Source organism: Stenomitos rutilans (assembly GCF_059505485.1).
In genome coordinates, this window is sequence record NZ_JCACKR010000173.1 from 57,444 (window position 1) to 158,490 (window position 101,047).

At 51.3% G+C, this 101,047-nt stretch carries 80 protein-coding genes and 2 pseudogenes (1 of these 82 running past the window's edge); 35 read left to right on the forward strand and 47 right to left on the reverse strand.

Going from position 1 to position 101,047, the window contains the following annotated elements:
- The 6 genes from AC5JLP_RS34780 to carB form a co-directional block, all read right to left on the reverse strand.
- Window positions 1–1,177 carry the 5' portion of a URC4/urg3 family protein gene (locus AC5JLP_RS34780; protein ID WP_496072460.1) on the reverse strand. It extends 140 nt beyond the left edge of the window, so only the first 1,177 of its 1,317 coding nucleotides appear in the window; it begins with the start codon at window positions 1,175–1,177; the stop codon falls past the left edge of the window.
- A gap of 162 nt (window positions 1,178–1,339) precedes the next feature.
- Entirely contained in the window at window positions 1,340–2,626 is a 1,287-nt protein-coding gene (locus AC5JLP_RS34785) for a GTP cyclohydrolase II (protein ID WP_496072461.1), read from the reverse strand.
- Between the two features lie 454 nt (window positions 2,627–3,080).
- Window positions 3,081–4,262: an A/G-specific adenine glycosylase gene (mutY, locus tag AC5JLP_RS34790; protein WP_496072462.1), complete on the reverse strand. Its 1,182-nt coding sequence runs from the start codon at window positions 4,260–4,262 to the stop codon at window positions 3,081–3,083.
- A gap of 127 nt (window positions 4,263–4,389) precedes the next feature.
- On the reverse strand, window positions 4,390–4,734 hold the full coding sequence (locus AC5JLP_RS34795; protein WP_496072463.1) for a DUF760 domain-containing protein: 345 nt from the start codon (window positions 4,732–4,734) through the stop codon (window positions 4,390–4,392).
- A 167-nt stretch (window positions 4,735–4,901) separates the two neighbouring features.
- Window positions 4,902–5,858 (reverse strand): RNA polymerase sigma factor, RpoD/SigA family, encoded by a 957-nt coding sequence (locus AC5JLP_RS34800; RefSeq protein WP_496072464.1) that lies wholly within the window; start codon window positions 5,856–5,858, stop codon window positions 4,902–4,904.
- Window positions 5,859–6,628: 770 nt separating this feature from the next.
- Window positions 6,629–9,871: a carbamoyl-phosphate synthase large subunit gene (carB, locus tag AC5JLP_RS34805; RefSeq protein ID WP_496072465.1), complete on the reverse strand. Its 3,243-nt coding sequence runs from the start codon at window positions 9,869–9,871 to the stop codon at window positions 6,629–6,631.
- Between carB and AC5JLP_RS34810 the strand changes: the two genes are divergently transcribed.
- From AC5JLP_RS34810 to AC5JLP_RS34840, 7 genes are all read left to right on the forward strand, one after another.
- Window positions 9,848–10,045 (forward strand): hypothetical protein, encoded by a 198-nt coding sequence (locus tag AC5JLP_RS34810; protein WP_496072466.1) that lies wholly within the window; start codon window positions 9,848–9,850, stop codon window positions 10,043–10,045. The two genes, carB and AC5JLP_RS34810, sit on opposite strands and share 24 nt — an antisense overlap.
- A 364-nt stretch (window positions 10,046–10,409) precedes the next feature.
- The gene (gene rpaB / locus AC5JLP_RS34815; protein WP_496072538.1) at window positions 10,410–11,144 is read left to right on the forward strand and encodes a response regulator transcription factor RpaB; all 735 of its coding nucleotides are present in this window, start codon (window positions 10,410–10,412) and stop codon (window positions 11,142–11,144) included.
- Window positions 11,145–11,428: 284 nt separating this feature from the next.
- Window positions 11,429–12,250 carry an inositol monophosphatase family protein gene (locus tag AC5JLP_RS34820; protein ID WP_496072467.1) on the forward strand — a complete coding sequence of 274 codons (822 nt, stop codon included), beginning with the start codon at window positions 11,429–11,431 and terminating at the stop codon, window positions 12,248–12,250.
- A 165-nt stretch (window positions 12,251–12,415) separates the two neighbouring features.
- Entirely contained in the window at window positions 12,416–13,381 is a 966-nt protein-coding gene (locus AC5JLP_RS34825) for a J domain-containing protein (protein ID WP_496072468.1), read from the forward strand.
- A complete protein-coding gene (locus tag AC5JLP_RS34830; protein ID WP_496072469.1) occupies window positions 13,381–14,634 on the forward strand; it encodes an ATP phosphoribosyltransferase regulatory subunit in 1,254 nt (417 codons plus the stop codon). Before AC5JLP_RS34825 ends, AC5JLP_RS34830 begins: the two co-directional genes overlap by 1 nt.
- A 134-nt stretch (window positions 14,635–14,768) precedes the next feature.
- On the forward strand, window positions 14,769–14,996 hold the full coding sequence (locus AC5JLP_RS34835) for a ferredoxin family protein (protein ID WP_496072470.1): 228 nt from the start codon (window positions 14,769–14,771) through the stop codon (window positions 14,994–14,996).
- Between the two features lie 170 nt (window positions 14,997–15,166).
- Window positions 15,167–15,901: an ABC transporter ATP-binding protein gene (locus AC5JLP_RS34840; RefSeq protein ID WP_496072471.1), complete on the forward strand. Its 735-nt coding sequence runs from the start codon at window positions 15,167–15,169 to the stop codon at window positions 15,899–15,901.
- 43 nt (window positions 15,902–15,944) lie between these two features.
- Here the strand turns inward: AC5JLP_RS34840 and AC5JLP_RS34845 are convergent, their stop codons facing one another.
- From AC5JLP_RS34845 to AC5JLP_RS34895, 11 genes are all read right to left on the reverse strand, one after another.
- Window positions 15,945–17,456, reverse strand: coding sequence for a response regulator (locus AC5JLP_RS34845; RefSeq protein WP_496072472.1), 1,512 nt, complete (start codon window positions 17,454–17,456; stop codon window positions 15,945–15,947).
- Between the two features lie 55 nt (window positions 17,457–17,511).
- On the reverse strand, window positions 17,512–18,561 hold the full coding sequence (locus AC5JLP_RS34850; protein WP_496072473.1) for a chemotaxis response regulator protein-glutamate methylesterase: 1,050 nt from the start codon (window positions 18,559–18,561) through the stop codon (window positions 17,512–17,514).
- A 1-nt stretch (window position 18,562) separates the two neighbouring features.
- Complete coding sequence (locus AC5JLP_RS34855) at window positions 18,563–21,430, reverse strand: hybrid sensor histidine kinase/response regulator (RefSeq protein WP_496072474.1); 2,868 nt, start codon at window positions 21,428–21,430, stop codon at window positions 18,563–18,565.
- Window positions 21,431–21,444: 14 nt separating this feature from the next.
- Window positions 21,445–22,167, reverse strand: coding sequence for a chemotaxis protein CheW (locus AC5JLP_RS34860; protein WP_496072475.1), 723 nt, complete (start codon window positions 22,165–22,167; stop codon window positions 21,445–21,447).
- Between the two features lie 133 nt (window positions 22,168–22,300).
- Window positions 22,301–23,887 carry a HAMP domain-containing methyl-accepting chemotaxis protein gene (locus tag AC5JLP_RS34865; protein ID WP_496072476.1) on the reverse strand — a complete coding sequence of 529 codons (1,587 nt, stop codon included), beginning with the start codon at window positions 23,885–23,887 and terminating at the stop codon, window positions 22,301–22,303.
- Between the two features lie 57 nt (window positions 23,888–23,944).
- Window positions 23,945–25,210, reverse strand: coding sequence for a CheR family methyltransferase (locus AC5JLP_RS34870; protein WP_496072477.1), 1,266 nt, complete (start codon window positions 25,208–25,210; stop codon window positions 23,945–23,947).
- 7 nt (window positions 25,211–25,217) lie between these two features.
- Window positions 25,218–25,670, reverse strand: a complete 453-nt coding sequence (locus AC5JLP_RS34875; RefSeq protein WP_496072478.1) for a chemotaxis protein CheW — start codon at window positions 25,668–25,670, stop codon at window positions 25,218–25,220.
- Window positions 25,671–25,949: 279 nt separating this feature from the next.
- On the reverse strand, window positions 25,950–26,963 hold the full coding sequence (locus AC5JLP_RS34880; protein WP_496072479.1) for a hypothetical protein: 1,014 nt from the start codon (window positions 26,961–26,963) through the stop codon (window positions 25,950–25,952).
- 199 nt (window positions 26,964–27,162) lie between these two features.
- Window positions 27,163–29,262 carry an NAD-binding protein gene (locus tag AC5JLP_RS34885; RefSeq protein ID WP_496072480.1) on the reverse strand — a complete coding sequence of 700 codons (2,100 nt, stop codon included), beginning with the start codon at window positions 29,260–29,262 and terminating at the stop codon, window positions 27,163–27,165.
- Between the two features lie 200 nt (window positions 29,263–29,462).
- Entirely contained in the window at window positions 29,463–30,119 is a 657-nt protein-coding gene (locus AC5JLP_RS34890; protein ID WP_496072481.1) for a response regulator transcription factor, read from the reverse strand.
- Window positions 30,116–31,330, reverse strand: coding sequence for a sensor histidine kinase (locus tag AC5JLP_RS34895; protein WP_496072539.1), 1,215 nt, complete (start codon window positions 31,328–31,330; stop codon window positions 30,116–30,118). The genes AC5JLP_RS34890 and AC5JLP_RS34895 overlap by 4 nt, the downstream gene beginning before the upstream one ends.
- Window positions 31,331–31,575: 245 nt before the next feature.
- Here AC5JLP_RS34895 and AC5JLP_RS34900 point away from each other — a divergent pair, with 245 nt between their 5' ends.
- Together AC5JLP_RS34900 and AC5JLP_RS34905 are read left to right on the forward strand one after the other, a co-directional pair.
- Window positions 31,576–31,980, forward strand: a complete 405-nt coding sequence (locus tag AC5JLP_RS34900; RefSeq protein ID WP_496072482.1) for a hypothetical protein — start codon at window positions 31,576–31,578, stop codon at window positions 31,978–31,980.
- Between the two features lie 138 nt (window positions 31,981–32,118).
- The gene (locus AC5JLP_RS34905) at window positions 32,119–32,511 is read left to right on the forward strand and encodes a zinc ribbon domain-containing protein (RefSeq protein ID WP_496072483.1); all 393 of its coding nucleotides are present in this window, start codon (window positions 32,119–32,121) and stop codon (window positions 32,509–32,511) included.
- A 200-nt stretch (window positions 32,512–32,711) separates the two neighbouring features.
- On the opposite strand, the gene AC5JLP_RS34910 is transcribed toward AC5JLP_RS34905, so the two are convergent.
- Window positions 32,712–33,557 (reverse strand): M56 family metallopeptidase, encoded by an 846-nt coding sequence (locus AC5JLP_RS34910; RefSeq protein WP_496072484.1) that lies wholly within the window; start codon window positions 33,555–33,557, stop codon window positions 32,712–32,714.
- Entirely contained in the window at window positions 33,557–33,976 is a 420-nt protein-coding gene (locus tag AC5JLP_RS34915) for a BlaI/MecI/CopY family transcriptional regulator (protein ID WP_496072485.1), read from the reverse strand. Before AC5JLP_RS34915 ends, AC5JLP_RS34910 begins: the two co-directional genes overlap by 1 nt.
- Window positions 33,977–34,229: 253 nt before the next feature.
- Here AC5JLP_RS34915 and AC5JLP_RS34920 point away from each other — a divergent pair, with 253 nt between their 5' ends.
- Window positions 34,230–35,468, forward strand: coding sequence for a dicarboxylate/amino acid:cation symporter (locus AC5JLP_RS34920; protein ID WP_496072486.1), 1,239 nt, complete (start codon window positions 34,230–34,232; stop codon window positions 35,466–35,468).
- Window positions 35,469–35,527: 59 nt separating this feature from the next.
- On the opposite strand, the gene AC5JLP_RS34925 is transcribed toward AC5JLP_RS34920, so the two are convergent.
- The gene (locus AC5JLP_RS34925) at window positions 35,528–35,845 is read right to left on the reverse strand and encodes an ArsR/SmtB family transcription factor (protein WP_496072487.1); all 318 of its coding nucleotides are present in this window, start codon (window positions 35,843–35,845) and stop codon (window positions 35,528–35,530) included.
- Between the two features lie 79 nt (window positions 35,846–35,924).
- Between AC5JLP_RS34925 and trxA the strand changes: the two genes are divergently transcribed.
- Window positions 35,925–36,251: a thioredoxin gene (trxA, locus tag AC5JLP_RS34930; RefSeq protein WP_496072488.1), complete on the forward strand. Its 327-nt coding sequence runs from the start codon at window positions 35,925–35,927 to the stop codon at window positions 36,249–36,251.
- A gap of 445 nt (window positions 36,252–36,696) precedes the next feature.
- Window positions 36,697–37,269 carry a PTPA-CTERM sorting domain-containing protein gene (locus tag AC5JLP_RS34935; RefSeq protein ID WP_496072489.1) on the forward strand — a complete coding sequence of 191 codons (573 nt, stop codon included), beginning with the start codon at window positions 36,697–36,699 and terminating at the stop codon, window positions 37,267–37,269.
- Window positions 37,270–37,447: 178 nt separating this feature from the next.
- On the opposite strand, the gene AC5JLP_RS34940 is transcribed toward AC5JLP_RS34935, so the two are convergent.
- The gene (locus AC5JLP_RS34940) at window positions 37,448–40,951 is read right to left on the reverse strand and encodes a DNA polymerase III subunit alpha (protein ID WP_496072490.1); all 3,504 of its coding nucleotides are present in this window, start codon (window positions 40,949–40,951) and stop codon (window positions 37,448–37,450) included.
- Between the two features lie 441 nt (window positions 40,952–41,392).
- Here AC5JLP_RS34940 and AC5JLP_RS34945 point away from each other — a divergent pair, with 441 nt between their 5' ends.
- Complete coding sequence (locus AC5JLP_RS34945) at window positions 41,393–42,874, forward strand: IctB family putative bicarbonate transporter (RefSeq protein WP_496072491.1); 1,482 nt, start codon at window positions 41,393–41,395, stop codon at window positions 42,872–42,874.
- Between the two features lie 11 nt (window positions 42,875–42,885).
- Here AC5JLP_RS34945 and smpB read toward each other — a convergent pair whose 3' ends face one another.
- Window positions 42,886–43,353, reverse strand: a complete 468-nt coding sequence (smpB, locus tag AC5JLP_RS34950; RefSeq protein WP_496072492.1) for an SsrA-binding protein SmpB — start codon at window positions 43,351–43,353, stop codon at window positions 42,886–42,888.
- A gap of 246 nt (window positions 43,354–43,599) precedes the next feature.
- On the opposite strand from smpB, the gene AC5JLP_RS34955 reads away from it, so the two are divergent.
- From AC5JLP_RS34955 to AC5JLP_RS34965, 3 genes are all read left to right on the forward strand, one after another.
- Complete coding sequence (locus tag AC5JLP_RS34955; protein WP_496072493.1) at window positions 43,600–44,448, forward strand: M48 family metallopeptidase; 849 nt, start codon at window positions 43,600–43,602, stop codon at window positions 44,446–44,448.
- A 255-nt stretch (window positions 44,449–44,703) separates the two neighbouring features.
- Complete coding sequence (locus AC5JLP_RS34960; protein WP_496072494.1) at window positions 44,704–45,426, forward strand: gamma-glutamyl-gamma-aminobutyrate hydrolase family protein; 723 nt, start codon at window positions 44,704–44,706, stop codon at window positions 45,424–45,426.
- A gap of 169 nt (window positions 45,427–45,595) precedes the next feature.
- Window positions 45,596–46,369 (forward strand): glucose 1-dehydrogenase, encoded by a 774-nt coding sequence (locus AC5JLP_RS34965; protein WP_496072495.1) that lies wholly within the window; start codon window positions 45,596–45,598, stop codon window positions 46,367–46,369.
- Between the two features lie 128 nt (window positions 46,370–46,497).
- Here AC5JLP_RS34965 and AC5JLP_RS34970 read toward each other — a convergent pair whose 3' ends face one another.
- The 4 genes from AC5JLP_RS34970 to cysE form a co-directional block, all read right to left on the reverse strand.
- Complete coding sequence (locus AC5JLP_RS34970) at window positions 46,498–46,788, reverse strand: hypothetical protein (protein WP_496072496.1); 291 nt, start codon at window positions 46,786–46,788, stop codon at window positions 46,498–46,500.
- 25 nt (window positions 46,789–46,813) lie between these two features.
- Window positions 46,814–47,548, reverse strand: a complete 735-nt coding sequence (locus AC5JLP_RS34975) for a hypothetical protein (protein ID WP_496072497.1) — start codon at window positions 47,546–47,548, stop codon at window positions 46,814–46,816.
- 343 nt (window positions 47,549–47,891) lie between these two features.
- On the reverse strand, window positions 47,892–48,824 hold the full coding sequence (locus AC5JLP_RS34980) for a LysR substrate-binding domain-containing protein (RefSeq protein WP_496072498.1): 933 nt from the start codon (window positions 48,822–48,824) through the stop codon (window positions 47,892–47,894).
- A gap of 323 nt (window positions 48,825–49,147) precedes the next feature.
- Window positions 49,148–49,960 (reverse strand): serine O-acetyltransferase, encoded by an 813-nt coding sequence (cysE, locus tag AC5JLP_RS34985; RefSeq protein ID WP_496072499.1) that lies wholly within the window; start codon window positions 49,958–49,960, stop codon window positions 49,148–49,150.
- Window positions 49,961–50,223: 263 nt separating this feature from the next.
- Here cysE and AC5JLP_RS34990 point away from each other — a divergent pair, with 263 nt between their 5' ends.
- Window positions 50,224–52,053, forward strand: coding sequence for a hybrid sensor histidine kinase/response regulator (locus AC5JLP_RS34990; RefSeq protein ID WP_496072500.1), 1,830 nt, complete (start codon window positions 50,224–50,226; stop codon window positions 52,051–52,053).
- Between the two features lie 72 nt (window positions 52,054–52,125).
- On the opposite strand, the gene ypfJ is transcribed toward AC5JLP_RS34990, so the two are convergent.
- Window positions 52,126–52,980, reverse strand: coding sequence for a KPN_02809 family neutral zinc metallopeptidase (gene ypfJ / locus AC5JLP_RS34995; RefSeq protein WP_496072501.1), 855 nt, complete (start codon window positions 52,978–52,980; stop codon window positions 52,126–52,128).
- 805 nt (window positions 52,981–53,785) lie between these two features.
- Here ypfJ and AC5JLP_RS35000 point away from each other — a divergent pair.
- Complete coding sequence (locus AC5JLP_RS35000) at window positions 53,786–54,358, forward strand: hypothetical protein (RefSeq protein ID WP_496072502.1); 573 nt, start codon at window positions 53,786–53,788, stop codon at window positions 54,356–54,358.
- A 164-nt stretch (window positions 54,359–54,522) separates the two neighbouring features.
- On the opposite strand, the gene AC5JLP_RS35005 is transcribed toward AC5JLP_RS35000, so the two are convergent.
- Window positions 54,523–54,672 carry a hypothetical protein gene (locus AC5JLP_RS35005; RefSeq protein WP_496072503.1) on the reverse strand — a complete coding sequence of 50 codons (150 nt, stop codon included), beginning with the start codon at window positions 54,670–54,672 and terminating at the stop codon, window positions 54,523–54,525.
- Between the two features lie 526 nt (window positions 54,673–55,198).
- Here AC5JLP_RS35005 and AC5JLP_RS35010 point away from each other — a divergent pair.
- The 5 genes and pseudogenes from AC5JLP_RS35010 to pgsA all read left to right on the forward strand — a co-directional run bounded on the left by AC5JLP_RS35010 (window position 55,199) and on the right by pgsA (window position 59,883).
- Window positions 55,199–56,386, forward strand: coding sequence for an HlyD family secretion protein (locus AC5JLP_RS35010; protein ID WP_496072504.1), 1,188 nt, complete (start codon window positions 55,199–55,201; stop codon window positions 56,384–56,386).
- Entirely contained in the window at window positions 56,383–57,615 is a 1,233-nt protein-coding gene (devC, locus tag AC5JLP_RS35015; protein WP_496072505.1) for an ABC transporter permease DevC, read from the forward strand. Before AC5JLP_RS35010 ends, devC begins: the two co-directional genes overlap by 4 nt.
- A gap of 31 nt (window positions 57,616–57,646) precedes the next feature.
- A complete protein-coding gene (locus AC5JLP_RS35020) occupies window positions 57,647–58,366 on the forward strand; it encodes a DevA family ABC transporter ATP-binding protein (RefSeq protein WP_496072506.1) in 720 nt (239 codons plus the stop codon).
- A 751-nt stretch (window positions 58,367–59,117) separates the two neighbouring features.
- Window positions 59,118–59,306: pseudogene (locus tag AC5JLP_RS35025) on the forward strand (hypothetical protein); the annotation flags it as partial.
- Between the two features lie 28 nt (window positions 59,307–59,334).
- Window positions 59,335–59,883 carry a CDP-diacylglycerol--glycerol-3-phosphate 3-phosphatidyltransferase gene (gene pgsA / locus AC5JLP_RS35030; protein ID WP_496072507.1) on the forward strand — a complete coding sequence of 183 codons (549 nt, stop codon included), beginning with the start codon at window positions 59,335–59,337 and terminating at the stop codon, window positions 59,881–59,883.
- A 125-nt stretch (window positions 59,884–60,008) separates the two neighbouring features.
- Here the strand turns inward: pgsA and AC5JLP_RS35035 are convergent, their stop codons facing one another.
- From AC5JLP_RS35035 to AC5JLP_RS35045, 3 genes are all read right to left on the reverse strand, one after another.
- The gene (locus AC5JLP_RS35035) at window positions 60,009–61,673 is read right to left on the reverse strand and encodes an FAD-binding domain-containing protein (RefSeq protein ID WP_496072508.1); all 1,665 of its coding nucleotides are present in this window, start codon (window positions 61,671–61,673) and stop codon (window positions 60,009–60,011) included.
- Window positions 61,674–61,770: 97 nt separating this feature from the next.
- Window positions 61,771–62,142 (reverse strand): response regulator, encoded by a 372-nt coding sequence (locus AC5JLP_RS35040; RefSeq protein ID WP_496072509.1) that lies wholly within the window; start codon window positions 62,140–62,142, stop codon window positions 61,771–61,773.
- A 603-nt stretch (window positions 62,143–62,745) separates the two neighbouring features.
- Window positions 62,746–63,723 (reverse strand): aldo/keto reductase, encoded by a 978-nt coding sequence (locus AC5JLP_RS35045; protein WP_496072510.1) that lies wholly within the window; start codon window positions 63,721–63,723, stop codon window positions 62,746–62,748.
- A gap of 258 nt (window positions 63,724–63,981) precedes the next feature.
- On the opposite strand from AC5JLP_RS35045, the gene AC5JLP_RS35050 reads away from it, so the two are divergent.
- Window positions 63,982–65,400: a BCD family MFS transporter gene (locus tag AC5JLP_RS35050; protein ID WP_496072511.1), complete on the forward strand. Its 1,419-nt coding sequence runs from the start codon at window positions 63,982–63,984 to the stop codon at window positions 65,398–65,400.
- Window positions 65,401–65,479: 79 nt separating this feature from the next.
- Complete coding sequence (locus tag AC5JLP_RS35055; protein WP_496072512.1) at window positions 65,480–66,292, forward strand: inositol monophosphatase family protein; 813 nt, start codon at window positions 65,480–65,482, stop codon at window positions 66,290–66,292.
- Window positions 66,293–66,506: 214 nt separating this feature from the next.
- Here the strand turns inward: AC5JLP_RS35055 and AC5JLP_RS35060 are convergent, their stop codons facing one another.
- Both AC5JLP_RS35060 and AC5JLP_RS35065 read right to left on the reverse strand, forming a co-directional pair.
- Window positions 66,507–66,971: a response regulator gene (locus AC5JLP_RS35060; RefSeq protein WP_496072513.1), complete on the reverse strand. Its 465-nt coding sequence runs from the start codon at window positions 66,969–66,971 to the stop codon at window positions 66,507–66,509.
- 7 nt (window positions 66,972–66,978) lie between these two features.
- Complete coding sequence (locus AC5JLP_RS35065; RefSeq protein WP_496072514.1) at window positions 66,979–68,541, reverse strand: sensor histidine kinase; 1,563 nt, start codon at window positions 68,539–68,541, stop codon at window positions 66,979–66,981.
- Window positions 68,542–68,888: 347 nt separating this feature from the next.
- On the opposite strand from AC5JLP_RS35065, the gene AC5JLP_RS35070 reads away from it, so the two are divergent.
- The 4 genes from AC5JLP_RS35070 to AC5JLP_RS35085 all read left to right on the forward strand — a co-directional run bounded on the left by AC5JLP_RS35070 (window position 68,889) and on the right by AC5JLP_RS35085 (window position 73,306).
- Window positions 68,889–69,491, forward strand: a complete 603-nt coding sequence (locus tag AC5JLP_RS35070) for an inorganic diphosphatase (protein WP_496072515.1) — start codon at window positions 68,889–68,891, stop codon at window positions 69,489–69,491.
- A 727-nt stretch (window positions 69,492–70,218) separates the two neighbouring features.
- Entirely contained in the window at window positions 70,219–71,124 is a 906-nt protein-coding gene (locus AC5JLP_RS35075) for an MBL fold metallo-hydrolase (protein ID WP_496072516.1), read from the forward strand.
- A gap of 350 nt (window positions 71,125–71,474) precedes the next feature.
- Window positions 71,475–72,308 carry a response regulator gene (locus AC5JLP_RS35080; protein WP_496072517.1) on the forward strand — a complete coding sequence of 278 codons (834 nt, stop codon included), beginning with the start codon at window positions 71,475–71,477 and terminating at the stop codon, window positions 72,306–72,308.
- Window positions 72,305–73,306 (forward strand): diguanylate cyclase domain-containing protein, encoded by a 1,002-nt coding sequence (locus AC5JLP_RS35085; protein WP_496072518.1) that lies wholly within the window; start codon window positions 72,305–72,307, stop codon window positions 73,304–73,306. Before AC5JLP_RS35080 ends, AC5JLP_RS35085 begins: the two co-directional genes overlap by 4 nt.
- 129 nt (window positions 73,307–73,435) lie before the next feature.
- Here AC5JLP_RS35085 and ppk1 read toward each other — a convergent pair whose 3' ends face one another.
- The 9 genes from ppk1 to AC5JLP_RS35130 form a co-directional block, all read right to left on the reverse strand.
- The gene (gene ppk1, locus AC5JLP_RS35090) at window positions 73,436–75,577 is read right to left on the reverse strand and encodes a polyphosphate kinase 1 (protein ID WP_496072519.1); all 2,142 of its coding nucleotides are present in this window, start codon (window positions 75,575–75,577) and stop codon (window positions 73,436–73,438) included.
- A 188-nt stretch (window positions 75,578–75,765) separates the two neighbouring features.
- On the reverse strand, window positions 75,766–76,263 hold the full coding sequence (gene gloA2, locus AC5JLP_RS35095) for an SMU1112c/YaeR family gloxylase I-like metalloprotein (RefSeq protein ID WP_496072520.1): 498 nt from the start codon (window positions 76,261–76,263) through the stop codon (window positions 75,766–75,768).
- A gap of 126 nt (window positions 76,264–76,389) precedes the next feature.
- Entirely contained in the window at window positions 76,390–77,307 is a 918-nt protein-coding gene (gene crtC / locus AC5JLP_RS35100; RefSeq protein WP_496072521.1) for a cyanoexosortase C, read from the reverse strand.
- Between the two features lie 4 nt (window positions 77,308–77,311).
- On the reverse strand, window positions 77,312–77,908 hold the full coding sequence (gene hpsJ-C / locus AC5JLP_RS35105; RefSeq protein ID WP_496072522.1) for an HpsJ-like protein, cyanoexosortase C-associated: 597 nt from the start codon (window positions 77,906–77,908) through the stop codon (window positions 77,312–77,314).
- Window positions 77,909–78,502: 594 nt separating this feature from the next.
- On the reverse strand, window positions 78,503–79,210 hold the full coding sequence (locus AC5JLP_RS35110; protein WP_496072523.1) for a PTPA-CTERM sorting domain-containing protein: 708 nt from the start codon (window positions 79,208–79,210) through the stop codon (window positions 78,503–78,505).
- A 516-nt stretch (window positions 79,211–79,726) separates the two neighbouring features.
- Window positions 79,727–80,368, reverse strand: coding sequence for a PTPA-CTERM sorting domain-containing protein (locus tag AC5JLP_RS35115; protein WP_496072524.1), 642 nt, complete (start codon window positions 80,366–80,368; stop codon window positions 79,727–79,729).
- 639 nt (window positions 80,369–81,007) lie between these two features.
- A complete protein-coding gene (locus tag AC5JLP_RS35120) occupies window positions 81,008–81,706 on the reverse strand; it encodes a potassium channel family protein (RefSeq protein ID WP_496072525.1) in 699 nt (232 codons plus the stop codon).
- Window positions 81,707–81,849: 143 nt separating this feature from the next.
- A complete protein-coding gene (locus AC5JLP_RS35125; RefSeq protein ID WP_496072526.1) occupies window positions 81,850–83,190 on the reverse strand; it encodes a TrkH family potassium uptake protein in 1,341 nt (446 codons plus the stop codon).
- An 87-nt stretch (window positions 83,191–83,277) separates the two neighbouring features.
- Complete coding sequence (locus tag AC5JLP_RS35130) at window positions 83,278–86,403, reverse strand: GAF domain-containing protein (protein WP_496072527.1); 3,126 nt, start codon at window positions 86,401–86,403, stop codon at window positions 83,278–83,280.
- A 426-nt stretch (window positions 86,404–86,829) separates the two neighbouring features.
- Between AC5JLP_RS35130 and AC5JLP_RS35135 the strand changes: the two genes are divergently transcribed.
- Window positions 86,830–89,379, forward strand: coding sequence for a PAS domain-containing hybrid sensor histidine kinase/response regulator (locus tag AC5JLP_RS35135; protein ID WP_496072528.1), 2,550 nt, complete (start codon window positions 86,830–86,832; stop codon window positions 89,377–89,379).
- A gap of 23 nt (window positions 89,380–89,402) precedes the next feature.
- Here AC5JLP_RS35135 and AC5JLP_RS35140 read toward each other — a convergent pair whose 3' ends face one another.
- Both AC5JLP_RS35140 and AC5JLP_RS35145 read right to left on the reverse strand, forming a co-directional pair.
- Window positions 89,403–89,630 (reverse strand): hypothetical protein, encoded by a 228-nt coding sequence (locus AC5JLP_RS35140; protein ID WP_496072529.1) that lies wholly within the window; start codon window positions 89,628–89,630, stop codon window positions 89,403–89,405.
- 420 nt (window positions 89,631–90,050) lie between these two features.
- Window positions 90,051–93,617: a WD40 domain-containing protein gene (locus AC5JLP_RS35145; protein WP_496072530.1), complete on the reverse strand. Its 3,567-nt coding sequence runs from the start codon at window positions 93,615–93,617 to the stop codon at window positions 90,051–90,053.
- Between the two features lie 329 nt (window positions 93,618–93,946).
- Between AC5JLP_RS35145 and AC5JLP_RS35150 the strand changes: the two are divergent.
- The 3 genes and pseudogenes from AC5JLP_RS35150 to AC5JLP_RS35160 all read left to right on the forward strand — a co-directional run.
- Window positions 93,947–94,595 (forward strand): annotated as a pseudogene (locus tag AC5JLP_RS35150) (helix-turn-helix domain-containing protein); the annotation flags it as partial.
- A gap of 143 nt (window positions 94,596–94,738) precedes the next feature.
- Window positions 94,739–94,906 (forward strand): hypothetical protein, encoded by a 168-nt coding sequence (locus AC5JLP_RS35155; protein WP_496072531.1) that lies wholly within the window; start codon window positions 94,739–94,741, stop codon window positions 94,904–94,906.
- 136 nt (window positions 94,907–95,042) lie between these two features.
- Window positions 95,043–96,002, forward strand: a complete 960-nt coding sequence (locus AC5JLP_RS35160) for an isopenicillin N synthase family dioxygenase (RefSeq protein WP_496072532.1) — start codon at window positions 95,043–95,045, stop codon at window positions 96,000–96,002.
- A 465-nt stretch (window positions 96,003–96,467) separates the two neighbouring features.
- Here AC5JLP_RS35160 and AC5JLP_RS35165 read toward each other — a convergent pair whose 3' ends face one another.
- Together AC5JLP_RS35165 and AC5JLP_RS35170 are read right to left on the reverse strand one after the other, a co-directional pair.
- Complete coding sequence (locus AC5JLP_RS35165) at window positions 96,468–98,102, reverse strand: alpha-D-glucose phosphate-specific phosphoglucomutase (RefSeq protein ID WP_496072533.1); 1,635 nt, start codon at window positions 98,100–98,102, stop codon at window positions 96,468–96,470.
- Window positions 98,103–98,429: 327 nt separating this feature from the next.
- Window positions 98,430–99,119 carry a L,D-transpeptidase gene (locus AC5JLP_RS35170; RefSeq protein WP_496072534.1) on the reverse strand — a complete coding sequence of 230 codons (690 nt, stop codon included), beginning with the start codon at window positions 99,117–99,119 and terminating at the stop codon, window positions 98,430–98,432.
- Window positions 99,120–99,148: 29 nt separating this feature from the next.
- Here AC5JLP_RS35170 and AC5JLP_RS35175 point away from each other — a divergent pair, with 29 nt between their 5' ends.
- Both AC5JLP_RS35175 and AC5JLP_RS35180 read left to right on the forward strand, forming a co-directional pair.
- Entirely contained in the window at window positions 99,149–99,355 is a 207-nt protein-coding gene (locus tag AC5JLP_RS35175; RefSeq protein ID WP_496072535.1) for a hypothetical protein, read from the forward strand.
- On the forward strand, window positions 99,352–100,458 hold the full coding sequence (locus tag AC5JLP_RS35180) for a YihY/virulence factor BrkB family protein (RefSeq protein ID WP_496072536.1): 1,107 nt from the start codon (window positions 99,352–99,354) through the stop codon (window positions 100,456–100,458). The genes AC5JLP_RS35175 and AC5JLP_RS35180 overlap by 4 nt, the downstream gene beginning before the upstream one ends.
- Before the next feature lie 8 nt (window positions 100,459–100,466).
- Here the strand turns inward: AC5JLP_RS35180 and AC5JLP_RS35185 are convergent, their stop codons facing one another.
- Complete coding sequence (locus AC5JLP_RS35185) at window positions 100,467–100,988, reverse strand: pentapeptide repeat-containing protein (RefSeq protein WP_496072537.1); 522 nt, start codon at window positions 100,986–100,988, stop codon at window positions 100,467–100,469.
- Between the last annotated feature and the right edge of the window lie 59 nt (window positions 100,989–101,047).

Here is a 101,047-nt window from a genome sequence, read left to right on the forward strand (position 1 = left end):
GCTGCTGTCGGATCGTTTCAGCCAGACGATCGAGCAAAATGACGGTTAACGCACGCCACTCGACGATCGCCTCGGCACTGGACAAATGTTTTTGTTGTAAGACGATCGGATCTTTGATTTGCAGTAGTCCTAAGTCAACACACAAACCACCATTACGATATTCTGGCAAACCTGTAAGGGCATCTAAACCGATGATCTCTAGAGTGGCTTGAAGGGGTTCTATTTTAACAACACTAGCAATTTCCTCCTCAGTTAAGGAGATTTCTGTGCCTAATGCTTGTAGTGGCTCTAATAGTGAGTAAGTCAACCATTGGGAAAGTTTGTGAAACGGCACCAGTTGCGAGTAAGGTTGATCGTCTGGTAGTGCCGAATGCACCCAAACGTCACCCAAGTTAACGTCTGCGATCGTGAGCCTTCCAGGCCAGATTGCTCCTAAGCCAGAGAGTACGACACTAAGAACAGCACTGGCTTCTAACTGCCCGTCTCGGATCTGCCTCAGTAAGTAATTGACTAAACACCCAGGACGAGGATTTTGAACACCAAAGACGTCAGGGCTGTCTTGAAGTACTTTGCCCAAGCGCTGTAGCAGGTTTAGCCGACCCTGGACACCCACTAGTGGATTTTCGGCACTGACCTGAAACGCTTCACTTAACGCCTCTTCAGTCAACGTTTGTAGCCCGATCGCGTCTGCTTGCAACGGTTGGTTGGCATCGCTGGAGAATACTCCCTGACAGAACGCATGGAAACTGGCGATCGCTAAACCTTCCGATCGTCGCCAGACTTGCCCACTTCCCGGTTCGGTGTATTGCCAGCGATCCCCTGCGCCAGCATCCAACAGCACACTCACGATCGCCAAATCAAACTTTGCCTGAGCTTTGGCTAGCGGTGTTAACCCTGCCAGCTTTTCATCTAGCAACGTTAGCCGTGTGGAATCCCCAACTTCAAAATGTCGCCAACGGCTATGAAACGGAATGTTCAAATCCGGGTAGCTTTCACGCGTGATTTGGATCACATATTCAGCGACTCGATCCAATTGACTGAGATCGCAACGAAAGTACCGCAGTTTATCGGCACACGCCAGATCGAACAGTTGCCCACAGCGCTCTCGAATCGCAAGGGGAGAATGCAGGTAGGCGATCGCGGCAGAGTCCTCTGGATTGAGTAGTTTAAAGGTCATGCTCCCTTCTCAAGGATTGTGCATTACAGCAGTTTTCGGTCGAATAAACCAAAGATTGAGCTAGGCGAATGCAGGTTGTTAACCAAAGGTGGGTAATGGTTCCAACCTTTTGTGTCTTTCTGTAGGGAGGTTACGTGGGACATCCCTACAAAAGGTCAACGACTAATCGCTAAGATCGCGGCCTTTGACCGTGGCTAAAATGGCCTCCGTTGGTACCTGACCTTCGGTATAGTAACCAGCCGCTTTCTTGGCCTCAATTTCCACCTGAGCATCGGCTGGAATCATGTCATCCGGGATGGGTACGCGTTCGACGACTGTAATGCCTGAATGGGTAATCGCGTTGTACTTCATATTGCTCATAGAAATCAGGCGATCGATGCGTGTGATGCCCAGCCAATGAAGGACATCGGGCATGAGTTCCTGAAAGCGCATATCCTGCACACCAGCCACGCATTCTGTCCGCGCAAAGTAAGCATCCGCTCGATCGCCCCCTTCCTGACGTTTGCGGGCGTTGTAGACCAAAAACTTTGTCACTTCACCCAAGGCACGACCTTCTTTACGGAAGTAGACAATCACACCCGCTCCGCCTGCCTGCGCGGTTTGCACACAACCCTCAATGCCATGCACTAGATAGGGGCGGCAGGTACAAATATCAGAGCCAAAGACATCGGAGCCGTTGCACTCGTCATGAATCCGCACGGCAAGTTCTCGATCGGGATCAGTAATGGCCGTCACATCGCCCACAATGTAGACCGTCATGCCACCGATCGGCGGTAAAAAGACATGGAGATCGGGACGTGTAACCAGTTCCGGAAACATGCCGCCTGTTTGCTCAAACAACGTTCGTCGTAGCGTTGATTCTGTCACGCTCAGCCGTTTAGCGAGTCCCGGCAGATACCAGACAGGTTCGATCGCGGCTTTCGTCACCACCAGATCGCCATTGCCCTTCATAATCGTGCCGTCCACCTTCAGGCGACCTTTCGCCGCCGCCTCCTGAAGTTCGGGCATGTTGATGTGCGCCTTTGTGATAGCGATCGTGGGGCGAATGTCGTATCCCTGATCATAGAGCGGTTTATAGACCTCTCCAACCAGGGCACCAAAGGGGTCTAGTGACACAATCTTCTCTGGATCTGACCAGGCCGGGTATGGCCCCAAGAGCGCTGCGGGAGAAGTATTCGTCAGGTCTGCTCGGTGGTCAGACTGAAGCTGACCGCTTGCAACCGCTAACGCTCTGTAGATGCCGTAAGCCCCAGAGTGACTACCAATCACATTTCGATGAGCCGCCTTAGTCAAAGTGCCAACGATCGCTCCCCGCACAAGCGGATCTGCCGCTCCCCACTGAATTGGGAGAGGTTTGGGACCAAAGCGGGTAGGGTGGGAGGTCAGAACAATATGTTTCGACGGCGACCCTATCTTTTCGCTGGATGACTCTATCTTTTCGCTGGACATAGATGCTCCCAATGAGAATAGACGTGAAGAGAACGCTAGACGATAACCTCTACACTTGACAGCTTTGATTTTGAAGCAGTCGATCGTGCCGCCTCCAGTGACTGGCGTAGCCATAGCCAGATTGGTTAGGACGGTGTGCAGGGGTGGAATCCCTGGTTAAGGGCAACCCACACACCCTTTGGTCCCTATGTCCTCACCTTTAGGACAACAGCTATATTCACCTTTAGGACAACAGCTATATAAAGCCCAAATCAGACAACTGACATGCAATCAGGTGTGATCTTTGCCACGCGTAGAGCCTACGATTCTACCAATTGAGGTTTGCCTGTGGAGTGATGCAGGCAGCAGAAAGGCAGGGAGAGTGGGGGAAAGAAGTGGGGTGAGGGATAAATTTAGCCGTCAGCATTCAGCCTTTAGCCTACTGCTCCGCAGAAGCAAGCTACAGTCTTAGCCTTTAGCCTTCATCCTTTCTTCCTGCTTCCTGCTTCAGCGCCTCGATAATCTGCCCGTTTGCTTTTGGAAAGGGAAATTGCTCAAGCTCGGTGAGCGTGACCCAGCGCACTTCATCACACTCGATCGCTTGTGGTTCACCAGCAACATAGCGGCAGTGATGCACCTGCAGAGTGACGCGAATATGGCTGTAGGCATGGTCAACCACTATGAGGCGATCGCCAACGGCAATTTCAATTCCCAACTCTTCTCGAATTTCGCGTTGAATGCAGGCTTCGATCGTTTCGCCTGCCTCAACTTTGCCGCCCGGAAATTCCCACAGGCCACCGAGCAGTCCTTCCTGGCGACGGCGATCAATGAGAATTTGTCTCTGGTCATTCCAGATCACAGCAACCCCAATGGTTTTGTGGGGCAGAGGCGCACGCGTTTCAGACATAGGCAGCTTTGCTTGAATGCCTTGATTGTAAGCCTGACAGTGCTCTTTCCACGGACAAACTGGACATAACGGTTGATGAGGCGTGCACACCGTTGCGCCCAAATCCATGATGGCCTGATTAAAATCACGCGGTTGCTGCTGATCCAAAAGGGTCTCTGAAAGTTGCCACAGGTAGGGCAATGCGCGATTTGGCGAGACGTGTAACGCGACTAACCGTGCTAAAACCCGCTTCACGTTACCATCCAAAATCGCTAAGGGCTGATTGAAAGCCGCGCTGAGAATGCCACCTGCTGTTGTGCGTCCAATGCCCGGTAATTGCATCACGTCCACCAGCCGATCAGGAAAAGTTCCGTTATAAAGCAACATCACGGTTTGAGCGGCACGATGCAGGTTACGAGCGCGAGCATAATACCCAAGCCCTTCCCAGGCTTTGAGTACAGCTTGCTGTTCTGCGATCGCCAGCGTTTGCACGGTAGGAAACACGTCCAGCCAGCGATGGTAATAGGGCATCACCGTTTTTACCTGAGTTTGCTGAAGCATAATCTCCGAAACCCAAATTGCATAAGGATCACGGCTCTGTCGCCAGGGCAAAACGCGCCCAAATTGACCATACCAAACCAACAGGTTGTATTGAAGACTGGCAAACACAGAAGCGGGCAGATGACTACAATCATCTGCCCGCTTCAAAGAAGGCTGTAAGAAATGGTTTGAGGCTTTAACGGTGCGATCGTCAATGGACTTACGCGACATGACAGGAGAGGTAGGTATACGTGAGCTTCAGATCTGGCTCCTTAGTGTATCGCAATCACGTATCGCAACCAGAAGAGAGGACAACCTTGAAGCGCGATCGCTCTCGTCACGTCCCTCTTAAGGGGGCTTAACCTTCTGAGCTAGAACTATCTGCTGTGGTGGCTGCAAGAGACGTTTCAAACGCCATCCGCTGCTCAGCGTTGTGCAAGAAGTAGCCACTCATCATGGCAGAAGCCAATAAACGACCCAAATCTTCGCGACTGGTCGTAACCATAACGTTAAAGCTATCAGGAGGTAGTGCCCCTAGTAAGCCAACAATATTCCGCTCCATCACTTGAAAGACATCCGACGAAGCGGGGCGAGAAAGTTGAGCGATGGCTTCTGGACTCAAGGATTGGACGTAATTCAGAAACTGATTGCTGGACTCAGCACCGCCGAGAAACTCTGGCATCCGGTCTGACGTGTTGTTCACTTAAGGAACCTCAAGCTAAACTGCTGTGGATTTATATCAACAAATGTATCAACGTCTTGCTGATAACCGAAGTGAGTAGAACCGAACTATGTGTGGGGGATGGGCGTACATGGAGCACTTAGTTGTTAGTTGTTAGAACTTTTTGTCCAACAACTAACAACTAACAACTAACTCGCTAAATACTCGCCGATCGCAGCCTTGCGTTTCCGCAACTTTGTTAGGGCTTCGCGTTCGATCTGGCGCACCCGTTCGCGGCTAATATTGAGGCGATCACCAATTTTTGCCAGGGTCAAGGCTTGACCGTCTTCCAAGCCAAACCGCAGCGCCAGCACTTCACGCTGCTGGGGCGTGAGATCTGACATCAAGCGTTCTAAGTCAGCACGTAGAGAAGACTGTAAGGCGAAATCTTCTGGCGAAGCGCCCGTATCTTCTAGCAGTTCACCTAGTTCGGTATCCTGGTTGTCGCCGACGCGCAGATCTAGAGAAAGCGGCTGGCGCGATCGCTCTAGATATTCGCGAACCTGTCGCGGGGTTAGCTCCAATTCGCTCGCCAGTTCAGAAGCAGTGGCAGCACGTCCGAGTTGCTGAGAGAGTTGCCGCTGGGCTTTCTTGATCTTGTTAAGCTTTTCAGTGATATGGATGGGCAACCGAATGGTGCGGCCCTTTTCGGCGATCGCACGGGTAATGGCCTGACGAATCCACCAATAGGCATAAGTTGAGAACCGATAGCCCTTAGTGGGATCAAACTTTTCTACCCCGCGCTGCATCCCGATCGTACCTTCCTGAATCAAGTCCAGCAGATCGACATTGCGCTTGGTGTACTTCTTGGCAACCGAAACGACTAAACGCAGGTTTGCTTCCACCATTTTGCGCTTCGCATTTTCGCCCTCGGCGATCGCCTGCTGTAATTCCGGCACGGAGAGGTCAACCTTCTGTGCCAAGATCGCCAGCGCTGGATCGTGTCCCAACTGCTCAAAAAGCAGTTCTTTGGCATCGTACACTACGGCTAGCCTTTGCACTTGTTTGCCATAGAGAATTTCTTGCTCATGGGTCAGCAGAGGCACACGACCAATTTCTCTTAAGTAAGCGCGTACTAAATCAGTTGAGGTTTGAGCGGTCTTCATAGCGCTGTTGAGGTAGTGACAGTGAATAGAAGGCTGGGATCAGCAGCCAGAGAGAGCTTTCGACGAAACTGAAACGATACCTTTGAGCTGAAATATCTAAGCAATGAACCCGCAACTTCCATCCGCAAGTCTTGGTCACCAAGCTAGAAGCAACGTCAGGCCACACAAGGCGTCATACAGCAGCGACAGTGGAATGTGAAAGAAGGGTAGTGACGTTCGAGGTGCTGTCAAAGAGCAGAAAACCCGCATTGCCAACTTGAATCACGATTGCTGATATAGCATATGAACAAATGTAACATTCCTGAGAGGGGACGTATATACCTAGCGAAGGATTTTCTAAGGCATAAAGATATAGGGACGACGAACGATATACGGTTTGAGTTTAGATAAGACTACTCAGGATTAAGCTCTACAAATGCATCCCATAAAACAAAATGCCCCAGTAAAAACCAAAGCAGTACAAATATTCAGCTTGTCTTAAGAACCTTTTTGTTAAGAAGCATCAGCTTTCTTAGAGCATGGTGAGATTGCTAATGACCAACAGCACGGGTATGCACCAGGTAGACTGCTTTATACCTAACCCGATTGCCATAATTGGCAACAACGTTTCAGGCGAGAAGGCATTTGCTCCTTGATGAGATAATGGCTGATAAGCAATTAGGACTTACGCATTTGCCCCCAAACCCCCAATGCTGAGGGCTTTAATTGGCTCGGTTCCCCCAGCATTGGGGGCTAGAGGGCGAAAGATGATCGCTTTTGCGTAAGTCCTACTAATGAATGTAGTCCTGCAATGCTTTTACTGAAAGCGTCTGAGACTGGAGCGATCGAATGGCAGCGGTGGTTGCTTGAGCACCCGCGATCGTCGTCACGATCGGGATCTTATATGATAGCGCAGTGCGACGAATCAGGCGACCATCAGCTTTGGCTTCCTCACCAGAGGGTGTATTAATAATGAGTTGAATCTTCTCATTTTTGATCGCGTCCATAATGTTGGGGCGGCCTTCGTGTAGCTTTAGCACCAGTTCAACCTCTACGCCCTGTTCACGCAGCGCTTTGCGGGTGCCTTCGGTCGAAACCACATGAAAACCCAGTTCCAGAAACTCTTTAACCACTGGGACAACAGCCGCTTTTTCACGATCGCGCATTGAGACAAATACCGTGCCTTTCAGCGGTAGGCGTTGACCTGCGCCCAGTTCGGCTTTCGCAAACGCGGTGCCAAAATTGTCGTCAATGCCCATCACTTCGCCCGTTGAGCGCATTTCGGGGCCGAGAATGGTGTCGGTGCCAGGGAATTTCTCAAAGGGTAGGACAGCTTCTTTGACGGCAATATGCTTGGGAATCACTTCTTGCGTGTAGCCGAGATCTGCAAGCGTTTTACCAGACATCACACGAGCCGCCATTTTTGCCAGCGGTACGCCGATCGCCTTCGAGACAAAGGGCACAGTACGCGAGGCACGGGGGTTGGCTTCCAAAATGTACACCTGTTCACCCTGCACTGCATACTGGATATTCATCAGCCCCACAACTTTGAGGGCTTTTGCCAGTTCAACCGTCCACGCCCGAATCTGGTCAAGGACTGCTTCACTGAGGAAAACTGATGGTAGGGAGCAGGCAGAGTCACCAGAATGAATACCAGCCTCTTCGATATGTTCCATAATGCCGCCGATGACGACATGCCCCGTTTGATCCGCGATCGCATCTACATCTACTTCCACCGCGTTTTCCAGATACTTGTCAATCAGAATAGGGTGATCAGGTTCAACCAGCACCGCGTAGGTCATATATCGTTCCAGTTCGGCATCCGAGTAGACGATCTCCATGCCGCGTCCGCCAAGCACGTAGCTGGGACGCACCACAACGGGATAGTTGATGCGGCGGGAGACTTCTAACGATTCACCGTAGCTACGGGCAAGACCGTTGGCAGGTTGCTTAATGTCGAGTTCGCGCAGAATTTTCTCAAAGCGCTCCCGGTCTTCAGCCGTGTCGATCGCGTCTGGAGAGGTGCCCCAGATCTTGGTGTCAACGGTGCATTGGTCGCTGCTGAGATATTTCTGCAAGGGAACGGCGAGTTTTAGCGGGGTTTGTCCACCAAACTGAATGATCACCCCTTCTGGGTTTTCGGCTTCGATGATGTTAAGGACATCTTCTTTAGTCAAGGGTTCAAAGTAGAGGCGATCGCTGGTGTCGTAGTCGGTCGAAACGGTTTCGGGGTTGGAGTTGACCATGATCGTCTCGAAACCATCCGCTCGTAGGGCAAAGGAGGTATGACAGCAGCAGTAGTCAAACTCGATGCCTTGACCAATCCGGTTGGGACCTCCACCCAGAATCATCACCTTGCGTTTTTCAGACGGCAGGATTTCGGTTTCACCCTCTTCGTAGGTGGAGTAGTAGTAGGGAGTCAGCGCCTCAAATTCTGCCGCGCAGGTATCGACGGTTTTGTAAACTGGGATCACGCCGAGCGTTTGGCGATAGGTACGCACGTCGTCTTCAGTCATCTTTGTGGCGAACGCAATTTGACGATCGCTGAACCCCTGTCGTTTAATCGCCAGCAATTGCTCTTTGGTCAGACTCTTGAGAGCCGTGCGCTTGAGAATCTTTTCGGTTTCTAGCAGGTCGTACAGCTTATCGAGGAACCAGGGATCGATCGCGGTGAGTTCGTACACTTCGTCCACCGTCATGCCCATTTGAAACGCATGGTGGATGGTAAAGATCCGTTCTGGATTGGGAGTCCGCAAGCCAGCGCGAATTTGCTCCAAGCTAGGCACTTTCTCGTTGCGATCGCACCCCCAGCCTGCACGTCCAGTCTCCATTGAGCGCAACGCTTTCTGGAACGACTCTTGAAAGGTGCGCCCGATCGCCATTGCTTCGCCCACCGATTTCATCTGGGTGGTGAGCGTCGGCGTAGAACCAGGGAATTTCTCAAAGGCAAAGCGGGGAATTTTGGTCACAACGTAGTCGATCGTCGGCTCGAAGCTGGCAGGCGTTTTCTTTGTAATGTCATTGGGAATCTCGTCTAGCGTGTAGCCCACTGCAAGTTTGGCTGCCATTTTGGCGATCGGGAAGCCCGTTGCTTTGGATGCCAGCGCCGAACTGCGCGACACACGGGGGTTCATCTCAATGACCACCACGTCGCCATTATCGGGATTGACGGAAAACTGAATGTTAGAGCCACCTGTTTCTACGCCAATTTCGCGGATGATCTTGATTGAGGCATCCCGCAAGCGCTGATATTCTTTATCTGTCAGGGTTTGGGCAGGTGCGACGGTAATGGAGTCTCCTGTGTGTACGCCCATTGGGTCAAGGTTTTCGATCGAACAGATAATGACCACGTTGTCTGCCAGGTCGCGCATGACTTCGAGCTCATACTCCTTCCAGCCCAGCAGCGACTTTTCAATCAAGATCTGCGATACCGGACTGGCATCCAGGCCCGACTGAGAAATGGCTTCAAATTCTTCCTGATTGTAGGCAATACCGCCACCAGAGCCGCCCATAGTGAAAGCAGGGCGAATAATCAACGGATAGCTGCCGATTTCGTGCCCAATTTGTCGCGCTTCATCCAGCGTTGTAGCCAAGCCAGAGGGACAAACTCCGACGCCAATGCGCGCCATCGCTTCTTTAAAGAGCTTGCGATCTTCTGCCATTTCGATCGCGGGCAATTTTGCCCCAATCAACTCCACACCATATTTTTCCAACGTGCCGTTTTTTGCCAGTGACACTGCTAGATTTAACGCTGTCTGTCCACCCATTGTTGGCAATAAAGCATCAGGCCGTTCTTTTTCAATGATCTTGGCAACAATTTCAGGGGTGAGTGGCTCAACGTAGGTGCGATCAGCGGTCTCCGGGTCAGTCATGATCGTCGCTGGATTGGAGTTGACCAGAACGACTTCGTAGCCTTCGTCCCGCAGGGCTTTACACGCTTGTGTGCCCGAATAATCAAACTCGCAGGCTTGCCCGATCACAATCGGCCCAGAGCCAATCAGAAGGATTTTGTGGAGGTCGTTGCGACGTGGCATGGTGGTGATCCAGGGTCGAGGGCTAAAATCCCAATTATTGTAGAGGGTTTCTTTCACTTAGACGGTAGTCTTTTTTCTAATCCCAAGGTTTGTGATGTGCATGTGCTGGTTGATGTTACCTGGGCGATCGCGCTGCAAGCGACAGGGATCGCTAGCTTCGTTGCTTCTGTCTAATGGAGGAGTGCAAGGGGGCCAGCGTGATGTCTTTGCCTCAAAACTCACTCCTCATGGTTGTTTCCTTGGTGATCTTGCTGAGAGATCCGTCATACTTAAAGAGATGACTGTTAAAGAGATGACTGTGGGTAGGCGCTCGCTGCTCTCTCAAGTGGAAGCCTCTGGAAGAACACCACGTGAAGTAAGGTGAACTGGAGGCAACTTGAAGCTTCAGTGGACAACATCAGTTCGATTCGCTGGTTGTACCTGGGGCGATCGCTTCACCAGTAAGGGCTTGACTGGCTCCTGACAGACCGAAGCTATGTAAGATTGCGGCGGTCTTTTGTTTGCTCACTTTAAAGTTTGACCATTCGCTGTGACCCAAATGTTGAATCGCTTAGAGCGTCCTAAGCAAACCATTCTGGTTGTGGATGATGACGCGAATATTCGTCGGATTTTGGCAACTCGCCTGTCTATGGTGGGCTATACCGTTTCAACAGCCGTTGACGGCGCAGAAGCGCTCACCAGCTTTCGTCAGCAGGCTCCCGATCTCATCGTCTTAGATGTCATGATGCCTGTAATGGATGGATATGGGGTTTGCCGCACGTTACGCAAAGAGTCTGCTGTGCCCATTATTCTCTTGACGGCTCTGGCAAATGTCGCCGATCGCATCACGGGTCTGGAAGCGGGTGCCGATGACTATATGGTGAAGCCGTTTTCACCGAAGGAATTAGAATCCCGCATTCGCTGTATTCTACGTCGAATCGATAAACCGAGCGAGGAGGGGACGATCGACGGAGTGCTGGAGGTTGGTTCGCTGCGCCTCGAACCGCACACGCGCAAAGTCTACAAAAACAATGTTTTGATTCGGCTGACCGATATGGAGTTTAACGTGCTGAAGCTGCTGGTGAGTCAGGCGGGTAACTGCATTTCTCGGCTGGAAATCCTAGAAAAGGTGTGGGGCTATAACCAGCCAGGGTTAGGTGATGTCCGCATTGTGGATGTCCACATTTCGCGCTTACGAGAAAAGCTGCAAGTGTTGCCGGATGGCTCTGAATCAACGGAGTCGATCGTGACGATTCGGGGCAAGGGGTATGTGTTTTCTCGCGCGGAGGGATGAGGGATGAGGGATGAAGGATAAAGTTGACCGCTGTAGCTTGCTTCCCTTAGGAGTGAGAATTAAATAAAATCGGCTTTTGTAGGACGTGCTAGGCGCTAGCCGTAACGCATCACCAGCCTCGGAGACGATGCGTTACGCGGTGCTAACACATCCTACGCAAATATTCGGTTTTATTAAATCCACGATCCTTAGGGTTAGCTGACTTCTGACTTCTAACTTCTCATTCGCAGTATCGCTTGTGCGTAGGAGTCGCTATAGTGTCCATTGATCACGTTATTTGCCCTATGACTGCTGCTTTCAGCCAACTCCAAATTTTTCTTGATGTTGCGACAGAAGCTGTTCTGGCAGCCGGAACCGTTTTGCAAACCTACTGGGGCAACCTGGAAGCGATCGAGGAAAAAGGTCGCCCTGGCGATTTGGTGACCGAGGCCGATAAAGCTGCCGAAGCTATCATTTTGCAGGTGTTGCATCGCCATGTGCCCGATCACAATATTTTGACGGAAGAGTCGGGGCAGTTGGGAAACCAGGAGAGTTCCTGTCTGTGGGCGATCGATCCCTTAGACGGTACAACCAACTACGCTCACCAGTACCCTGCTTCAGCCGTTTCGGTAGGCTTATTGATCGATGGGGTGCCGCAAGTAGGCGCAATTTTTGACCCGTCTCGCCAGGAACTCTTTCGGGCGGCTAAAGGGCTGGGAGCAACCTGCAATCGACGAGCAATCCAGGTCTCCAAAGCGGCGTCGCTGGAAAAAAGTTTGTTGGTGACGGGCTTTGCCTACGATCGTCGCCAAACAATCGACAATAACTATGCTGAATTTTGCCACCTCACGCACTTGACTCAAGGGGTTCGCCGTAGCGGTTCTGCTGCCTTGGACTTGGCCTACGTGGCGTGTGGTCGCTTTGATGGCTATTGGGAACGCGGACTCTCACCCTGGGATATTGCTGCTGGCATTGTGCTGGTTGAAGAAGCCGGGGGAATGGTGACGGCCTACGATCACAGCCCAATGGACATTCGATCGGGCCGCATCTTGGCAACCAATGGGCCACTGCATCCTCAGTTAAGCGAAGCGCTGCGAACCGTGCCGCCGCTATCGAGTTGGAAGTAGGGAGTGGGCTAAAGGTAAAAGCTGACTCCTGGCTTCTGACATCCCGAACGCAGAACTCTCTGATGAAGCGGAGATAAAGCGATCAGTTCTTAATTTTTGATAAGCTACACTCGCTTTCAGCTATTACACTAGAAGGAATTTCATCGACAGGCAATTAGTTGCACCATGTCTTTCCAAATCGCTCGTGGGCTGTTTCTTTTAGACTTCATCGATCATCACGCCATTCTGGGAGTGCCAGTGGATGCTGAAATCAAGGACATCCGCAAGCGGTATCTTAAAATCGCCCGTCGGCTTCATCCAGATAGTGCGTCGTCTGAGACAGAGGCGTCTCGGCTACAGGCAAGCGATCTCTTGTCAAAGCTCGTCAATCCTGCCTGGGAGAAGCTGTCGCAGGAGCGCGATCGTAGTGAATATATGATCGTGCTGAAGCTGAAGGGACAACAAGCGTTGCGACAGCAAGGCGAACTTGTACTCGGCCCCCTAGCGAAGCAGCTTTCTACCTCGACTAACCCTGACCATTTCTATATCAATTCGCTCAAAGATTTGGCAGCGCAGCAATACGAACTGCTCGATCAAACGCTGGAACTAACGGCGCAAATCAGCGAATTGAACCTGGTTTACTTAATGCGGAAGGAAGCCAAGGGTGAACTCCAAACGGGCGAGAAAAAATCCTCGCCCCCCCAGAGTTCAGAAGCTATGCCGCCCACTGCGCGATCGCAAGCTCCGGTAGCCGCTCCGCCACCAGTCCGAGAATCTCAGGCTGACCAATATTACCGACGTGCCGAAGGATTTGTTGCCAAGAACAACTTTGCTCAGGCCATTTTGGAACTGCGAGAGGCTCTGCAAGCTGATCCAAACAACAGTCGTTGCCATAGCTTGATGGGAATGATCTACCTGAAGCAAAATCAAGGGACAATGGCAAAGATTCACTTCAACAAAGCTTTGCAGCTTAACCCACAAGACACAATGGCACACGAAGGGATACAACGCCTGGAACAAGCACAAAAGCCTGCTAGTAAGACCACAGGCTCCACCGCAAAACCAGGAGCACCAAAAGAGACTTCAGGTAAGAAACCAGACGACAAAGCGGGTGGTGGTCTTTTTGGTCTTTTTGGCGGGAAGAAGAAATAATGGTGTACCAACCACCAGCGGGAGCGAGAGATCTGCTGCCCTTGGACGTGACTCAAAAACGCTGGATTGAAGATCGCCTCCAGCAAGTCTTTCATCGCTGGGGCTACCACCGTATCATCACGTCAACCTTGGAGCGACTGGATACGCTAATGGCCGGGGGGGCAATTCAGCGATCGACTGTCATCCAGCTTCAGGACTCAGACGATGAGCAGTTGGGTTTACGCCCCGAATTAACGGCTTCGATCGCCCGTACAGCAGCAACTCGTATGGCAGGCTCTACGCACCCGTTGCGCCTGTACTACAACGCCAACATCTTTCAGCGCGCGCAGGAAAGCAGCTACAGCCGTCAGCAGGAGTTTTATCAGGCAGGTGTAGAACTCTTAGGCACGGGCGGGTTGCTTGCCGATGCCGAAGTGTTGCTACTTGTAGTGGACTGTCTCCATAGTCTGGGGTTGCAGCAGTGGTCGATTATTTTAGGAGAAGCCGGACTCACGCGATCGCTCCTCTCCGTCTTCCCGTCGCCCTTGCGAGACAAAGTACGCAAAGCCATTGCCAAGCTCGATCGTATGGCGTTAGAAACCATGCCCATGTCGGCAGCCTTGCGTGAACGAGCGCTCCTGCTGCTTGACTTGCGAGGCCGTCCCGCCGATGTACTACAACGGATCGCCACTCTGGATCTCGATCCGGCTCAGCAACGTGCCTTAACGAACCTGAAGTCGCTGGTTGACCTGTTGGAAGAAAGCGATCGCCTACCTTCACGTCCCACTCCCCACTCCCCACTCCCCACTCCCCACTCCCTCATCCTCGACCTCAGCCTCATCCGCACCCTCGACTACTACACAGGGGTTGTCTTTGAAGTAGTCAATACCAGTGAAGCCGGACAGCACGTGTTGGGGCAGGGCGGACGCTACGACCAACTTTTGGGGTTGTACCATCCTGAAGGGCAAACCTATCCCGGCATTGGCTTTGCTCTCCAGCTTGAGCATTTGCACCAGGTGTTGCTACCTACAGGTCAACTGCCCCAGCAGACGCCCAGTAGTGATTGGCTTGTGGTGCCAGAAAGCCATCAGGCGTATGCAGCGGCGCTTGTATATGCTCAAACCCTACGCAATGCCGATGCCGTCAGGGTTGAGCTTGACCTGGCAACCCGTTCTACAGAAGACGCTCACCGTTACGCGCAACATCGCCGCATTACCCAAATCGCTTGGGTAAAGCCTGATGGCAACGCCACAGTTGAAACTGTGAACCCGTGATCATAGAGTAGTTAATTGTTGGTTAGCTGTTAGCCTCACTCCTTTCTAACAACCAACCACTTTTCTGATATGCCCTTTCTTGTATGCCTGCAAGGCTTTAGGGCTTTACAACCAACAACCTTAGAGAAAACACTGTGTCGCATACAATCGTTACGAATACCTGTGAGGGCGTTGCTGACTGTGTGGATGCTTGCCCCGTTGCTTGCATCCATCCCGGTCCTGCCAAAAATGCAAAGGGTACGGACTGGTACTGGATTGATTTCGCTACCTGCATCGACTGCGGCATTTGCTTACAGGTTTGCCCCGTAGAAGGTGCGATCGTGCCTGAAGAACAACCCGACTTACAAGAAACGCCAAAGTAGGGATCGAAGATTGGCGCTAATTGAGCGGTCAGCCGTCAGCGGTCAGCCGTCAGCGTAGAAGGTTTGAGTTTTGAATTTTGAATTGCCCCCCTGCCTCCTCAGCTTCCCTGGCTCCCTCTGCTTCCCCTGCCCCTTCTGCCCTCTGCCCTCTGCCTTTCCTCCCCCTTCCCATGCCTGACTCTTCTCCTCTCCTTGAAGTTCAAAACGTCTGCGCCGGGTACATCAAAGACCTGGATATCTTGCAGGGGGTTAATTTCAAAATTCATCCGGGTGAGTTGGTGGCAGTGATTGGGCCGAACGGTGCTGGTAAATCGACGTTGGCGAAAACCATCTTTGGTCTGCTAACTCCGCATACGGGCAGTATCGTCTTTAAGGACAAGAGTATTGCAGGGCTGAAGTCTGACCAGATTGTGCAGCTTGGCATGGGGTATATTCCTCAGATTGCCAATGTGTTTCGCTCTCTCACCGTAGAAGAAAACCTGGAAATGGGAGCTTTTGTGCGCCATGTGCCGCTGCAACCGCTCAAGGAGGAAATTTTTGCCACGTTTCCAGCGCTAGCAAATCGGCGTAAGCAACGAGCAGGAACCCTTTCGGGAGGGGAGCGCCAAATGCTGGCGATGGGTAAAGCGTTGATGCTCAAACCAAGCTTGCTTTTGCTCGATGAACCCTCCGCTGCACTATCACCGATTCTGGTCAACACGGTGCTTGAACAAGTAAAGCGCATTAACCAGAGCGGGATGGCGATCGTCCTAGTGGAGCAGAATGCCCGTAAAGCACTGGAAATGGCCGATCGAGGGTATGTGCTTGAAGCCGGACGCGATCGCTTTGAGGGACGCGGCATTGATTTATTGAACAATCCCAAAGTTGGCGAACTATACCTGGGTGCAACGACGGCTCATGAATGAGAGTGAGCACCTTCTAAAGCGTTTCTATACCCCTTCTTCGCGGTCACTTTTCACTGAATGTCCATATCCCATTCCAATGATCAGGAATGCCTCGATCGCGCAAAATCTCCACTCGTTCAAGGTAGTGTTGGGCGGTTTTATCCCTAGGGTGGGCGGTAATCACGTTCTTAAAGGACTTTCTTGCGCTAGCTAAATCGCCCGTGCGGTAGTGCTCTATTCCCTGTTCAAAATCTGATTGAGTCTGAAGTTTGAGCGATCGCACGGCTTCACATTCGCCATCCAAAATTTCGTAGACCGCGATCGGTTCACTGCGGCCTTTGACGATCGCCCGGTCTAGAAAGCGAATCTGGTATTTTTCAGGGTGACTGAGATGGTCTAAGACCTGTCCAGAGATCAGCAACGATACGCCATAGAATTTCGTTAAGCCTTCCAGCCGTGCTGTGAGATTAATGGCATCGGAAAAGGCGTCGCCCTGCATTCGGTTTGCTTCGCCGACCATGCCCAGCATCATTTGGCCTAAATGAATGCCAATGCCCACTCGAATGGGTTGAGCAGCAGATGATTGCCGTGCTTCGTTGAAGCGATCGACGGCTTTAAGGGTTGCGACTCCGGCTGCCAAACCATCATCAGCACCTTCTGGAAAAACAGCCATCATGCCATCACCCAGGAATTTCACAATTAAGCCATGATGGTTACGGATTTCAGGGCTAACCTGACTGAGATAGGAATTCACAAAAGCAAAATTCTCTTTTGCCGTCATGCTTTCAGACAGGGTGGTGAAGGAGCGAATATCAGAGAACATGACACCCATGACTTTGCTGACATGATCGCCTAACTGCACATCAGTAATGCTTTTTTTGCGGAGAAAGCGGAGGTAATCGTTAGGAACAAAGCGCTCGTAAGCGGTGAGAAGCTCCTCAAGCTGTTGATTTGCCTCCAGCATTTCTTGTTCACGCGCTTTGACGGTTCTCACCATGTTGGTAAACACCCGCGCCAGTTGTCCCAACTCATCGCTGCGATCGGCCACTTCAATCAACTTATCCGGTTGAAACGCATCACGCTCTACATCTGAGGCCGCTGTTGTCACCTTCCCCACCTGCTCAATATAGGCAGCCTGCCGTAGAATTTCTGCCTTGAAGAGGGCTTCTGCTTCTTGCCGCTTCAGGAAGTTTACATACGCTTTGGAGTGATACCGAATGCGTGCGATGAGTTCTCTGGCATCCGGTAGCTTGACCAGATAATCATTTGCGCCTAAGGCAAAGGCTTTGGCCTTAATCACCGGATCTTCTTTGCTGGATAGCACAATCAAGGGTGTGTGGCATGTGGACACATCTTGGGAACGCAAAAATTCCACCAGCAGCAATCCATCCATCTGCGGCATGACTAAATCTTGCAGAATGACGGTAGGCTGGCAGTTTGCAGCCGCTTTCAGCGCATGAGTTGGGTCACTACAATAGTGAAAGGCAATGTCGATTTCAGAAGACAGCATGCGCCGAATGGCTTCTGCAATGATGGATTGATCATCAATCAGTAGAACTGTAATGTGTTCGTCCATGAAGAGTGTGGGAGCGTGGGAGTGTGGGAGTGATGGGATAGAGATGGAATAACGATTAACGGGCGGGTTTGAGCGTTTGTAACAAAGCTGTGGCGATCGCCTCTGGAGGCAATACTGCTATGGCTGCATTCAATTCCACAGCCGCTTTTGGCATACCGTAGACCACACAACTTGCTTTATCCTGAGCAATGGTGTGCCAGCCGCACGATCGTAGCGCCAACAGTCCCTCTGCGCCATCACGCCCCATTCCTGTGAGCAGCACAGCCGTGCCTCGTTGCGTGGTGCGATCGGCCAAACTTTTGAAAAGGACATCTACTGAGGGGCGATAGGGATAGTCGATCGGGTCTCTGATATAGCCCAATGTGAGATCGGGCTTGATATACAAATGATCGTTAGTACCTGCAACCAGCACCGTACCTGCTTCCAGAGGTTCACCCGCTTTTGCCACCCGGACAGGCAGACTAATTTGCTGGTCTAGCCAGGAAACCAGCCCTGCGGCAAACTGAACATCCACATGCTGCACGACGACGATCGCGGCCTTGCATCCCACAGGCAATTTCGACAATACCGTTGCCAGCATTTTGGGGCCACCTGTAGAAGACCCAATGGCAATGATGGGAGGGGTAGAGAAGCGAGGACTCGATCGCTCAAAGGCAGTTGACTTTGATGGAACAAGCGTTGATGAAATCGGTCTACTGGTTGGCGTGACGGGCCTAATTAACTTGCGAAGAGTGGCAATTTTAGCAAGGAGTGCTTTCGCGGATTGAGTGCTATCAGCCGCGTTGAGAATAGGCGTATTCACCGCATCCAGAGCACCGTGACACATGGCTTCATACACACGACTGACGTGCTTTTCGGTGCTGGATGTCACCACTAAAATACTACAGGGCGACTTTTGCATGATTTGGCGGGTAGCTTCAACCCCATCCATCACGGGCATCAACAAATCCATCAAAATCAGATCGGGTGTCTCTTGGGCGCAGCGAGTGACGGCTTCTAACCCATCTTTGGCTGTCCAGATGATGTCATAATCGGGGACTGTTTGCACTACTCGCCGTAAGGCCGCAACAGCAATGGCTAAGTCGTTGACGATCGCGATTTTCATGTCACTGCCCAATTAAATCCACGACTGCCTCAACAAACGTGTCATCTTGAAAGCTGCTTTTGGTTAGATAGTAGTCGGCTCCCGCTTCAAGTCCTTGCAGTCGGTCTTCTTCACGATCGCGGTAAGACACAATCATAATGGGCACAGACTGTAAACGCGCGTGCCCTTTCATCTGACGGATCAGTTCAATACCATTCATCTTGGGCATATCCACATCGCTAATGACCAGATCGTAATGATTGGTGCGAGCGGCACTCCAGCCATCGGCTCCATTAACCGCAATATCAACCTTATAGCCTCGATTCTCCAGGATTCTTCGTTCCATTTCACGAATGGTAATGGAATCATCCACAACCAGAATTTTCTTGCGCTGATCCTGGTTTGGCTTCATTGGAGTGACACCAACTTTTGCCAGAGTTTTATTGCTGAGCAACGCATCCATCGATCGCACCATATCTGACACATCCACAATCAACACGGGTGTTCCATCTGCCAGCAGAGATGTCGCACTGATGTCCGGCACTTTACCCAATCGAGGATCAAGCGGTCTGACCACTAAATCGCGCTCACCCAAAAAGCGATCGACCACTAACCCGTAAGCATTGGCTTGATCACTAATGACCACGATGGATAGGGCTTCAGCCTGTACTGTTGGTTCTGGTAGCTCCAGGACTTGATAGGCCGGAATCAACCCGATCGTCTGCTGGTTCATAGTGAAATATTGACGATTTTCCACATCTGAAATCTCTGAGCGAACGATCGTCAACACATGATCAATGCGGGCTAAAGGAACAGCATATGGGTTTCCCGAAAGCTCAACGAGCAAAGTACGCACGACTGATAGGGTCAATGGTAGTTGGAAATAGAAGCTCGTTCCCTTCCCAACCTGGGAAACTGCGCGCACCGTGCCTCCCACATCTTGCGCCATACTTTTGGCAATATCCAGCCCAACCCCGCGTCCTGAGATTTCTGTAACCTGCTTCGCGGTAGAAAACCCAGGCAGAAAAATGAACTCTAGCAGTTCAGCCTCTTTCATCTGCGCCACCATTTCTGGCGTTGCTAGCTTCTTGCTAAGCACTTTTTGACGTAGCCATTCAGGATGAATGCCGCATCCATCATCTGTGATGGTAATCGCTAACATGCCACCCCGATGAAAGGCTTCTAAGCGAATGGTGCCTTCAGCAGGCTTAGCAGCAGCAAGACGCTCTTCGGTGCTCTCAATCCCATGATCAGTGGCGTTACGCAAAATGTGGGTCAGCGGGGCCTCCAGCTTTTTGAGAATGTCTCGATCGACGGGAGTGGCTTTGCCTGAGATCTCCAACCGCACCTGCTTATTCAACTTCCGTGCCAGATCGCGAATCATGCGTGGAAAGCCCTGTACCCCATCAGCAAACGGGCGCATGTGGGATGTGATCACTTCCCGGTAGAGCCGATCGGATAGGTTTGCCGTGCGTTGGGCATAAAGTTCTAACTCGTTCAGGCGATCGCTCAAAAAGCCAAGACACTCTTGTTCTTTTTGACGTGCCTGGTCTAAAAAGTCCCTGCTATCCTGAGAAAATGTCTCACGATCGAGGGTATCCTGCAACTGCTCCAGCGTTCGTGAGAGGTTTACCAAGCGCCACTTTAACGACATCATGGAATCGGCATGGGGTTGCAGCCAGTTCGCTTCAATCAGTGATTCACCTGCTAAACCCATAATGCGATTCAGATTTTCGGCACTGACCCGCACCACGCGATCTTGAGCAGGTACTGGTTCTGCACCAGCCTCCGATCGTTCTGATGGCAGATGATCTGCTGGAGCGATTCCATTCTGATTAATCGATACTGTCGAGATGGATTCAGGTGCTGGTGCGATCGAGGTGGACGCTAAAGGCTGCGGAGGCGATGATACAACGGAACGTGCCGCACCAGGGTTCAGGATGTTGGCGAGGCGTGACCGCGTGTGGCTAAACGCAGTTTCTTGATGCGCTAACCAGTGCGGGATCTCTGCATGACTTAACTGACTGATGCCTTGCAGCAAATCCGCCCCTTGCAGCAACACATCCACACGATCGGAATTCAACACAAGCGTCTTTTGTTGAGCCGCGACAAAACAGTCTTCCATCACGTGCGCCAGCTTCACAACAGACTCCAACGCCAAAATGCGGGCAGATCCTTTAATCGAATGGGCAGCCCGCATCAACGTTTCTAACGCCTGCACCGAATGTTCCTTGCTTTCCAGTGCCAGCAAGCCATCGTTGAGAATTGCCACTTGAGCTTCAACTTCCAGCCGGAAGAGATCCATCATGGAGTCATCCATATTAGCATCTGCCGCGAATGTAGATGTGGAAGCGGATGCAGCATTGAGATCGGAGTTCAACACGTGATCAACCAGCAGATCATGAGCCGCTTCCTGAGTTATGGCTTCCGTTCTTCTATCTTCTCCATTGCTTTTCTCTGCTGACTGCTGACTGCTGACTGCTGACCGCTGATTCCCCAAACCTGCGATCAAACCCATCGTTTTCTGCGTTGTTGCCAAATCCCAAGCATGTTCTGTCATCCAATGATCCATCTCGGTTTCTGGTGAACGACTGAGACTGAGAAGCAAGTCCCCTGAATGGAGCAACACATCAATATGCTCATCGTCCAATGTGATGGTTTGTTGCTCAGCAGCAGCAAAGCACTCCTTCATGTGGTGAGCAAGATGTGCCGCTGCTTCTTGCTCGACGAGGCGAGCCGTTCCCCATAGGGAGTGAGCCGATCGCACCGCGCGATCGATTTCTGCGAGCGCAGATGGCTGCGTTTTAAGCATCGCCAAACTTTGCTTCAGGATGGCAACCTGGGTATCCACCTCACGACGAAATAAATCTAGTTTGGAGTACGCGCTCATAGTCACTTTATTGCCTACAACATTTTGTGATTGAGCGTGTAGAACAGCAATTCAGAATCTAGATAGTTGACCTTTTCTCCATCCCAGTGAATGATACCCTGGGTATATGACTCAGCCGCCTTGGTAATCACAACAGGTGCCTCGTGTAGCTCATTGTGATGAAAGCGATAGGTGCCATAGACTTCATCGACTGGAAAGACCCATTTCCCTTCTGGCACTCCGGCAACCATCATGCGCTTGCTGTCGGTCTGAAGCGCTGATTCCTTTAAGCAATCCACATTAAGTAAATGGCTGAGCGAGGCACACAGCAGCGTTTCTCCCCGAATGTTGACGAGTCCTAGAAAGAGATCATTACTGCGATGGGGCAGTGGTTGAATCGCACAGGGATGGGTCACTTCTTGCAAAATTCGCACAGGCAGGGCGAGTTTCTGATTTTCCAGGCGAAAGATCATGATTGAGATGGTTTCCTCTACCGGAAGGATCATCCCATTGCTATCAGCAGCGCCTGAATTCGTGGTTTCTGCCAGAATGTGAATCCACTCATCTACATAACCTGGTGGAGGTTCTCGCTCCAGTAGGCTATCGCCCACTGCTGCATATACTGGGCAATCGTGACAGTGAATCACAGCTTTGAGTTCATCGCACGAGCGATTACCCATCACTCCAATTTGATTCCAACAATCATTGAGGGAAGGGGGAGGGGGTGTGGAATCTACGATCGTGGATGGATAGGGCATGGGGGAGGAATAAAGGATGAGGGATAAAGGATAAAAGCTGACCGCTAAACCAACTCAAAACTCAAAACTTTGACTTCTGATTTCTGACTTCTGACTTCTGAACTCAAAACTCAAAACTCCTACCGCTGTGACTCTACTTCCGCGTAATAGCAGCCTGTAAGCCTCGCGCGGCATCGTCTAATTGATCCAGGGCGTTGTTAGTTTCACGCAAGGCATCGGCGGTTTGTTCAGAGGCTTGGCTGAGTTGTCCCATCGCTTCGCTGATTTGTTGTGCGCCTTCGGATTGTTCTTCAATGCTTTGCCCCACTTGTTCAAAGCGAGGCGGTAAGCTTTGCACTTTACTGATGACATCACCAATCTGGTCACTGATCTTGCTAACACGATCGACACTATCGGTCACGGATTTATTGAATTTATCCATTTCCATCACGCCAACGGTGACAGCAGACTGCATATCTTTGACAATTTGCTCAATTTCTAACGTGGCGACCGCTGTTTGGTTTGCCAAGCGTCGAATTTCACGCGCAACAACGGCAAAACCCGCCCCATATTCTCCGGCTTTTTCAGCTTCGATCGCTGCATTTAGTGACAAAATGCTGGTTTGATCGGCAACCTTTGTGATGGTGATAACCACATTATTGATATTGTTTGCTTTGCTGTTCATCACACCCAGTTTGGAGGAAATGGAGGTGGTCGCTTCAAGCAATTGCCGCATAACCCCTTCCATATCACCCAGTTCATCCTGGCTATCGTTGGCGGCGTGGGCGGTTGCCTGTGCCATGTTGGCGACCTGATCCATTGTCTGCACCAGCGTTTTGGAGGTGGCGGCAATTTGGTGCGAGGTGGCAGTGACTTCATTCGTCGAAGCCAGTTGTTCTGCGACGGTGGCTTCTAGCTCTTTCCCAGAGGCGGCAATTTGGGTTGCGGAGGTGGTAATTTGCACCACCGATTTTTGAATGCGACGGGTTAACGCCTTACTGAGAAAGCGCCCCAACCCAATCGCGGTCAGTGGCCCAATCACCATCGCTGCCAGTGCCCAAAACCACGATCGTTTCACCGCTAGATTTGCCACAGCTTCAGCGTTATTAGCAACATCCTCATTTATTTTCAAGTCCTCTACAATTGATGTAGCGACAGCTTCAAAGTTAGTCCGACTGGTTCTAATGCGATTGCGTAGTTGATCGAGCAGCTCAAAGGCTTTGCGTACCGTGACGTATTCGGGAGTATCTGTCTTACCCTGACGCTGAAGCTCAAGTAGGCGGTCAGAGGGATGCAAGATACCAAGAGCCTCAAATTGCTGATCTAATTGAAGAAAGGCTTCATGGTCAGTCTTTGACCGATTCCACTGGTCTAAAAGCTGCTTGTAAACGCGGTTTTCTTCAGGCGATCGGGGTGCCGTATCGTATTGTTTGAAGCCATTATCAATCTGATTCCAGGCTGCTTTCATACGGATAATTTCAGCTTGCCGTTCTTGAGCGGTTAACCCAGAAATCATCAAGGCCCGCTCAGAGGATTCAATCTGGGTTTTCCCTTCATTGACTTTCCATAACCCCATCAAGCTTGGCAGGCTATTGTTGGCTAATACATTGATACTGTTGCTTAAGTGGAAAGTGGAGATCAACCCAACGGCGGCGACGACAAGCACCAGTCCGCCCATAAACAGAAAAGCAGACGTAATCCGTTCCTGTAGTGTTTGATTCTTAAAGATCGTGCTGACCATAATTAGGTGCCTGGTTAGAGTTGTCCGCCTGTTTGCGGTTGTAAGAGGTGAGGAAAGCTATTGCAGTTTTTGCATTCGCTGTCGTAATCGTGCAGCCCCGATCGCATCTCCACGAGATTCTTTTAACAACGCGAGATGCATCAACGCTTCATCGTGCTTGGGTTGGAGGTAAAGCGCTTTTTGAAACGAGCGTTCCCCCTGCTCATAGCGGGCAGTAGCCTCATATAGAGTGCCCAACAAGGCATAGGCATCTGCATTGGTAGAATGGTGTTCTAAATAAGCTTTGCAACAATCAATCGCTGCCTCTAAATGTCCCGCATCAGCAAAAGCTTTTGCCTTCTGAAACTCGGATGGAGAAGCAGCGTTGATGGTTGATGGAATTGACGATCGTGGTGTTGCAGTGGAAGCAATCGTTAATTGTGGGGAACGGGCGGCTGAGAAGATACCTGATTGAGAGGCTAAAAACGCTGACTGCAAAGCTGTTTCGTGTTTTGGACGTTCTAATCTTGTGGTACAGCGGCGTAGTGACACAGAATCCATCTTGCGGTAGGCAAACGTAAAGGGCTGACGCAGGTATAAGAAGCGATCGCTCGGTATCTTGCCCATTTCAGAAGCACCGACAAACAATAGTCCTTCTGGTGCTAGCAAACGATGGAGTGTATTAAGTATTTGATGGCAGGCAAGCGGTTCAATGTAAATTAGTAAGTTGCGGCAAAAAATGATGTCATATTGCAGCGAACTGTTGGCAAAGATTTCCAATAAATTGCCTTGTTGAAAATTAACAGCATCCCGAACTTTTGAGCAAACGATATATTTACTCTCAATGGGTTGGAAATAGCGGTGCTGCTCGATCCACTCTTTGCCGCGAAAGGAATGCTTGCCATAGATGGCGTTCTGGGCTTTAGCAATCGAAATATGGCTAAGATCGATCGCATCAATATCGAACCGATTGGCGGCTAAGCCTGCTTCTAATAACGCGATCGCAATGGAATAAGGCTCTTCCCCAGTAGCACAGGGGACACTTAGCACCTGCAAGCGGGTAGTACCTGGTTTCAGCAGCCACTCAGAACGAACAAAATCCACCAAAAAATCAAATGGTTTGCGATCGCGAAAAAACCAGGTTTCAGGAATCACGATCTGTTCCACCAGTGCATCAAATTCTGATGGAACCGTTTGTAGAAGTGTGAGATACGCCTCCAGATCACTTGCGCCACAAGCCATTCGACGACGTTCAACGGCTCTACCAAGAGCGCGATCGCCCAAAATCTTGGCATCAACCCCAATGCATTTACTCAAGAGCGCTGTGATGGGTTCCAGAGTCATCGGTGAGTCAGGCTCCTGCTGGCGTATTCAAGAACTGCACAGCCGCAAAGAGTTGCTCTAGACAAACACGTTGAATGAGTCCTTTTTTATCCGTCATGATGCCACCTAAGTAGGAGTCTTCTTGCCCTTGAATGCCTGCGTCCATGAAATCAGCCTCCGCCTTGTCCAGTGTTTCAATCACGCGTTCTGCCATTAAGCCGATATAGCGCAAAGCACCATCTGATTGGGGATAGCTCACCATCATGACGCGTGTGCTCAGGTATTTCTGGCTGGGAATCCCTCGCATCAATCGACATAAATCAATGACTGGAACGATGGAACTGCGATAATTAAAGACGCCTGCAACATACTCAGGCACTTGATGCAATTGGCGATAAGCGAGACGTGGAATCACTTCGACGACGTGCTCACTCTCGATCGCGTACAGACTGCTGCCCACATTAAAAATTAACAGTAACATCGCTAGCTCCACTCGCAGATTGAATGGAATTTAAATCAAGCACATCGCTTGATTGCCCCTAGCATTCCCGCTTATGAAAATGGGATCACGCTCTTCACAAAAGTCCTCGTGATTCTAGGCTGTGTTTTAAAACTCCTAATCGCTTCGTTGCTGAAGCTTCTGCCCCCTTTTCTTGTATGCCCAAAGGGCTTTAAGCCCCCAAGATTGGGGGACTTTGAAGCCTGTTTGGAAGCCCCCAGAATTGGGGGTGGGGGGCTTTCGAGGGTTTTAAAACACGCCCTAGCCGTTAACGCTGCTGGATAGTCCATTCACTGATGGGATCGCTGACTCGAAGCGAAAAAAGGCGATGAGACTCTCAAGCGTTGTGTTATCTGCGGTCGGTGTTATTGACTCAATCGTTTCAATAGTGGCTGGCGTGAGGTATGGAAAGACATCATGCCGCAAGATTGGAATGGCTGTTGTGGGAAACCCTTCTAACTCTTGGGGACAGCGCTGTAGCCGCGATCGCGCCAGATGTACCTGAAAGCGTGCTCGTCTCAATAAACGCTGTCGGATGTTTTCGTAAAGCTCAGGATCTTCGGCAGTAAAGCGTTTCAGATTGTGCTGCTCAAGTAGCGATCGCACATCTAGATTCTCTTCCAAAAACAGCAGCGATCCTTCGCGGTTATAGGCTTCGATACCTTCCATTGCCAAGGTGCCAATGTCTGCGAGAGCGAGAATACGTGCGATGGGTGAAAGGGTAGGCTCACTCCTGGTTAAAGCGGGTTGAAAGATGGCCTGTTCAATGGGATCGTATGCACAAATAGTGGCTTCGATCGCCGTTTGAATCAAGCGAAAATCCTGATCTGTGAACGGTAAAGCGCTCTTTGGATCAAGCTTCTGGCATTGTTGATTGAAGCGTTCCATCCAGGTAAACAGTTGTGCTACTGTTGCCGTCTCGCTCACTCCCGCTTCTCGACGGCGAGGGCTATGCGATGTCGGTTGTGTCACGAAAATTTGCACCATATCGTGAGCAACGGCGCACAAGCCCAATAACGCTGCCATGCGATCGCGCTCAGCGGTGTCCCACAAATAGGGATGCACAACTTGAAAAATTTGGCTGGCTCGACGCTGCACCCCTTCAATATGTTCGCGGGTGTGATAACACAATTTCTGTTCAATCAGTTCACGATCGAAAGCTTGCAAGGCGAAGACTTTGAGCGCAACGATCGCATCCTCAAAGGTCTGCGGCATCGGTACTAGCGTTGCCTGCATCAACTGAGAAGATTGGTTTGGAGCAGGAGGTGAACTCATAGCACGAGCAACGAAGATGGATCTCGATGTACAGGGCTAGCTCATCGTGCCCAACGTGGCTGCTCAATAACAGCATCCTACGCAAATTTACAGAACTTATTTTGTGTGAAGGCAGAAGAAGTTTTGGTTGTTATTTTTTAGTTGTTAGAAGGAAGCTGACTGCTGACTGCTGACCGCTGACTGCTCTTCAACTCAAAACTCAAAACTCAAAACTCCCCCTCCTCCCTGACACCAAATGAGCCAGTACTTGAGCTTTCCGCAGTTGACGGGTAAGGCGTTGGGCTTGATGTTTATACAGCAGCACGGGCAGAACGCTGGGGAGTTGGTTCATGCAATCGCGGGCTGTGGCTAGACTGCAACCAGAAATGCGAGCGATCGTCGTTGCACCATCAAAGAGCGCATCTTTCGACAGGGCTTGATCAAGACAGATCTGCCATTGGCGGGGCAGCATGTGGCCGTGCTCGATCTGCTGCAAGCTGTTGATGGTTGCCAGCACAACTAAACGATCACCCACGTCTAGCCGGATGTCGTCAGATGGCATTAAGCGAGCAGATTCGTGCGATCGTTGATGCAAGATAGGAACTGCTCCGTAGCCGTAGGCAATCTCAGCCAGGAGGTGTCCTTGCAAATGGTCGTTTGAGGCGATCGTGTATTCCGTGACCAGCACCGTTTGTTCGTTCAAACGAATCAAGTTAAGGACTCTTTCACCAAATGCAGCAGCCACAAACGCTTCTGCTGCCAAATCGTAGGCGCAAAGCACTTTTGCGAAGGGCAGCAAGCGATCGATACTGGCGCTAAACCGTGTATCAAACGTCCGAATGACCAGGGCACAATTAGGATTAGCCGCACGCGCCATTAAGCCAAGCTCCAGGTTTGCCATTTCGTCATCGGTCGCCAGTACCACGCTTTTCGCCGTTGCTAGATTCACTTTTGATAGCGTACTGGTGAGTTCATTCACCACTAGTGGCATTTGAGGTAAAAAACTGGATTCGATCGCCTGATTGCTTACACCGACTAACGGGTGCTTAATCTGTTGCAGAAAGGTGGCAACCCGCCGTCCCACTCGACCCAAACCAATAAGCACCACATGATCTTGCGGTGGCAGCGACGGACGCTTTTTGGGTAACTGAAACTTTGCAGCTAAGAGCGTTTCAGTGAGCAACGCATACAGTACGGCGATCGAGGCCGTCCCTGCCATCATGTAGCTCAAGTTCATGAGCCGCATCCATAAAGGAATCGAGTCTTGCGGACTGAGGATACCAAACACTGTATCGTAGCTGCCTAGCAGCATGACCCCAGCGGTATAAAACGCTTGCAGCCAGTTAATGCCTGGTTGCGTCAGTTTGAAAATCACCGTGCCACACACGAGTAGCGAGAGCATGACGCTACCCACAATGATGGCAACCCGTTTCGTCTGTTGCTGTGCCGTGGACTGCCAGAATTCTCGCAGCTTTCGCCGTAAGTAAGCACCAGATAGAAGCTGCCGCCGTCCTTGCCACAGGCGATCGAGCCATCCCCTAGAGGAAGAAGACGGCACGCTTGTTGTAGCCGCAAGCTCGGTTAGATTGCCTGTGACCTCAATGTAGGCAACTAGATCGCCTGCCCGCACCCTGGCATCTGGTTCCCACTGGTGAAATTCGGTGGGCAACGGCTGACCGCTGGGAATGTGGCTGAGCAACCGCCGCGTCGCGCTGTTCAGCTCATGCAGCAGACGCAAATCGCGCCAGCGATGCTCGTCATCAATAGACACTTTGACCACCCGCAACAGGTGATCACCAAGATGAATAAAACCCCGAATTTCACTGGCAAGTGCCGCGATCGCAAAGGCTGATGCTGGCAACTGGGAGGCTTCAAAGGCGACAAAATTGCCCAAGCTCTGACCCAACAGCGCATTCAAATTTTGCTTGGACGATCGCACTACCAGTCGCACATCAGGGTTGAGTAACCGAATGGCAAATGCCGCCTCAATATTCACCCGCTCGTCGCTCGTCACCAGCAGCACTGCCCTGCATGCATGTACGTTGGCATTCTCTAGACAATCAGGTTGGCGACAATCACCAATCACCAGGTCATCCAGCAAATCTGGCAGCGTGGGCATTTCCCAGCTTTCAGGCTGTGGAATCGTGATAGCGCTCACTAAGACGCCAAACCCTTTAAGCACCATCGCACAATATTGCCCCAAACTGCCCAGCCCACAAACCAGGAAGCGTGATGGCATGGGGGAAGAATCTTCAGACTGGCGATCATTCTGTGCGATTGTCTGAGGAGTGTATGGTGGCTCTGGCTCTGGTGGCAGCATTACAGGCGTTGAACAGTAGTGATGAGTATCTCACCACTACTATGGCTAAGAACGATCTAAATGCCCACAAACAGTACTGCAACTTTCTTCATAACAACCCTCTTTTCAGGGTAGGCCATTCAATTTTGAAGCCGGATCGGGGCATGGAATCCTTTCGTCACAAGCCTCTAAAGTCTGGCTAACCCCTTTCTCTTCACGTCTCAGCCCGAATTTTCTAGAAGTGGGAGGAACGAGTTGGCATATAGCGCTGCCTGGGTACGATCGCGTAGGTGCAACCGACTCAAGATATTGGTGACGTAGTTCTTAACGGTACTTTCGGCAATATGGAGGGATTCGGCAATTTCACGATTGCTGGCTCCGGCGGCAATCAGGCACAGCACTTCACGTTCTCTCGGCGTGAGTTCAGCCAATTCTTGAGGTAGCGCGATCGGGGGTGTTGGGGCGATCGGCATTGAAAAGGCTTTTTCAAGTAACCCTGGCCCCAGTTGCGTGTAGCCACGATGCACCAGACGAATGGCAAGCGCTAACTCTTCTGAAGGAGTGTCTTTGAGCAAATAGCCGTTTGCTCCCACCCGCATCGCTTGAGAGACGTATTCATCATCATCAAACGTGGTTAGCACTAAAACTCTGGTATTCGCAAAGTTTTGCGTGATGGACTGGGTGGCAGCGACTCCATCCATACCGGGCATACGGATATCCATCAGCACCACATCGGGCTGAAGCGTTTCGACTTGCTGTAATGCCTTTTGACCATTCTCTGCCTCACCCACAATTTGCAAGTCTGGTTTGGCTTCCAGCAGACTCCGCAAGCCCTGGCGAATGATGGTCTGGTCATCAACAAGCAAGACTCGAATCATAGTGCATGCCTCGACAAGGGAATCACTGCTGCGATCTGACAACCCGTTTGGGGCTGGCTGATGATGGAGAACTGCCCACCCATCACGATCGACCGCTCCCGCATGCCCTTTAAGCCAAAGCCCGTCGTGTTCTGACCTGGGTTGAAACCATGTCCATTATCCTCTACCCGTAAATGAATGCCGTCTGGTTTCTCCCAAAGCTGAAGCGAGACGCGATTAGCCTCGGCATGTTTGGCAATGTTGGTCAGTGCTTCTTGAAGGATACGATAGATGGCTGTACCCACATCATTTGCCAGGGGCGATCGAAGCTCTGTGATGACCTCTGGCACAATACCCGTGGTTTGTTGAAAGCTCTTGACCAGATGCGCGATCGCCAGATCCAACGGTTTGCCTTGCAGCGCATCCGATCGCAACGTCGCAACCGATTGCCGCACTTCCTGCAACGCGTTAGAACCAAGCTGTCTTGATTCCGTGAGAAACGATCGCGTTTTCTCAGCATCTGGTGGCAAAAAGAGGAGGGCATTTTCAAGCTGAATGCTCTGCGCAGTCAACAAATGCCCTAATGAGTCATGAATCTCGCGGGCAATACGGTTCCGTTCTTGCAGCGTCGCCTGGTTCTCAATCCGCAGGGCATACTGGCGAAGCTGTTCATTTGCAGCGGTGAGTTGCTCCCGACTCTGACGTTCCGAAAGCAGCGCATTGACCAACAGCAGCACAAACACCAGCGTTAAGCCAAACGTAACTGTGGCATTGAGCTTCAGCGTCCAAATCATGTTGCCATCAAACTCTGGAGGCGGGAGTTTACCAGCGTGTTTCTCTGGTGTGATGATGCGAAAAAAAATCGTCAGCACAAAAGAGATGAACGCTAAACTCGCAACCACCAGACGACCAGGCGGCTGAAACATGGTGCAACTGCGAATCGCTACAACGAGGTAAAGGATCGGGAAAAGGCCGACCGCACCACCAGCGAGAGGCAAGAGCAACGCAATCAGCCCAAACTCCAAGCCTGTATAAAGTAGCTTTGCCAGTAAGTCTTTTTTGGGAACGTGTAGCCCCATTAGACCCAACATCAAAATGATTGGCAGGGCGATCAGTGGCGATGGCTCAAACCGATTCATGGGGTTGGGCACGGTTTCAGTCAACATCGCCATACCGAGCAAGATCCACTCTAGGTAGAGCAGCAGCCGAAAGAAGTTGCGTTGAGCTGGCACCAACTGTTTCACGGACGGTAGCAATGGCAGGTTGACTTCTCTTTACTTTATGTCAGGAACGATCGTCACGACTAGACGCTTGCGTCATGTTTAAAGCGCGATCGACATGACTATAGTCCTAACGCAAGGTAGTACTTCAGAGTGAGGCTGCTCAGGACTTTCGCTTCATGTGTACACGTGGGCACCGCTCTAAGATGAACTCACGGATTCAAGCAGCCCAAGTTTGAATTCGTAGAGGTGCTCACATGAAGCTGATCGTTTGCTCGATCGGTGTGCTAGTGGTTACGGGGGCTATCTCTTCGGCGATCGCCCCCGTTTCGTCGTTTGCCCAGCCCGCATACCCTTCTAGTCTCCTTGATCTATCAAGTTTCTCGCCCACGACTGAGTCGGCCGATCACCTGATCCCGATCGATGACCAGGCGCGATCAGGACTTCAAGCCATTCTCACGCCCACGCAACGGAGACAGCTTGAAACTGCTTTAGAAGGCGACGCAGGCATCAGCCGAAGCACGCTCACCGCTCTCAATCTTTCGCCTGTGCAGCAAGCAGAGCTGATGCAAATTTTGATGTCAAACCAGTTGCCCTCACCGGACGTACTAACCCCAAGCCAGATTGAACACGTCCGTCGAACACTGCCCTTTCAGCTTTAATGTAAGCGGCGACAGGCCATATTTTAATTGTCCTACTGGCTCATAGCCCGCCAGAACGCTGGTTCCTGACCTCCTTGGGCATAAGCTTTCCCATTCCTGACACTCCCCACCCCCTACAGACGTCCCAAAAGTGTTGTAATGGTTGAGAGACGGCCCTCCCCTCACCAACCACCAGAGATGTCAGAATGTCCTCTTTGCCACCAGTCTATCGAGCCACAAGCGATCGCCTGCCCCCATTGTCGTACACCACTAAAAGCGCATGGGCATCCGGGCATGCCGCTCTATCGATCGGTTGGAGGAGAGCCACTCTGCCTGACCTGTACCTACTATGCAGACAATACCTGCACGTTTCCTAAGCGCCCTGATGCAATGGATTGTACGCTGTACGATGATGTGCGCAAGCCACCTACAGATATCCACTCAAGCTACAAAAGCACGTTTCGCGTCAAAGCCTGGGTGGAACGACATATCGGCTTGCTGGCGCTGCTTGGGCTGATCTTGATCAGCCTGCTGTTGGTGCTTATGCGGTGAAGCGGATATCGGGTGTAGGGTGTGGGGTGTGGGGCGGGAGTTTTGAGTTCTAAGTTTTGAATTAGAAGAGCGGTCAGCGGTCAGCCAACCCTACGGGAAGCAAGCTACAGCGGTCAGCCGTCAGCGTTCTTCTAAAAACCAACAACTTTTCTTGAATGCCCAACGGGCATACAACCAACCACTTCTCCTGCCTTCCTGCATTAGTAATGAAACGGAATGGTTAGCAAGGGTAAGGCCACTAGTACCAGCCACAGCCAGCTCCAAAAACTGGTCGTAAACTGAGATTCTTCTGGGATGGACAGTAAAGCGTCAATGCGCTCTTCCAGGCGATTTCGAGGGGTGGCACTGCTAAAAGCAGCACAGATCGCTTCGGAGTAGAGTTCTGGTGCTTTCACCATCTGGAGCAATGATTCAGCGAGCAAGAGTGGATCAGCCGTTTGAGCAGCCCAGCGATCGGCGCGGCGTTCTCGTAGCAGCAGCAACTCTTGCCACAGTGATTCGGTTTGCGGCAACCAGGCCGTGAGGCGACGCAACCAGCCCAGACAGAAAAACCAGAAGGTGTCGCGGTAGTGAGCATGGGCTTGCTCATGGGTCAAAACGGCCTCTAAATGCTCAGCCTCGAAGGTTTCTAACAACCCCTGACTCACCACCAGCTCAGATTGCCAGAAGCCGACCTGAGCGATAAAGGGAATGGGGGTATCTAGCAGTCGAGCCTGCTGCCCTTGCACCATCAATTGAGGGTAGGTGCGAACCTGTTGCAGCGATCGCCAACCTTCCCACGTTAGCTTCAGCGCCAAGGTAACTGCGAACGCTAGCAGGCCGATCGCCAGAGTATAGCTAGACCACCCCTCCCACCAGCGCACCATTTGACCCTGCGGCCCCATGCAGACAAGCGCAATCGCCGTCGTGAGCAGCAACAACGGCGGCAAGAGAAAGAGACCCAGCGATCGCTGCCAGCGTTGCTGACAGGTGCCACTGAGGCGGATGGGAAGGCACCGAATGCCCCAGGCGCTCAGTAAGCCCAAAAACAGCAGGGTTAAGTGCATTACTGTTCCTCCCTGGCTTGACGGACGGCGCGTAATCTTTGAGCGATCGCCTCAAGTTGATCCACGCTGGACTGATCCAAACTGTCGGCAAAGGCCGCGACCACATCAGGATTGCCCACGGCTAAAAACTGATTGAGCTGCTCGTAGGCTTTGAGTGCTTGAGCGTGTTCCTTCGTGACCAAAGCCGTCCAGGTATACACGCGGTTTTTCCGATCGCACGTCAGCCAACCTTTCTGGGTCAGCCGCTGGAGAATCGTGGTGACTGAAGTGTAGGCCAACTCGCGCTCTGGATCGGAGAGAATGCGATCGTGGACATCCTTTACCGCCACCGTGCCCAGTTCCCAAACGATGTGCAAAATTTCGCTCTCCAAAGGGCCGAGCGAAAGCTGCTTGGGGCGGTAGTTCGGTAAAGGAGTCATTGAATGCTGGCAAAAGCAAGAGAAATCTTCACTAGTTTACCGCGACTTGTTTAAGTTGCCACGAACCCTGGGAAGAACCTGAAGCACGTGTGGAAGCCATAGGATGAGCGTGCAATGAATTGCTAGCAGTCTGTAAAGCAGTGATCGGATTGCAGCACACCAGTAGTGGTAAATTAAGCGTCTGCTCCATCCTGATTCCAGCAGGAATCTCAACCAGTACCTCAAGATCCCAAAAAACAGATCCCAAAAGACTATGAGCCTATCGACGCTAATCCTGGTTGCGCTGGGAGCAGGCATTCTCTTTGGCGCTGTGCTAAACGGCTTCTTTGTCGCGGCGGTTGAGCCAGTCAATGGCTATCTTCTGGCTCCGATCGGAGAAGTGTTCTTGCGGCTCATTCAGTTTGTGGTCGTGCCGATCGTCTTTTCCTCCATGATTTTAGGGTTGACGCGGATTCAGAACGCGGCTCAGGTCGGACGGTACGCCATTAAGTTAATCCTTAGCTACGTCATTACAAGCGCGATCGCGGTTAGCCTGGGGATGCTGTTAGCCATGCTGTTGCAGCCCGGAGTTGGGGTAACTGGCTTCTCCGTAGCCAATGGGTTGCAGCAACCTCAAAGCCAATCGCTGGTGGTCTGGCTCGTGAGTCTAATTCCGGTGAATCCGCTAGAAGCCTTAAGCAGTGGTAATTTGCTACAAACGATCGTCTCAGCCGCGCTCATTGGCGTTGGCATTCAACTGGTTGGTGCCAAAGCGACTCCATTCGTTACGTTCATTGAAAGCTGCTATGCCATTTTTGAGAAGATTCTGGCGCTCATTCTATACACGGCTCCTCTGGGCGTTTTTGCGCTTATTAGCTCCGTCATTGCCATCGAAGGACTGGCGATTGTGGTGAGACTGTTTGTGTATGTTTTGGGCTTAATCCTTGGTTCGCTCCTCATGATTGGCCTGTATGCGGTGATTCTGTATGCGCTGAAGGCAAAACCAGTGCATTTTTTCCGCAGTTTATTACCTGCTCTATCTTTAGCCTTTGGCACCGCCAGTTCTAATGCCGCGTTGCCGATCGCATTGCAGAACGTGCAGGAAAGCTACGGCTTATCCGAAGAGATTGCGAGCTTTGCCATTCCCCTGGGTACGGCCTTAAAGCGGGATGGCTCTGCGATTCTCCAGGGGTTCAATGCGCTGTTTATTGCCCAGGTCTATCAGGTGCCCATCACGGTGCCGCTGGTGCTGGCGATCGCGCTCAGTTCTTTACTCGTTTCGTTCAGCACGCCTGGTGTGCCCGGTTCTGGCATCATTACGATGACAACCGTATTGAGTGCCGCAGGTTTGCCGCTAGAAGGCGTGGCGATCGTAGCGGGGGTTGATCGGTTGGTAGATGGCATCAAAACCGTCCTAAATGTGGTGGGCAATACAACGAATGCCATTGTATTAAGCCACTGGGAACACCATGAAGTCTCTCAGACAACGCCTCAATCCGTGCCCCTGGAATGAAGGGGCAGTAGAGGGTTAGCTTTCAGCAGTCAGCTTTCAGCGGTCAGCTTGCGTAATCTCTAAGGTTTCAAAGGTTCGGTGGACTGGAGCACGGTTTGAAGCAACCCAGGAAAGCGATCGTCCAAATCCGCACGGCGCAGGGAGTTCATATGATGAGTGCCCTCTTTGCGGCAGTACAGCACCCCTGACTCGCGCAGCACCTTAAAGTGGTGAGAGAGCGTTGATTTGGCAACATCTGCCTCCAGCGCAGCAAAGCAAGGTAACTCACCTTTTTCTGCCAGTCGCCGCACAATTTCTAGGCGCATAGGGTCGCCCAGGGCATACAAAACGCCCGCTAGCGAAATATCTTTCTTGTCTGGATGATATAGCAGCCTCATAGTTGTCATTATGACACGGAACGCGCTATCGTTTACTTATTCGAGTTTCTCGAACTATTGAAATAAGAGGAGGAAGACGATGTCTTCTGTCACGTCCGTTACTGATATTACTTTCGAGCAAGAAGTGATTACCAGTGAGATGCCTGTGCTGGTTGATTTTTGGGCACCGTGGTGTGGTCCCTGTCGCATGGTTGGGCCGATCGTCGATGAACTTGCCGCTCAATTCGCTGGACAGGTGAAAGTCGTCAAGCTTAACACGGACGATAACCCTGGTATTGCCAGCCACTACGGGATTCGCAGCATTCCTACGTTGATTTTGTTCAAAGCTGGTCAGACGATCGATACCGTCGTGGGTGCAGTGCCAAAAGCGACCTTAGCTGCCACGTTAAACAAGCACCTTGAATAGCGCGATCGAGCTGAAAGCACAGTTGCCCTTACATGTGGCAATTTTCCACGTGTCCTACAAGCAGAGATGCGGCTAAGCACGTGGAAAATTCTGCTGTTTACGGGTCTGTTTACGGGCCTGTTCAAGGTTTTAGGAAGGAAATCCCTCTGTGTCGTCTTCCTTGATTTCTCTAACGCGTTCTTCGAGATGGCGGCTGTGTGCCAAAAAGCATGATGTGCCAATCTGCGGCTTGGACGCTTGCTATCACCACGATCACGATCGCCAGCTTACGGTAAGAGGCAACGTCGAATCTGACTCAGGTCACTTTGACTGGGAATTTTTTGCCCTGTTGCGATGTTAACGACCAGCGTGTTGGCTTTGGCAACTGTTTGAGAGTGGCGCTCTGTGCTAAGAGAACGACGACAGTGCATCTCCAAGCTTGATTAACTCAATTGGAGAACCAACAATGACCCTGAAACTCAAGCCCCTGAAACTTAAGACAATGGTGACTGTTGCAGCCCTCAGCACTACGGCTGTTCTTGCCACCCATGTAACCCCAGCCTCGGCTGCGGCCCTCACCTGGAACTTCAATGCGAATTTTGTGGATGGCGGTACCGCAACTGGCTCCTTTAATTACGATGCGACCAGTGGCGTGCTGTCTCAGTTCGACATCAAAACGCTTGTTGGAGGCTCACCGTCCAACATCTTTTTCCCAGGCACAACCTACGCCTCTGGGTCATCTACAGGTAGTTTGCAAAACGCGACCCGCTTGGAGCTCATTAAGGGTGATCGCTCGTTGCAAGCGCTGTTTGCAAATCCTCTAACAAATGCGGGTGGCACGATCGCGCTGGTACCATCCTTCTCATTTGAGAAACTTGGGTTTGGTGGTGGTCTGGCGGTAATTCGTGAGGTGGCGGATGGCACCGTGACGGCATCTGCTGCCATTCCAACGCCTGCACTTTTACCCGGTCTCATTGGCTTGGGGCTGGGCGCTCTGCGTCAGAAGCGCAAGTCTACGGAAGCCAAAACGCTTGGCTAACAATTTATACCGATTTAAAGAATGACGGCTACAGATCAATCGGTGGGTAGGGGCAAGGCCATGCCTTGCCCCTACAGGATGTGTCGCATTTTCAATTCAAATTGGTATTAGGTCTGTCACCGCTTCATGAGGTTGTCCGATCGCCATGCGCGATCGGCTTTCTTTTTAAAGCAAACAACTACGCACTTGCTAACGAGGTTATTCGTGCTTGAAAGCCTGCTTTTGTGAGCGCGTTCATGGCCGCCTGATCATCTTGCACTCGGAACTGGGGGCCAAACCGGACAAAGTGCCGCTTATCTTGAGCGCTGACGATCGCCACAACAGAGACTTTGCCTTTTTCGTCTTCACCCCGCTGTTGCAGCAGCACATTGCGCAAGCGGTGCTGTTGCTCGATGTCGCTGGCAAGTTTGGGGTCAAGTTCGACCATCACCATACGGACGGATTCGATCGGTTCCACATCATCAATGATGAACTGCACCTGATCATCCCGGCGATCGACCTTCCCCCACACCATGAGTCGGGCATCTGCCTGGATATATTGACTAATGCGCTCATAGGCTTTGGGAAAGACCACTGCTTCGGTGTGTCCAGTGAGATCTTCGATCTGGATGATTGCCATGCGATCGCCCTTTTTCGTCACGACGGGTTTGACGCTGGTGAGCATGACGATCGCGCTAATGCTGGTGCCTTCTTTGTAATCAGCTAAATCGCTCAAGCTAATGGGAGCCAGCACCCGCGCCGATTCTCGCAATGCTTTCAGTGGATGGTCAGAAATATAGAAGCCCAGGATTTCTTTCTCCAAACGCAGTTTCTCTTGTTGAGGAAAATCTGGTGTGGGCGGTGCTTTGGGCGCTGACGTAAAGCTAGTGGGTGCTTCTTTGACGGCTGTTCCTCCACCAAATAAATCGAATAGGTTGCCCTGCCCACTCGCGCGATCTTTTGCTCGCGACTGTGCCCAATCAATGACCAGATCCAGGTCTTTGATGAGTTGCTGACGGTTGGGTTCAATGGCATCGAAGGCACCACAGTAAATCAGCGCTTCCAACGCACGACGGTTAACGGTACGCGAATCGACGCGATCGCACAGGTCTGCCAGCGATTTGAACGGTCCCTCTTGATCGCGGGCTGATAGAAGGGATTCGATCGGCCCCATCCCTACATTTCGCACACCGCCTAACCCGAACAGAATGCGGTCTTCCAGTGGCGTAAAGTCTACGCCCGATCGGTTCACATCTGGTGACTCCACGCGAATCCCCATTGCCATGCAGGAGGCAATGTACCGCTGCACCTTATCCTGATCGCCACTGTTGGTTGTTAACAGCGCTGCCATGTACTCGATCGGGTAGTTGGCTTTGAGGTACGCGGTTTGATAGGTCACGTACCCATACGCTGTGGAATGCGACTTGTTAAAGCAATACTCGGCAAACAGTACCATCTGGTCGAAGAGTTCGGAGGCAACTTTTGGCTTCACGCCATTCTTCTCGGCACCGGCAACAAACAGCTCCTGGTGTTTTTCCATCTCGGCTTTTTTCTTCTTGCCCATCGCACGCCGCAACAGGTCTGCCTGACCAAGAGAGTAGCCGCCCATATCTTGCGCGATTTTCATGATCTGCTCCTGGTAGACCATGATGCCGTAAGTCTCGTTCAGAATGGAGGTGAGAATTGCGTGGGGGTAGTCGATCGCCTCGCGTCCGTGTTTGCGGTTGATGAACTTTGGGATCAGTCCCGCATCCAAAGGGCCAGGGCGATAGAGAGCAAGCACAGAGGAAATATCTTCCAGGCTGTCGGGCTTGAGGTCACGCACAATCTGGCGCATCCCAGAGGATTCTAGCTGGAACACGCCTTCCAGTTCGCCTCGTGCCAGCAGTTTGTAGACTTCGGGGTTGTCTAGCGGCAACCCGTCTATGTCGATCGACTCTTGCTTGGTCTGCTCAATGAGATCGACCGTTTTCTGAATCATGGTCAGGTTCTTGAGTCCCAGGAAGTCCATTTTCAAGAGTCCCAGAGATTCGATGTCTTCCATGAAGTACTGGGTGAAGACGGCACCGTCAGCGTTGCGCTGGAGCGGCACCAGTTCGTCTAGGGGGCAGGCAGAGATGACGACTCCCGCTGCGTGAATGCCGACGCTTTTGTTGGTGCCTTCGATGCGAATCGCAGTGTCAATCCATTGACGCACATTCGCCTCTTCTTCATACCGCTTTTTGAACTCAGGGGCAGGCGTATCTGCCGAAATCATTACTTTCAGCTTGGTGGGCTTGCCGCGCACAACGGGGATCATTTTCGCCATTTTGTCCGCGTCGCCGTAGGGAATGTTGAGCACTCGCGCCGTGTCCTTCAGCACTGCTTTGGAGGTCATGCGGTTGTAGGTGATGATCTGAGCAACTCGCTCGGTGCCGTACTTTTCGGTCACGTACTGGATGACTTCTTCCCGGCGATCGATGCAGAAGTCGGTATCGATATCGGGCATCGACTTCCGTTCGGGGTTGAGAAAGCGCTCAAACAGCAAGCCATGATGCACCGGGTCAATATTCGTAATGCTCATCGCGTAAGCAACGAGTGACCCTGCCGCCGACCCGCGCCCTGGGCCTACTGGAATACGGTTGTCTCTGGCGTATTTGACGTAGTCCCACACGACGAGGAAGTAGGTGGCGAACCCCATCTGCTGCATCATCTTGAGTTCGTAGTCCATCCGATCGCGGTAGACCAGCTCAATTTCCTCCCGCGACTGGACTTTGAACCGTTTGAGCAAGCCCGTCCAGGCGACGTGTTCAAAATATGCGTCTGCCGTATCGAACCCTTCGGGGATGGGATAGTCCGCAATGCGAGGTTCGCCCAGAATATGGTATTCCTCAATTTTGTCAGCGACTTCGAGGGTGGTGGCGATCGCGTCATCAATCACGTCCTCAGTCAGGTGATCCTGAAACAGCCAGCGCATCTCTTCTGCCGATTTGAGATACTCTGTGCCGCTGTACCGCAACCGTTTGTCTTCTGAAATCAGCTTGCCCGTTTGAATACAGAGCAAAGCATCATGCGCTTCCACATCAAAGCAAGAGATATAGTGCGAATCGTTGGTCGCAATAATTTTGATGTCGAGTTCCCGCGCAATGTTGACCAACTCAACGTTCACAATCCGGTCTTCCTGCGACCCGTGATCCTGAATCTCCAGGTAGTAATCGTCGCCAAACAGATCTTTGTACCACTGGGCCACGCGCCGTGCAATTTCTGGTCTACCCTGAAGAATGGCTTGAGGGATTTCGCCGCCCAGGCAAGCACTGGTGACAATCAGACCTTCGTGATACTCCTCCAGCATTTCTTTGTTAATGCAGGGACGAGCAAACATGCCCTTGCCCTGAAAGCCTTTTAGATGCGATAGCGTCGTGAGCTTGACCAGATTCTTGTAGCCAATGTCATTCTTCGCCAGCACAATCTGGTGATACTTGGGGCGACGCTCTTGTTTGGTGACATCACTGTTCATGATGTACATTTCGTTGCCAATGATGGGCTTCACGCCTTTGCCCTTGCACACCTTTAGCAGCTCGATCGCGCCATACATTACCCCGTGATCGGTCAGGGCGATCGCCTTCATCTCTAGCTCAACGGCGCGGTCAACCAGTTCTGGCAACTGACTGGCACCATCTAGAAGGCTATAGTCACTGTGAATATGCAGACCAACAAAGGACATAATGATTCAAGCATGACGCGAACCCAATCAGGTTACTCGATCGTTAGCGTCATGACCAGGTTTTTTCTTAAGAATCGACGCTAAATGTGGAGAACGGGCGATCGGTTGCTAGACTGACTTAGCGTTGAAGAAAACATAGTATCAATGTATCATTTTGCTCTGAGGTGCGGACATCTCAGGCAATAGAACATCTCAGGCAATCATTAATGAGGGCAATGAAGGCATGATAGGCTTCTTGGGTGAGACTGGCTCATGATCGATCCTTGCGCTGCCTCTTACAGCCGTTTTCATTTAGATTCACTACACCCTGTTCCCTAAACCCTGCGCCCATTCTCAGTCAGACTGTGGCTTACTCGATCAAGAACTGCTGTAAAACTGGGAACGCAACCTTCACCCTATCCCCTAAAATAAACCTCAAACGACTCTTAATCGGCAGCACGCATGAATTCTCTCTGGCAACAACTCACGCTCGCTACCCTGTCACTGCACCAGTGGCGGAGCGCTAGCTACCTGAATCGTCTGTTGAGGCCGTTACGTCGCTGGCGGCAGAGTAGCTTCATGCTGCGGTGGAGCGATTTGTTGAGCGCGATTTTTGTGGGTCTGGTCTTTGCGATCGCCCCCTTTGTTTCGGACGATAAGAATTCGCTGGCGGTGTTGCTGATTGCCTGTGCTGGATTTTGGGTGCTGTTAACCGTTTCGGATGGAGCGATCGATGGAGAACCGTCGTTATCAACTGATCAGCCACCGACACGATCGCCGTATTGGTGGGCTGGGCTGACAGGGCGCAATCGCCTATCGGTTCTGGCAACCCCCATTCATCTTATAGTGATGCTGTACTGGGGGATTTCTGCCGCCGCCACAGCGCTGTCTCCTGTCAAGCGAGCCGCCTTCACCGGGTTGAGCAAACTGACCCTGTACTTGATTCTCTTTGCGCTGATGGCACGGGTGTTGCGATCGCCCCGAGTCCGTGCCTGGATCATTGGCATCTATCTGCATGCCGCACTGCTAGTCAGTATTTACGGCATTCAACAGAAAATCACTGGGGTGGCAGCGCTGGCAACCTGGGTTGACCCAACCTCGCCATCTGCAAAAGAACCCCGCGTGTACAGCTACCTGGGCAACCCCAATTTGCTAGCCGCGTACTTGTTGCCTGCGATCGCGCTAAGCCTGGTAGCCGTCTTTGCCTGGCAGCGTTGGGGACCCAAGTTACTGGCAGTCACAATGGTAGTCGTCAACTCGACTTGCCTTTACTACACCGGAAGCCGGGGCGGGTGGATTGGCTTTGCGGCTATGTCTCTGGTGCTGGCACTCCTACTATTTCATTGGTGGAACGTATACCTCCCGCGCTTTTGGCGCACACTAGCATTGCCGATCGGCTTAGGAAGCCTTGCCGCTGTCCTTGTGTTGGCCTTTTTGGTGGTGGAGCCACTCCGCGATCGGGCCAGCAGCATCTTTAGCGGACGCAATGACAGCAGCAACAACTACCGCATCAACGTCTGGACAGCGGTACTTGAGATGGTCAAAGATCGCCCCATTCTGGGCATTGGGCCTGGTAACGTGGCATTCAATAGCATTTATCCGTACTATCAGCGTCCTCGTTTTAGTGCGCTGAGCGCCTACTCCATTCCGCTTGAGATTGCGGCCGAAACCGGCATCATTGGGTTGACCTGCTTTCTCTGGCTGCTACTGGTGGCGTTTAACTTAGGTTGGCAACAAATTCAACGCTTACGCGCCGCCAGGAACGTTGATGCGTTCTGGCTCATGGGCGCGATCGCAACTCTCGTAGGCTTGCTCAGTCACGGCTTTGTGGATACCGTCTGGTATCGTCCTCAAGTCAATACATTATGGTGGCTCATGATGGCGCTCATTGCCAGCTACTACACCCTGCCGTCTGACACTAGCGAAGTGCAAGAACTTCAGTAGAGTGCAAACGCTTAGAGATTCTTCAAGGCGCGTTGCATAGTGCGCTCGTCTTCCCGTTTCTTGATGGATTCGCGCTTGTCGTGCAGCTTTTTACCGCGTACTAGCGCCAGATCAACCTTTACCCAACCGCGCTTCATATACATTTTGAGTGGCACCAGCGTCAGCCCTTGCTGCTCGACTTTACCAATGAGCTTGCGAATTTCTTCCCGATGCAGCAGCAGTTTGCGGGTACGCGTCGGTTCGTGGTTAAAGGTTTGGCTCGTCGTTTGATGGGGGGAAATTTGCACATTTAGTAGCAGCACTTCGCCATTGCGAATCAGCGCAAAGCCGTCTCTGAGGTTGACTTTGCCTGCTCGAATCGACTTGACCTCCGTGCCCATCAGTTCGATGCCTGCTTCGTAAGTTTCGAGAATCTCGTACAGAAAGCGAGCCTGACGGTTATCGCTGACGATTTTGTAGCTTGTGTTGTTGTCGGCCATACCTTTCACTCTAGCGCTTTGGGCTGCGGTCTGCTATTCGCTTGTGGAACAAAACTCAGCTTTGAGGGTCATTAGGTTCACGATCGCCCGTCTCAGGGCATTCTGGTATAGCCTACGTTAGGAGTGGGTTTGTTTTGCTGACTGTCGTCGCGGTTTCAGCCAAGATCAGTCATTGCTCAACCGTTTTACGATCGATGTCGTTTCATTTTCCCTCATTGTCATCATTTAGCCAGTCATCATCTAGCCATGTTGAAGCTCTCTGAATCCTTCTTTCGTCGTTCCCCCTGGGTTTATCCGCTCCTTTCGCTGGTTGTCGCGTTGAGCGTGTGGCTTGGTCAACCGCTTCTGGTGCGGGCGATCTCTCTGGGCGATATCATCCGCGTCATTCCCAGTGGTATACAGGTGATCCAGCTTGCCAACCTGTCTGATAAACAAGAAGTCGCGATCGGCAAGCAGATGAATGACCAAACCATCACGCGCCAATTTCGGCTCTACCGCGGTGCAGAGCTAAATCAATACGTCAACCAGATTGGTCAACGGCTGGCCGCACAGAGCGGACGGACGCAGATTCCTTATACATACCAAATTGTGGAAGACAAGAGCGTGAATGCGTTTGCCACGATGGGTGGCTTCGTGTATGTCACGACTGGGCTGATGAAGACAGCCGATAACGAAGCTCAGCTTGCCAGTGTGATTGGGCATGAGACGGGGCATATTGTCAGGCGGCATCTGGTCAACCAATTGAAAGAAGAAGCAACCTTACAGGGTGTTGCGACCCTTGCCAAGGTCAACAGCAACACGATCGTCAACATTGGCACCACATTAGCGCTCAGCCGTCCCCATAGCCGCAATGCTGAGTATGAAGCTGATCAGGCAGGCATTACGATGATGGGAAAAGCAGGGTATGCCCAGTCAGCGGCCCCTGCCTTCATGAGCAAGCTGTTGAATCAGGCTTCAACCCCAACCTTCTTGAGTACCCATCCAGCAACGGCTGACCGCGTTGCACGATTGAAGCAGTCTGTAAATCCATCAATGGCAAATGGTGCTGGAATGGATAATGCTTCCTACAAGGCGAGAATTCGATCGCTGTCGTAATAGGGGTTAGAAGATAGGAGTCAGAAGCCAGAATTCAGAAGTTACGTTACCGACTCCACAAGCAACGCAAGAGTCAATCACGTCAGAAGGAGTCGGGAGAATGGTCTTTCCCGGCTCCTAAATTTTTTGTGCTTTTACCGTAGCTCATCATAAGGCGCTGGAAAAACTGTCTCAAAAGGCTGTGGGGTCTGCCAACAGTCCGGCATGAGGTGATAGTCTTAATTCCTAGACATGTGTTTTGGGAGCAACGAGGGATTGAGCGAGCAGCGATTGCCCGTCATTGGTATCACGACCTATAGCCGTAACGAAGCTGGCGAATTCTACCTTCCAGGCGCTTATATTGATGCGGTGCAGCTTGCAGGCGGCATCCCCATTTTGCTACCGCCCAATCAGCCTGCGCCCAAGCAGCTTTTGGCGATCGTCGATGGTCTCATTTTTTCTGGCGGTGGCGACATTGACCCACAGCATTACAACGGAGAGCATCATTCCAGCATTTACCTGGTGGATGCAGAACGAGATGAGTTTGAACTGGCGCTGGCAAAAGCCTCGATCGCCTCTCGCATTCCCGTGCTTGGCATTTGTCGCGGCATGCAGATCCTCAGCGTTGCTAGTGGCGCACGGTTGATCACCCACGTTCCCGATGTATATGGCGAAACGATCAACCATCGGCTCGATCATCCTCGCCGCCCGATTCCCCATGACGTGCAGGTACAGCCTAACAGTCGGCTAGCAAGCATTCTAGGCAAAACCGACATCACGGTTGTGTCCTGGCATCATCAGGCAGTCAAAGGTGTACCAGATGGGTGGACGGCGATCGCTCAAGCAGAAGATGGCTTAGTGGAAGCACTGGAGCATCAGCAGCATCCCTGGCTACTAGCCGTCCAATGGCATCCAGAGTTATCACCCGATGATCCTGTTCATCAACGGTTGTTTCAAGCGTTGGTGGAAGCAGCGGGAGGAGGGATGGAAAAGTTTTGAGTTTCGAGTGTTGAGTTGGAAGAGCGGTCAGTCATCAGCCGTCAGCCGTCAGCCGTCAACTTTTCAGCTTCCTTCTAAAAACCAACAACTAACAACTTCTTCTGCCTTCTGCCCTCTGCCTTCTGCCTTTCTCCCCGTTAAAAATCTACATCACGTTAAGGACTTATTTATGCGCTTAGAGAATAAAGTCACTTTGATTACTGGAGCAGGCAGCGGCATTGGTCGAGAAGCGGCTGTGCTATTTGCTCAAGAGGGTGCACAGGTTGTTGTTTGCGACCTCAACGGAACTGGAGGCAATGAAACAGTGGCGCTGATTGAGGCGATCGGGGGCAAGGCGACCTTTGTGCGTGCCGATGTGTCGAAGGCTGTAGACGCAAAAGCGATGGTTGAAGCGGCTGAAACTGCCTACGGTAAACTGAACGTGCTGTTTAACAATGCGGGCATTTTTCACCCTGCGGATGGTTCCGTTTTAGAGACAGAAGAAGACATCTGGGATTTGACGATGAACGTAAATCTCAAGGGCGTTTTTCTAGGCTGCAAGTATGGCATTCCAGCGTTGCAACGCGCGGGGGGTGGTTCAATTATCAACACAGCTTCGTTTGTGGCGATGGTTGGGGCTGCAACGTCTCAGTCTGCTTACACCGCAAGTAAGGGAGGCGTGCTGTCGCTCACGCGGGAAATTGCCGTTGAATTTGCGCGTCAGAACATTCGCGTGAATGCACTCTGTCCGGGGCCTGTGGAAACGCCACTGTTAGCAGAATTGATGGCTGATCCAGCGCGCCGTCAACGTCGGTTGGTTCACATCCCACCGGGAAGACTGGCGCAGGCAAAGGAAATTGCAAATGCAGCCCTGTTTCTAGCCAGTGATGAGTCGTCGTTTGTGAATGGTTCGACTTTTTTGGTCGATGGCGGTATCACGGCAGCGTATGTCACAGCAGAGTAACCTGTCGATCGCCTTCTAAAGCGTTGAAAGTGGCTGTAATCATTGCAGTGTTAACGGACGGCAAAAACTTAGAGATTGGGAGCAAAAGTTGTGGGAGCAAGCTTCCAGGTGCACTTTTTTATCTCGTCCTAGCGTTGAAAGCGCTTTCTTAATGTTGCTTCGGGGCGAAAGATAAGCCAGATTGCAATACCGAGCGTTGAAGTTGTTGAAAGTATAGGGATAAGAAGGTAGACCAAGTTACCGCCGTTTTGCACTTTCAGGTAGGCGTAAAACCAAATAATGCACCAGCTATAGATCGCATGAAGAGCGACAAAAAGCATTCCACACACAGGCGGGAAAGAATCAGCGAGAAGAAAAAAGCAAGCTGCCAGGTAAACAACTAAGAGGCTGATGACAAGCAAAAGCTTAGCAATAAGCATAGTTTCAGATCACCTTAGCAAATTCTTACGCTTTAGAAACACACTTCATAGTCGAACTAGATGTAACGCACGTTTTTCCTGAGACTTTATTGTTGTAAAACTCAATACTAACCATTGTCTTCTTATCAGCACTGTCCCAAACCCAGGAAAAGGTGGGTGGCGTTCCCTCTTCACGGGTTGGCAGACCCAGGAGCGATCGCACTTCATCGGGGCTCATGCCAAGTTCAATGCGGCTAAAGTTTGCCCCAGTTAAGCTACCCCCACCTGAGAGCGCGGGCGCACCTGCTGTCGCAACGGCTAGAGACGGTTTACCCTCCTGTGGTGCGCTAGCTTTTGGGGTACTGGCTGTGGCGATCGTTCGGTGGCGCTGTTGGGCCATTTTCAACTGCTGCTGATACGTTGCCAGATTTTTTTGGGCGATCGCGTACTTTGGGCTACTAGCAGGTACGGTCTTCATCAACGCGATCGCCTGCTGTAGTTTGCTGCTGACTAAATCCCAGTCTTCAACTGTTGAGGCATTGCGAGCGAGATTGGCGGCACTAATGGCTTTGTCTTCCGCTTTGGGAAATGGATCACGGCTGGCAGTTGTTGCAGGCACCATGATCGTGCTTGGCTTCGCTTCGGGTTGAGCAGACGCTGCGGGCACTGGAGGAAGGGTCGCTGAGGGGGAAGGCTGGCGAGTCGAGCAAGCTGATAACAGGAAGAACAAACTGACGATCGCGCTACCGCGGATGAGCGTCCTTTGACTTTTGGAGCGCATAGGGCAAGAGGTGAAGTACATACAGTAAGGTGCCCTTTTCTGAAGCCTTTGAGCACAGTTGCTAGCAATGGGATTGCGTTTAACTAGCCGTGTGACCTGCTCCTAGCGGTGCCGTTAGAAGCAGGGCTAGGAGTGAGCGTCAGGCGTGAAGAGTTCAAGTCATCGGTTTCACGAGCAAAGCAGGAGTCAACGATTGTGTAAAAGGCAGGAAGCAATACGGAAGTTCTTCTAAAGGCTAGATACTGGCTGCTATCGGCTTCAATTAAAGAAACTGTATGTGAGTGAAGACCGCGACATCGCAATGCTTCAATACATGAGGTTTGCTCAGATGTAAGAGCACGCGCTATGGAGTAGGGGATAAGACATGCTCAAAAGCGATCGCAAGCTGGGTTTGAAACCGTTGTCGATGTTTGAGCTTCCACACAGGTTGCACAATGTCGAGAGCCGTGCCCGATCCTTTGCGGCTATTGACAATCGAAACGGCCCGTAGCGTCATCAGTTGTAGTTCTTTTTGCACCATAAGTTCGGGAATCGCTGCTGCGCCAACACCGCTTTCCACAACGGCTTTAACCATCTCGCTGCTGCTCAACACTAAAACTACATCCAGATCAGTCGGTTCAACACCCCATCGCTGGATTGCTTGCTCAAACATCTGCTGTGAGCCAGATCCCGGTTCACGCATCACCCAGGGCGTTTCGACTAGTTCCTTCACGGTGACTCTCGCACGCTCAAACCAGGGGTGGGATGTACCAACGACAATTTGCAGGCGATCGTGCCCCACAACCTCCTGTTCCAAAACTGCCTGGAGATCGGGATCAACATCGCCCGTCACCAACCCCAGATCAAACAGTCCGCTGGCCGTACCTTCGTAGATCTCCTTGGCGTTCGCCAGCGTACAGTTCACTGTGATGCCTGGATGACTACGTTTGAAGTAACTGATTTTTTCAGGGAGCCAATAGTTGCCGATCGTCAAACTTGATCCTAGCTTCAATTCACCGCGCTGTAAGTTGTTGAGTTCTCGCAAGCCTCGCTCGGTCAGCAACACCTGATCCAGTACCTTTTGGGCTTCAATCTGAAGTAGCTTGCCCGCTTCGGTAATTTCAATGCGACGACCAATTCGATGGAAGAGTTTGACGCAATACTCTACTTCTAGATTTTGAATGGCGGCACTGACCGCAGGCTGAGTAATGTAGAGCGCCTCTGCCGCACGGGTGAAGTGCAGATGAGTCGCTACAGCCAAAAAAATACGCAACTGTTCGAGGGTCATTCCTGCCATCGATGGCTCCTCCACTCGTGCAGCTTAATTTAATCAACTGTAGTTATCGTTTTTAGAACCAAGCATGATTGATTCTATCAGTAAGTCAGCTTGGATTGGGGCAAGCTGTTGGCTTTGTTTCGCACGCCTGACGAAGTGATCGCAGCCATATTGTCAGGACGCGATCGTGGCTTGATCTAGCTTGGGGTAATGCTGCTGCTTGCCACCCTAATCGCACGCGTTGTGATGGCGCTACTCGCCTTTGTGCAGCGCGATCGCGCCTAGATCGTGGCGACGTTAATGCTTCTGGCTGGCCTACGTTCTGGTCTGCTTGCGGAACAGTCCTAAATGCCAGCGCCGTCTAGAAATTCTTCAATCACTTTGTCTCGGATGCGGCAACTACGAGAAACGGCATCGGCAACGGCTTGAGTCTCAGAGCAATCAGCCGTGTGCGACTCATTACCATTCAGGCTGGATGTTCTGGCGGTGGCTGAAACCAGCAACAAAGAGTCATTCAGCGACTGCTTGGTTTGTACGAGTTGAAGCTGCTGTTCCAAGGATTCGATGCGATCAACCAGGGCACGGATGACTTGCGCTTCCGAGTCGGGTAGCCGTCCATGCTCTAGAGGATCAACCCGACCGCCAGACCGATGCACAATGCGACCGGGCACACCCACCACAGTGCAATCTGGTGGCACCGCACGTAGCACAACCGAACCTGCGCCAATGCGGACGCGATCGCCAATCTCGATGTTGCCTAACACTTTGGCACCAGCGCCAACGACCACATCTTCACCGAGGGTTGGGTGACGTTTACCAGTCTCTTTTCCCGTTCCACCCAATGTCACACCTTGATAGATCAGCGCGTAGTTGCCGACGATCGCGGTTTCGCCAATGACAACCCCCATACCGTGATCGATAAAAACGCCCTGCCCAATTTGAGCACCAGGGTGAATTTCAATGCCCGTCAAAAAGCGCGCCAGTTGTGATATAAGGCGAGGAATGAACGGCAAACCCAGGCGATATAACTGGTGGGAGACGCGATGAAACACCAGCGCCTGCAACCCTGGATAACAGAATAAAACCTCTAACCAGTTGCGGGCAGCCGGATCACGCTCAAAAATAATCCGAAAATCGGCCATGAGGGTAGTTAGCACAAGAGACAAACCCTTCCCAATACAAATCCTATTTATTTTAACGTTTGAGTGCATTGCATGAATGGGCATTACAAATTGACCGCGCCACAGTCTGAGCTGGAAGGGGTTGTAAGCAGACACGACATTTAAACAAATCGATCTTTAAAGTGGTATCAACTGACTCACCATCTCTTTTGGAAAAGCCACATTCTTGGGCAAGCTAACGCTAAGCTGATAAAGAAGTTTCAGCCTTACTACCATCCCTCTTGGCCTGATCAATCTGAATGAGTAGTCACAGTGAGTCTGCTACCAAAGGAACCATCCTAGTTGTTGATGATGTGCCAGACAATTTGCGTGTCTTGTCGGCTCTACTCACTCACGAGGGATACACCGTGCGCAAGGTGCTCAACGGCAAACTGGCGCTCAAGGCAGTACAGGCAGCACCACCCGATTTGGTCTTGCTCGACATTCGCATGGCAGACATGGATGGGTATGAAGTGTGCCAGCAGCTAAAAGTCATGCCGCACATGCGGGAGATTCCCATCATTTTTTTAAGCGCGCTGAATGGCGTTTTCGATAAGGTCAAAGCGTTTCAGGTGGGTGGCGCAGACTACATTGCCAAACCGTTTCACGTTGAAGAAGTGCTGGCCCGCGTTGAGCATCAATTGACCATTCAAACTCTGCAACGGCAGCTTTACCAATACAGTCTTGACCTGGAAGCCCAGGTGGCAACGCGAACGGCTCAACTACAACTGGCATTCGATTTTGAAGCAACGCTCAAACGGATTACGGATCGCGTCCGCGATAGCCTGGATGAAACCCAAATTTTGCAAGTGGCGGTACAGGAGCTTGCGATCGCGGTTGATGTCAGAAGCTGTAATGCCGCGCTCTACGATCTGGAGCAGCATTCTGCCACCGTGCAGTATGAATACGCGGCTTCGCTTACCCCCATACAGGGGCGAGTGCTCAACATGAACAACTTTACCGAGGGCTATCATCAACTCCTGCACGGGCAGTACTTTCAATTCTGTTCCTTGTTACCAAACTCACATCGGGGACGGGTCGTGATGCTGGCTTGCCCCATTGTGGATGATCAGCGTGTACTGGGCGACCTGTGGCTGGTAAACCCCAGTGAATATGCGTTCACCGAACAAGACATTCGCCTGGTGCAACAGGTGGCTAACCAGTGCGCGATCGCGCTCCGGCAGGCTCGTCTTTATCAAACTCTGCAAACTCAAGTCACTGAGCTAGAGCAACTAAACCATCTTAAGGATGATTTTCTCAGCACGGTTTCTCACGAGTTACGCACCCCGATGGCAAACATCAAAATGGCGCTGCACATGCTCGAAATTAGCCTCAAAGCGGCTGATCCATCGCCCGCAACGGCTACTTCGATAGTGCCAGAAGTGCCGCAACCAGAAGACGTGGAGAAAAAGCCAAAGCCACGATCGAGCAACGTTGATCGCTACCTCAAAATTTTGCAAGATGAGTGCCAACGAGAAATTGACCTGATTACCGATTTGCTCGACTTGAACCGTCTAGATGGTGACATCGAGCCGTTGATTTTGACTGCAGTTGCATTAGAACCCTGGGTGCAAAGCCTGACCAAGCCGTTTGTCGATCGCGCCCACAGCCAGCAGCAACGGTTGCAGTTCGACATCGCTCCTGACTTACCTCCACTGTTCACAGAACAGTCTTATCTGGAGCGAATTCTGGCTGAGCTGCTCAATAATGCTTGTAAATATACGCCTACCGGAGAATCGATCGTTGTTGCAGCCAGCGTTGTCGCGGCAGAAGAGGCCGAGACGCCAAAAGCGATAGACACCCTTCACATCAGCGTCACCAATACTGGAGTTGAGATTCCACTTAGCGAACAGTCGCGCATCTTTGACAAGTTTTATCGCATTCCCAAGCATGATCCGTGGCAACAGGGGGGCACTGGCTTAGGGTTGGCGCTGGTGAAAAAGCTCACAGAACGTCTTGGGGCAAGCCTTACAGTGGAAAGCATCAAGGGAAAAACGACCTTTACAGTACAGATACCGCTCAGCAGTAGTACCGTGCCAGAACTACAGGATATCGATCGTCAGTCGTCCACATCAACCACGATAAATTGACCCGCTGTACGAATGCGGTAGCAAAGCGCTTTAGGGGAAAACCCGCTGCATGGTAAAGACGATCGGCACCCACTATTGGTTAGCGCTGAACGTATCACATTGCTTCATGCTGCCTGACTTCAAACCACGAGAAAACCACGAGACACGCTGTTCAGACGACCCGTGCGTAAAGGCTTCTGGCACTACATAGCCACTAGATTGCTTTTGCAAATAGTCATCACCAATCTGTGCGGCTGTATCCATCGCCCCTTTCACATCTTGCCCACTGATTAAGTTACGCTCAGCCGTGTAATGGCCCCAAATGCCTGCAAAACAGTCGGCCTGAAGCTCAAGACGGACAGACAAACTATTTGCTGCTGCTTTGTTTGAGCGGGTTTGCAGTTGTCTGACTTTGGTAGAAATGCCGAGTTGGTTCTGGATGTGATGCCCCACTTCATGAGCGATCGCGTAAGCACGAGCAAAATCAGCATCCGCACCAGCCGTAGCCTGAATCTGCCGGAAGAAGCTCATATCTAAATACACTTTGTCATCGCCAGGGCAGTAAAACGGCCCAGTTGCCGCTTTGGCAAAACCGCAAGCCGAATTCACACTGTTGCTAAATAGAACCAACTTCGGTGGTTCATACGTTGAGCCTAACTGCTGCTTAAAGACGCGGCTCCACGTATCCTCCGTATCACCCAAAACCGCTTTCACAAAGTCTGAATCTCGATCTTGAATGGGTTTTCCCTGCTGCTGCGGTGCCGGGCCGACGTCTCCTCCTTGCATCAAACTTAGGATTTCTAAGGGATTCACCCCAAAGATCAAGCCTGCAATAACCGCAATCACAACACCGCCAATGCTTGCACCACCAACCCCACCAGGAACTCGACCAGACCCACCGCGCGTATCTTCCACGTTGCCACTGCGGCGCATGTCGCTCCATTTCATAGCGTCTTCCCCGTGTTGTGTGTTTAAGCTGGCAAGCGGGCTGTGGCCTCTGGTTCAAATGCTACCAGAACCTTGAGAAACAAGACAACTTTAGGGTGGGACGGATGGGGAGTAGGGAGCGGAGGGAGCAGGGCGCAAGGGATGCCGAAGGCAGAAGGCAGGCAGCAGACGGTAACGCTCCAGGCTTTTAGGTTCCAAACCTTTAACTGAACCTTCCGACCTTTAAGCTCCACCTTCCACCTTCCACCTTCCAACTTCTGACCTTTAAGCTCCACCCTTCGAGTTCCAATCTCCACCTTCCGACCTTTAAGCTCCACCCTTCGAGTTCAAACCTCCGCCTTCCGAGTTCAAAGCTCCACCCTTCGAGTTCAAAGCTCCACCCTTCGAGTTCAAAGCTCGACGTTTCAACCTTTAATACCAATTTGAATGAAAATGCGACACATCCTGTAGGGGCAAGGCATTGCCTTGCCCCTACCCACCGATTGATCTGTAGCCGTCATTCTTTAAATCGGTATAAGCTCAATTTTCTAAACTCAAAACTTCTCCTCCCCTTGCTCCCTCTGCTCTCCCTGCCTCTCCTGCTCCCCTACCTCCCCTGCTCCCTCTGCTCCCTTGTCTCCCCCTACTTCCCTCTCCCGGTATTGCCGAGATGAAAGCAAATCTTTCACAATAGAGCTATGAGCGATCCCTGAGCTTCAGGTCGCTCTGAACAACGGATTGTTCTATGAGCCTGGATATGGCTCCATCTACCGAATCAATTTCAGCTTTAACAGCAATCACAGCAAGAGGATACGGAGGTCTGCGTGTGAAGTGGCAATTAATAGGCTTGGGACTAAGCTTCACCATTTGCACTGCAATGCCTGCTCTGGCGGTGCAACCAGCGACAGTCGATGCAAGTGACAACGTGGCGTGGTCGAAGGTGGTCGAAAATCCCTTTGATGGCAAAATTGTGTACGATCGCAACTACAATCGGGGGTTTGTCTTTGTTAGCAGTTGGTCAAAGAACGGCATTGGCGTGACCTACAATCGCGTCGGGTCAAGACTCATTGGTTATGATGCTGGCTTTGGCTACTCTGGGTTTGGGTTTGGTCACCGTAGCAGAGGATTTGGGCTTGGTTTGGGGCTGTTTTCAAGCGGTGACCCGGTTTACCGCTATTACTTGACTGAAAGCGTGCCTGACTCGATCAGTTTGGCGATTGGGGGCAAGGTTTACACCTACACCAGTGGCCCTGTCTTACCCGAATTAGCCACTGCGCTTGCAACGGCCCCATCAGGAAACATTGCGATCCGGCTCATTTGGAACGACGGCAAGACGAAGGATACAGAAATCGGCAAAGATACCGTTAAAGCCTGGAAGACGATTTTCCAACCTTCGTAAGTCGGTTATCGTTCACCGATCGTGGATGTAGTGCGCTATTGTGCTCTCGTCCCAACCCGTTCGATGCGCATCACACACTAAACGCCGACCCACTGTGGGTCAAGCTTGGCAAGCGTAGTCATTACACTCACGGTGCGTTGGGTCTGGCAGTCACGCGTTTGTTCTCAGTTCACCAATGACCAAATTGAATAGATAAATTGCTCCTTGGCCTGCTGATAATCATCCCGCTGTTGTTCAAACCAAACTCGATCGTGATTGGCTTGCAGGTTCACCAAGCAATCTAATACTGATTGCCATTGCACGCGGTCACTCATGGTTATTGCTTGTCATAGTGATTGCTCACAGAAGTCAAAGCTATTACTACCGTTTCCAACGAAGCAACGACAGCCATCATTCAGCTAGATTTACTACGCTCGGCACTTAACCCACACCCATTCTCAAGGGACTGTGGCTTAGCCAAGCAATAACCCTGCAATGAATGGCGCTGACTTAAGGACATGCTTCACCCTGGTCGCCCCCTAAATCCCTCAAATTTGGGGGACTCTGAGGTTTGGCTCCCCCAAACTTGGGGCGGGGGGCAGTTCGGATTGTTATTTCAGTGCCATTCAACCCTGCAATGATTCACTCATTCTAAAGATCGTGCCTTAGATTCAGTTGCATATTTGTAATCTACTACCGAGACGCAGAAACCCTAGAAACCAACCTTTGCGGCTTATACGCCTCTGCGATCGTTTTTAATTCAACAAATCAGACGCTTGACAAACTATACTAAGTGGTTTAGTTTAGCTACAGAGTTTAACTAAACGGTTTAGTCAACTTAAGTTAATTAGGAAAACTGTCATGATAGAGAGTGGCATGATCGATGCAGGCCGTAAGCGCTTGCCGCCCTTGAAGCTACTGCTAATCGCTGCTATCAGCGTCTCAGGCGGAGTGGGTGCTTATACAGTTTGGCGATCGCACGTTTCGGCTCAAGCCGCCAAGACAGAGCAGGTCGTTCCCAGTGTGCATGCCGTCACGGCATTAGGCTATTTAGAGCCGCGTGGCAAAGTGATCAAACTTTCAGCGCCGAGTGCGTCGGGTGGCATGAGCCGTGTTGATCGCCTTCTGGTTAAACAGGGCGATGTCGTCAAAGCGGGGCAAGTGATTGCCAGTTTGGATAATCACGATCGCCTTCAGGCCGCCCTCATAGAAGCGCAAGAGCAAGTGAACGTTGCCCAGGCAAATCTAGCCGTGGTAAAAGCAGGAGCAAAGCGCGGTGAGGTGAACGCGCAACAAGCCGAGATTGTCCGCCTTGAAGCCCAGCGTCAGGGCGATGCGCAAGCGCAAGCTGCCACTGTAGATCGACTGCGGGCAGAACTGCAAAACGCTCAGGCTGAGGTACAACGGTATGAGTCACTCTATCAAGCTGGTGCCACCTCAGCTTCTCAGCGAGATAGTAAGGTCTTAACACAGGCAACCGCCCAACGGAGCCTACAAGAAGCGCAGGCAGTGCTACAGCGCATTCAAACCACTCGATCGCCCGAACTCATCTCTGCCAAAGCCACTCTCGATCGCATTGCGGAAGTGCGTCCGGTGGATATTGCTGCATCACAGGCACAGGTAAATCAGGCGATCGCGGCAGTGCAAAAAGCCAAAGCTGAACTGGATTTATCAGTGGTGCGATCGCCTCAAGATGGGACGGTGCTGGAGATTTATACGCGTCCTGGTGAACTGGTTTCTAACGATGGCATTGTAGAATTAGGGCGCACAAGCCAGATGACGGCGCTATTAGAGGTTTACGAGACCGATATTGGCAACGTGAAAACCGGGCAAGCCGTTAAACTCTATGCCGATAGTCGCCCGGAGGCACTCTCCGGCAAGGTCATAGAAGTGGGTGTGAAAGTGAAGCGCCAGAACGTGGTGAATTCAGATACCTCCAGCAATATTGATGCCCGCATTGTTGAAGTGCGGGTGCAACTGGATGCCGCCTCTGAGCCAAAAGTAGCTGGGCTAACCAACCTGCAAGTGACGGGAGAAATTCAGCTATGACGCTCACCGCACCAAGGCAGGACGTAAAGCCAGCACCCCAAAAGTCTTCACCCAACCGTCATCTGTGGCAACGCTGGCAAGACCGCACACCGCTGGGCTGGCTGCAATTGAAAAAGAACAAAGCGCGATTGGCGGTTGCCGTTGCTGGTATTGGGTTTGCCGATCTGTTGATGTTTGCTCAATTGGGCATTCAGGCGGCGCTGTTTGATAGTAATACCCTGCTCAATCGCGGTGTGGCTGCCGATATTGTGATTCGCAGCGCTCAGTATCGAGATTTGGGCGTTGCGAATACGTTTCCGCGTCGTCGTTTGTACCAGATTCAAGCCGTAGAGGGAGTGGCATCGGTTGAGCCACTGTATATTGCCACCAAAGTGTGGAAGAACCCACAGACCCGTCGCAAGACGCAGCTTACCCTGGTGGGTCAGAGCCTCGATCGCCCCGCGTTTGATGTGCCTGAAATCAATCAAAACCTTGGCAAGCTCAAGCAGCCAGATACCTTCTTATTCGATCGCTTAGCCAGAGGCGACTATCAAGAAATCATTGCTCAAGCCGAAACCGGGCAACCGATTAAAGCTGAAATTGAGCGACGTAGCATTCGAGTCGTGGGGCTATTTTCGCTTGGTGCCTCCTTTGCCAGCGATGGCACGCTGATTACGAGTCAGGAAAATTTCTTGCGGTTCTTCCCTGAACGCGGTGCTGGGCAAGTCACACTAGGGCTAGTGAAACTCAAACCAGATGCTGATCCACAGCAAGTATTAACCCAGATCAAAGCGATGTTGCCACCCGATGCGATCGCCTCTACCAAACAAGAATTTGTTGCCATCGAGCAAGCCTATTGGCAAAAAACAACGCCGATCGGCATTGTGTTCTCCTTTGGTACCGTGATGGCTTTTGTTGTCGGCACGGTTATTGTCTTTCAGATTCTTTCCACCGATGTGAATGAACATCTCGGCGAGTACGCCACCTTCAAAGCGATGGGCTACCGCGATCGCTATCTGCTCCTGATTGTGTTTGAAGAAGCGGTTATTCTCGCCATGTTGGGCTTCTTCCCAGGCTTGGGACTGGCACTCGCACAGTATGCCCTACTCCGGAGTGCAGCGTCTCTCCCAATCGCTATGACCCTTGGTCGCTTGGCTTTTGTCTTTTTGCTCACCCTGCTGATGTGTACGGCCTCTGGCATGATTGCCACGCGCAAAGTGCAGTCGGCTGATCCTGCCGATATTTTTTAAGAGCCAATCTTTTCTCAGGAGGAGAATGCATATGGTTTTAACCACTGACAGCAAGCCCTCGACAGCAGTTAACCCCGCGATCGCTGTTGAAAAGCTGGATCACGTCTTCGGCAAAGGTGAACTCCGCAAGCAAGTGCTGTTTGACATTAATCTGACCCTTGCTGCGGGTGAAATTGTGATTCTCACAGGCCCTTCCGGTTCAGGAAAGACGACCTTACTGTCACTCATGGGTGGCTTGCGATCGCCTCAATCCGGCAGTCTCCGCATCCTGAATACAGAATTGGTAGGAGCCGCAAAGACCGTTGCCGTGGAAGCGCGTCGCTCGTGTGGTTACATCTTCCAGGCGCACAATTTGCATAGCAGCCTGACTGCTGAAGAAAACGTGATGATGGGCTTAGAAGTACACGGTCTTTACTCACGCACCGAACGACGCGATCGTGCCTTGGAAATGTTGGCTCTGGTGGGTTTAGAGGAGCGGACGCAGTACTATCCTGAAAACCTGTCGGGCGGACAAAAGCAACGGGTAGCGATCGCGCGTGCCCTCGTCAGCCATCCCAGCATTGTGCTGGCCGATGAACCCACCGCTGCCCTAGATAAACAATCGGGGCGTGATGTGGTGGATCTGATGCACAACCTCGCTAAGGATCAGGGCTGCACGATTCTGATGGTGACACACGATAATCGGATTCTCGATGTGGCCGATCGCATTATCTATATGGAAGATGGAAAACTGGTGAACGCTCCCGCATAGTCCCGCCCGTAAGTGAAGATTCGGGTAATGGGTGGAGACGACGAATTAGCTTAGGGCGGTTTTGTGCGTTGGGATAATGACAATGAACAGCATCGCGTACTTGTTCTCGTAGCTCTGCACTGCTGTCAGCCTGCGTAAAAATGATTCGCCCATTGCTCTTACTACGTAGCCATCTTCAGGATCGTCTTCTATCAGGAGAATGATTATCTCCCACACCCTTCTTCCAATTCCCTCACCTCTCCCTGCGTATCGGATCATCTGGCAGTTCATTCGTGCGCTGCGATCGCCGCTCTTACAATGCGATAACTCTAGAATAAGTTGGAATCGGACTTCCAGAAACAATGGCGTACAGCATATCAGGATCGAGGTCAGCGCCATTTTGCCAAATCAGCATGCCTAGAGTGCCGATACAGAATCAGGATGGATGAATACAGAAGGGGCAGCCAAGTTTGGAGAGGATCAGGGTATCCCTCGCGACAAGGCGAATTCGTGGCTGCAGCCTCCCCCGTGGACACCCATGATTGAACTGCGTGCAGCAGAGCAAAGGAGCGTCAAACGGATCAAACGGGCCCAACGCTTCGTGTTTCTGCACACGATCCGGCACGAGTTCTTTGACGCCGATTTGCAACCTGAACTGAACGCGCTCTATGGCGCTAGCGTGGTGGGACAGCCGCCCGTCCCGACTGCTCAAGTAGCATTAGCGATGATTGTGCAAGCCTGGACAGGCGCATCGGACGATGAAGCAATCGACGTGGCCGTGGAACAGACACTGGCTCACATTGCCCGGTGGCAGGGAGACCGTTCGCGCTCCCTGACGCTCCGCAAAAACTTATTTGATTTGCGTCGCATGGCGGTCGTGCCTACTCTCCACCTCTTAGGAGATTTCGAGGAACGGCTCATGCCGCTGTTTCCTGAATTCTGTACCGATCCTCTAGACTGAGACGTTAGGCTTTAGACTTGCGCTCATCATGAACTTACCAACCTGGATTACGGTTTCTCGTCTGCTGGCAGTGCCTTTGCTGCTGTATGGGTTGCATGAGCCAACGATGACCTGGCGCTGGATCGCGCTAGTGGTGTTTTTACTGGCAGCAGGTACAGACTGGTTGGATGGCTACCTGGCTCGCCGACTAAATCAGGTTACAGAATTGGGTAAATTCCTCGATCCTCTGGTTGACAAGCTATTAGTCTTAGCGCCACTGCTGTCGCTGGTGGAGCTAGGCCAGGTGCCTGCCTGGGGAGTGTTTCTCATCCTGGCGCGGGAACTAACGATCGCGGGTTGGCGCGTGAACCCCAGTCTGCAAGGTAGCACGACGATTCAGGGTGCAAACCTCTGGGGCAAGCTGAAAACGGTGAGTCAAATTGTAGCGATCGGGCTACTCATAGTGCCACTAGATAAAACCTGGGTGCTTCCTTCACTCATCGCTTTTTGGGTGTCTGTAGCGCTGACCCTGATCTCTGGTGTCATTTACCTGCTGCCTCAAAACCGCAAAACTGCGGAGGGTTTGAACCGAGCCTGAATAAATTGGGATTTACGCAAACCTCAGAGGTTTTAACCAAGAATCAGGCGCTGAACCAAATGTAGCCGCTTAAACCTCCGAGGTTTTGGTCGAGTGCATAAGTCTTGCAGATATGGCTCAAGTGACTACAGTAAGCTGAGTTGAATTGTGTCAGTCTCTAGCTTTGCTTTGCGTCGAGAGGCTTGACGAGGTTTGATATCGACATGGGCGACAAACCAGGTGCGTAGCGCTTTTGCCTGTTCAGGGTCAAGCGTTTCTAGATCAAGGGCTAGTGGGAAAAGGTCACGTTCCGCTGTCGTCGTCCAATTTATGTGGCTTTCAAAACGTTCTGCTCCGAAGGGCAGGAGGCTTTCTGGCAGGCGCGACAGATGTGGTACCACGTTTTCTAAGCCGATAAACTGCTGGCGCTGCTGTTCTAGCTGCTTGACGCGCTGTTTGCGAGCTTGCTTGTAGTTAAGAATGGGTGCAGGATAGCCCTTGAGCAGCATTGGCGAACCCAAGCATTCGGGCGGCAAGTTCTTGAGTTCTGGTAGCCAGCGCTTAATGAAGGTACCCTCTGGATCGCAGCGATCGACCGCCACTTGTTCTGGGTTGTAGATGCGCGTCCAGGTTTTATCGACGCAATGGGTAACACCCGACTGCATCGCCCACTGATAATGGTCAATCGGGCAATCCCCATCAATCAGGTGTCGCATGAAGTGTAGCGCTCCATAGCGCCAGTCCATTCCCAGGAGATTGCTTAAAAAGCTGGAGTACAAGGCGCGAATGCGAAAGTTAAGTTCTTTCCAGCCGCCTGTGGCTTGGAGGCATCGTGCAGCCGCATCGACGATCGGAAAGCCTGTTTCACCGTCCTGCCATGCGCGATACAGGTCTTCATCAAACGACCAGCCATCGTCGTCAAAGATGCTGTAGAGCGATCGCAACTCTAACTGCGGCAGGTAGCGAAACCGTTGAGCAAACCCAGTACCCCAGCGTAAGCGAGCAATCAATTGTGTGCGGCTCCGTTGCACCCGTCCATCAGGAGACGAGTTGATCTGCTGGGTCATCTGGTAGCATTCCCGCACGGAAATCGCACCAAATTTAATGTGGGGACTTAAGCCTGTAGTTGCCTCAGCGCTGGGGTAGGAGAGTTGCCAGTAGTAGCGATCGGTCTTCTCTGCCAAAAACTCTTGCAGCAGTTGCCGCGCTGCTTGCGTTCCAGCGGGCGGGATTTTTTTACTATCTGGCAAATGTCCGACTTCGCTCAGTGTGGGTAAGGGATTGCTGGCAATGTCAGGGGGTACATGAACATGGGCAGGAATGGGCACCATATCAGCGTTCATGTCAGCGAACCATAAATCCCGATAGTCTGGATACGGGATGAGATCTGGTGTGGTCGCTAGGGGTTCAAACCAACGGATTTTGAGGTTGTCTTGGACGAGTGCTGCGTTCAACCGAGCATCGCGTACCCGACCATAGATGCGCTCAAAGTCAATATGGGCATAAATGCCATCTGCCTGAGTTTCACGAATCAGTTGTGGCAACACCTCTACCGGATCGCCTGATCGCAAAATGAGCCGCCCTCCCCGATCGCGCAAATCTTGATCCAGCGATCGCAAGCACTCCAGCATAAACGCCACCCGTGCGGCACCTGTTTCGGGGTGGTGCAGCAGGGCGCGATCGAACACAAAAACGGGAATCACCTCACCCCGCAAAGCAGCACGATACAGCGGCGCATGATCCGCGATGCGTAAATCCCGACGAAACCAGACGATCGTGCGGTTCATAGATAAAGCCAGCACTGAGGGCATTGTCTCAGCTTAACAAAACGCAAGGCTTTGAGATTGTTGGTAGTTAGAAGGGTAGGGGATGCAGGTTGCAAGCTAAAGCCGGTTGATGATGATGAAATCAACTCGTCTGTTGCAGTAATTTCTTAACCGCATTGAGTAAATCCGGTGGATGGTAGGGTTTGGTGATGTAGGCATCTGCGCCTTGTTTCATGCCCCAGTAGACATCAAACTCTTCGCTCTTACTGGTACACATAACCACAGGAATGTGCTTGGTTTTGGGATCATTCTTAATCCACCGACATAGTTCGTAGCCATTTTTGCGAGGCATGACAATATCCGTCACCACAACATCAGGCGACTTTGCCGTGATGCGCTCGATCGCCTCTTCCCCGTCCACCGCCTCAACGACGCTGAAGCCGCTTTTTCTAAATTGCTCTGAGACCATTTCCCGCACGGTGGGGCTATCGTCCACGATCAGAACTATAGTCATAACTCCATAACGGCTCAGTGATTAAGGCATGATTGCGATAGTTTAGCGTGTTTGTTGAGCCAGTGGGAGTCAGCGCTTTAGCCCTGGTTCGCCCGTCAAACGAGGGAATTTGGGTTGCGATCGCTGTCACTCAGGCACAAAGGATGAAACGCTTGTCATAGCCTTCTTCACACCAGATGAGCATGGTTCCGGCAGAAGTGCGGCAATCTCACGACACCTTCTTTGGCTCAAATTACAGGACGATTTTTAGTCAAGCCACAGAATCAACCGACTCATACCGATTTAAATAGATTTCACGACAGATCTCTGTAGGGACGTTACATGTAACATCCCTACAGAGGGATCGGCTGCTGATAGTCGGCATCGTCAGGGTGTTTTTCCAGCAGCCAGCGCTCTTCACGGCTCGCTTTGGCGTTGAAAACAAATACGAGAATGGTGCCTCAGTTGACTCAGGCTTACTTGATAGAGTGCCCAACTAAAGGCAGTTGCAATCAATCTGCTGTAATCAATCTGCTGTAATCAATCCGCTGTAAAGAGGATGTTTGAAAAGGCCATCTCTGTGATTTATGCCCAGTTGGTCAAACGTTTCACGGTGCGATCGTTCTACTTCCAGGCTTGTGTCAGTTGGTCGAGTCGCTCTACGTCCGACGTACTTAGGCTCCAGCCCAAAGCTCCGGCATTCTGACGTGCCTGCTCCGCGTTTTTTGCGCCAGGAATGGGAATGACATTTCCTTGAGCCAACAACCAGTTGAGAGCAACTTGAGCAGGAGTGCGGTCATATGCTGCACCAATCTCTTGAAGCGCACGGATGACAGGCGCAATCTTCTCCAAACCGTTTGGGTTAAAGCGGGGATCGAGACGGCGAGCGCCCTGGAGGGACTGCCCCTGACCCGATCGAGCAGACTCAACCGTATACTTTCCAGTCAGCAATCCCTGCGCTAAAGGACTGTACGCGAGAATTGTAATGCCCAATTCGCGGGCAGTGTCTAAAATGCCGTTGCTTTCAATGTGACGGGTCAGCAACGAGTAGCGCACTTGATTGACAGCCAACGGCACGCCTCTTGCTGCTAGATATCTGTGCGCTTGCCTCATTTGTTCAGCAGAATAGTTACTCACGCCAACGGTGGCAATTCTGCCCTGCTGCACTTCATCAGCCAAGGCATTCATTAATATGCGTTTTCCTAAGAGAAAATCAAACGGTTGATGTACCTGGTAAAGTGCAACCTGGGACACCTGTAAGCGCTCCAAACTGGCGGTTAATGCATCAGAAACCGATTGGGCATTAAAGCGCCAGGGTAGGGGAAAGAATTTGGTGGCAATCTGAACAGGTTTGTCGGTTTGCTGCATGAATTGTCCAAGCAACCGCTCAGATTCGCCCAAACCATAGACTTCTGCCGTATCAAAAAAGCTGAGGCCAGACTCGATCGTGGCGTTGAATGCCTCACGCACCTGGTCGGCACCGTAGTCGTTCCCGTAGCTCCAAAAGAATTTGTCGCCCCATGCCCAGGTGCCAATGCCCAGTGGAGAAACCGTGGGGCCGTTGGGGCCTAATGCGATCGCGTCTACAGCCATTTCACCCATCAACAAACGTTACAGTATTAGGACTTACGCATTTGCCCCTAGCCCCCAATGCTGGTGGGGGCTTTGATTGGCTCGGTTCCCCCAGCATTGGGGGCTAGGGGGCGAAAGATGATCGCTTTTGCGTAAGTCCTAAGTATTTGACATCTAGAGTTTAGCGCGATGCTGGGAGACGTAGGGCTTTATGCTATTAGATCGGCAGTCCTTTCTAACTAAAGGCTGACGAACAAAACGTGTATCGCAAAACCTCTTCGTGCTGTCATGGAAACCAGTCATTTCTCTGATTCATCCGCTGTGTCGCGTCCTCGTATTCCCCTTCTGACCATGCTGCGCCTGGGGCTATTTCAGCTAGGGCTAGGGATGATGTCGGTACTGCTGTTTGGGCTACTAAACCGCGTTTTGATTAAGGAACTGGGGGTACCAGCCACGATCGCCAGCGTGGTGCTAGCCATTACCCTGCTAGTGTCACCCGCTCGCGTCTGGTTTGGGCAGCTATCCGATACAAAATCTTTGTGGGGGCTACATCGCACAGGCTACGTCTGGATAGGTGCGATCAGCCTGGCGGTCATTGCGTTTCTCGCGGTGCAGATTATGTGGCAGGTTGGAGCCAGCCTGCAAGCAACGGGCTGGAGTGCCGTGACCTATGCCTGGACAGCGCTTCTAGCCGCCATGTTTGGATTATACGGCATTGCCGTTAGCGTCTGTTCGACCCCTTTTACAACCTTGCTCGTAGATGTGACAGATGAGGAAGACCGCTCCAAAATTGTGGGCGTGGACTGGGCACTGCTGATTTGTGGCACGATCGTAGGTGGCATCACGATCGGCATCATGCTTAAAAAGCTAGGCGCTGATCCATCGCTAGACGTTTTGCGGAGCAGCATTAACCAGTTGTTTCTGATCCTGCCTGCGATCGTTGTCTTACTGGCGCTAACAGCAACCTGGGGCGTTGAAAAAAAATATTCTCGCTATGCTCAGCGATCGAGCTTCACCGATTTAAGTGAGCGTATTACCTTAAAGCGAGCATGGACGATTCTCACTGCCAACCGTCAAACCCGCTTTTTCTTCACCTTTTTGCTGGCAATGACTTTGGGGTTATTTCTGCAAGATGCGATCCTTGAGCCGTATGGTGGCGAGGTCTTCAAAATGCCAGCAGGGGCCACCGCAACCCTGAATGCGTTCTGGGGCACAGGAACGCTCATTGGCATTATCGGAGCAGGCTTCGCGCTAGCACCTCGAATCGGTAAACATCAAACGGCTAAGCTTGGCTGTCAAGCTGTTGTGCTGTCATTGGTGCTGGTCATTGCCGCTGGCTTCACCCGCAATCCTCACTTCTTGCAACTGGCACTGCTGTTGTTTGGGTTGGCGGCAGGCATCACCACCACCGGAGCCATTACGCTGATGATGGATCTTACGGCGGCTGAAACGGCAGGCACCTTCATTGGGGCATGGGGTCTGGCACAGGCATTGTCTCGCGGTATGGCGACCATTATTGGGGGGACAGCACTCGACCTGGGCAGAAAGCTCACCACTGAACTGGCGATCGCTTACGGTCTGGTCTTTGTCCTTCAGGCACTCTGCATGCTCGGCGCGATCGCGCTTCTGATGCGCGTCAACGTCCAGGAATTTCAGACCAGCGCGAAGGATACGATCGCCACGGTGATGAGCAACGAATTGGATTAGGAGAGTTTTGAGTGTTGAGTTTTGAGTTATGAGTTAGAAGGCGCAACTCAAGATTCAAAACTTAGAACTCATAACTCTCATGGTTGACTTCTGGACTCAGGTACTCAGCTTTGCTCAAACCACGACTGCTCGTGTCGGCACCCAGCTATTGCAAGACTTTGGGCAGGTGCAGGCGGCAGAAAAGGCAGATGGTAGTTTGGTCACACAGTCTGATCGATGGGCAGATGAGGCATTGAGAGGCGCGATCGCCCAGGCTTTTCCCGATCATGGCGTTCTCAGCGAAGAAGTCGAACACATTTTCCCTGCCAATGATTGGTGCTGGATTGTTGACCCCTTAGACGGCACCACCAACTTTGCGCGAGGCATACCCATCTGGGGCATTTCATTAGGCTTGCTTTACAAAGGCACACCCACTTTTGGCTACGTCCACTTACCGCCTTTAGATCAATCCTTTCACGGTTACTGGCGCGGTACATCTGGTTTAGAGATGCCAACGGGTGCTTTTTTGAACGATCGCCCCATTCACGCCAGTACCGATGCTCTCACCTCTAACCATTTCTTCAACCTCTGCACCCGCAGCACTGGCTTACTCAAAAACCCCTTCCCCTGCAAAATTCGGATGTTAGGAGTCGCAACGTACAACCTGCTGACCGTAGCGGCTGGAGCAACCCTTGGCGGAGTCGAAGCCACCCCCAAAATTTGGGACATTGCTGCTGTCTGGGCGATCGTACAAGCCGCAGGAGCCGTCTGGACTCCCTTAGAACCGCAACCAATCTTTCCTCTTCAGGTAGGAAAAGACTATGGCGATCGGGCTTACCCCACCCTGGTTGTTAGCCAAACCGCCTTAGTCCCTACCTTCTTGCCACTTGTTCAAACGTTAGGAAGAGAATAGTTGCAAGTGATCAACGCGCTAAGAAAACCTGCGGCAAAAGAGCCAGTAGCAACAACACAAACCTCGTACAGGCAACGCTTGAGTGATCGTCCTGAGAGTAATCTTCATCATGTAGGCATCAGTCGCTGCTGCACGCTGTTTAGTAGTCAGATCCCTACCGTGTTGGGTGGCGATTTCTCCTTAACCTGCTGGCTGTGAGCTGCTCGTGCATGTCTCAAGTCCGTCTTGTTTCTTTGGGTGGAAGGACAACAACGGTAAACCAGTAGTCGGCGAAATCATGCACGACACGCATGAACTGATCAAAGTCAATGGGCTTAACGATGTACGAACTACAGCGCAGCTTATACATGGTCAGAATGTCTTTTTCTTCTGCCGAGGTGGTCAAAATGACCACAGGTAAATGGTTTAGCTTGTCATCGGCAACCATTTGCTGGAGCACCTCGCGTCCATCCAGAATGGGCATATTCAAATCGAGCAAAATCAGATCGGGCGTGGGCGCGTCGGCGTACGGATCGCGCTTGCGCAGAAAATCTAGGCACGCCTGACCGTTTTCCACGTGATAAAGATCAATGGCGAGCTTGGCTCGCTTGAAAGCCGCGCGGGTCAAGATCACATCGTTCTCATTATCCTCTACCAGTAAGATTTTCCCAAGCTGATGACTGTTTGGTTGGTTGGTCATGGCTGAATCACCTCCTGAATGGAATTGTGAAGTAAAAGGTACTGCCCCGACCTGGAACAGACGTGACCCCAATCTTTCCTCCGTGACGTTCGACCACCTGTCGGCAGATCGCTAAACCAATCCCGGTGCCAGGATATTCCTTTTGCGTATGCAGTCGGCGGAAGATTTCAAAAATCCGCTCTTGATACTGTGGCTCAATGCCGATGCCATTATCCTGTACAGCAATGACCCACGCCCCCTCTTTCTTTACGCTCGTGATATGCACGCGAGGCGCTTGGTCGCCCTGATATTTAAGCCCGTTGCCGATCAGGTTTTGTAGCAACTGTACGAGCTGCGATCGATCGCCCATAACCGTCGGCAGTTCGTCACGGGTCACTGTTGCATTTGCATCACGAATCGAAGTTGCCAGCATTGCCTGAGCCTGGCTAAAGACATCGGACAGAGGGACTGGCTCAAAGGGGCGAGCACGCGAATCAACCCGGGAGTATGCCAGGATGTCATTAATCATCGCCTGCATCTGATTGGTGCTGGCGACTGTCCGATCGATCCAATCGTTCGCTTCATCGCTTAACTGTCCGTCATATGTCTGCTGGAGCAATTGGGTAAACCCGCTAATACTGCGCAGCGGTGCCTGTAGGTCGTGTGAGGCGATGTAAGCGAACTGTTGCAGGTCTATGTTGCTGCGCTCAAGCGCTTCAGACTGAAATTTGAGTCTAGTGTCATACTGATGAAGGATCGTGCCCTGCCAAATAACGAGCGCGGCGAAAAGCAAACTGGTCACACCCCAACTGAGGGCAAAGCTGGTGGCAGTGTCGAAAAAGCCTGAGCCACGCCCATATGTGACCACCCAGCCAAAAAGAATGGGAACAACCAGAACAATTGGCAGGAGCCGCCTGACCATTTGCCCACCTGATGACGGGGCGGTTAGCAAGCCAATCAAGCCTTCATGAGGTCGCAAGCCCAACACGCCGATCTCCAGTGTTAGAAAACCAATCGCAGTTAAGGGCGAGATACCGGTTTGCGGGTTGGTAGGTAGTGCATAAAACAAATTGGTCGTGCTGGCATATCCGAACAAAGCAAGCCACGGCAGGAGCATACCCATCAATGCAAGGAGCATGACCAACCGTTGCGATCGCCGAGCCGTTGCTGGAGACAGACCGATACAGCACCCGACCAGAATAACGCTTACAGTCGTCTGAGGCGATGGTCGACCAGGAAACACACCGCCGTTTTGCGTGACGAGTCGTGGATACAAAGCGATTTCAATACTTGATCCAAGGTTGAACAAGTATTGCACACCTACCCAAAGCGCTGCCAGCATAGCTGCACCAGATAACCCCTGGCAGACCCATATCCATCTACGGGCGACCTTATCGGTCAAGAGCCTTTGGGAGATCATCAACGCGGCACCAAGCGCCAACAGCATCAAAGCAGACAGGGGGGTTGTTTGAGGTGCGTGCGGAAGGAGACGGCGCAGGAGAATGACATCGAATTGCCAACCTGCCAAAACGACGATACATAGAGCAATGACAAACCAACAGCAAGACTCTGTCAGCGCAAGTTTCCGCATTGGTATGATGCATCCTCACGGACACGATATATTTGCTTGCGATGTATTTGCTTGCATAGAATGAAGTGTTTTTAGCAGGACGGATGCAAAGAGTTGGGGAGAAACCAGGTTTCTGGACGTAACTAATGGCTCAAACAGAAGCTTCTCGTGAAGAAGCCCGCTTTCTGCCTCAGTCCTATTTAGGATAAGCTTACCATTTTCATTTACGCGAACCATTTTCCATCGCCAGCGGCCTAACATTGATCTCAATGCAGGTTGCCTCGTGCGATCGCCCTCCGCGTACTCTGTCTCCGTCTTCCCGTAAAATGCTAATCGGGGAGAGGAACTGTAGGGATGAGGGATAGGGGATGAAGGATAAAACGTTGCCTTCTGCCTTCTGCCTTCTGCCCTCTGCCTTCTCCCCCATCCCCTCGCTAGTTTGGAGAATTGCTGTGGATCTGTCCCGTATACCCGCCCAACCCAAGCCCGGTTTGCTAAACGTCCTGATCGAGATTCCCGCTGGGAGTAAAAATAAGTATGAGTTCGATAAGGACTTGAATGCGTTTGCCTTAGACCGTGTGCTCTACTCCTCTGTGCAGTATCCCTATGACTATGGCTTTGTGCCCAATACTCTAGCGGATGATGGCGATCCCCTGGATGGTATTGTGCTGATGGATCAACCGACGTTTCCTGGCTGCGTCATCCCGGCGCGTGCAATCGGAATGCTGGAAATGATTGACGGCGGCGATCGTGACGAGAAAATTTTGTGTGTTCCCGACAAAGACCCTCGCTACACCCATGTGAAGCGCCTTGCCGACATAGCCCCCCACCGTCTGGATGAAATCGCTGAATTCTTTAGATCTTATAAAAATCTGGAGAAGAAAGTGACCGAAATTCTAGGCTGGAAAGATGTTGAGCACGTTTTGCCATTGGTAGAACAGTGCGTCAAAGCAGGCAGAGCCAAAGGCTAGAAAAGCCTGTACTGTGCTTGATATAGTAAGGGGCTTAGGAGTCACACTTCCTAAGCCTGTTAAAAATATTTATACTCAGGGAATATTGAAGATTATCCTGATGATTAAAAGATAACCAGTTTTAGGGAATAGTTACAACCGAAGAATCTAGCGGAGAATGCTATTCTTTTGTATTCTCCTTCTTAATTCTCAACCGATGGTTTTTGCCGCGTCGCTTTCGGTTCTATCACATTCACTATGTCTAGCTACATCACGGTAAAGCGGTCGTCAGTAAATCTTGCTGTCTTGCTCCTTCTGAATCTTTTGATTAACAGGAAAGCGAACATACTTTCCGCCTTATACATAATAAGAGCGCTTCTGAGCTAAGCCTTCAACCATCATTGCTTTGTTATAGCTGCTGATGTCAACAATATGGGTAGCATAAGAGTTGATGAGGCATTACGAATAGACCAATAATTTTATGCATGGATTAGGATACGTTATTAACCACTGCCATTCAGGCCGCTGGCTGGTAAAGCAATAATCTCCAACTTTGACGATCGTGACTGGTCATCGTTTAACCGATGCTGCTGGATCAAGTGTCAACCCCTTTAGTACAACCATCTCTTCAGAAAGATGACCAATCCGCCTTCACCTGCCACCGTGTGGTTCAATGCTGTCTTTATACTCGCTTAAATCGTGTCATTACCCTTTACAGACTTGTTAGAAAAGACTAATCAGATCAAAAATGCCAAACCCTGATTCACCTGCATCCAACCTCCAGGTTCAATCTGCCGACACAGCGTCTGTGTCATCATCACCAGAATTCGCAGTTGAGTTTTGGGGCGTTCGAGGCAGCATTCCTGCGCCTGGTAGTGAAACTGTGCGCTATGGCGGCAATACGTCCTGCGTAGAGATGCGAGTGGACGGAAAACGGCTTATCTTCGACGGAGGGACAGGGATACGTGTGCTGGGAAAGCACTTGCTAAAACAGATGCCTGTTGAAGCGTACATCTTCTTTACCCATTCCCACTGGGATCATATTCAGGGCTTTCCCTTTTTTGTGCCCGCGTTTGTGAAGGGCAACTGCTTCCATATTTATGGTGCGATCGCACCTAATGGTGCAACGATGAAGCAGCGCCTCAGCGATCAAATGCTGCACCCCAATTTTCCAGTGCCCATTCAGGTCATGCAATCTGATTTGAAGTTTTATGACCTGCTTCCTGGGGATGTCATGCAGCTAGGAGACGTTACGATCGAAACCGGGCCGCTGAATCATCCCAATACGGCAATGGGGTATCGAGTGACGTGGCAGGATCATACAGTTGTCTATGCCACCGATACAGAGCATTATCCCGATCACCTGGATGAGAATTTGTTGTACCTTGCCCGCGACGCTGACATTTTAATTTACGACGCGTGCTACACCGACGAAGAGTATCACGACCCCAAAGCCCCCAAGATTGGCTGGGGACACTCAACCTGGCAAGAAGCCATCAAGCTAGCAAAAGCGGCAGGCGTTAAAAAAGCGGTGATCTTCCACCACGACCCGAACCATAGCGATGATTTTCTAGACGGTGTCGAAGCGCAGGTGCGATCGGTATTTCCCAATAGCGTGCTGGCGCGTGAAGGCATGATTATTCCTGTCATCTAAAGCCACCCAAGCGATCGCAGCCCTTCCATACGTTCCTGTAACCCGTTCAACGTGAGGGATTTATGCGTTTGCCTGACTTTACAGATCGGCATCGCATCATGCTTCTGCTGGCTCCTGGCTCCTGAATTCTAACGACGTCCTTCCCTCTTAGGCCTTTGAGCTTGGCTATCAGGACGCAAGTTCTGTATGCCGCAAAGATGCTCTACGGTCTCTTGGGAAAAAATGTGGGCACTCTTATAGAGAAACTACGTGCTGCTTCTTTGCACGTCGAGCCGCGATCGCAGCATGGCGCTATAGTCTGCCTGAACGATCGCCCAGTCATATAGGTTTCTCTAATCGACCAAAGCATTATGGTGTCTGCATTCGATCGCGTCCTTCCGCTTAAAATTTTGTTGGCAGACGATCATCTGGTCAACCAGAAGGTTACGCTGCTAATGCTGAAGCGTCTTGGCTATCAGGCAGACGTGGTAGGGAACGGTCTGGAAGCTTTGGCAGTGCTGCAACAACAACCCTATGACGTGGTGTTGCTGGACGTACAAATGCCAGAAATGGATGGACTTGAAGTGGCTCGCCGGATCTGCCAACAAGCACCATCCCATTTACGACCTTATCTGATTGCTTTGACGGCAAATGTGATGTCGGGCGATCGTGAGATGTGTCTCCGCGCTGGTATTGATCACTACATGAGTAAGCCAATTAGGATGCAGGAACTAGGTCAGGTGCTGGGTCAGTGCAAACCGTTGAGGGCATCGATCGCTCATGTTGAAGGCCACTTTTCTCCAGACTCTACGGGATCTCCAGCTTCTGTAACAAATTGCCACAATTACGCTGCGCTAGATTTAGCCGTGCTCTCATCTTTTAGGCAAGAAATGGGGGAAACGGGAAACGCCGTCATTGCTGAGTTGATTGCTTGCTATCTGGCAGAGGCCCCTCGATTGTTGCAAACACTTCACCTGGCTGTTAGCCATCACGATGTGAAAACGGTACAACGTATCGCGCATGGACTGAAAGCAAGCAGTGCCTCTTTAGGGGCGCTCTCCCTCAGTCAGCGCTGTAGTGCATTGGAAACAATGTCTCTGAGTGCGTCGATCGACGACATTACGATCGAGGTTGCCTGCCTGGAATCTGAGTATGCGTGCGTTGAAGCTGCTTTAAGGCAGACACAATCCTACCGAGCGTTATGAACCTTCCTATCAATCTCTCGCTGCTTAAATCACCTCTGTCTCAGCCCTTTATGCCCAAAGCATCGCCCCTGATCTTACTGATCGATGATGAGAACGTGATCCGAACTCAGATTCGACGCTTTCTGGAGAAAGGAAGCTATCAAATTATTGAAGCCACTAATGGCGAAGAAGGCATCGAAGCCTGTACACGCTTTCAGCCAGATATTGTATTGCTGGATGGCATGATGCCTGTAATGGATGGGTTTGAATGCTGCGCGCAATTACAAGCATTGCCCGAAGCTGACCATACGCCCGTTCTGATGATCACTAGCCTGGATGATCAGGTTTCGGTCGATCGAGCATTTGCCGCTGGCGCGACTGACTACGTGACAAAGCCCATTCACTGGGCTGTTTTGCGCCAGCGGGTTCGCAGGCTCATTCAACAATCGCAACTGCAAAGACAACTGGAAACGGCCACCAAGCTGTTTCATCGGTTAGCTACGGTGGATGCTTTAACGCAGCTTGCGAATCGCATGATGCTGGATGCCCACCTTGACCAGGAATGGCGGCGGATGATGCGGAATGGAGAACCGCTATCGTTGATTCTCTGTGACGTTGACCTATTTAAACGGTACAACGATGCAGATGGCTATGGGCACCTGGCCGGAGATGCCTGCTTGCGTCAGGTTGCCAATGCCATTAGTGCGGTAGCCAAGCGTCCTGGCGATTTGGCAGCACGCTACGGGGGAGAGGAATTTGCCGTGATTTTGTCCAATACTCCGATCGAGGGTGCGGTTAAAGTAGCAGAAATGATCCAGGCGGGTGTGCAAGCGTTGCAATTAGTCCATCCCAACTCTAGTGTGAGTCCGTATGTCACGCTTAGTGTAGGCGTTTCGAGTGTAATACCGGATCGCACCCTGAATTTTCTGCCAGAAACGCTGATCACCGCAGCGGATAAAGCCCTGTATCAGGCAAAGGCAACAGGGCGCGATCGCTTCTGCATTCATGCGTTGTCCTAACTATTGAAGGCAGGGGAAGAGGGGAAGGGATGAGCTGATTGCTGACTGCTGAAAACTCAATACGTTGCTTGATACCCTACACCCCACACCCTACCCCTCATACCCCAAATTACCCAGCCATGCATCGCTCTACCGCTGTGCCTGGTTTGCTAGTTCCACTTGGGCATCCCATTCTGGTGCCTCGTGAGGGTGTCGTTGCACATAATCACCGTCAGACTGTAAATCCCAGGCGTGGCGGTTATCTGCTAGAAACAAATCGAGAATGGCGCGGAGTTGAGTTGCCAGTGCGGGCGCTTCAACTGGGGTCATGGCCTCGACTCGGCGATCGAGGTTGCGTGGCATCCAGTCAGCACTGCCAATGAAGACTTCTTCCTCTCCGTTGTTATGGAAGTGGAAGATGCGCGAGTGTTCGAGAAAGCGACCCACAATGCTAATCACGCGAATGCGATCGCTCACGCCCGCAACCCTAGGGCGAAGACAGCAGATCCCTCGAATAATCAGATCAGTTTCCACACCTGCCTGAGAGGCTTCGTACAGTGCCTTGATGATTTGTGGATCAACTAAAGAGTTCATTTTGGCAATAATGTGGCTGCGATCGCCACGACTGGCATGCTCGGCTTCTCGACGGATCAGGGCAATCATGCGATCGCGCAGGTTGACCGGAGCCACCAACAGCTTGCGATAGGATTGCTGCCGTGAATAGCCCGTGAGGAAATTGAACAAATCGGTCAAATCAGCGCCCAAGTCTTCCTGGCAGCTAAATAAGCCCAAGTCGGTGTAGAGTTTTGCGGTTTTAGAATTGTAGTTGCCTGTACCAATGTGGACGTAGCGACGGATATCGTCTGCTTCCTGACGCACGATGAGCACCACTTTGGTGTGTGTCTTTAAGCCAACGACCCCATAGATCACATTGACGCCTGCTTCTTCCAACCGCCGCGCCCAGTTGATGTTATTTTCCTCATCAAACCGGGCCTTTAGTTCAATTAAAACGGCAACTTGCTTTCCATTTTCGGCAGCGGCAATCAGCGCTTTGACGATCGGTGAATCGCCAGAGGTACGATACAGCGTCATTTTGATCGCCAGCACATCCGGATCTTGCGCTGCATGCGTGATGAAGTGTTCTACCGAGGCTGTAAATGATTCGTAGGGATGATGGACGAGTAAATCCTGCTGACGAATCAATGTAAAAATATCCTCACCCGTTTCTGATGATGGAACTGCGTTGGACTTGGCGGCCTCTGTAATCTGGCGCAGCCGCGCAGGGACGACGGGTATCCAGGGCGGGTCTTTAAGTTCTGATAGCGGCAAGGCCAGAAACGACATTAAATCCTTGAGGTTTAGCAATCCTTCTACCTCGTAGACATCGCGATCGGTGAGTTCTTTTTCGCGCATCAGGCGATCGCGCACAGCTTGCGACGCAGAGGCTTCAATTTCTAGCCGTACTACCGCACCGCCCATCCGCCGTTTGCGCAATTCTTGCTGAATCAACAGCAACAGGTCGTGGGTCAGGTCTTCTTCCAATTCTAAATCGGCATCGCGCGTAATGCGAAACAGAGAATATTCCTGGATATTCATGCCAGGAAAGAGCATCTCTAAATTATGTGCAATGACTTGCTCTAAGGGTACGCCTGCCCAAACTTTGGCGCGATCGGGCTTCTGCTGATCTAACGGCAGCACGATAAAACGAGGTAAGCTGTTGGGCACTTTGACCCTGGCAAACAATTCTTTTTGAGTGATGGGGTCTTTCACCAGCACCGCTAAATTTAAACTGAGGTTGGAAATGTAAGGAAACGGGTGCGCTGGATCGACTGCCAGCGGCGTCAGAATGGGAAACACGCGCTGCTCAAAATAGCCTTGCAGATAGCGTCGCTGCTCCTGATCTAAATCCATGTAGTTCAGGATATGTATACCCTTTTCAGCTAGGAGAGGACGGAGTTCGCGCTCAAAATGGCGATGCTGCTCGGTCACCATCGGGCGTAACCGTTGGCTAATGGCATTTAGGGTCTGTTGGGGCGTTCTGCCATCAGGCGCGACTTTATCCAACTGTGCTTCTACCTGCTGCGTTAAAATTGCAACCCGTACCATGAAAAATTCGTCCAGGTTAGAGCTGAAGATGGCTAGAAACTTCAACCGCTCTAGGAGGGGAGTGCGCGGATCGAGGGCTTCGTGCAGCACGCGATGATTAAACTCAAGCCAACTCAACTCACGGTTGAAATAGTATTGCGGATCGCTCAGGTTAATGTCTGGAGTAATCTCTCTAGCTCTCGTCATGAATTTACCTGGAGGTCGTTGCTAGAAATCCTCCCAGATGTGGCTTTGAAAAGAAAGTGTTGCAGAACACATGGGTTTAAGAATGTCGTTGAGCCGAAGGTTGAGGAGGCTCAACCTGCTAGCTAGCCAATTGTCTTAAAGCTTCTACAAGCAAGGATTGCGATCGCACCACCCCAGATTACAAGCTGCTACATCTCATAAAGTTCAAGGGGCAATCCGTCAGGATCTTTGAAGAAAGTAAACCGTTTGTTGGTAAGTTTATCCGTGCGAATCGGTTCCACTGCAACAGCTTGGGCTTGAAGATGGTGAACTGTTGCATCCAGATCGTCCACCTTAAAGGCCAGGTGCCGAAGTCCACAAGCTTCAGGCGTGCTGGGTCGATCAGGCGGATTTGGAAAAGAAAAGAGTTCGATCGCACCACCATTCCCAATATCCAAATCGAGCTTGTAAGAATTGCGAGCGGCACGGAAGGTTTCCTGGATAATGGGAAAGCCCAAAAGGTTGACGTAGAAGTGCTTCGATCGCTCGTAGTTAGAACAAATGATGGCGACGTGATGAATGCCTTCAAACATGGAGCAGCCATTTAAGTATTGATGGTTCGCAGCCGTAGATCGCATCGAACTCAGCCTTAATAGCGTGAGTGCATCCACTTCGTTTTCATTATTACAGCCTTCAATTGCATTCACCACACCCGTCCTCAAAGGACTGTGGCTGAGCTAATCAACAACCGCTGTAGGATGTACATCACGCGCAACGAAGCGGCCTTCAACCAATTAACAGCATGATTAACTCAAGGCACTACTTCCCAGCTACTAAGCTTGCATCCTCTTGGGTGATCGGTTCACGATCGCCATCACCAAATAGTAATAAATGGTAAATAAGACGGCTACAAAAAGCTGAGCACCCCATGAAGTGTGCCAAAAATCAAACCAATATTTGCCCCAGTACACCGCAGCATACGTTACTAACATGACGCGGGGAATATTGAGCACAAGCGCCAAAACAGTGCCAAGCACCATTAAGAGGATAATCTTGAACCAACTTTGTTTCAAAAACAGCCCCAAGATTAAACCCCCGATCGCGATATTGGTTGCCATCCCAAACCCATTGCAGCCCCAGCCAACTTCAACTGAGCCTGTCGGCAACGAAATAAAAACATCATTGGTCACTGTTGCGGGTTGCCCAATCACCTGCAATGCTCCACTGCCCAACCATGCAGTGAGCCGATCGAGCATACGGGGTGGGGTGAATATTTCCCAAATAATCTTGGCAGTTTCTCCAGGGCGAGGATAAACGCTCAGTGCCATGAGCGCGGTTGTAAGGGCATGTCTACGGAAAAATCCTCCTCCCCATGCACTGCACGCAATCCCAATCAAAATGACTAGCCAAATAAGTGCTTGCGACCAGATGGCAAAGCGGCAAAACGGAAAAAGCCCAGCACCTGTCAGGATGAGTGCGTGTCCCAAAAAGCGATCGGCATCAGAAACCCGACTTTTAGCAAGCTGTTGGCGTTGTTTCCACAGTTCCTGCAAACCCAGGTAGACGATCGCAAGCAGCAAAACCAGGCTAGAAGATCCTTTCCCCATGCGATGAAACAAAACACCCAACCAGGCGGGCAAATACCATAGCCCTACCAGGAGACCGCAGAGCACAATGCGCCCATGCGTATCTTTGAGCAACTCACGCAATGAACCCTGGGTTGCCTCCCTTAACCGCTTTTGCCACTGCATAATTTCAACCCTTACTTGGACGCATACCATAGCGCCCTAACCCAATCAGCGCTAAGCCAACCACGACAAAATTGCCCACAATGGCTCCTGCCGTTTTGAGAATGCTTGTTTTAGCCGTGTTTTTCAATGAACCGGCACGAGTGGTAACAAGCTGAGAAGCCTTATCTAGCTGCTCTGACGTAAGATTGGGAGCCGCTTTCGGATCATTTTTGGCCGTTTCAATCTGAGATTGCACTTGAGAAGCTTGAATATTGATGTTTTTAGTTGCACTATCATTCAGCGATAGGCTGTCTCTAATCACCAAAATGCAAGAAAGTTGAAACACAATTCCCAGTACCAGACACAGCATAGCCAACTGTTTCCGCCAGGTACGGTAGTCAAGATTGCTATAAATGAGAAGCGCTGCACCAAACAGTAAAACGATACTGCGATCGCTCATCTGCTGCAAAAACCCAACTCGCCACTCCGCACTATTGAGCGTAGGGGGTAACGCCAGAATGAGTAAATCAACCACAAAACCAGCGACACACGCCAACCCAACGACTCGGCAGAGAGGCTTTGCGTTAATACCAACAGGACTTTGAGTAGAAAGGGAAGCCATAAGATCAATACCACTTTACTGAAGAGGGTCAGGCACCATTGCGGAGAATCGTTTGCAATGACAATTCAACTTTCCGCAGCAGTACGTAGTGATCCGGGTATCTACTGTAAAAACTTGATATAGCCAACAATTTGCACTTACAGCCGTTTGCGTTTGCATTCACCACACCCGGTACCCCATACCCCATACCCGTTCTTAGAAAGCTATGGTTGAATAACACTGACTTAAGTAGGGTGGACAGTGCCCACCTTACAAGGTTAGGACTTACGCATTTGCCCCCAAACCCTCAATGCTGGGGGTTTTAACTGGCTCGGTTCCCCCAGAATTGGGGGCTAGGGGGCGAAAGATGACCGCTTTTGCGTAAGTCCTAAAGGTATCAACGATGATCTATCAAATAGGACTGACGCAAACCTTGGAGGGTTTTACCAAAAGTCAGGCATCTTAAGCGAATGTAGGCGCTTAAGCCTCCAAGGTTTTAGTCGAAACGCGGTCTTGCCGAATGGAGCACTGCTAGAAAGCTATATCGCTTGCAAACAGTAGTGTACTCAGCACAAAGCAGAGTCTCACCACCGTTTGCACAATGAACTGTTTGCTTTAGCCTTCTACTGCTTTAGCTTTACGCTTCCGTAGTGCCGCAATTCCCATACCAAGCAATCCTGGCAAAAGAGCAGGGGTAGGAATGGCTTGATACGCCACATTATCGACTTCAAAGGGCGAAAAGCCAGTGCTTAAAACAACCCTGTCTACATCGGCACCAATGTCTGCCAGGGCAAACTCAATATATTTGGTACCATCGGCACCCAAATTGGCTGAAAACGGCAGCAGCGAAAAACCGAGCAAGCTGGCAAGACTAGATCCGGTGTAGCTGCTCACAGATGTTGTCGTGGAGCTATTGAAGAACTGAATGGTATTTTCGGCATCGATCGAACCCCACAGTAGCCCAAAGTAGGTGAGGGGCTTCTCAAAGCTAAACGTTGCATTTGTTTGACGCACTTTGAGATAATTGCCGTCGCTACCGACAGGGGGTGTAAACTCAGTCGTCGTCACCGTATTACGATTACCAGGAACGCCATCAAACAGCGTTACGCCATCACCCAGGTCAATGGGCGTGGCGGCATTTGTGGGCACTGTGCCAGGCGCTAGCCCATTAAAATCAATCAGGTTTACACCTGGAGTAGTGGGTAAAGGCCCCGATGAAACGCTCAGTGCTTGAGCGGCATGGGAACCCAATAGAGAAAGGGTGGACGCAGCGACAGTGGCTGCAACGATCGCAAACGGTTGTTTCAAGTTTAAATGCATCATGTCTACCTACAGGTACGTTCGGTTGCAAATGGTTTCAACTGAACCTGGTAGGCTACCGGAAACGACAGAAGAAAGTGCTCTGTAGATAGCGATCCCAGCATGACGGGTGAGACAAACAACTGTACGGTTAATCAATACCCGTGTAGTGGCTGCGTTTGAAGAGACTTTTTGTCCGTGTGATCCAGTAGCCTTGGCAGTGCACCGTTGGTAGAAGGGGTTCAGCCCAATAGTTAACCGATGCAAGGTGGGTGTTTTGCTTATACCTTCCCTCGGTTACCTGTGATCGTACGTAGATAGGCTCAAGCTCAACAACGTTTTGCAAGAGGCTTTATCGCATCTTTAAAGACAAGCGTTTCACCTTTGAATGTTTGATAGAGGGGGAACTTTTTGGAAGATAGGAGCTTCGCGATCGCTCAAAACATGCATTCTAAACTGGCGTGATTGCAACGATGCATTCATCTTTTAGAAAAAGGCAGTGCTGAAGCTTGAAGTTTCTAGCACTGCCTTCTTAAACGATTAGGCTTCCGCCGAAGCCTCTTCGTTCGCTTGAGCTTTGCGTTTCCGTAGCGCTGCTACGCCTAAACCAAGTAGGCCGGGGATAAGCGCAGGTGTTGGGATTTCAGCCGTTAGTGTAGAGCTGTTCAATGTCCCAACTTTGACAGCACCGAGCGTAATAGTCGTAAGAGATTGGAGGGTAGAAGTCCTGAAAACACCTGTAAAACTGGTATTAGAAGCCAACAAATAACTTGTGGCACTGTTTACAAATGAACTTGCAGAAGCTGTAAAGGTGAATGGGTTGATGTCTAAGAACGCGTCTTGCCCTTGATACTTGAGGCCCGTTACGAAGCTTGTTAAGCCGTTGGTCGCGAAGTTTCCACCTGCGTCCTTAGTGAACGATAAGGACGCGAGAATTGGTGTTCCGGTTAGATTTCCACCCGCTAAACTCCCACCTGTATTTGTAACGCCAAAATTTTGGAAGTTGAGGGTAAAGGAGGTAGGGTTGCTTGACGTATTAAGATCCGTAATGCTTGTTTGCCCCCCAGCAACGAAGGTACCTTTATTAAAAGAGAGCGCTTGAGCGGGTGACGAAGCGATCGTTGCACCTGAAGCTACTACGGTTGCAGTGGCAATACTGAGACCAATTGACCTGAAATTCATGTTTTGAACCTACCTGAGTGTACGTTGTGTTCGGTTTAAGTCGTCTTAACTGAACCTGGTAGGCTACCGGGGTTTACATGCACTGTAAACCTTTGGATTCAAGCGAATGGATCGATTGCTCATGTAAAAGCCAATCAGTATGATCTGCCTTGTCTGTCCAGGCTGGAGAGACATCCTTTCAGTTCGGTAGCCTGGCAGTGCACCATCAATAGAAGGCATTTGACCCTTGCTGGAATGACTTGAGAAACCTCAAGAGTCCTTTTACTCTAGACGCTACATAGTCCTCTTGTCACTATACAGAGAAATTTTGGAGGCCGCACCAGAGGGTGGGTAAATTCACAGCAATTTTACGGAGAATGCCGTGTCGATAAGCCTCTGTAGTCCTTGCCTTATCTGTAGATGTACGTGGTGCTCCCTTACAGCGGAAGATAAGGCTTATAGTGACGATCGCCTATACCATCTATTAACCCGGCAACTGTTGTGACGACATCTGCCCTCACCCTCAATCCCTCTCCCAAACGGAGCGAGGAACTTTGCGTGTGCAAAGCACGTATCCGGTCCCCGTCTCCTTTTTTGGAAGAAGGGACTGTGGGATGAGAGCGCCTTGGAGTGCAAGATCAATCATTGCGGGGTTAATAGCTAAACAGGGAGTCGATCGATATCCTTGTTGCAGCCAATCACCACCATCAAGGCTCCCTTTTGTAGCTGACGGCTAGAGGCCGGGTTGATTTCAAATTTACCATCACGACTCACGGCTAGAAGGTTCAAGCCGTAGTGAGAACGCAGCCGAAGTTCGGCGATCGTTCTGCCATCAAAGGCATCTGGCACCAACACTTCGACAATGCTGTTGTCTGGGTCAAGCTCAAAGCGTTCGAGAATGCTGGGTTTGGTCAGCGCGCGCGCCAATGTGCAGCCCATCTCATGCTCTGGAAAAACGACGTGATCAGCTCCCACCTTTCGCAACAGCTTTTCGTGGATTTGAGAGGAGGCTTTTGCCACCACATGGGGCACTCCAGCTTCTTTGAGGTTGAGCGTTGTGATGACGCTTTCTTCGACATAGTTGCCGATCGCCACGATAACCGTGTCAATTTCACAAAGCCCCGCTTCTTTGAGTGCTGCGGGGTCGGTCGTATCAAGCTGCACGGTGCGCACCGCAATTTGATCAGCGAGTGCTTGTGCCACCTGTTTCTCATCTGCATCGACACCCAACACCTCGTAACCCATTTGGTGCAACGTCATGCAGACTGCTCGCCCAAAGCGACCTAACCCAATCACAGCGTAGTGTTTGTTTGGATGAGTCTGCAAGCTACGAAAAAAACTTAAAAATGTCAGGTTCACAGGCGAACTCCGAGCTAATTGATGTGATCAAGGGGCGTGTTGAGGGCGGGAGGCAAACGGTAGGTGTTAATGCTGATTGGATGATGGCTAAACTTTCAGCGAGTACACTCCACTTTTTGGGTTCGTTCACCCTAGCGATTGCTTTAGCCTACCAGCAAGTTTTCTTCTGGATAGCGAATAGCGGTGGGCTTGGGGTCGCCTAAAAGCGCGCTCATGAGCAGTAACACGCCAACTCGACCGATATACATAGTAGCAATTAGGACGAGCTTACCCACCGTGGATAGCCCTGCTGTGATGCCAGTCGATAAACCAACGGTTGCAAAGGCAGAGACGACTTCAAACAAGAGCTGAATGAAATCAAACTGGGGATCGCTCAGCGCGATAAAGGTGGTCATGATGAGCACTGTGATCAGCGAACCAACGGCCACACCTACAGCTTTAAGGATGAGTGACAGAGGAATTTGGCGTTCGTACAACGATGCCTCTTCTTTGCCTTGCAAAATGGCTCTGGTGCAGCTTGTTAAGACCCGTAGGGTTGTCGTTTTAATACCGCCAGCTGTCCCACCAGGGCTGCCCCCAATAAACATCAGGGCGATCGTGATGAACAAGCCTGCTTCGGTCATTTTGCTCAGGTCGATCGTGTTGAATCCGGCGGTTCTTGTTGTTGCGGATTGAAACCAGGCCGACATCAATTGAGTGCCCAAATTCATGGAACTCAGGGTGCTTGTACTGCGCCCCTCTACCAGGAAGAAGGCGATCGTTCCTAGCACCAGTAAGGTCAGGGTTGTACTGACAGCCACCTTAAAGTTGAGGGAGAAAACGAGGCACCTGGGCCGTCTCAGCACGCGATCGCGAGACCAGAGAAAGAGTTCAAAAATGGCCTCATAGCCAATGCCACCAAAGACAATCAGCCCTGGAATCACCAGGTTTACCAAGGGTGATGCTTGATAGCCGATGAGATTATTGGGAAATAAACTGAAACCAGCATTGTTCCAAGCGCTGATGCTATGAAAGGTTGCTAGCCATACGCCTTGCTGGAAGCCATAAACAGGGGCAAACACAAACAGCAGCAGGAAAATGCCTGTGATCTCAAAAAGCATGGTGGTCGCAATGATGGAACGAATCACCTGAGCTGCACCCTGCATTTCACTGCGATCGAGGGCTTGCTGGACGGCAATTTTGTCGCGCAGCCCAAAACGCCGCCCAACGAGCAGCAGCAAGAAGGTGGTCGCCGTCATATAGCCCAAACCACCAACCTGAATCAGCGCCAAAATAAAGAACTGCCCGATCGGAGAGAAGTACGTTCCCGTATCGACCACGATGTGACCTGTCACGCAAACCGCAGAGGTGGCTGTAAACAACGAAATGAGCAGATGCTCCCAAGCCCAGGTGCCATCGCTGATTGAAACTGGCAGCGACAGCAAAAGGGTGCCGATCGCGATCACAGTCACAAAACCCAGACAAATGGTGCGAGAAACGGTCATTGAAGAGGGTAAATGAAGAGGAAGATAGCCGGACTGGAAAACGATCTTACCGCCTTCCCGCGTTTCTATGGCCTTCTTTCTATGGCCTTAGACAACGCCCAAAAACTCTAAGGTAAAAGTCGTCTGCTGCTGCTGGCTGGTCACGCCAATAGTGGCACCTAAACGTTCTGCAAGCTTCTTGACCAGCGTTAAGCCAAGTCCAGTTCCGCCGTATCTCCAAGGATCGTTGTTGGGAATGCGGTAGAACTTGTCAAAAATGCGATCGCGCTCAACGGCTGGAATCTCGACACCAGCGTTGCTGACAGAAATGTCTAGTGCTGTCGCGGTTGTGTGAGCAGAGAGGGTGATCGCCTCACCAGCAGGTGTGTATTTGCAAGCGTTTTGCAGCAATTCAGTCACGATGCGTTCCAGGTAGGGACGATCAGTCGTTAGTACGGGTAACTGCTCAGGCAGGCGAATAATCAGGTACTGCTGCTGCCTGCGAACGCGGTCAAAAAACGGTTCGGCAAGATGAGCCAGAAAGGGCTGAAGCACGATCGGGGTGAGACTGAGTGGTTCTGTGCCTGCATCGAGACGCGCCAGATCGAGGAGGTCGTTGATGAGTCCAATTTCGCGCTGCCCTTCCTCGCGGAGAATGCTGAAATAACGGTTAACTGCGTTGGTTGCATCGTCAAAGATCCCCAACGGCTTGAGCGTGACTTCCAGCATTTGGGTTGCCATTTTAATGTTGGACATGGGCGTTCGCAGCTCGTGGGAAACCGTGCTGAGAAAGTCATCTTTCAGCCGATTCAGCCGTTCTAGCTCCTGTACCTGGGCTTGAGCTGCTTGATATAACCGCGATTGCCGCAGTGCGATCGCACACTGATTCGCAACCTGTTGTACCAGCCGAATTTCCAACTCGTCGAAGTAGAGGTGCTGGGGCCTGAAAAGCCACATATCGCCTAAAACACCGCGTTCATCCATTAAGGGGCACGCCAAAATGCTTGCGCTCTGCTCAATATTCCGTAGGGGATCTACCACCAAAGCAGTCACACAGCAATGAACGACTTGTCCACTCAAGACTTGCTCATAAAGTTCAGGGTTTTGGTCAAACGAGATCGCGCTACCTGTTGCGGTTGAGACCCCTTGATGGGTGTATTCGTAGCAGATCGTGGTGGTTCGGTGTTCCATATCGTAGAGAGCGGCAACACAGCAATCCACGCCCAACTCGATCGCCAGTTCCTTGACAGCTGTTTGGAGGATTTGCGTTTCATCCAGGCTATCCCGCACTTGGTCGGTGATGCGTTTCAGCAGTGCCTCAAAGTTTAATGCCTGTTGCAGTTGCATTGTGCGTTCCTGCACCTGCAATTCTAAGTCAGTGTTTAGGGTTTGCACCTGCTGGTAAAGCGATGCTTGTTGAATGGCGATCGCCAGTTGATCGGCTAACGCTTGGACGAGTTCGACTTGCTCATCGTGCCAGCAAGCAATTGGTCGGCTTGACCGCAGGCTGCAGCTACCCCAAACCGTATCACCCACGATGACTGGTACCAGAAGCCAGGCTCCCGGTAGCTTTTGAGCAAAGCCTTGGTTTGTACCCTTACTCAGGGACGCTGCATCAGCTACTTTAATGATCTCTCGACGCTTTAATTGTGCTGCAAAGGGATTGTCTTGATCGGTAATTTCTAGCCCAAGATCATCGAAGAGATCTGGCTGCTGTCGATGGCTGGCAACATATACCCAGCAGTTGCGTTCTGGTAAGTACTGCACCACGGCGGCTTGATCGACCTTCAAGAGCTGGGTAAGTTCAGTTGCGGCAGCGGTCAAAATGGTGTGCAAATCCAGCGACTGACGAATGGTCTGTACCACACGGCTGATGGCCTGCTCTCGTTCAGCACGCTGCCAGGAGGCCGTTTCTGCTTGTTTGCGATCGCTGATATCTCGGACGAGCAGTAACACTTCGTTTACTTGATATGGCACCACTCTGACTTCTTCGGTTTGCGTAGCACCATCGACCGCGATCGTTTGCTCATAGAGTTGCAGCGATCGTGTTGCTAGGGCCGTTTGGATGGCTGCTATACGCTGTTGTGCCAGGTCAAGCGGCAAACTGTCGTATACGTGCGTTCCAACAAAATCACCTGTTTTGCCAATGACTTTGAAGGTATTTGTAGCGAGAAATTCTAGATAAATGCCCTGTTCATTTGCTCGCATGACCAAATCGGGCAGAGCGCTAATGAGCGCACCCTTGTGAGCATCACTTTCTCGCAGCATCAGATCTGTTTGCTTGCGTTCGCTGATGTCTTGCAGCATGCCGCACCACGCGATCGCCCCATGAGATCGTTGCCGTGGTTGCGCATCGCCCTGCAGCCATTTGACTTTCCCTGACGGCACCACAATCCGCCATTCGTATGCAAAGGCACTAAGGGTTTGGGCACTCTGAGCGAGAGCCGCAGTATACCCAGCCCGATCATCGGGATGAATCGCATCAATCAGCCATTGGGCGCTGCTTAACGCCTGGGTATAGGGTATCTCGTGCAGTGCTTCGATCGCGGCATTAATGAACTCAAACCGTAGTTCTCCGTTGGGTTCTTGTACCAAAGTATAAATAATGTTGCCGGGCGACTGGAGACCAAACTGCTGTAACCATTGTTCGCTGCTGCGTAACGGTTCGTCTGCCAGAGTCTGATCGATCGTGGCACCGCTCGTCTGCTCCAGCTGCATGGCTACGCCTAGCTGAATCGCAATCATTTGAAGACATTGCACTTCCAAAGGTTGCCATAAGCGGGTGCTGTGGCACTGGTGGGCAATGAGCAACCCCCACACCTTACCCTGCCCTAAAAGCGGCACGGACAGCATTGCCTGTACTTGTAGGTGGTCTAATAAAGCGGCATGACAGGCTTGGACGCTACTGGCAGCTACATCCTCGATCGCGCTGACATGTCCCTGTCGATATAGCTCTAAACGGGCATTATCAAAGCAACTGTCACGAATGACTCGTCCCAGTAGCGGTGTCCATTCAGTACCCGCCGATTCCACGGCGACCACGCCATCGCCTTGGGCCAGAAAGCGATATAGCAGGACGCGATCGCTGTGCAGCACGGCTCTGGTTGTTTCAAGTGCTGTCTGGAAAATGGTTGGTAGCGCGACAGAGCGCTGGCTTTGAAGGGCGATCGCCGCAAGACTCTCTAGGATTTTTGCGGGTGTTACAACCGATGTAGCAAACTGATTGGCAGTCATCTTGACCTGAAGAGGCGGATAGCTGTTGCCCTTACTGTAAGAATTCTACAGAATTCACTTCACGGCGATGCATTGCGTACTGCAATCATTCGCTAAGCGTAGTCGCAAAAACCGCTATTGAAATGCATGTAGCGACGAAAACAACAGGATGATGCCGTTAACCGATGTCATTACAGTTTGCCCAAATCTCTGAGTAGAATAACGGATTCGTGACTAACGCCGTTGATGCTGGGAATCTTTCCCATGTAGCATACCCTGCGTTTCTACTGCCAGCCCGTACCAGGTTTCACAGACTTAATTTCTTGATAACTCAATATTTCCAACGCTTAATTTCTAAACTAGAGAGACCACAATAAGTTTCAGGAATGGCGATCGAGCACCGCTTCGCTTATCCTGCTTTTGCCTCTCGCTTCACTCCCCACTCGCATGAATGACATTCTAAGCAATTTTTTTATCACAGGCCCGTTTATTCCGCATGGTCATTGTTATCTCTGGCAGCCAAGCTTAGTTTGGCTCCATCTCGTTTCAGATAGCTTGATTGCGTTTGCGTACTACTCGATTCCCCTCACGCTCTTCTACTTTGTCCGCAAACGACAAGACCTGCCATTTGCAGGGGTTTTTCTGCTCTTTGCAACTTTTATCGTGTCCTGTGGTACGACGCATATTTTAGAAATTTGGACGCTTTGGCATCCCACCTACTGGTTTTCAGGTGCCGTGAAGGTGTTAACGGCGATCGTCTCCTTGCTGACCGCTTATGTCTTGGTGCCGTTGGTGCCTCAAGCGCTCGCGTTACCCAGCCCTGCTCAACTGGAGGAGGCAAATCAGGCACTCCACACCCAAATGCAGCAGCGGTTAAACGTTGAAACGGAACTGCGGCAGGCTCAAAATCAGCTTGAACAGCGTGTGCAAGAGCGTACTGCTACACTGCTACAGGTCAATGAGCAGCTACAGCAAGAGATTCGCGATCGCGAAACCATTGAGGCAGAGCTACGGGAGCGTGAAGAACGGTTTAGCACGCTGTTTAACGGCATGGAAGATTGGATACTGGTCTACCATTTGACTCCTGATCTTCAGCCAGGGCAGTTGATTGAGGTGAATGAACAGGCGTGTCAGCGGTTGGGGTATACCCGCCAGGAATTGCTCAGCAAGTCGGTGTTGGATTTAATTGCGCCGCCGCAAGATATAGTCCACACCAGCATTGAGCAGTTGTGGGTAGAAAATCACATTGTCGTGGAATCAGTGCATTGCACGAAAGCAGGTCAGCAAATGCCTGTAGAAGTGAGTGCAACGCTCTTTACCTTGAATGGATTGCCCACAGTACAGGCCATCTGTCGCGATATTACCGAACGCAAGCAGACAGAAACCGCGATCGCCACCCTTAATCGAGATTTGCAGAACCGGGTTGATGATCTGCAAACTCTGTTTGAGGTGATTCCAGTGGGCATTTTGATGAGCGATGATTTGGAATTTCAGCACATTCGAGCCAACCCTGAGTTTGCCCGCATTTTAGGCATTCCCTTTCGTGACAACGCTTCGTGGACACCGCCAGCCGAGAGCACTGGTCCTACCTACAAAGTGTTTCAGCATGGTAAAGAACTGACTCCAGAGGAAACTCCTCTGCGCTACGCAGGGCTGCATGGCATTTCGTTAAAGGGCATAGAGGTGGATATTTTGCGGGGAGATGGCACCCTGTTTAATCTCTATGGCTATGCCTCTCCTCTGCGGAATGAGCACGGTCAGCCACGCGGCTCGGTGGGTGCCTTTTTGGATATTACTGATCGCAAACGTACCGAAGCCGAGCGTGAACAACTGTTAGAACGCGAGCAAATTGCCCGTGAGCAAGCAGAAGCCGCTAACCGGATTAAAGACGAATTTCTAGCGGTGCTATCCCACGAATTGCGCACACCGCTTAACCCGATTCTGGGTTGGGTGCAGCTGCTACGCAAGGGCACGTTAGATCAACCAACAATGGCGATCGCGCTGGAAACCATTGAACGCAATGCTAAGTTGCAAACCCAACTGATCGAAGATTTACTGGATATTTCGCGCATTCTTCAGGGCAAACTGTCCCTCAAGCTGGATGCGGTTGACTTAGTCGTCACCATTGAAGCCGCCAAAGAAACCGTTCGGTTAGCTGCTGAATCAAAGTCGATTACCCTTCACACGACGTTGGAAACTACAACCCGATCACCTTTGGGTGATGCCAACCGCCTACAGCAGGTGATCTGGAACTTACTCTCAAATGCGGTGAAGTTTACGCCACCAGAGGGTCATGTGTATATTGCCTTGACCTACAGCAAGATCGAAGCTCAAATTACCGTGCGAGATACGGGGAAAGGCATTAACTCGGACTTTCTGCCGTTTGTCTTTGATACCTTTCGGCAAGCCGATGGTACTATCACCCGTAAGTTTGGCGGGTTAGGGTTGGGGTTGGCGATCGTCCGGCAGATTGTAGAGTTGCATGGCGGCACGGTCTCAGCAGAAAGTGCGGGAGAGGGGCTGGGAGCAATCTTTAGCGTTCGTTTGCCGCTGCGGGGAGGGGCATTGCCTGTGAGCAAACACCCCGCGCCTGTCGCTCAGCCGTTGAGTTTGCAAGCAGTACACATTCTGGTTGTGGAGGATGAGGCAGATACACGCGACCTGTTGGCCTTTATCCTGACACAAGCGGGTGCAACAGTAACCGCCGTTGCATCTGCTGCCTGTGCTCTAGAGAGCTTGCTGAAATCCGTTCCAAATGTGTTGCTGAGCGATATTGGCATGGCTGAGATGAATGGGTATAGCTTGATGCGCCAAATTCGATCGCTCAAGCCAGAACAGGGGGGACACATTCCCGCCATTGCACTCACAGCGTATGTGGGTGAGTATGACCAGCAGCAAGCTCTAGAAGTTGGCTTTCAGCAGCACCTCTCAAAGCCTGTAGAGCCAAATGTTTTGGTAGACGCGATCGCGCAGCTACTCCAGTCTTCCTCTGTATAACTGGTTTGTTTGGTGTCGATCGCTCAAACTCTCAAGTTCATCATTAAAGCTCTATCCCGCACTCGTGGGGCTTTAAGCCTTGCCATCGAGTCTTTGAGTGTCGTCGTTGAGTGTTTAGGACCCAGCCGTGAGTCTTTAGGACTTGTCGTCGAGTCTTTAAGCCTTGCCATCGAGTCTTTGAGTGTCGTCGTCGAGTGTTTGACTGTCATCGTCGAGTCTTTGAGTGTCGTCGTTGAGTCTGTAGAACTCATCGTTGAATGTTCAAGCCTCGTCGTCGAGTCTTTGAACCTCGTCGTCGAGTCTTTGAACCTCGTCGTTGAGTGTTTGAGCTTCGTCATTAAGTCTTTGAGCTTCGTTGTTGAATGCTTGCTGACAGAAGCTGAGAAGTCAAGTCTCCAAACGCAGCCTGATACTCAACGGCATCTGTTTATGGAAAGACCTAGTTTCTGCGTCAGCGCAGAGTTATAGAACTTATACCGATTTAAAGAATGACGGCTACAGATCAATCGGTGGGTAGGGGCAAGGCAATGCCTTGCCCCTACAGGATGTGTCGCATTTTCAATTCAAATTGGTATTACGCATTTTGATTAAAACCTCGGAGGTTTAAGCGACAGCATTTGTTCAATGCTTGATGCTTGATTAAAACCTCCGAGGTTTGCGCCAGTTCTGAGTTAAAGTAACTCTTTTTCCTTTAGCTTTTGCAATTCTTGGGGCGTAAACGGATTGTTGCCTTGTTGGAGTTTGTTGATCCAGCGCTGTCTTTGGGTGCGGCGATCGTCCTCTTCCGTCCAATTGACAAACACCTGAAAGTCCTCAATGGCACCCGCAAAATCGCCCGTCATTGCTCTGGCAACCCCCCGACTGTCGTGGAACTCACCATTATCAGGATCTGTTGCTACTACTTTTTCGCAAATAGGCATGACAGCGGTGGCATAGTCTTGAACGCTACCGCTACCACAGAGGTAGTTCCAGTTCCAATTTCTAAGTAGCAGGAGACGGGCTACTTTGATCGCTTCTGCCTGGTTGTAGAGCGCGATCGCGGGTTTAATCTCGCCTCGTCTCACCATGCTGTTTGCCCGGTCAATCAACCCACGCGCCTGATGAAACTTTGCTTCTACCTCTGGCTCGATCGCCAATCCAGGGTTTAGTTGGAGTGCCTGTTTGAAGTGGGCGATCGCGGCTGTGATGTCCCCGTAGTAAGCTGATGTTCTCCCTTCGTCAATCAACCGTCTGGATTTTCCTTTTGCTGCCAAGGTCTGAGCTTCCGATGTTGGGGTAAGGGTCAGTTGGGGATTTAGCTTTAGCGCAGCTTGAAATTTGGCAACAGCACCATTGATCTTTTCATCGAGCGCCAGGTCTTGTCCTTCTTCTACTAACCTGAGCGCCTTAGACCGATCAGCAAGGGTTTTCGCTTCGACTTCTGGGTTCAGGGTGAGGTTTGGGTTGCGCTGCACTGCCCGACGAAACAGCGTCACGGCTCCAGCAACATCGTTGGCGTTTGCCAGGTTGGTCGCGGCAGGCACCAGATTGGAGTCATTCTGGCAGGGTTCGAGGTCGAGCAGAACGTTGGGATGAGTGATGAGGTAGTTTTGGAGGAGCGTACAGTCTCGTTGCGTCAATGCTTGAGGTGACTGAAGATCGGCAATATTCCATAAAACTGTTGCTGTGCCACTACCAAAGGCGATCGTCTGACCATCGCGGCTAAAGTCTGCACCCCGTGGAACATTCTCTGTTTGCAGCGTCATCAATAAGGTGCCGTCTCGCTTCCACAGTCGCACGGTTTTATCATCGCCACTGGAAACCACCAGTTGATTATCGCGACTAATTACTGCTCGTGTGACACCACCCGTATGCCCTTTCAGTGTGCTGATCAGCTTACCATCTCGCGTCCAGAGTTTAATGGTGCGATCCCAGCTTGTGGTGGCAATGGTTTGACCGTCTGCGCTAAACCTGGTGTAAGTGACATCTGCGGTATGACCTTTGAGTATTGCCCCTGGTTTACCGTTCTGCCAAAGTTTCACGGTTTTGCCGCTTGGGGTTGCAAGTGTTTGCAAATCGGATCCAATGCGCCCTCCCTCTAACCACTCACGCGGCACTTTAACCTTTTTTAACACTTTGCCGTCCATGTTCCAGACGATTAAGGTTTTTGTCTCTTGGATTAAAGCCGCGATCGCCTGATCGTCTTGACCGAAGTTAATTTCAGTTGTGGGCGTCTCTAACCGTATCAACGTTTTTCGCAGTGTGCCATCCCAGTTCCAGAGCTTGATCGTTTTGTCATCGCCTGTCGTTGCAATCAGACTGCCATTGGTGCTAATGCTAACGTCGTTGATGCCATTCGCATGGGGTACCACCCGCTTTAGCATTGTGCCATTCTGTAATCGCCAGAAAGTGAGGACATTGCCATCGCCTGTTTCTAGCACCTGCCCATCGGGGCTGAATGCCAGTCCGTAGACAAAGCTATCCGTTCCTTCCAGTACTCTCAGTAGATTGGTTTTAAGCTGCCAGAGTTTGACAGTGCCATCGCCGCTGCCCGATGCCAGGGTTTGTCCATCGGGGCTAAATCGAACATTGGTGATCCAGTCACTATGTCCTTTTAGGGTGGTTAGCAATGTACCATCGGGCTTCCAGAGCTTGATGGTGTTATCGACGCTAGCGGTTGCCAGGGTTTTGCCATCGGGACTAAAGCGTGCATCACTGACTGGCTCAGTATGCCCTTTCAGAGTTCGCAGCAACGCGCCATCGAGTGCCCACAGCTTCACGGTTTGATCGCCAGCGCCAGTGGCGATCGTTTTGCCATCGGGGCTGAAACTAATGCTGTTTACCTGTCCTCGATGCCCCCTCAAGGTTCTCAACAGTGTGCCATCCAATGTCCAAAGTTTGATGGTTCTGTCGTTGCTGCTGCTTGCCAGGGTACGACCATCAGGGCTGAAGCGCACCGCATTGACCTCATCGTGATGACCGCTTAGAGTTTTTAGCCGTGTTCCTTTCTCTACATCCCACAGCATCACCGTGCGATCACCACTGGCAGAGGCAAGCACACGTCCATCAGGGTTGAAGGCAAGATCAAAAATGCTATCTTGGTGTCTCTTAAAGGTTTTCAGCAGCTTACCGTTCAGCGCCCAGAGTTTGATGGTTGAGTCGATAAAGTTGCTGGTAGCGATCGTTTTGCCATCGGGGCTAAAGCTGACCGCGTAGGCATAACCATCTTGCTTGAAAGTATTAAGCAGCGTACCATCCAGCTTCCAAAGCTTGACGGTGCCATCATCACTGCTGGTTACCAGCGTCTTACCATCGGGGCTAAAGCTGATCTGCCGCACGTAATCGCTGTGACCTTCCAGGCGACTGCGCTCTTTCGCTCCATAGGTCACTCGTTGCAAGGCGGTCATCGCCTGGTTGCGCGTATTTGCATCCAGGTTTTGATGGCGCTGAAGTTGCTGCCCGACCTTCACACCGTCAATCAATGCTTCAATGTCTTTGTTTGATGCAAGGTTAGCGCTGGCAGAGGCACTCAACGCTAGAAGTTGCCCCTTTTCAGCCTCAAGCTGACGTTGCTTTGCCTGGTGATATTGGGTGACAGCAAGGAGGGCAAGGGCGAGCGCTCCTACAAATCCCACACTAGAGATGAGGCTGGTGCGTCGCTGACGCTGAATTTCGGCTTTACCGCTGGCAAGAATGTACTGCGTTTGCAGAGCAGTCGGTTTGGGATCTTTATCGGTGCCAAGACTGAGCCAGCGGCTAGCTGACTTGAGATCACTCCCGCGCAGCAAAAAGCTATCATCTTGTCCCTTGCTGTCCCACTCGATCGCCCGCACCAGCAATCGGGTATGCGCGTGAACGTGCTCCAGATCCATGTCGATCGCTTCAAGCAGCGACTGAAACGCACAATCAAAATCATCCTCTTCACGAAAGAACAGCCAGTTGTGCCGTCTTAGTGCTTCGTGTGCCTGCTGCCGCTCAAAATCATCGCGCCGGACGACAGGTACCAGGCGCTTGTGGTGCTGCACCGCGTGGTCAAGTTCTTGATTGCACACCCTGGAAGCGGTGGAATCAGGACTGACTACAAAGACAAAGGTGTCAGCCGCTTCAATCCCACGCTCAATTTCTTGCCACCAGTCAGCGGTGAGGGGAATGTCTTCCCAATCCACCCAGGCGTCGCGATCGCACTGCGCCAACGCGGTATGCAGCGCCTTGACAAAATCCTTATCTTTGCGCGAATAGGAGATAAACACGTCTGCCATGATCCAATCTCCAGAGAAAGGATAAAGCTTGCTTCACAGTAACAGGCTTTTGCTCCGGAGAAACATGGAGTGCTTGTTTGTGAAACTCAGTGCCTTGGCAGAGGTGGCAATAGGCATAGATTTTGTCATTGCGGCATTGGGATTGCGAAGCCCACACGGCTATGAGGCGACTGAGTTGTTTCACAACGAATGAATCACCGCTGAACTTTATCCTCTTTCGTTTCTTTGACTACTCGCCCTATCAGGCTACTTCGAGACTAGTGGTCTATCAAACAACTATTGACGAGTGGATTCGGTAAGATGAGACTCGCCACTTTAACGTCAACCCGATGGCTAAAAAATACAATGTTGCGCTCACGACTGAGGAGCGACAGTATCTGGAACAATTTACGATGACCGGGAAACACGCGGCTTATCAAAGCAATCATGCTCGCATCTTGTTGAAAGCAGATCGCAATCAAGCCGAAGGCAGTTGGCGTGACCAGGGCATCAAAGGTGCCCTCGACCTCAGCGTGAGAACCATCGAGCGGGTGCGACAGCGCTTTGTCGAAGCAGGGATGGAAGTGGCTTTGAAGTGTCGTCCAGGAGCAGGACGCAAGCAAGCAGTGACCGGAGAAGCGAAGCGCATTTGATTGCGCTGCATTGTAGCGAAGTCCTAAGCGGACAGGGACGCTGGACCCTGCCATTGTTAGCCGACCGGATGGTCGAACTCAGCTATGTCGAACAGATCAGTCATGAGAGTGTGCGACAAGTGCTGAAAAAAACAAACTGCAACCTTGGAAGCAAGAGTGTTGGGTGATTCCACCGGAGCAGAACGCTGAATTCGTGTGGTGAATGGAGTCCGTTTTAGAGCTGTATCAGACCCGCTACAATCGAGCCTTTCCGATCGTTTGTCTTGATGAAGCCACCAAGCCACTGGTCAAAGAAACGGTGATTCCGATTCCGGCTCAACCGGGTGTGTCTGAGCGAGTCGATTATGCGGTAGTGCCCCAGAGGGCAGGATGACGAGAGCGTGGGAGGGGGAGAAATGCCCATCATCACACCCTCTCACCCTCGCTCCATTATTCTTTATCCTTTCCAAAATAGGACTACCGAATCACCTTTATAAACGCCAAATTTTTATGCGTTCTGATTATGAAGATGCTAGTTTTGCAGCTTCAAATCAAAAACTGAAAAAATTTTGGGACAACTTTCTTGATACGGAGTTGAAAATTATTGATAAAGCAATCTTTGAACAAATGGCTGATGTTGCTGCGAGACCGATCGACTCTTACCAAAATGGTGAGTGAGGTAGGCAGCAGTATGCATCAAAAACGATCGCAAAATCTGTCGTACTTTAAACAGGCGACCATTTGTGGATTTGGATACAACCAAAGTCGAGACAATCATCAAATATCGAAGTGACAGTTTTGGGAGTGATCGAACGTGACGTTTTCGCAGATTCCCGTGATTGATATTGGTGGCTTACGATCGCCCAACCTGAGCGATCGCAAAAGTGTTGCGGTAGAGATTCGTCACGCTAGCCATGACGTAGGCTTTTTCTACATTGCCAATCATGGAGTCCCAGCAGCGGCGATCGCGGAGACGTTTGTGCAGAGCAAACGCTTTTTTGATCAACCCCTGGCGTTTAAGAATACAGTTTCGATTGCGCGATCGCCTATCTCGCGCGGCTATGAGGCGATTGGGCAGCAGGCGCTTGACCAGATCCCCGATTTAAAAGAAGGGTATTACATTGGGGTCGATCGGGGTGCGGATGATCCCTTAGTGCAGACTGGCATACCCAATCATGGAGCCAATCAGTGGTCTACTCTACCCGGTTGGCGTGAGCCACTCGAAGCCTATTTCGCTCAGATGCTGGCGCTCTCTGCTCAACTATCCCGCGCCTTAGCTCTATCACTAGACCTGGACGAACGTTACTTTGACCCAATGATGGACAACTCCATGTCGGTCTTGCGACTGCTGCACTACCCGCCGCATTCGGTAAACGCAGTAGCAGATCAGCTTGGCTGTGGTGCCCATACAGACTGGGGCTGCCTGACGATCTTGCTGCAAGATCAGGTGGGTGGCTTAGAGGTTCGCAATGCCAGAGGTGAATGGATTCGGGCAGAACCCATGCCAGGAACCTTTGTGATCAACCTGGGCGATATGATGGCACGCTGGACGAATGGCTATTACCAATCCACACCGCATCGCGTGATGAATCGATCGGGCCAGGAGCGCTACTCCATTCCCTTCTTTTTCGATCCTTACTACCATGCACTCGTGGAATGTCTGCCTACGTGTCAGAGTGTAAAACAACGACCAAAGTACGCGCCGATCACCGCTGGAGCGCACATTATGGAAATGTACCGCAAGACCTATCAGCCAGCGTCCACTCGATCGTGAAGAAACTGGCGTGCGGTCGGTATGGTGCAAGGCAGAGGGCAGAAGGCCAACTCAAATCTTGCACCACTCTCAAGAAAACGTACTTGGGGCCTTACTGGCGATCGCCTTGCCCCGCCCTGCCCTAAAAGTGCGGGCTAACAGAGGAAAGTCCACTTCTAGTGGACTGGAAATCAACTGATACCAGGTTAAATTGAAAATGCAACACATTCTGTAGGGGCAAGGCATTGCCTTGCCCCTACCCAACGATCATCTGTAGCGATTGTTGTTTGAATCGGTATGAGACGCAATTGAAAATGCAACACATTCTGTAGGGGCAAGGCATTGCCTTGCCCCTACCCAACGATCATCTGTAGCGATTGTTGTTTGAATCGGTATGAGACGCTTTGCAGTCCGTTTTAACGGACTTCGTACTGTTAGCCCGTAATTTATTGCAGGGTGGGTTGTTGCGAGAGGTGCAAGATCCCATCAGGTAATCACTGTTGGTTTTGCCATACCCGTGTGAGTGTGGATGCCCGCAATGTCATCTGCGATCGTAATCAGGTCAGCAAGGGCCTCCTGCGGGTCAAGATGGTGTTTGGCAATATTGGGTTCGTAGCTTTCCAGGTAAATTCGCAGCGTTGCGCCCTGGGTACCAGTGCCAGAGAGCCGCAGCACAATGCGAGAACCATCGGTAAAGCCAATCCGCACACCTTGATTGGTGCTAACGCTGCCGTCGATCGGGTCGGTGTAGCTGAACTCATCTGCATACTCAACTTCATACGCACCAAAGCGTTTGCCTGCCAGCGTGGGCATCTGGTCGTGAACCCCTTTCATGAGGGTTGCCGCGCGATCGCTGTCCACCCCTTCGTAATCATGGCGAGAGTAGAAATTGCGTCCATACTGCTGCCAGTGTTCCATCACGATCTGTTCGACCGATTCTTGCCGTACCGCTAGAATGTTGAGCCAAAATAGCACTGCCCACAGCCCATCTTTTTCGCGGACGTGGTTAGAGCCTGTGCCAAAGCTTTCTTCCCCACAGAGAGTCGCCTTGCCAGCATCCAACAAATTGCCGAAGAACTTCCAGCCCGTTGGCGTTTCGTAGGCTTCAATACCCAGGCGCTTCGCCACACGATCGGCGGCCTGACTCGTGGGCATCGATCGCGCAATGCCTGCCAACCCATCTTTGTAACCGGGAACCAGCTTGGCATTGGCCGCCAGCACCGCGAGACTATCGCTGGGCGTGACAAAGAAATGCCGACCCAGAATCATGTTGCGATCGCCATCCCCATCCGAGGCCGCACCAAAATCTGGCGCATTCTCCCCAAACAGCACCTCCACGAGATCATGAGCATACACCAGGTTTGGATCAGGATGCCCGCCCCCAAAATCTTCCAGCGGGATGCCGTTTTGTACAGTGCCAGCAGGCGCACCCAACGCTCCTTCAAATAGTGCATAAGCATATGGCCCCGTCACCGCATGAAGTGAATCCATACACATACGAAATTGTCCACTGGTGAGGAGCTGGCGGATGCGATCGAAGTCAAACAATGACTCCATCAACTCTGCATAATCCGAGACCGGATCGATCACTTGAATGGTGCTGGTACCCAAGGAAACGCTGCCAAGGGCATCCAAATCAACATCAGGCGCGTCCAAAATTTTGTACTGCGCGATCGACTTACTGTGGGCAAAGATTGCCTCCGTTACCTTCTCAGGTGCAGGCCCACCGTTGCTAATGTTGTACTTAATGCCAAAATCTTCGGTCGGGCCACCCGGATTATGGCTGGCAGACAAAATAATGCCACCAAACGCATGGTTTTTACGAATCACACAGGAGGCAGCGGGTGTGGAGAGAATGCCACCCTGCCCCACCAACACCTGCCCAAAGCCATTTGCCACCGCCATCTTTAAGATGATTTGAATCGCCTCGCGGTTGTAGTAGCGACCATCGCCGCCCACCACCAGCGTTTGTCTCTGAAAACCCTCCAAACTGTCAAAAATAGACTGGACAAAGTTTTCCAGATAGTGCGGCTGCTGAAACGTCGGCACTTTCTTCCGCAGTCCGGAGGTGCCAGGTTTTTGGTCGAGGAAGGGGGTCGTTGTAATCGTTTGTATGTTCATACCAATAGCCTTCTCTAATCCGTTCCTTCATCAGCCAATGTCGATCATCACGAGGTCTAAGATGCTAAGACAGGCACCCGATCGCCGTTGAGATCACTCAAGGCCAGAACCAGGGGTCTGTTTTTCACGATCGCGTTTACATCTTAATGCAGTCCAATTTGTGTGGATCAGCATGACTTCTCGTCCTGTTTGATCATCTTGTTTGAGCGATCGCACATTCTTCAAATCATACGACTCAGGGGTTAAGAGAGTATGGCACAAGCCAAAACATTACCGACATCTCATCCAACGACGCGGTATGAGGCAAGACTGGCAGCTAGCAAATCGTCATTTCACAACGGTGACAACGGTGCCGAGAGTGACTTGCTTAAACAGAGCTTCAACGTCTTTGTTGTACATTCTCACACAGCCGTGCGAAGCCGCCCTGCCCACCGAACGAGGCGTCGGCGTACCATGAAACCCAATCCAATTTTTACCATCTGTCCAAAAGCCAATCCAATAACGTCCCAACGGATTTTCAGGATCGCCACCGGGAATGACGACTCCCTTTTGTAAGGGGTGCACCCAGGTTGGGTTTTTGATCATCTGCTTCACTTCATAGCTACCGACAGGCGTCTCCCAACCTGGACGACCCACCGCGATCGGGTAGCTTTTGATCAGGGTATCGCCTCGGTAGAGGGTAACCTGGCGACGACTCAAGCGAATTTCTAGCCGTAGCGCTTGCGGATCGACTTCGGCAGGGGTTGGCTTTGGCTCAAACTGCAAGTCTGGATGAAACCCTGGATCAAGATACGGCGTTAATGCGGCTGGAATCTTCAGGTGGCTAGGCTGAGCTGGAGCGGCTGGATCAGACGTAGTGGGAGGCTCTGATTTCAATGGTATTGGTTTCTTATCTTGCGCTGGCGGCTGCGTGGAGGCAATCGCAACAGGGCGCTGTGCTGCTAATGCTACCGAAGGCACGACCCAGAAACTAACGGTTACAAGCACACGTACAAGGCGCACTGAAAATTGCGACATAGCCTAAATAAAAGCTCAGGAGACTCTTTATGATGAAAGCAAGAGAGACGGCGATTGGCAATATATCTTTTGTAGGAAAACGTGCAAAAGTGTTGTTTTTGATACTCGCCGCTTTGCAGGAGGCCATAGATCGACCCAGCCATTCATCATATGCCATTCTTTCGACCGATGCTTCCGTTTCGCGGACAGTTGATGATGACCGAAAAGAGGCGATCGGTAGAGGGATTAGGGCATGAAGCCGAAGGTTGTTTTCAAGCTACTGAAGGATACAGTAACCGAATGGAATGAAGATAAGGTGCCATTATGGGCGGCGGCACTGGCATATTACACGATCTTTTCGCTGGCTCCACTGCTGTTGATTGCGATCGCGATCGCAGGTGTGGCGTTTGGCGAAGACGCAGCACGGGGCGAAATCGTTGGGCAAATTCAGGGCTTAGTAGGCAAGGAAGGAGCAACCGCCATTCAATCTATGATTCAAAACGCGCATCGTCCTGGCTCTGAGGGCACGATCGCAACCGTCGTTGGCGTCGCCACACTGCTGTTTGGGGCATCCGGTGTGTTTGGGCAGCTACAGGATGCCCTCAACACCATTTGGGGTGTGAAGCCAAAGCCAGGGCAGGGCATGAAAAGCTTTCTCCAGTCTCGCTTTTTGTCCTTTGCGATGGTGCTGGTGATCGGCTTTTTGCTGCTGGTCTCTCTAGTACTGTCGGCAGCGCTGGCGGCGATCGCCACATTTTTTAGCCGCTTCATGCCTGATCTGGTGATCTTGGGTCAGGTATTGAACTTTGTATTTTCTTTCGGCTTTATCACACTGCTCTTTGCCGCCATTTACAAATTCTTACCGGATGTCAATGTTGCCTGGAAAGATTTGTGGATTGGTGCCGCAACGACTGCTTTATTGTTCAATATCGGCAAGTTTCTGATTGGGCTGTATCTGGGTAGCAGTGGGGCAAGTTCGACCTACGGCGCGGCAGGCTCACTTGTAGTCATCTTGCTGTGGGTCTTTTACTCCGCTCAAATTATTCTCTTTGGCGCGGAGTTTACGCAGGTTTTTGCCAAATATCGTGGCTCTGAAATTACGCCCAGCGCTCATGCCGTGCGGATCACCCAGGCGACAGCACAGCCTCAAGCAGAGAGCGACGAGCGACGGCCCACAAAGCGGAACGGCAAAGGTACATCTGCAACCCAGCAGGAGCAATCAACACATCCATCAGGTGCTCACACATCAGCACCTTCTCAAAAAGCCCGATCGATCGCGGCGCTTTTAGGTTCGGTGGTGATGCTAGCTAGCACAGTACGGCGATCGTCTACTCGATCGCGGCGACGCAAACGGCGCTAGAAGGTAAATCACGCGCGACAACCCAGGCTGTCGCGCGTAACAACGCCAGTGGTGGGATTCACACCCTCAGCCCGTTTGCAAAGTTGAGTCAGATCATAGCGATCAAGAATCGCATCTGTAAAATCTGCCCCTGTGATGTCAGCTTCTTCAAAAATACTGCTAGACAGCGTTGCTCCAATCAAAATAGCATTGGTCAATTTGGCTTTGTAAAACGTGACGCGATCGCCCAACGCATTTTCTAAATTCGCACCTGTCAAATCGGCTCCCAAAAGATTGCCTTTCGTCAAAATAGCGCCCTTCATATTAGCGCCAGCAAAGTTTGTGCCTCGCATTTCAGCTGCCACAAAGACTCCTCCAACTAAATCCATGTTGGCAAAATCTCGGTTTCCAAGATTCGTGTTGCTGTAGTTAATGGTTTTGGCTTGAGCGAATGCTGGTGCGGCTCCTACAAGCACCCATAACCACGCCAGCGCGATCGCCAACAGAATCAGAAGCGATCGTTTCACCACACTCATAATGGGTAGTTGCATGATCTTAGAACTTACGCATTGACAGAAGTGGCAATGTCTGAAGTCAGACAACAGCCGAT

Coding starts and splice junctions, on each gene's coding strand:
- AC5JLP_RS35140 (WP_496072529.1), bottom strand. CDS start 89,630: ATGAGTTCTACAGACTCAACGACGACACTCAAAGACTCGACGATGACA.
- AC5JLP_RS34925 (WP_496072487.1), bottom strand. CDS start 35,845: ATGAGGCTGCTATATCATCCAGACAAGAAAGATATTTCGCTAGCGGGC.
- AC5JLP_RS35135 (WP_496072528.1), top strand. CDS start 86,830: ATGAATGACATTCTAAGCAATTTTTTTATCACAGGCCCGTTTATTCCG.
- AC5JLP_RS34915 (WP_496072485.1), bottom strand. CDS start 33,976: ATGACTCCTTTACCGAACTACCGCCCCAAGCAGCTTTCGCTCGGCCCT.
- AC5JLP_RS35130 (WP_496072527.1), bottom strand. CDS start 86,403: ATGACTGCCAATCAGTTTGCTACATCGGTTGTAACACCCGCAAAAATC.
- pgsA (WP_496072507.1), top strand. CDS start 59,335: ATGAACTTACCAACCTGGATTACGGTTTCTCGTCTGCTGGCAGTGCCT.
- AC5JLP_RS34965 (WP_496072495.1), top strand. CDS start 45,596: ATGCGCTTAGAGAATAAAGTCACTTTGATTACTGGAGCAGGCAGCGGC.
- AC5JLP_RS34820 (WP_496072467.1), top strand. CDS start 11,429: ATGACTGCTGCTTTCAGCCAACTCCAAATTTTTCTTGATGTTGCGACA.
- AC5JLP_RS34890 (WP_496072481.1), bottom strand. CDS start 30,119: ATGATTCGAGTCTTGCTTGTTGATGACCAGACCATCATTCGCCAGGGC.
- AC5JLP_RS34865 (WP_496072476.1), bottom strand. CDS start 23,887: ATGGTCAGCACGATCTTTAAGAATCAAACACTACAGGAACGGATTACG.
- mutY (WP_496072462.1), bottom strand. CDS start 4,262: ATGTCGCGTAAGTCCATTGACGATCGCACCGTTAAAGCCTCAAACCAT.
- AC5JLP_RS35085 (WP_496072518.1), top strand. CDS start 72,305: ATGAACCTTCCTATCAATCTCTCGCTGCTTAAATCACCTCTGTCTCAG.
- AC5JLP_RS34800 (WP_496072464.1), bottom strand. CDS start 5,858: ATGAAGACCGCTCAAACCTCAACTGATTTAGTACGCGCTTACTTAAGA.
- AC5JLP_RS34885 (WP_496072480.1), bottom strand. CDS start 29,262: ATGCTGCCACCAGAGCCAGAGCCACCATACACTCCTCAGACAATCGCA.
- AC5JLP_RS34975 (WP_496072497.1), bottom strand. CDS start 47,548: ATGCGCTCCAAAAGTCAAAGGACGCTCATCCGCGGTAGCGCGATCGTC.
- AC5JLP_RS34855 (WP_496072474.1), bottom strand. CDS start 21,430: ATGAGCGCGTACTCCAAACTAGATTTATTTCGTCGTGAGGTGGATACC.
- AC5JLP_RS35115 (WP_496072524.1), bottom strand. CDS start 80,368: ATGAATTTCAGGTCAATTGGTCTCAGTATTGCCACTGCAACCGTAGTA.
- AC5JLP_RS34870 (WP_496072477.1), bottom strand. CDS start 25,210: ATGACTCTGGAACCCATCACAGCGCTCTTGAGTAAATGCATTGGGGTT.
- ppk1 (WP_496072519.1), bottom strand. CDS start 75,577: ATGACGAGAGCTAGAGAGATTACTCCAGACATTAACCTGAGCGATCCG.
- AC5JLP_RS35075 (WP_496072516.1), top strand. CDS start 70,219: ATGCCAAACCCTGATTCACCTGCATCCAACCTCCAGGTTCAATCTGCC.
- AC5JLP_RS35165 (WP_496072533.1), bottom strand. CDS start 98,102: ATGAACATACAAACGATTACAACGACCCCCTTCCTCGACCAAAAACCT.
- AC5JLP_RS34935 (WP_496072489.1), top strand. CDS start 36,697: ATGACCCTGAAACTCAAGCCCCTGAAACTTAAGACAATGGTGACTGTT.
- AC5JLP_RS35020 (WP_496072506.1), top strand. CDS start 57,647: ATGGTTTTAACCACTGACAGCAAGCCCTCGACAGCAGTTAACCCCGCG.
- AC5JLP_RS35170 (WP_496072534.1), bottom strand. CDS start 99,119: ATGTCGCAATTTTCAGTGCGCCTTGTACGTGTGCTTGTAACCGTTAGT.
- AC5JLP_RS34825 (WP_496072468.1), top strand. CDS start 12,416: ATGTCTTTCCAAATCGCTCGTGGGCTGTTTCTTTTAGACTTCATCGAT.
- AC5JLP_RS35185 (WP_496072537.1), bottom strand. CDS start 100,988: ATGCAACTACCCATTATGAGTGTGGTGAAACGATCGCTTCTGATTCTG.
- AC5JLP_RS34955 (WP_496072493.1), top strand. CDS start 43,600: ATGTTGAAGCTCTCTGAATCCTTCTTTCGTCGTTCCCCCTGGGTTTAT.
- AC5JLP_RS34905 (WP_496072483.1), top strand. CDS start 32,119: ATGGTTGAGAGACGGCCCTCCCCTCACCAACCACCAGAGATGTCAGAA.
- crtC (WP_496072521.1), bottom strand. CDS start 77,307: ATGCAGTGGCAAAAGCGGTTAAGGGAGGCAACCCAGGGTTCATTGCGT.
- AC5JLP_RS35045 (WP_496072510.1), bottom strand. CDS start 63,723: ATGGGTGAAATGGCTGTAGACGCGATCGCATTAGGCCCCAACGGCCCC.
- AC5JLP_RS34785 (WP_496072461.1), bottom strand. CDS start 2,626: ATGTCCAGCGAAAAGATAGAGTCATCCAGCGAAAAGATAGGGTCGCCG.
- AC5JLP_RS34910 (WP_496072484.1), bottom strand. CDS start 33,557: ATGCACTTAACCCTGCTGTTTTTGGGCTTACTGAGCGCCTGGGGCATT.
- AC5JLP_RS34945 (WP_496072491.1), top strand. CDS start 41,393: ATGAATTCTCTCTGGCAACAACTCACGCTCGCTACCCTGTCACTGCAC.
- AC5JLP_RS34875 (WP_496072478.1), bottom strand. CDS start 25,670: ATGTTACTGTTAATTTTTAATGTGGGCAGCAGTCTGTACGCGATCGAG.
- AC5JLP_RS35040 (WP_496072509.1), bottom strand. CDS start 62,142: ATGACTATAGTTCTGATCGTGGACGATAGCCCCACCGTGCGGGAAATG.
- rpaB (WP_496072538.1), top strand. CDS start 10,410: ATGTTGAATCGCTTAGAGCGTCCTAAGCAAACCATTCTGGTTGTGGAT.
- AC5JLP_RS35155 (WP_496072531.1), top strand. CDS start 94,739: ATGCGTTCTGATTATGAAGATGCTAGTTTTGCAGCTTCAAATCAAAAA.
- AC5JLP_RS35065 (WP_496072514.1), bottom strand. CDS start 68,541: ATGCGGAAACTTGCGCTGACAGAGTCTTGCTGTTGGTTTGTCATTGCT.
- AC5JLP_RS35050 (WP_496072511.1), top strand. CDS start 63,982: ATGGAAACCAGTCATTTCTCTGATTCATCCGCTGTGTCGCGTCCTCGT.
- ypfJ (WP_496072501.1), bottom strand. CDS start 52,980: ATGAAATGGAGCGACATGCGCCGCAGTGGCAACGTGGAAGATACGCGC.
- AC5JLP_RS34850 (WP_496072473.1), bottom strand. CDS start 18,561: ATGAAAATCGCGATCGTCAACGACTTAGCCATTGCTGTTGCGGCCTTA.
- carB (WP_496072465.1), bottom strand. CDS start 9,871: ATGCCACGTCGCAACGACCTCCACAAAATCCTTCTGATTGGCTCTGGG.
- AC5JLP_RS35010 (WP_496072504.1), top strand. CDS start 55,199: ATGATAGAGAGTGGCATGATCGATGCAGGCCGTAAGCGCTTGCCGCCC.
- AC5JLP_RS34990 (WP_496072500.1), top strand. CDS start 50,224: ATGAGTAGTCACAGTGAGTCTGCTACCAAAGGAACCATCCTAGTTGTT.
- devC (WP_496072505.1), top strand. CDS start 56,383: ATGACGCTCACCGCACCAAGGCAGGACGTAAAGCCAGCACCCCAAAAG.
- AC5JLP_RS35110 (WP_496072523.1), bottom strand. CDS start 79,210: ATGATGCATTTAAACTTGAAACAACCGTTTGCGATCGTTGCAGCCACT.
- AC5JLP_RS35035 (WP_496072508.1), bottom strand. CDS start 61,673: ATGCCCTCAGTGCTGGCTTTATCTATGAACCGCACGATCGTCTGGTTT.
- AC5JLP_RS34940 (WP_496072490.1), bottom strand. CDS start 40,951: ATGTCCTTTGTTGGTCTGCATATTCACAGTGACTATAGCCTTCTAGAT.
- AC5JLP_RS35005 (WP_496072503.1), bottom strand. CDS start 54,672: ATGAGTGACCGCGTGCAATGGCAATCAGTATTAGATTGCTTGGTGAAC.
- hpsJ-C (WP_496072522.1), bottom strand. CDS start 77,908: ATGGCTTCCCTTTCTACTCAAAGTCCTGTTGGTATTAACGCAAAGCCT.
- AC5JLP_RS35080 (WP_496072517.1), top strand. CDS start 71,475: ATGGTGTCTGCATTCGATCGCGTCCTTCCGCTTAAAATTTTGTTGGCA.
- AC5JLP_RS34970 (WP_496072496.1), bottom strand. CDS start 46,788: ATGCTTATTGCTAAGCTTTTGCTTGTCATCAGCCTCTTAGTTGTTTAC.
- AC5JLP_RS35175 (WP_496072535.1), top strand. CDS start 99,149: ATGATGAAAGCAAGAGAGACGGCGATTGGCAATATATCTTTTGTAGGA.
- AC5JLP_RS35070 (WP_496072515.1), top strand. CDS start 68,889: ATGAAGGATAAAACGTTGCCTTCTGCCTTCTGCCTTCTGCCCTCTGCC.
- AC5JLP_RS34860 (WP_496072475.1), bottom strand. CDS start 22,167: ATGCCCTATCCATCCACGATCGTAGATTCCACACCCCCTCCCCCTTCC.
- AC5JLP_RS34830 (WP_496072469.1), top strand. CDS start 13,381: ATGGTGTACCAACCACCAGCGGGAGCGAGAGATCTGCTGCCCTTGGAC.
- AC5JLP_RS34920 (WP_496072486.1), top strand. CDS start 34,230: ATGAGCCTATCGACGCTAATCCTGGTTGCGCTGGGAGCAGGCATTCTC.
- AC5JLP_RS35180 (WP_496072536.1), top strand. CDS start 99,352: ATGAAGCCGAAGGTTGTTTTCAAGCTACTGAAGGATACAGTAACCGAA.
- smpB (WP_496072492.1), bottom strand. CDS start 43,353: ATGGCCGACAACAACACAAGCTACAAAATCGTCAGCGATAACCGTCAG.
- AC5JLP_RS34840 (WP_496072471.1), top strand. CDS start 15,167: ATGCCTGACTCTTCTCCTCTCCTTGAAGTTCAAAACGTCTGCGCCGGG.
- trxA (WP_496072488.1), top strand. CDS start 35,925: ATGTCTTCTGTCACGTCCGTTACTGATATTACTTTCGAGCAAGAAGTG.
- AC5JLP_RS35125 (WP_496072526.1), bottom strand. CDS start 83,190: ATGACCGTTTCTCGCACCATTTGTCTGGGTTTTGTGACTGTGATCGCG.
- AC5JLP_RS34845 (WP_496072472.1), bottom strand. CDS start 17,456: ATGGACGAACACATTACAGTTCTACTGATTGATGATCAATCCATCATT.
- AC5JLP_RS35060 (WP_496072513.1), bottom strand. CDS start 66,971: ATGACCAACCAACCAAACAGTCATCAGCTTGGGAAAATCTTACTGGTA.
- AC5JLP_RS35055 (WP_496072512.1), top strand. CDS start 65,480: ATGGTTGACTTCTGGACTCAGGTACTCAGCTTTGCTCAAACCACGACT.
- AC5JLP_RS35145 (WP_496072530.1), bottom strand. CDS start 93,617: ATGGCAGACGTGTTTATCTCCTATTCGCGCAAAGATAAGGATTTTGTC.
- AC5JLP_RS34900 (WP_496072482.1), top strand. CDS start 31,576: ATGAAGCTGATCGTTTGCTCGATCGGTGTGCTAGTGGTTACGGGGGCT.
- AC5JLP_RS34880 (WP_496072479.1), bottom strand. CDS start 26,963: ATGAGTTCACCTCCTGCTCCAAACCAATCTTCTCAGTTGATGCAGGCA.
- AC5JLP_RS34980 (WP_496072498.1), bottom strand. CDS start 48,824: ATGGCAGGAATGACCCTCGAACAGTTGCGTATTTTTTTGGCTGTAGCG.